The following is a 115,343-nucleotide window of genomic DNA, read 5'->3' on the forward strand; positions in this document are numbered from 1 at the left end:
ACGGACGTTTGGATTCCTGTGCAATAATTTGAGCCAGAGTTGTTTTTCCTGTTCCCGGTGGTCCCCAAAATATCAATGAAGGAATAAGTCCTTTCGAAATTTGTTGGGTCAATGAACCGTTTGGTCCAACCAAATGACTTTGACTAATATAATCTTCTAATTGCTGTGGGCGAATACGCTCGGCTAAAGGTGCTTCCATTTTGTAAAATTACTATTTTCAATTCTAAATCTATATTTTTAGGAGTTAATTCCTGTTGTTGGCGTTGTCTTTTGTTGCTATTGATAACAATCAGGGTAGCTAAAAAATATATTGAGTGTATGATGATTTGTAATAGGATTATAGAATATTTTCGATTAGCTGACAAATTATCAGTAAATTGTAATTGGATAGTTTTTTGATATCTTAAAAGAACTTACTTATATCATTATGAACGACAACCACTTTAAATTTTCGAATGCCGTTATCGGTCTTCCCGTTTTTTTTGTTCTTTCTTTGTGGATTGTTTATTGGGTACAAATCCGTTTCGATTTCGACTTTTATCAATACGGGATTTATCCTCGTGACTTTTCAGGTTTGCAAGGTGTTTTGCTTAGCCCTTTCATTCATGAAAATTTAAGTCACTTATATAATAACTCTATTCCGCTTTTAGTATTATTGGCAGCGATGCAATTTTTTTATCCAAAACAATCTTTTGCTGTGATTGCTTTTGGGATTTTGTTTTCGGGATTAATAACCTGGATTATTGGCCGCTCCAATTATCATATAGGTGCCAGCGGACTGATTTATGTTCTGGTAAGCTTTATTTTTTTTAAAGGAATCCAAACGGGTTACTATCGGTTAGTCGCACTTTCGTTGTCTGTAATTTTACTTTATGGAGGAATGATTTGGTATGTTTTTCCGGACGTCGACAAGACAATTTCGTGGGAAGGGCATTTGGCCGGTTTTATTACCGGATTCGCAATGTCTTTAATTTACAAAACACCTGAATATGCGAAACCTGTAATTTACGAATGGCAAAAACCCGATTTTGATCCCGAAGAAGATGCATTTATGAAACATTTTGATGAGAACGGAAACTTTGTAAATAGTGAAATACCTAAAGAAGAAACAGAATCTATTTCGACGTATTACAGCTCTGATTTTTTAGTTAATTACACTATAACTAAAACAGAACCAGAGGATAAAATCTAAGTTGCCAATATTTGGATTGATCTAAAAAGACTATTTTTGTTTGTATTCTATTTCAAATCGACATGTTATGAGAAAGATCAACTTTACAATTGTTTTATTATTAGTCGTAATAAGTTCAAAACTTCATGCCCAGGCTCAGTGTGAGATAAAAAACAGGGTACTTGCCGATGGAACTATGACCTATTATTTTGATCCTGCAGATTTCTATAAAACAAAGTCAAAATCTTTAAAGATTAATATAGTAACAGATAAGGAACATTTTTTTATAGCACTTCAGCCTTCGCCATTTCCGGCTAAAAAAGACGGAGTTAAAATTAAGGATGATTTAATAATTCACCTTGCGGATAAAAAAGTATATAAATTGGCGCACTATGACACTCAATACAGACATAACGATTCGGTTATGCAAGTGCTTTATTTAATAGATCAAAAAGATATTGAGGCTTTTTCTGCGTATGAAGCTGTATTGGCTGAAATCAATATGGAGGGGACAGAGTTTGTGCGAAATTACGATTTCAAATTGCATAAAGATGCTATCGTAAAACAGCTGGCTTGCTTCCTCAAAAAAGAGGATAAGTAAGCATTGTTAATTTTCGTTTGAAGTTTCATTTTTATGATGTAACTTTTTATTTAAATTTTAAAAAAAATTATTAAAAGTCACAGTGAGTGATGCTGCATTCATAATTTGATTCCCCTCGTCTCTGGGTAAGTATTCGTTAGCATAAGTGATTTCGACTTGTATGTCATCGGTAAACAAATAACCTGCACCAATGTTGAGTCTGTTTCTGTCAAAAAAACTAAGGCCGGTTACTTTTGTTCCGGATTTAAAAAACAGCTCGTCAGAAGCTACTCCATAAACAACACCTTCTCTTAGTACTTTACTGTTTATTGGCTGAATGTATTTTATTTGCTGGCGATATCTTAGAACATTATCATAATCTCCTTCTTCATTACGCATATGTCTGAGTTCCATTCTCATTCTGGTACTTAGTGTGTAGCCCGTTTTATGGAAATAGTAAATTCCCTGTAGAGCAAATCTAACTTCGGGAGATTTAAATTGGCCAATTTCGGGAACGTCTTTGTTGTAATTGTAGGCCAGAAAAGAGGAGAATTTCCAGCGTGGAGAAAAGTAGTAATGTCCCCAGACCCGTGCAGATCTTTGTATGTTTTGCTGGAAAATATTAGATGAAGATTCCGTGCTGCTATAGACAGCGCCTAGATTTAATTCAGCCGACCATTTTTCGCTGATGGTCCTGTTGAATTGAACTTCATTCCAAAATTGATTGTATGTAGTAGTCTGTCCGTAGTTAATACTTGTAATGAATAATATTACAAGTATTAAACCAGGTTTTTTAAGTACTATGTTATGAGTAGGTTTTAAAGACATCAATTGATATATTTATTTGTCATCCTAATTCCTCAATACTATTTAACTCCTTTGTCGAACAGTCTCGTATAAAAAAGCACCACAAGCTACAGAAACGTTTAGAGATCCTATCGATCCAAACATTGGCAGTTTTGCTTTTTCATCGACGATTTTAAGTACAGAAGGATTTATTCCTCTTTCTTCAGATCCCATGATAATAGCTACCGGCTCGTTTAATGTAACGTCATAGATGTTTTGATCTGTTTTTTCAGTTGCAGCAACAGTTTTAATTCCTGATCCCTGAAGATAAAAAATAGCATCTTTAATATGTTCAACTTTACAAATAGGCACATTAAATACAGCTCCTGCTGATGTTTTAACGGTGTCTCCGTTTACTGGGGCAGAACCTGATTTTTGTACAATGATTCCGTTTACACCAGTACATTCTGCAGTTCTGATAATAGCTCCAAAATTGCGGGCATCAGAAATCTGGTCTAATATTAAAAATAATGGTTTTGTTCCGGAAGCAATAGTTGATTCAACTAAATGTTCCAGTTCTATAAATCCAATAGGAGAGATGGTAGCAACTGCTCCCTGGTGATTGTTTGGAGTTAATCGATTTAGTTTTTCTACAGGTACATAAGAGAAATTAATGTTAGCGCGTTTCATCACTTTCATTAAATCTTTCATTAATTCTCCGGAAATCTCTTTTTGTATAAATACTTTATCAACTTCTTTTCCTGCTTGAATTGCTTCTATAATGGCTCTAATTCCAAATATTTGATGTTCTTTTTCCATGGGACAAATATAGGTATAATGTTTATATAAAAAAAAACCACTCTGAATGAACAGAGTGGTTTAATGTATTTACTTGAGAATAAAATTAGTCTTTATCCCACCAAATTTTTGAAGTTACGTTACTAACCACTGTAGCGTTAGGATTATATTGTCTTTCGTCAGAAGGCGTAGGTAATCTTACCGGAATAGTTTTTGTGTTTGAATCTTGATTAGGAACTAAAGCAGGGAATCCAGTTCTTCTGTAATCATTGTATGGTTCCATGGTTAAGAAAAGTGCAACATATTTCTGTTGAATAATGTTGGCAATGTCAAATGTATTAGTGGCACTTGCTAAAAATGCAGGTGTTGGTGCTGCACCAGTAACTTTTAATACAGAGGCGGTTACTGCTGCTTGCAAAGCAGCTTGAACACCACCTTGCGATAATCTAGCTTTAGCTTCAGCTTCAATAAATTTAGCTTCAGCGTAAGTGACTATTCCAACAGATGAGCTTACACTAGCATATCCTGGTCCTATATATGATGTAGTGGTCGATGTTTGATCATTTGCAGCATTTCCAACGTAAGTTGGTGGTGGAGTAGGATTTCCAGTAGGCTTATTTAATGCAATCATAAATGGTAACCTTGGGTCACTACTATTTATAAGGCCATCTACAAAATATTTACCAGTTTTTAAGTAGTTTCTCCTTTCAAGTTCAAATGCATACCATTGATTTTGACTAGTAGATTCTCCTGGGAAAATAGCATTAGCATCATCAGAATTAGATGTTAAGTTTGCTTTTGTGATAAAATCCAAGGCTTTTTGCGCAGCATTTGTATCAACTAATGTTAATCTCAAGGCGTATCTTGCTTTTAGTGCATAGGCAATTTTAATCCACTTTTGTGTGTTACCTTTGAAGATAATATCATCAGTTCCTGGAACAGAAGTGTTACTAGCTGCAGGTTTAGATAAATTTACTATCGCGTCGTCCAAAATAGTTTGTAAGCGTTGGTAGATTTCTTCCTGAGTATTGTATTTAGGTGCTGTGTTTCCTTCTTCTCCTCTAAAAGCTTCGTCGTAAGGGACGTCTCCCCACATATCAGTGGCGTAACCTAAGTTTATAGCTGTTAATACTTGTCCAATACCGTTATAGTATGGGTATTTAGCACTAAAGTCTCTATTTAGTAGATAACCGCTTACTAATGTTGTTGAATAAATATTATTCCACTCATTATTAACATCTTGTTCGGTAACTACATAACGTGCAATTTCTCCCATTTGACCTACATCGGTACCCGCTAAGTGCTGAGTAAAAATACCAGCATCTCTAATTACTCCACTGGTGTGTGTAGCGAAAGTTGAAACTTCCATAGTTGCCAGTAAAAGAGATGGTGTTGTTGTAATGGGGTTATTAGGGTTGTCGTTAAACTCATCTAATTCTGTCTGACAACCAGTTAGTAAAGAGATGCTAAAGGCTGCAAGAATTATATTTTTTATATATTTTTTCATTTTCATTAATTTTTAAATTAAAAACTTACCTTAACACTCATTATGAATGATTTACTACCTGGGTTGTTGAAGTAATCTAATCCATTTATTAATGAACCCGCACCAGTTAAACTTGTTTCAGGATCTACTCCTTTGTAGTTAGTATTTAACCATAAGTTTCTTCCTGTTAGAGATAATTGTGCGGCAGATAAGAATGGGAATTGTTTTACGTTAAAGTCGTAAGCAAGACTTACATCACGCAATCTAACCCAGTTTACAGTTTCAACTGCTTCTTCAGCAGCTCCACCACCATCTCCAAGGTATCTTTGGAAATAACTTTTTGCAGATATTTGAATGTCATTTTTAGTGCCGTCAGCTTTAACACCGTCAATAATGTAGTTACGATCTCTGTCTGCTGATCTTTCAGATACACCAAAGTTGTCTAATCTTGCTAATGTTCCATTATATACATCACCACCATGTCTGATATCGAATAATGCTGATAATGATACTCTTTTGTAAGAGAATGTGTTTCTGATTCCGCCAGTCCATTTTGGGGCTGAAGTTCCTAAGTTACCAGTTTCTTCTGCAATAAGAGGAAGTCCGTTCGTTCCGATAATTTTTTGACCGCTAGCATCACGTTGCCATTTTGTTCCATAAAAGCTACCTACTGGTTGTCCTTTTACAGCAAAATATCCAATTGAAGCGAACGCTGTTTCTATATTTACTTCATCTAAACCGCCTGAAATATCAGTAACTTCATTTTCGTTTTTAGCCCAGTTTAAGTTGATGTTCCATTGAAATGGATTGCTTTTTTTGAAAACATCATATCCAAATTCAACCTCAATACCTTTGTTAACTAATTCTGCTGCATTTCTGTAATCCTGAACAAAACCGCTTGATTTTGGTAAAGGAACATTTATTAATAAATCTTTTGAAGTTTTGTAATATAAGTTAACATCTAAAGTCAAACGGTTGTCTAAAAACTTAGTGCTTAAACCTAAATCATGACCTAATACTCTTTCGGGTTTTAAATTTGCGTTTCCTAAATTTCCTTGTACTGTCATTCCGTTTATTCCGCCATATGGAAATGCAAGTCCATCTGTGAAACCGTCAGTCATTGAAGGGTTAGTGTAGGTACTTACTGTTCTGTAAGCTGCTGGAGCAATACCAACTTCACCGTAACCATAGTTTACTTTTACATAATTAGCCCAGTCAAAAGTGTTAGATACAATCCATGATGCTGTTCCTGATGGGAAAACTGCACTATTTATGTTGTCTCCATAAGTTGATGACCATTCTTTTCTAATAGTACCTGCCAAGAAAACTTGATCTTTAATTTCAAATTCAACTTGACCAAATATAGCTCGTGACATTTGGTTTTCTTCGTAATTTGAAGCGTATTTTTCAGTAGTGTTTCCCAAGTTATATACTCCACGTACTGCAAGTTCTTTACCTCTTGAAAATACACTTAAATATTGAGTAGAACGTAAATTAAGACCTGCAGTATAGTTAATTTTTAACCATTCTGTTTTTAAAGGAATTAAACCAGTTGCGATTAAATCTCCATAGTAATCTTTGTTTGTAATACTATTGAAAGCGACTTCACCTCTTCCACCTAGTCCGTCACCATTTGATGATATTGCATAGATTTGCTTTCTAGCATCTGAATATGCGTCAATTCCTCCTTTTGCAGATAAAGACAGCCAATCTGCGTGTCTGTAGCTTAAAAATATATTACCTAAAGCGCGATTTACATCACTAGTTGCCGGATTTTCGTTTACAGTAAAGTAAGGGTTGTCATATGAAGCAAAATAGTTAGCGTTGTTTCCTTCAGCGTCTTGGTAGTTTCTTAAGTCATAGTTACTAACAGAACGTAATAAACTTAACATAACTCCTGCAGTGTTACTACCGTTTTGAGCTAAAGTGTTAGTAGTGTGTGTGTACTGCATACTACCTCCTGCTTTCCATTTTTCGCTTAATTTAATGTCGCCAACAAGTCTGATAGTGTTTCTTTTTAGACCTGTTTCCGGAATCATACCTGTTTGAGTAACATTACCGTATGATGCTCTAAAGGTTGCCTTTTCGTCTCCGCCAAAAAAAGAAATGTTGTTGTTGTAAGTAAGACCTTCTTGAAAAAAGTTCCCAACGTTGTCATAGGTAGGAACGCCAATTGCTGAAGCTAGTGGCCCCCAGCTTTGCGGGCTTGATGGGTCTACAGCTGTAGCTGTAGCTGAAGTTCCTTGTACGTATTTAGATTGTCTAGCAGGTAATTGGCTTACTTTGTCTATTGCTAACGAAGTGCTGTATTCAATGCCAATGCCTTTGTTGTTTTTACCTCTTTTAGTGGTGTAAATAATAACCCCATTTCCTGCTCTTGCTCCGTATAGTGCAGCGGCAGCAGGTCCTTTAAGTACAGTAACGCTTTCGATGTCATTAGGATTGATATCTAAGGCTCTGTTTGAATTGTTGATTCCAGATAAGTTGGCGTTAAATGGATTGTCTCCAGCAGCTGTTTGATCTGTGCTATTGTCGATTGGAACACCGTCTACAACGATTAATGGATCTGAAGATCTAGTAATTGAGTTTATACCTCTAATGATAATTTTACTAGACGCACCCGGAGTACCACCTGATCCAATTACTTGTACACCTGCAGCTTTTCCTGCTAATGCCTGAAGAACGTTTTGCTCACCAGATTTAGTGATTTCATCAGAAGTTACTTTAGATACAGCGTATCCAAGTTTTTTCTCGTCTTTTTTGATACCTAATGCGGTTACAACCACACCTTCAAGTTCTACTGAGTCGTCTTTTAATTTAACGCTTAGTGATGTTGAACTTGCGGCTACCTCTTGAGTTTTCATCCCGATGTAGCTAAATACCAAAATTTGGCTTGAAGATGCTTTGATAGAGAATTTACCATCAAAGTCTGTTTGTGTTCCTGTTTTTGTTCCTTTAACTAATACACTAACACCTGGTAAAGGCATTCCTGTATTGTCAGAAACTGTTCCAGAAACAGCTCTTTCTTGCGCGAAAGTAAGTTGCGCAACTAGTACTAATAATAGCACTAAGAATCCATTGAACTTTAGTTTCATTTTTAAATATTTTGAATTAGTTCGACAAAAATCTTAATAATTTGTTAATCTACCTAATATAAAACGCTTTTTTTTTAGTTAAATTGTGATTTTACTATAAGATATTGTTTTTTTATAGTTAAAAAACGTGTGTAAATCTTAAATCCGCATTTTTTTTGTTCAAATATGATAATAATGGAAAATATTGATATTACTTAAAATGTTAAATTTAAGAAAAAAGTGGTTATTTTTCTTTTTTTTATAACTTATGCACAAAAAAACCACTCTTTTTACGGAGTGGTTTTCTGTTAAATTATGTTAGGATTAACGTTTTATTTATCCCAGAATATTTTTGTGCTTAATTTATCTCCTCCAATTGAAGTAGAAGCAGCATTATAATTTGTAGCATTCAGTGTTTGTTCTCTAATAGGATATGCCATTCTTGATGGTACCTGACCTTCGGCTGCAGGATCTGCATTTGTAGGAGCTACCAGTACAGGGAAGTTTAGTCTTCTTGTAGATGTCCATCCTTCAAAACCTCTGTTAAACAAAGCATACCATGCCTGTTCTCCAACTTTTTGCTGCCATGTTCCCGTTGCAGTAGCATAAGCTACTTTAGGCTGTAGTAAGTAAGCATCAATTTTTGCTGCGGCTATGTCCCAGTCTTCCATAGATGCTCTGATTCCTGCTTCGTAATGTGAGGCAATAGATCCTCCTACAGCAACGCCTCTTCCCACGGCTTCTGCCAGTAAAAATTCAACTTCTGTATAATCTAATATTGTTCCGCTAAAATCCGGGGCTTTAATTTTGTCACTCATGTGCGTGAATCTTGCATAGATATTTTTTGCTCCAACGGGCGCGCCGAGATATCCTGTAACTACTGTGGTAGCTCCGGTTACTGGGTCAACAGCTCTATATGTTGGGAAAAAGTAAGCTTCTTTTCGTGGATCGTTTAAGGTTACTAAAGCATCAACAATTGGCTTTGTGGCAACGAAATCATTTCTGCCTGAGAATACCATGTCTACATAAAGAGGATTGGTGTTTGGCAGGTTTAGCATATAAGGCAGTTTGGCATTGTCGCTGTTAGAAGTAAAGCCTCCTGCTGCGCCTGATATAATTGCAGCGTCAGCAATTGCACCTTCTAAGCCGGATGCTTTTAGGTTTACCCCTAATTTAAGTTTGATGCTATTCGCAAATTTAATCCAGGCATTTAGATCATCCTGATATATAACTTCTGCTGTTCCAAATCCCGGATGTGAAGTGTCTAATCCTGCAATATCTGCATTTAGACGAACAATAAGATCTTTGTAGATGTCAACCGCTTTGTCGTATTTTGGAAGATAATTTGCTGATCCTTTTAAAGCGTCTGTATAAGGTACATCACCATATGTATCAACTAATATCTGGTAAGTATAAACGGTTAAGATGTCGATTAGTATTAATTGATTTTTCTTAGTGGCAGTCTTTTGAGTAAATTCTACATCAGTAGGGGATATTACTTCTTTGTCAATAAATTTTTTCGCATCCGTTAAATTGGCTAATGGTCCTGCGTAAAGTCTGTCCCAGTGATTGTCTGAGATTTTACGGGATACCCATTGGTAGAAAGATTCATCTGGGTAAGTTGTTTCTGTCCATTGCTGGTTCACCAGTCTGAATATGTTTTTGTTTACGTCTGTATTGATAAGCTGTTCTGTAAGGTCTTTTTCGGCATTAGTAAATAGTGTGCTTGCCGGAACGACAGAAGGGTTTTTTTCGTCGACGTTTAAATCTGTTAGGCTATTATCGTCACAAGAAACTGTGAGGATGAAGATTCCTAAAACGTATATTAAATTTTTCATTTTCTTTGGTATTAAAATTTGAAAGTTAAGTTAAATCCGATATCTCTTGTAGTTGGAAGAGAACCTACAGAATAACCTCTTGAGCTGTTTCCTGAAGATAATCCACTTTCAGGATCTGCATAAGGAAGATTTTTGCTGATTATCCATAGATTAGAACCTAAGATACTTAGTGAGGCAGCATTGATAAATGTATTTTCGAACATGCTTTTAGGGAAGTTGTAGGTAATAGAAACTTCTCTTAATTTTACAAATGAGGCATCGTAAACAAAAGCTTTGTTAGGTGCGGCTTTATATCCAAAACTGTTTTCAGTATTTCCTCCTCCTGTTTTTACAGTATTTGGAGTTCCGTCCGGAGCAACTCCAGGGTTTAAAACTCCGTTTTCTCTAATGTCACCCACCGCAGTCTCTTTGTATAGTCCTGTAGAAAGTCCGTAGTACATATCTAATGAGAAGATGTCTCCTCCTTTTTGTGTGTCAATTAAAAAGCCTAAAGAGATGTTTTTATAATTGAATTTATTTCTTAGACCACCAATCCAATCCGGAGTAACGTTTCCTATTGTATTGGTTGCAGAAGTAGTGATCATGTATTTTCCTGTAGCCTGGTCAATTGTTGGTTGTCCGTTTGTATAAACATAGTCTGTTCCTTTAAGTGCTCCGTATGCCTCACCAGGTGCTGCATTAACAGTTACTCCTCCTTGGAATGAGCCTAATTGAAGGTTGTCTAGCCCATTTGGTAAAGAGATAACTTTGCTTTTATTGTTAGACCAGTTTACGATAATTTCCCAGCTAAAGTCTTTTGTTTTTATCGGGGTTCCGTATAATTGAATCTCTAAACCTCTGTTTTCTATATCTCCACCGTTTACAACTCCATTAGTGTATCCGGATGCAGAAGAAACTGCAGCAGAAACGATTTGGTCAACTGAGTTTGTTTTGTAGTAAGTAATGTCAAATCCTAAGCGTCTGTCTAATAAACTTGTCTCCAGACCAACTTCGAATGATTTAGTTCTTTCTGGTTTTAGGTCTGGATTTTTGTTTATACTGCGAAATGGATTAAGTAATGCATTTGTGTATAAAGGCTGACCTTGAAAATTTGAAGCTCTGGTGTACGTATTGTTAAGTTGTAATGCGTCTGCATCATTTCCTACTTCAGCGTAGTTGATTCTGAATTTTCCCAGGTTTAACCAATTTGCTTTAACTAAGTTTGAGAATAAGAATGATCCTGAAACAGCCGGATAAACATAAGAATTGTTGTTTGATGGTAATGTAGAGGAAACGTCTCTTCTGACAGATGCGTCTAAGAAATAAGTGTCTAAGTAGCCAATTGATCCCTGAGCGTACAAACCGTTAACACCCGATGATATTTTAGCTTCTTTAGGAAAAGGTAAATCTAAACGGGAATTTGATAATGCGTATATACCCGGAACTACTAAGCCGCCTACTGTAGAGGATAGGACATTGTCTCTGTCGTTTCTTCTGATGTTCATACCAACTACTCCGTTTAAACTGATGTCGTCTCCGAATTTTTTGTTGAAATTCAACATTACATCATAATTGATTTCCTGAAAGTTGATATCGTTTCTTTGGTAGCCTGATGCTTCGTTAACTGGTGACAGGCCAAATCCGGTTGGGACAGATCCTATGGCTCTTCTTTCTTCCTGGAGTTGTTTGTAGGTATCTAATGACACCCTTCCCAAGGCGCTTAACCACGGAGTGATTTCGTAATTTAAAGAGGCGTAGCTAAATAAGCGTGTTCTGTCATCTGAAGAGTAATTTTGATAACGGGTAAAGTATGGATTGTCCCAATATGCCGGTACAAGGCCTTCGGGAGTTGTAGGGTCAGCCCAGTTCCAGGTTACGTTTTGACCACCTGAAGCGAAATACACATCTTTTTGCGCCTGAACGTCAGTGTTGGTTTGCCACCATTGTCTGAAGTTACCAAGGACGTTGTCATTGTAACCGGTAGAGTTTCGTCCAATTGTACTTTGTAAAGTAACCGAAGCGTATGCGTTTGCGGTTAATTTATCGTTTACTTTTTGACTAAACCTTGCGCTTATTTGATTTTTCTTCAATTGGCTATTTGGTAAAATACCAGTCTGATCTGTGTTAACATAAGTCATGGATAAGCTTGATCTGTCTGTAGATTTTTCAAGAGAGATACTATTAACAAATGTATTGGCGTGGTTAAAGAACGTGATTGGGCCATTCTTGGCAGCGGTCCAAGGCGTTGCTTTGTTGAAGTTGGGAGAGTAAGGAGTAAAAGCATCCCATTGATAAACTAATTGATTGTCAAATATATCTCCGTTTGATGCGTCATTAGATGTGTCTACTGTATCTGGAGTTCCGGTTCCTAAAAATGAAGATCCAAAACCGTATCCTGATCCGTATCTGTTTTGGTATTCAGGAAAAGTTGATTTGTCTACAGTTCCGTTAGTGTAGCCACTTGAGAAAGAGAATCCTATCTTATTGTCTGATTTGCCTTTTTTTGTGGTTACCATTACAACGCCATTTGCGGCTCTTGATCCGTATAGTGCAGTTGCGGCTGCTCCTTTTAGGATGTTAATGCTTTCAATGTCTTCTTGATTGATATCAGATGCATTGTTACCGTAATCGTAACCGCCGCGTCCTACTTGTTGAGAAGAAGTGTTTGAGTTTGAGTTGTCGATTGGTACCCCGTCAATTACCCATAACGCCTGATTGTTTCCGGTAAGAGATTTGCTTCCTCTGATTACAACATTTGTAGAGCCTCCAAAGTTGGTGTTTCTTGAAACTTCAACTCCTGCCGCTTTACCGGATAATAGATTCGCAACGTTTGTGTTTCCGGCACCACCGTTTAAATCTTTACCTGCGATTTGTTGTGAAGCATATCCAAGAGATTTTTTCTCTCTTTTAATACCCATTGCAGTTGTTACTACAACGCCTTCTAGTTGTTGTGCGTCCCCTGATAATTTTGTATTCACTTGAGAGGAGCTCGCTGTGATTTCTTGCGACTTCATTCCGATGTAGCTAAATACTAAAATTTGGCTGGGTGCTGCTTTGATCGAATATTTACCGTCAAAATCGGTTTGCGTCCCGGTTTTTGTTCCCTTAATTAATACACTTACGCCTGGTAATGGCATTCCTGCATCATCGGTAACAGTGCCCGAAACGACTCTTTCCTGCGCAAAGGTTAGTTGCGCGAATAGTACTATTAACAGTACTAAAAATCCATTGAACTTTGGTTTCATTTTCTCAATTATTTTGAATTAGTATTACAATATTCATAATAATTAGTTAATAATCCTAACGTTGTGTTAATGAATTTTAATAAAAGGTTAAAATTTAACATTTTAACATAATTCAGTAATACTGTTATAAAATTTCATTTTCTCTTTGTTTATGCGCCCGACGGCGATAATTATTCTTAGAGAAAAATGTTTATTAGTGTAATTTAAATCTTATAATTTTAAAGTTTGACTCCCGTGATTTTTTGTTTTTGTTTGAAATGAATTTGATTTGTTAAAATTTATCATGAATCACGTTTTTAGGCATTAATTTTTGTTGATCAACCATGATTTCAGGTTGAAATTAGATTTATATTTATTGTTTGATAGGGCATTCTTTTGGATTTTGATATGGTGTCAAAAAGTAGTTGCCTTTTTATTCTTAAGTATTGTTTTGCTAAAAATAAAGCCCTTGTTGATGTCAGCTAGTTTTCTTGATTCGAAATGTTTTGTCCTTTTATAATAAAGCTATGATTATGCTTTTTTTATTCCTGGTTGGACTTTGAAAAATAGTTGTTTGTATGAACCTATATAATTGGTAGCTCTTTTTTTCTTCTTTATAGGTCTATGTATTGGTATGTAAGTGTAGTTGTTTTGTTTCTTGGCTTATTATGGAGAAAGTCTATTTTGTGGTTTTTTGAAACGCTTTTTAATTTATTATGTAATAATTTGAAGGTTTAGTATCAGATTTTCGAAATCAATTATGGTGGTTTCTGATTTTATTTAGTCGTTTGGTTTTAAATAGAAATTAAGGTTATCGTTATTGGTGTTCATTAAAAAAAAAGAATAAGTGAGTGAAGTGTTTTAAAGCTAACCGTTTGGTTTGTAAAAGCATTACAAATATTAATTGTTTGTATGTAAAAAGTTAAGCTTAAATAATGTTATTGAAAATTAATGAATTAACGTTTGTATAGTGAAAATTATTTTATACATTTGCAACCCCGTAAAAAGCGGGAATTTAATATACATAATAAATTTTTAGTATTAATTATGCCAACAATTCAACAATTAGTAAGAACAGGAAGAACTCAGATAACTAAGAAGAGTAAATCGGTTGCTTTAGATTCTTGTCCTCAAAGAAGAGGGGTTTGTACGCGTGTTTACACTACTACACCAAAAAAACCAAACTCTGCAATGCGTAAAGTAGCGCGTGTACGTTTGACAAATGGTAATGAGGTGAATGCTTACATCCCTGGAGAAGGACACAATTTACAAGAGCACTCGATAGTATTAGTTAGAGGTGGAAGGGTAAAAGATTTACCAGGTGTTAGATATCATATCGTTCGTGGAGCGCTTGACACGTCAGGAGTTGCAGGAAGAACGCAAAGAAGATCTAAGTACGGTGCTAAACGCCCAAAAGAAGCAAAAAAGTAATTTAAAACGTTAAGAGTTGGAGGTTAGGAGTTAAGGGTTGGAGATTTGAGGTGAAAGCTGAGAAAGATAACGCATAACATTTAACGGATAACCTATAACTTTTTATTAAAAAAAAGACATGAGAAAAAGAGCGGCAAAGAAAAGACCACTTTTACCAGATCCAAGGTTTAATGACCAATTGGTAACACGTTTTGTGAACAACTTAATGTGGGATGGTAAGAAATCTACAGCTTTCAAAGTATTTTATGATGCAATTGACATCATTGAGTCTAAAAAGCAAGATTCAGAGAAATCTTCATTAGAAATTTGGAAAGATGCTTTAACAAACGTTATGCCTCACGTAGAAGTACGTAGTCGTAGGGTTGGTGGAGCTACATTTCAAATTCCAATGCAAATTAGACCAGACAGAAAAATTTCTATGGCAATGAAGTGGTTAATACTTTATTCCAGAAGAAGAAATGAAAAATCTATGGCACAACGTTTAGCGTCAGAATGTTTAGCTGCGGCTAAAGAAGAAGGTGCTGCGGTTAAGAAAAGAATGGATACTCACAAGATGGCAGAAGCTAACAAAGCTTTCTCTCACTTTAGATTTTAATTCGTAAGAAATGGCTAGAGATTTAAAATATACAAGAAATATCGGAATTGCTGCTCACATTGATGCTGGTAAAACAACAACAACTGAGCGTATTCTTTTTTATACTGGTAAAACTCACAAAATTGGTGAAGTACATAATGGTGCTTCTACAATGGACTGGATGGAACAAGAAGCAGAGAGAGGTATTACAATTACTTCTGCGGCTACTACTTGTGAGTGGAATTTTCCAACTCAACAAGGAAAAGTTTTGCCAGAAACATTGCCTTACCACTTTAATATTATTGATACTCCGGGACACGTTGATTTTACTGTAGAGGTAAATCGTTCTTTACGTGTACTTGATGGTTTGGTTTTCTTGTTTAGTGCAGTTGATGGTGTTGAGCCTCAGTCTGAAACTAACTGGAGACTTGCAGATCAATATAGAGTTCCTCGTATGGGATTTGTTAATAAAATGGACAGACAAGGTTCTAACTTTTTGAATGTATGTCAACAAGTTAGAGATATGTTGAAGTCTAATGCAGTTGCGATCACTTTGCCAATTGGTGAAGAGAATGATTTCAAAGGTGTGGTTGATTTAGTGAAAAATCAGGCTATTATATGGCATGATGAAACTTTAGGAGCTACTTTTGATATTGTGCCTATTCCTGAGGATATGCTTGCAGAAGTAAAGGAATACAGATCTATTCTTATTGAAGCAGTTGCTGATTATGATGAGAATCTTTTGGAGAAATTCATGGAAGATGAAAATTCTATTACAGAAGAGGAAATCAATAAAGCTTTAAGAGCTGCTACTATAGATATGGCAATTATCCCAATGCTTGCTGGTTCTTCTTTCAAAAACAAAGGAGTTCAGTTTATGTTGGATGCTGTATGTAAGTATTTGCCATCTCCAATGGATAAAGAAGGTATTGAAGGGATTCACCCTGATGATGCTGAATTATTAGAGGAAGATCAAACTAAAATCTTGCGTAAGCCAGATGTAAAAGAGCCGTTCGCTGCTTTGGCATTTAAAATTGCTACTGACCCATTCGTAGGTCGTTTAGCTTTCTTCCGTGCTTACTCTGGTCGTTTAGATGCTGGTTCTTATGTTTTGAACACTCGTTCAGGAAATAAAGAAAGAATTTCTCGTATCTACCAAATGCACGCAAACAAACAAAATCCAATCGAATTTATTGAGGCTGGAGATATTGGGGCTGCTGTTGGATTTAAAGATATTAAAACTGGAGATACATTGTGTGATGAAAAACACCCAATTATTCTTGAGTCTATGAAATTCCCTGCGCCGGTAATTGGTATTGCAATTGAACCTAAAACTAAGGCTGACGTTGATAAAATGGGTATGGCTTTGGCTAAATTAGCTGAAGAGGATCCAACGTTTACTGTTAGAACAGATGAGGCTTCAGGGCAAACAATTATCTCTGGTATGGGTGAGCTTCACTTAGATATCTTGGTAGATCGTATGAAACGTGAATTTAAAGTTGAAGTGAACCAAGGTGAGCCTCAAGTTGAATATAAAGAAGCGTTTACTAGAAGTGCAACGCATAGAGAGACTTATAAGAAACAATCAGGAGGTCGTGGTAAATTCGGTGATATCGTATTTACACTTGAACCAGCTGACGAAGTTGATGGTAAAGTACCTGTAGGATTGCAATTTATTAATGCTGTAAAAGGTGGTAACGTTCCTAAGGAATATATTCCATCTGTAGAAAAAGGTTTCCGTGAAGCTATGAAAACTGGTCCTTTAGCAGGATATCAGGTGGATAGTTTGAAAGTGACTTTAACTGACGGATCTTTCCACCCTGTCGATTCTGATGCTCTTTCTTTTGAATTGGCTGCAAGAATGGGGTATAGAGAAGTTGCTAAAGCTGCTGGAGCGGTAATTCTTGAGCCTATCATGAAAATGGAAGTTATTACTCCTGAAGAAAACATGGGAGATATCGTAGGTGATATCAACCGTCGTAGAGGTCAGGTTAATGACATGGGTGACAGAAATGGTGCTAAAACTATTAAAGCTGATGTGCCATTATCAGAAATGTTTGGATATGTAACAACATTAAGAACATTGTCTTCTGGTAGAGCTACTTCAACAATGGAGTTCTCTCACTATGCAGAAACACCTTCTAATATTTCAGAAGCTGTAATTAAAAAAGCAAAAGGTAACGCTTAATTCTTAAGAAAATGAGTCAAAAAATCAGAATAAAACTAAAATCTTACGATCACATGTTGGTAGACAAGTCTGCTGAAAAGATCGTAAAAACAGTAAAAACTACTGGAGCAGTTGTAACAGGTCCAATTCCGTTGCCAACTCACAAAAAACTTTTCACTGTGTTGCGTTCTCCGCACGTTAACAAAAAAGCGAGAGAGCAATTTGAAGTAATGTCATACAAGAGATTGATTGATATTTATTCATCTTCATCTAAAACTATTGATGCATTAATGAAACTTGAATTGCCAAGTGGAGTTGAAGTAGAAATAAAAGTATAATTTTTTTATTATATTTTACGTATAAAAGCGAGGCATTTTTTGTCTCGCTTTTTTTGTTGTTAAAAGTTTTGTTTGTTATTTTTTTGAAGAAATATGTTTTTGCGGTTTATTATTTTTTATTTGATCAAAGAGCCTCTTGTTAAGGGTGTTGCGTATTTTTTTCTTGAGGGGAATTAAGTAATTGTTAAGTCTTTTATTGATGAGCGTTAAAAAATAGATGGTTGGTTTATTGAGGAAATAAGATGCTGTTGTTGGTGATCTTGGTGCTTTGATTTTGATTATGAGACATTTAATTTTTGTAACTGTTTGGTATATTCAATTTTAATGTATACTTTTGCACTCCCTGTTTGGAAATTTCTGTTATTTTCAAATTGAAGGGAATTTTAGTAATTAATAATTAATATTTATGTCTGGGTTAATTGGTAAAAAAATCGGCATGACTAGTATTTTCGACGAAAACGGGAAAAACATTCCTTGTACAGTAATCGAGGCTGGGCCGTGTGTTGTTACCCAAGTCAGAACCAAAGGTGTTGACGGGTACGAAGCGTTGCAACTTGGTTTCGATGACAAAAACGAGAAACATTCCACTAAAGCGGCTTTAGGTCACTTTAAAAAAGCTGGAACTGTTGCTAAGAAAAAAGTCGTTGAATTTCAAGATTTTGCAACTGAACAAAAATTAGGAGATCTTATTGATGTTTCTATTTTTGCTGAAGGAGAATTTGTAGATGTACAAGGTGTATCTAAAGGTAAAGGTTTTCAAGGGGTTGTTAAGCGTCACGGATTTGGTGGTGTTGGACAAGCAACTCACGGTCAACACAACCGTTTAAGAGCGCCAGGTTCTGTGGGAGCTTCTTCTTATCCATCTAGAGTATTCAAAGGAATGCGTATGGCTGGAAGAATGGGAGGAGACAATGTAAAAGTTCAAAACCTTAGAGTTTTAAAAGTAGTTGCTGAAAAGAACCTGCTTGTTATTAAAGGATGCGTTCCTGGACATAAAAACTCTTATGTAATCATTCAGAAGTAATGGAAGTAAAAGTATTAGATTTCAACGGAAAAGATACTGGAAGAAAAGTTCAACTTTCTGATTCAGTATTCGCAATTGAACCAAACAATCACGCTGTATACCTTGATGTTAAGCAATATCTTGCTAATCAAAGACAAGGAACTCACAAGGCTAAAGAAAGAGCTGAAGTGACAGGAAGTACACGTAAGATTAAAAAACAAAAAGGAACAGGTACAGCTCGTGCGGGAAGTATCAAAAATCCATTGTTTAAAGGTGGTGGAACAATTTTTGGACCAAGACCAAGAAGTTATTCATTTAAATTGAATAAAGGCTTGAAGAGATTGGCAAGAAAATCAGCTTTCTCAATCAAAGCAAAAGAGGCGAATATCATCGTTCTTGAAGACTTTAATTTTGAAGCGCCAAACACTAAAAATTTCATTAACGTTTTGAAAGCTTTAGGGTTAGAAAATAAAAAATCTCTATTTGTGTTGGGAGAGTCGAATAAAAATGTATATTTGTCCTCACGCAATTTAAAGGCTTCTAATGTCGTAACTAGCTCAGAATTAAGCACTTACGCTATTTTAAACACTAATAATTTAGTGCTTTTAGAAGGTTCTTTGGAGTTAATCGAAGAAAATTTAAGCAAATAATAGGAATATGAGTATCATAATTAGACCTATAGTAACAGAAAAAGTAACCAAAGAAAGTGAAGTTTTAAACCGCTTCGGATTCGTTGTTGACAAAAAAGCAAACAAAGTTCAGATTAAGAAAGCTATTGAAGCTGCTTATGGAGTAACTATCGTTTCAGTTAACACGATGAACGTAAGACCGGATAGAACTACAAAATACACTAAAAGTGGTTTGATCAGTGGAAAGACAAATGCAATTAAAAAAGCGATTGTTCAAGTACAAGAAGGAGAAACAATTGATTTTTACAACAATATCTAAGATAGAAAAATGTCAGTAAGAAAATTAAAACCTATTACCCCAGGTCAGCGATTTAGAGTTGTGAATGGTTATGACGCCATTACAACTGATAAGCCGGAACGCTCTTTGATAGCGCCGATAAAAAACTCTGGAGGTAGAAATAGTCAAGGAAAGATGACCATGCGTTATACGGGTGGTGGTCACAAGCAGAGATATCGTATTATTGATTTCAAAAGAACTAAAGACGGAATTCCGGCTACAGTGAAATCAATCGAATATGATCCAAATCGTACTGCATTTATCGCTTTATTAGCTTACGCTGATGGAGAGAAAACTTATGTTATTGCTCAAAACGGATTGAAAGTTGGTCAGAAATTAGTTTCTGGTCCGGAATCTCAACCTGAAATTGGTAATACATTGCCTTTAAGCAGAATTCCTTTAGGAACTGTAATCTCTTGTATTGAGTTACGTCCAGGTCAGGGAGCGGTAATCGCTCGTTCAGCTGGTACATTTGCTCAATTAATGGCAAGAGATGGAAAATATGCTACAATCAAAATGCCATCTGGTGAAACAAGATTGATCTTGTTAACTTGTTCGGCTACAATTGGAGCTGTTTCTAATTCAGACCACCAATTAGTTGTATCAGGAAAAGCTGGTAGAACAAGATGGTTAGGAAGAAGACCTAGAACAAGACCTGTTGCAATGAACCCTGTTGATCACCCAATGGGTGGTGGAGAAGGACGTTCTTCTGGTGGACATCCACGTTCAAGAAATGGAATACCAGCAAAAGGTTATAGAACTCGTTCTAAGAAAAACCCGAGTAACAAGTATATCGTAGAACGTAGAAAGAAATAATAAGATATGGCACGTTCATTAAAAAAAGGACCTTTCGTTCATTATAAGTTAGACAAGAAAGTTCAGGAAAACGTAGAGAGTGGTAAAAATAGTGTAGTGAAGACTTGGTCTAGAGCTTCTATGATTACTCCGGATTTCGTTGGACAAACTATCGCAGTTCATAACGGTCGTCAATTTGTACCAGTTTACGTAACAGAAAACATGGTAGGTCACAAATTAGGAGAATTTTCACCAACTAGATCTTTTAGAGGTCATGCTGGAGCAAAAAATAAAGGTAAAAAATAAGAAGCAATGGGAGTTCGTAAAAGAGAAACAGCAGATGCGAGAAAAGAGGCTAATAAGTCTATTGCTTTCGCAAAATTGAATAACTGCCCTACTTCACCTAGAAAAATGCGCTTAGTAGCGGACTTGGTAAGAGGTCAGAAGGTAGAAAGAGCACTTAACATCTTAAGATTTAGTTCTAAAGAAGCTTCAAGAAAATTAGAGAAACTATTATTATCTGCAATCAATAACTGGGAGCAAAAAAATAGTGAAGGTAATTTAGAAGAAGCTGGATTATTTGTTAAGGAGATCAGAGTAGATGGTGGAATGATGTTGAAAAGACTTCGTCCAGCTCCACAAGGTCGTGCACACAGAATAAGAAAACGTTCTAATCACGTAACAATCGTGCTTGGAGCTATCAATAACACACAAAGCAATTCTTAAGCAGCATGGGACAAAAGACAAATCCAATTGGAAATAGACTTGGTATCATCAGAGGGTGGGACTCAAACTGGTATGGTGGAAATGATTACGGTGATAAACTTGCCGAAGATCACAAAATCAGAAAGTATATCCACGCTCGTTTATCAAAAGCTAGTGTATCTAAAGTAATCATCGAGAGAACTTTGAAACTTGTAACCGTTACTATCACTACTGCCAGACCTGGTATCATTATCGGAAAAGGTGGACAAGAGGTAGACAAGTTGAAAGAAGAACTTAAGAAAGTTACTGACAAAGAGGTTCAAATCAACATCTTTGAAATCAAAAGACCTGAATTAGATGCTTATCTTGTGGCGACAAGCATCGCTCGTCAAATCGAAAGCCGTATTTCTTACAGACGTGCAATCAAAATGGCTATTGCTGCTTCTATGCGTATGAACGCTGAAGGTATCAAAGTTTTGATTTCTGGTCGTTTGAATGGTGCAGAGATGGCACGTTCAGAAGGTTTCAAAGAAGGTAGAATTCCTCTATCAACTTTCAGAGCTGATATTGATTATGCTTTGGCTGAAGCTCACACTACTTATGGTAGAATGGGGATCAAAGTATGGATCATGAAAGGTGAAGTTTATGGAAAGAGAGATCTTTCTCCACTTGCAGGAATGGATAAAAAACAATCTGGAACTGGTGGTGGTAAAGGTGGAGATTCTCCGAGAGGAGACAGAAAACCTTTTAATAAAGGTGGAAAACCAGACGCTCGTAAAAGAAAGTAAATTTTTAAACTAAAGAAAAATGTTACAGCCTAAAAGAACAAAATACCGTAAGGTACAAAAGGGTAAAATGAAAGGTAACTCTCAAAGAGGGCATGAACTTTCTAATGGAATGTTTGGTATTAAATCTGTACATGAAGATGGAATGTTCTTAACTTCTCGTCAAATCGAAGCTGCGCGTATTGCTGCAACTCGTTTCATGAAGAGAGAAGGACAATTATGGATCAAAATATTTCCAGACAAACCAATTACTAAGAAGCCTCTTGAGGTACGTATGGGTAAAGGTAAAGGTGCCGTTGAATATTGGGCTGCCGTTGTTAAACCCGGAAGAATTATGTTTGAAGTTGGAGGAGTTCCTTTATCAGTTGCAAAAGAGGCGTTACGTCTTGCAGCTCAAAAGCTTCCAGTAAAAACTAAATTCGTCGTTGCTAGAGATTTCGAAGCATAATTAAATTTATATTATGAAACAATCAGAAATAAAAGATCTTTCTGCAGCGGAGTTGCAAGAAAAACTTAGTCAAACTAAGAAAATATATGCTGACCTAAAAATGGCTCACGCTATTTCTCCAATTGAGAACCCACTTCAAATTAGAAGTGTAAGAAGAACAGTTGCAAGATTGGCTACAGAGTTAACTAAAAGAGAGTTACAATAATTGTATTCTGCTGAAAGATGGAAGAAAAAAGAAATTTAAGAAAAGAAAGAATAGGTGTTGTTACTTCAAATAAAATGGATAAGTCTATTGTTATTGCTGAAGTAAGAAAAGTAAAACACCCATTATACGGTAAGTTCGTGTTGAAAACAAAGAAATACGTTGCACACGACGAAACAAACGACTGTAACATTGGAGATACTGTAAGAATTAGCGAAACGCGTCCTTTAAGTAAAACAAAATGTTGGAGATTAGTTGAAATCTTAGAAAGAGCTAAATAATTATGGTACAACAGGAATCAAGACTAAAAGTAGCAGATAACACGGGAGCAAAAGAAGTTTTAACTATCCGTGTTTTAGGAGGTACCAAAAGAAGGTATGCCTCTGTTGGTGACAAGATTGTAGTATCTATTAAAGATGCAACTCCTAACGGTAACGTTAAAAAAGGAGCTGTTTCAACTGCAGTTGTTGTACGTACCAAAAAAGAAGTGAGAAGAGCTGATGGTTCTTATATCCGTTTCGATGATAATGCATGTGTTCTTTTGAACGCTGCAGGGGAAATGAGAGGAACACGTGTTTTTGGTCCGGTAGCAAGAGAACTTCGTGAAAAACAATTCATGAAAATTGTATCATTAGCACCAGAAGTGCTTTAATTCGTTTTAAGATGATAAAGCTAAAAATAAAATCAGGAGACATCGTAAGAGTTATTGCTGGAGACCATAAAGGTGCTGAAGGTAAAGTATTACGTGTTTACCGTGAGAAAAATAAAGCGATAGTTGAAGGTGTAAACATGGTTTCGAAACATACAAAACCAAGTGCTAAAAACCCTCAAGGTGGTATCGTTAAGAAAGAAGCTTCTATACAAATATCTAACATTTCACTAATTGATCCTAAAACTAAGGAAACAACTAGAGTTGGTATTAGAGTAGAAGGAGATAAGAAAGTAAGATTTTCAAAAAAATCTAATCAAGTACTATAGTAATGGCATATACACCTAGACTAAAAGAAGAATATAAGAGTAGAGTAATCTCTGCTCTTAAAGAGGAATTCGGATATACAAACGTGATGCAAGTTCCAAAACTTGAGAAAATCGTTTTGAGCCGTGGAGTTGGTGCAGCTGTATCTGATAAAAAACTTATTGACTATGCAGTTGATGAGTTAACAAAGATCACTGGACAAAAAGCAGTATCTACAATTTCAAAGAAAGACGTTGCGTCATTCAAATTGAGAAAAGGGATGCCTATTGGAGCAAAAGTTACTTTACGTGGTGAAAGAATGTATGAGTTTTTAGATAGACTTATTACTTCTGCTTTACCACGCGTTAGAGATTTTAGTGGTATCAAAGCTACTGGTTTCGACGGAAGAGGTAATTACAACCTTGGAGTTTTAGAGCAAATCATTTTCCCTGAAATTGATATTGACAAAGTAAACAAAATTTCAGGAATGGATATTACATTTGTTACTACTGCTCAAACAGACAAGGAAGCAAAGTCATTATTGGCTGAATTAGGATTACCTTTTAAAAAGAATTAAGACATGGCTAAAGAATCAATGAAAGCCCGTGAGGTGAAAAGAGAGAAAACGGTAGCTAAGTATGCTGAGAAAAGAAAAGCTTTGAAAGAAGCTGGAGATTTTGAAGGTCTACAAAAATTACCTAAAAATGCTTCACCAGTTCGTTTACACAATCGTTGTAAATTAACAGGCAGACCAAGAGGTTATATCCGTCAATTTGGTATTTCACGTGTAACTTTCCGTGAGATGGCTAATAATGGATTAATTCCTGGAGTTAAAAAGGCATCTTGGTAATCTCGCAATAAGTTACTACTTTTGCAAACCAAAAAATAATTTTAATTGATTAAAGGTTCGGGAGGCGAGTGCCTCCCGAAAACCATAGTCGCAATCAAATACATATGTATACAGATCCTATTGCAGATTATTTGACTAGAGTTCGTAACGCTGTGGCTGCAAACCACAAAGTTGTTGAAATTCCGGCATCTAATCTAAAAAAAGAAATAACTAAGATCTTATTTGATCAAGGTTATATCTTGAGTTACAAATTTGAAGACAACTCTGTACAGGGTTCAATCAAAATTGCTTTGAAGTATGATAAAGATACTAAAGAGCCTGTAATTAAAGATATCCAAAGAATTAGTAAACCTGGTTTACGTAAATATGCAGGTGCTGCCAAATTACCAAGAATCCTTAACGGATTAGGAATTGCTATTGTTTCAACTTCAAAAGGTCTTATGACTGGAAAACAAGCGAAACAATTAAATGTAGGTGGTGAAGTAATTTGTTACGTATACTAATTTTAAAGACTAAATAAGATGTCAAGAATAGGTAAAAGCCCAATTGTAATCGCTGCTGGAGTAACTGTAGAAGTTAAAGACGGTATCGTTACGGTAAAAGGAAAAAAAGGTCAACTAACTCAGGAGTTTTCGGACATTACTGTAAAAGTTGAAGGCGATCAGGTTCTATTAGAAAGATCGTCTGATCATAAAGACCAAAGAGCAAAACACGGATTATACAGATCATTAATCAATAATATGATAATTGGTGTGTCTGAAGGTTTTACAAAAGAACTTGAATTAGTTGGAGTAGGTTATAGAGCTTCAAACCAAGGTCAGAAATTAGATTTAGCTCTTGGATATTCTCACAATATTGTTTTAGAAATTGCTCCAGAAGTAGCGCTAGAAACAATATCTGAAAAAGGTAAAAACCCTATCGTAAAATTAACATCATTTGACAAACAACTTTTAGGACAGGTTGCTGCGAAAATCAGAGGTTTCCGTAAGCCTGAGCCATACAAAGGAAAAGGTGTTAAATTTGTGGGTGAAGTATTAAGAAGAAAAGCAGGTAAATCAGCTTAAAAAATAAGATTATGTCATTAACAAAATCTGATAGAAGACAGAGAATTAGATTCAGAATTAGAAAATCGATTAGTGGTACTGCTACTAACCCAAGACTATCTGTATTTAGAAGTAACAAAGAAATTTATGCTCAACTTATTGATGACGTGAATGGAGTTACTTTATTGGCTGCATCTTCAAGAGAAAAAGAAATAGGAAAAGGTACTAACGTTGAAGTCGCTGCTGCTGTTGGAAAATTAGTTGCAGAGAAAGCGTTAAAAGCTGGGATTGATACCATCACTTTTGACAGAGGTGGATATTTGTATCACGGTCGTATTAAATCATTAGCAGAAGGCGCAAGAGCGGCTGGACTTAAATTCTAATATATTATGTCTAAATACAAAAATGTAGAATTGGTAAAACCAAGTGGTCTTGAACTTAAAGATCGTCTGGTAAGTGTTAATCGTGTTACTAAAGTTACAAAAGGTGGTAGAGCTTTCGGTTTTTCTGCTATTGTAGTTGTAGGTGATGAAAATGGAGTAGTTGGTCATGGATTAGGAAAATCTAAAGACGTTTCTGAAGCAATTGCGAAAGCAGTAGAAGATGCTAAGAAAAATTTAGTAAAAATTCCTTTGAACGGACAATCAGTTCCTCACGAACAAAAAGGTAAATTTGGTGGTGCACGTGTATTCTTAATTCCTGCCTCTCATGGTACAGGAGTTATTGCTGGTGGAGCTGTTCGTTCAGTTCTTGAATCAGTAGGTATTCACGATGTATTATCTAAATCTCAAGGATCATCAAATCCTCATAACGTAGTGAAAGCAACTTTTGATGCTTTATTACAAATGAGAAGCGCTTACACTGTTGCAAAACAAAGAGGTGTTTCTTTAGAAAAAGTTTTTAAAGGTTAATTCAAGGAAATTATGGCTAAATTATTAGTAAAACAAGTAAGAAGCAAAATCAACTGTCCTCTTTCTCAAAAGAGAGGTTTGGAAGCTTTAGGTCTACGTAAAATGGGACAAGTTGTAGAGCATGATTCAAATCCTGCTATCCTTGGGATGATAAACAAAGTTAAACACTTAGTTTCTGTCGAAGAAGCTAAATAACAAATACTGTTATGAATTTAAGTAACTTACAACCAGCTGAAGGGTCAACACACAATCAAAATAAAAGATTAGGTAGAGGAGAAGGTTCTGGAAAAGGTGGTACTTCTGCAAGAGGTCACAAAGGAGCAAAATCTCGTTCTGGTTATTCTAAAAAGATTGGTTTTGAGGGAGGGCAAATGCCACTTCAAAGACGTGTGCCTAAGTTTGGTTTCACAAACATCAATCGTAAAGAATACGAAGGTGTTAATTTAGATACGCTTCAATTATTAGTAGACAATGGTGTGATTACTGATTCTGTTTCAATGACAGATTTCGTAGCAAATCGTCTTGCTACCAAAAATGAAATCGTTAAGATTTTAGGTAGAGGAGAGTTGAAAGCAAAATTAAAAGTAACTGCCCACAAATTTACTGCTACTGCAAAAGCTGCTATTGAAGCTGCTGGTGGAGAAGCTGTAACTATATAACTTATCTACTAAGATGAAGAAATTTATTGAATCAATAAGTAATGTTTGGAAAATCGAAGAACTGAAAAACAGAATCTTAATTACATTAGGATTGCTTTTAGTATATCGTTTTGGTGCACATGTAACGCTACCTGGAATTGACGCAACTCAATTAACAGGTTTAGCGGGACAAACTAAACAAGGTTTAGGATCAATCCTGGACATGTTTACAGGAGGTGCTTTCTCTAAAGCTTCAGTTTTTGCTTTAGGTATTATGCCTTATATTTCTGCATCTATTGTTGTTCAGTTAATGGGAATTGCTATTCCTTATTTGCAAAAACTTCAAAACGATGGAGAGAGTGGTAGAAAAAAGATTAATCAAATCACTCGTTGGTTGACTATAGCTATTACACTGGTTCAAGGTCCAACTTATATCTACAATTTATACAGAACGTTACCTGGAAGTGCATTCTTACTAGGATTTAATTCACCTGAATTTTTGTTTTCGTCTGTTATTATCTTAGTTACAGGTACAATTTTTGCTATGTGGCTTGGGGAAAAAATTACGGATAAAGGTATTGGAAATGGAATTTCATTATTGATTATGGTTGGTATTTTGGCGCGTTTACCGCAAGCTTTTATTCAAGAGTTTACAACCAGAGTTACCAATAACAATGGTGGTCCAATGTTGTTAGTTATTGAAATTATTGTTTGGTTATTAGTAATCATTTCTTGTGTATTGCTTACAATGGCAGTACGTAGAATTCCTGTTCAATACGCTCGTCGTACAACAAGCGGGGATTACGAACAAGATTTGGCAGGTGGTAATAGACAATGGATTCCTCTTAAGCTTAATGCTTCTGGGGTTATGCCAATCATTTTTGCTCAGGCAATTATGTTTATACCTGCAGCTGTAGCTGGATTGTCTAAATCAGACACATCACAATCTATTGTTGGCGCGTTTAGTAATATGTTCGGATTTTGGTATAACTTTGTATTTGCAACTTTAATTATTGTATTTACATTTTTCTATACTGCGATCACTGTACCTACAAACAAAATGGCCGATGATTTGAAAAGAAGTGGTGGTTTTATTCCTGGCGTTCGTCCGGGAGCTGAAACTTCAGAATTTCTTGATAAAGTGATGTCTTTAATAACTTTCCCAGGATCTTTATTCCTTGCTTTAATTGCTGTGTTCCCGGCTATTGTTGTAAGTATTATGGATGTACAACAATCTTGGGCAATGTTTTTTGGAGGTACCTCGTTAATAATTATGGTTGGAGTTGCAATAGATACTATTCAACAGATCAATTCATACTTGTTAAACAAACATTATGATGGTTTAATGAAGACTGGTAAAAATAGAAAAGCAGTAGCTTAATTTTTATATGGCAAAACAATCAGCAATAGAACAAGACGGATCAATCATCGAAGCATTATCAAATGCGATGTTCCGTGTGGAGTTAGAAAATGGACATATCGTAATTGCTCATATTTCTGGAAAAATGCGTATGCATTACATCAAGTTATTACCTGGTGATAAAGTGAAACTAGAAATGAGTCCTTATGATTTGTCAAAAGCAAGAATTACTTATCGATATTAAAGGATATTCACTATGAAAGTTAGAGCATCAGTAAAAAAGAGAAGTCCCGAGTGCATCATTGTGCGTAGAAAAGGGAGATTGTACGTAATAAACAAAAAGAATCCTAGATTTAAACAAAGACAAGGATAATTATGGCAAGAATAGCAGGGGTAGATATCCCAAAAAATAAAAGAGGTGTTATAGCACTTACCTATATCTTTGGATTAGGAAGAAGTAGAGCTATTGAGATTTTAGAAAAAGCTCAAGTTAGCCAAGACAAAAAAGTTCAAGAGTGGAATGATGATGAGATCGGAGCAATTCGTGATGCAGTTTCATTTTACAAAATTGAAGGAGAATTACGTTCTGAAGTTTCTTTAAACATCAAACGTTTGATGGATATTGGTTGTTACAGAGGTATCCGTCATAGATCTGGTCTTCCGTTAAGAGGACAAAGAACTAAAAACAACTCTAGAACAAGAAAAGGTAAAAGAAAAACTGTTGCTAACAAGAAAAAAGCAACTAAATAATAAGTAATATGGCTAAAGCAACTGCAAAAAAACGTAAAGTTATCGTTGAATCAACGGGAGAAGCTCATATTTCTGCTACCTTCAATAACATCATCATTTCTTTGACTAACAAAAAAGGTGAAGTTATTTCTTGGTCTTCAGCTGGTAAAATGGGTTTTAGAGGTTCTAAAAAGAACACTCCATACGCAGCCCAAATGGCAGCAGAAGATTGTAGTAAAGTAGCTCTTGAGGCTGGACTTAAAAAAGTGAAAGTTTATGTAAAAGGACCAGGAAACGGACGTGAGTCTGCTATCCGTTCTATTCATAACGGTGGAATTGAAGTTACTGAGATTATCGACGTTACTCCAATGCCTCACAACGGATGTCGTCCTCCAAAAAGACGTAGAGTTTAATTTATTTATTATAGTATAACAAGGTAGAATATAGATTATCGAAGGATTTGACCTGAATTCATAATCTCTACCTTAAATTTAAATTTTTTTAGAAATGGCAAGATATACTGGTCCAAAAACTAGAATTGCTCGTAAATTTGGCGAAGCAATCTTCGGAGATGACAAATCTTTCGAAAAAAGAAATTACCCACCTGGACAACACGGGATGGCTAAAAAAAGAGGTAAAAAATCTGAGTACGCTGTTCAGTTAATGGAAAAGCAAAAAGCTAAATATTCTTACGGAATTTTAGAAAAACAATTCAGAAATTTATTCAAAAAAGCATCAGCTACTAAAGGTGTTACTGGTGAAGTTCTTTTACAATTATGTGAAGCAAGATTAGATAACGTTGTTTTTAGAATGGGTATCGCTCCTTCTAGAAGAGGTGCTAGACAATTAGTTTCTCACAGACACGTTACTGTAAATGGTGAAGTTGTAAATATCGCTTCTTACCACCTTAAGCCTGGTGATAAAGTTGCAGTTCGTGAAAAATCTAAATCTTTAGAAGCTATCGAACGTTCTTTATCAAATTCAAGTCATGTTTATGAATGGATTACCTGGAACAATGATCTTAAAGAAGGAACTTTCGTTTCTGTACCTGCAAGACTTCAAATTCCAGAAAACATTAAAGAACAATTAATCGTAGAGTTGTACAACAAATAATAATTGACTTAGTCGAAATTTATGGCAATATTTAATTTTCAAAAGCCCGATAAAGTTATCATGATCGATTCAACCGATTTTGAAGGTAAATTCGAATTTAGACCTTTAGAACCTGGTTATGGATTGACAGTTGGTAATGCACTTAGAAGAGTTTTGCTTTCAGCATTAGAAGGTTATGCAATTACATCTGTTCGTATCGAAGGTGTAGATCATGAGTTTTCTACTATTTCAGGTGTTGTTGAAGATGTTACCGAAATTATCCTTAATCTAAAACAAGTACGTTTCAAACGTCAAATTGAAGATATAGATAATGAAGCAGTTACAATTTCTGTTTCTGGTAAAGATCAACTAACAGCAGGTGATTTTCAAAAATTTATTTCAGGTTTTCAAGTGCTGAACCCAGACCTTGTTATCTGTAATTTAGATTCTAAAATCAAATTGAACTTCGATTTAACAATCGAAAAAGGTAGAGGATATGTTCCTGCTGAGGAGAACAAAAAACAGAACGCTGCAATTGGTACCATTTTTACAGACTCTATTTTTACTCCGGTAAAAAATGTAAAATATGCAATTGAAAACTTCCGTGTAGAGCAAAAAACAGATTACGAGAAATTAGTTTTTGAAATCAAAACTGATGGATCTATTAATCCAAAAGACGCTCTTACTGAAGCTGCTAAAGTTTTAATTCACCACTTCATGTTATTTTCTGACGAAAGAATTACACTCGAGGCTGACGAAATTGCACAAACAGAATCGTATGATGAAGAGTCATTGCATATGAGACAATTGCTTAAAACTAAGCTTGTTGATATGGATTTATCTGTGAGAGCATTAAATTGCTTGAAAGCGGCTGAAGTTGATACACTTGGTGATTTAGTATCGTTCAATAAAAATGACCTAATGAAATTCCGTAATTTTGGTAAAAAATCTTTAACTGAGCTAGATGAACTTGTAGCTGTTAAGAATTTAACTTTCGGAATGGACTTAGCTAAATACAAATTAGATAAAGAATAATTCAATCCGCCACGGCGGATTAAATTTAAAATAGCAATGAGACACGGAAAAAAATTCAATCACTTAAGCAGACAGACTGGACATAGAAAAGCTATGTTAGCTAATATGGCTTGTTCTCTTATTGAGCACAAACGTATTAACACTACTGTTGCTAAGGCTAAAGCGCTTAAACAATTCGTTGAGCCTTTAATCACAAAATCAAAAGAAGATACGACTCACAACCGTCGTATTGTTTTTGCTTACTTACGTAGTAAATATGCGGTAACTGACTTGTTCAGAGACGTAGCTGCTAAAGTTGGAGACCGTCCAGGTGGATACACTCGTATCATTAAAGTTGGAAATCGTTTGGGAGATAATGCTGATATGGCAATGATCGAACTTGTAGATTTCAATGAACTTTACAATGGAGGTAAAAAAGAAGTTAAAAAAGCTAAAAGCCGTCGTGGTGGTAAAGCAAAAAAAGCTGAGGAGACTACTCCTGAAGCTCCTGCTGCTGAATCAGAAACGACTACTGAAGCTTCTGAATAATTATGAAAGTAATGATTCTATAGAAATCAAGGATAAACTAATTTTTAGTTTATCCTTTTTTTTTGCTTTTTTTAAAATAGTTTGAAATGTAACTTATTTTAAAACTAAGGTTTTAATTTTATCAACGAAATTTTTAAAAAATCTTGGAAGCACTGTTTTAAAGAAGTAAATTTGCAAAATATCTAATTACAAATAAAACAAGCTTTGCTGGTTTTACAGGACGATTAAAAACAATACAAATTAAATAATGAAATACACTACACGACAAAGCGCCATTTTATTACTAAGTGATGGAACTATTTTTCACGGGAAATCTATCGGAATTAGCGGTAAAACTTTTGGTGAAGTTTGTTTTAATACTGGAATGACCGGATATCAGGAGATTTTTACAGATCCTTCGTATTTCGGGCAAATTATGGTTGCAACTAATCCCCATATTGGTAATTATGGTGTTAACGATTTGGAAATTGAATCGGATGGTATCAAAATTGCTGGTTTGGTTTGTAAAAACTTCAGTTTTAATTATTCAAGAGAAGATTCTTCCGGAAGTCTGGAAGATTATTTTATAAAAGAAAATCTAATCTGTATTTCTGATGTTGATACGCGTGCACTGGTAAGTTATATTCGTGAGAATGGTGCGATGAATGCTGTTATTTGTACAGATGGAACTTCTGTTGAAGACTTGAAAAAAGAATTGGCTAATGTGCCCAACATGGAAGGTCTGGAGTTGGCTTCAAAAGTTTCAACAACTGAACCTTATTTTTTTGGTGATCAAAATGCTACTTATAAAATTTCTGCCTTAGATTTAGGGATTAAGAAAAATATTCTTAGAAACCTTGCTAAAAGGGATTGTTATATCAAGGTGTTTCCATATAACTCAACGTACAAGGATTTAGCTGAGTTTAATCCGGATGGATATTTCTTGTCAAACGGGCCTGGGGATCCGGATCCGCTTTTTGGTGCTATTGAAGTAGCAAAAGAAATTTTAGCAAATGACAATCCTTTATTCGGAATTTGTTTAGGACATCAGGTAATTGCTTTGGCAAATGGTGTTCAGACTTATAAAATGTTTAATGGTCACCGCGGTATAAATCACCCGGTTAAAAACCTTATGACAGGAAAAGGTGAGATTACATCTCAAAATCATGGTTTCGCAGTGAATAAGGAAGCATTAGATAATCATGCTGATTTAGAGATTACACACCTTCATCTAAATGATGGTACTGTGGCCGGAATGCGTATGAAAAATAAAAATTGTTTTTCAGTGCAATATCACCCCGAAGCAAGTCCCGGACCTCATGATTCATCTTATTTGTTTGATCAGTTTGTTGAGAATATAAAACTAGCTGCTGCTAAAACGATATAGTTAATAAATAAACCTGTTTAATGGTTAAAATGCATTTTTACTATTAAATATTTTTATAATTTCGAAAAAAAATATAATTTATTAATAAAAAACAAAAATAATGAGTATTATAATTAAAGTTCACGCAAGACAAATTTTTGATTCCAGAGGTAATCCTACTATTGAAGTTGATGTAATTACTGAGAACGGAGTTTTAGGTAGAGCTGCTGTTCCTTCCGGGGCATCAACTGGAGAACATGAGGCTGTTGAATTACGTGACGGAGGAAAAGCTTTCTTAGGAAAAGGAGTTTTGAATGCAGTGAACAATGTAAATACTGTTATTGCTGAAGAATTAGTTGGAACTTCTGTTTTCGAACAAAACACGATTGATCAATTGATGATTGATTTAGATGGTACTCCAAATAAATCTAAATTAGGTGCTAATGCTATTTTAGGAGTTTCTTTGGCTGCTGCAAAAGCTGCTGCTAACGAACTAGGCTTGCCTTTATACAGATATGTTGGTGGTGTTTCTGCCAATACATTACCTGTGCCAATGATGAATATCATCAATGGTGGTTCTCACTCTGATGCTCCTATCGCATTTCAGGAATTCATGATTTTTCCTGTAAAGGCGACTTCTTTTTCTCACGCTATGCAAATGGGAACTGAAATTTTTCATAGCCTGAAAAAAGTTTTACATGACAGAGGATTAAGCACTGCTGTAGGTGACGAAGGTGGTTTTGCTCCAAATTTGGCAGGTGGTACTGAAGATGCTTTAGATACTATAAAAAAAGCGGTTGAAAATGCCGGTTATACTTTTGGTGACGAAATTATGATTGCTCTTGATTGTGCTTCTGCTGAATTTTATGTAAACGGTAAATACGATTACTCTAAATTTGAAGGAGAAACTGGTAAAGTAAGATCTTCTGCTGAACAAGTTGAATATTTAGCTGAATTAGTGGCTAAATACCCAATTATTTCAATTGAAGACGGAATGGATGAGAATGACTGGGACGGATGGAAATTGCTTACTGAAAAAATTGGACACAAAGTTCAATTAGTAGGTGATGATTTATTTGTTACTAATGTAGAGCGTCTATCAACTGGAATTGAAAAAGGAATTGCAAACTCAATCTTGGTAAAAGTAAACCAAATTGGAACTTTAACAGAGACTATTGCAGCTGTAAACATGGCTAAAAATGCAGGATATACTTCAGTTATGTCTCACCGTTCAGGAGAAACAGAAGATAATACTATTGCTGATTTAGCTGTGGCTTTAAACTGTGGTCAAATTAAAACAGGTTCTGCTTCCCGTTCTGATCGTATGGCAAAATACAATCAATTATTAAGAATCGAGGAAGAGTTAGGAAGTACTGCTTATTTTCCTGGATTAAACGCTTTCAAGATCAAATAATTGTAAGAGTTATATGTTATAATTAAACCATTCGTTTTTGCGAATGGTTTTTTTTTGGACTTTTAACAAATTCATAGCAGTATTCTTTTTTTAATTAGTCTTAAATTCCTTAGATTTGATAAATTATTATTTTAAAGATTTATTTCCGATATATTATGTCAAAAATAGCTACATTAGAAGTAGACGGTCAAAAAATTGAACTTCCGGTAATCACGGGGAGTGAAAATGAGTCCGCTATCGATATTAACAAATTACGTGATTTAACTGGTATTATCACTCTTGATCCCGGATACAAAAATTCTGGTTCTTGCAAAAGTGAAATCACATTCTTAGATGGAGAATTAGGAATTTTGCGCTACAGAGGATATTCAATTGAGGATTTAGCCGAAAAAGCTAACTTTTTAGAAGTGTCATATCTTTTGATTTTTGGAGAATTACCAACAGCTCAGCAATTGGAGCAATTCGAGAATGGTATTAAAAAACATACTTTGGTAAACGAAGAGATGAAAAATATCATTGACGGTTTTCCTAAAACAGCACATCCAATGGGTGTTTTATCCGCTTTGACAAGTGCTTTAACAGCATTTAATCCAAAAGCGGTAAACGTTGAAAACGAAAAAGAAATGTACGAAGCCATTTGTAAAACAATGGGTAAATTTCTTGTAATTGCAACCTGGACTTATAGAAAAACTATGGGTTACCCGTTGAACTATTACGACAATACACAAGGTTATGTAGAGAACTTTATGCAATTAATGTTTAAATTGCCTACAGGACCTTATGCAGCTAATCCGGTTATTGTAGATGCATTAGATAAATTATTTATTCTTCATGCAGATCACGAGCAAAACTGTTCTACATCTACAGTAAGAATGGTAGGTTCATCTCATGCTGGTTTATTTGCTTCTATTTCTGCAGGAGTTTCTGCTCTTTGGGGACCACTTCATGGAGGGGCAAACCAGGCAGTACTTGAGATGTTAGAGGAAATTAATAAAGATGGTGGTGATACTGAGAAGTTTTTAGCCAAAGCAAAAGACAAAAATGATCCTTTCCGTTTAATGGGATTTGGTCACAGAGTTTATAAAAACTTTGATCCAAGAGCAAGAATAATCAAAAAAGCAGCTAAAGAAGTATTAGAGACATTAGGCGTTGAAGATCCTATTTTAGAAATTGCTAAAAAATTAGAAACAGCAGCTCTTGAGGATGAGTACTTCAAATCAAGAAATTTATATCCAAACGTAGATTTCTATTCTGGAATTATTTACAGAGCATTAGGAATTCCTACAGATATGTTTACAGTAATGTTTGCTATTGGTAGATTACCGGGCTGGATTGCGCAATGGAAAGAAATGCGTGAGAATAAAGAACCAATTGGCCGACCAAGACAAATCTACACTGGACATCCGCTGAGAGACTTTAAGTCGAACAAATAAAAATATTTTAAAGCTTCACTTAACTGTGAAGCTTTTTTTATCTTTGGTCAAAATATAATAAAGTTATGTTGCAATTAAATGTAAAGAACGAAACCTCAAGATTACGTGCTGTAGTTTTGGGTTCTGCTGTTCATAATGGGCCAACTCCATCTTTAGATGAAGCCTATGATCCTAAATCATTGGAACATATTAAAGCAGGAACATATCCTATCGAAAAGGATATGGTTGCTGAAATGGATGCTTTTAATGCTGTTTTTCAAAAATATGATGTAAAAGTATATCGTCCTGAAATGATTGAAAATTACAATCAGATTTTTGCCAGAGATATTGGTTTTGTAATAGATGATACTTTTGTAAAATCAAATATACTTCCTGACAGAGAACGTGAGTTAGATGCTATTGGGTATATAATCGATCAGATAGATCCCTCGAAAGTAGTTCGTCCACCTGTGGAAGTTCATATCGAAGGTGGTGATGTGATGCTTTGGAACGATCATATTTTTATCGGAACTTATAAAGGAAGTGACTATAAAGATTACATCACGGCAAGAACAAATATGCATGGTGTTAATTTTATTAAAGAATTGTTCCCCAATAAAATTGTCAAAGAATTCGATTTGGTTAAGTCCAAAATTGAGGCTCGTGATAATGCATTGCACTTAGATTGCTGTTTTCAGCCCGTTGGAAAAGATAAAGGGATTATCTATAAAAGAGGTTTTCGTGAAGAAGCTGACTATATGTATTTAGTGAATCTTTTTGGGAAAGAAAACTTATTTCATATCGAAAGAAACGAAATGTATAATATGTTTTCTAACGTATTTTCTATCGATGAGAATGTAGTGGTTTCAGAAAAAAACTTCACAAGATTAAACAATTGGCTTCGTGCAAATGGTTTTACAGTAGAAGAAATTCCGTATGCCGAAATTGCAAAGCAGGAAGGGTTGTTGAGATGTTCGACGCTTCCATTAATTAGAGATTAAATATTTGTTTCAAGTTTCAGGTTTCACGTTGCAACAAACTTGAAACTTGAAACCTGAAACAGAAAAAAATATAAAAATGAAACAAACTACAAATGCAATTTTGATGATTCGGCCAGTTGCCTTCAGAATGAATGAGCAAACTGCGGTGAATAATTACTACCAAAAAGTATTAGACGGACTTTTGCCAAGTACCGTGAATGCAAAAGCGCAACAAGAGTTTGATGCTTTTGTTGAAAAGTTAAGAGCCGTTGGTGTTGATGTTACAGTTGTTGATGATTCTTTAGATACAGATACTCCGGACAGTATTTTTCCGAACAATTGGGTTTCTTTTCATGAAAATGGAGATGTAGCGCTATATCCAATGTTTGCTGAGAATCGTCGTTCAGAACGTCGTGAAGATATTTTAGATATTCTTGAAGACAAAGGTTTTGAGATCGCCAATATAATGGATTATACATCTGCAGAAGAAGATGGTTTTTTTCTTGAAGGAACCGGAAGTTTGCTTTTAGACAGAGCGAATGCTAAGGCGTATTGCGCTTTATCGCCTCGTGCTGATGAAGAATTGTTTATTGAATTCTGTGAAGATTTTGATTATGCGCCGGTTATTTTCGAAGCTTTTCAAACCGTTGACGCAGAACGTAAATTGATTTATCACACCAATGTTATGATGTGCCTTGGGGAAACTTTTGCGGTTATCTGTGCAGATTGTATCGATGATAAAAAAGAACGCAAAATGGTTCTTGATAATTTAAAAGCTGATAAAAAAGAAATTATTCTGATTACAGAAGCTCAGGTGAATAATTTTGCCGGTAATATGCTCGAAGTTCGAGGCACAGATAATAAGAAATGTATCGTTATGAGTGCGTCTGCACATCAGAGTTTGACCCCAAAACAGATTGCTCAGTTAGAAAACCATGCTGAAATTTTGAGTTCAAGTCTTGATACGATTGAAGCTTGCGGCGGGGGAAGCGCCAGATGTATGATGGCCGAAGTTTTCCTGCCGAGAAATTAAGTTTAAGAAACTTCAAAAAAAATCCAAATTCCATACTGAAATATTCAGCTTTTGGAATTTGGATTTTTTTTATTTAAAATAGGGAATAAGTTACATCAAATTTACTTTTACGATATTAATTATTGAGCTTACAATATATTGGATTCCGATAGAGATAACAATAAAACCAACAATTCTCGAAATAGCGACAATTCCTGAAGCGCCTAAAATTCGAGCCAAGTAATGTGCGCTTTTAAGAATAGCGAAAATTGCTACTGCAATGGCAAAAATGGCTAAAGAGGAAAAAGCCATTTCTTTCATTCCGCTATGTTCCTGATGAAAAGCAATCAATAAAGAAATGGAGCCTGGGCCAGCCAGCATTGGTATGGCTAATGGTGTAAGGGCGATATCGTTTCGTTGTTGTATTTCGTTTTCTATTTTTTTATTGATTCCGCGTTTTTTATTGAATTTTCCGGAAAGTAATGAGAATCCTGAATTTACAATTATAATTCCTCCGGCGATCCTAAGGGCATCAATACTGATTCCAAAAAAAGATAAAACATATTGGCCAATAAAAAAGGAAACGATCAAAATGATAAAGACATTTATGGCCGTCCAAAGCGAAATGCGTGAACGCTCTTTTTGAGAGTCATGTTGGGTTAGTCCAACAAAAATTGGCACAGTGCCAATTGGGTTTAATACCGAAAAAAGAGCGGCAAATAAATAAATGAATATATCCATACTGTTTTAGTTAGTGAAGTAAAAATAGTCAATTTTTAATATTTCACGGTAAATTCATATTAGGATATTGTTTTTTGATGCTATTAATTCTATATCAATAACCTAAAGTAAGCTCATTCTTTTTGATTACTTTTGTAGCATATTTTAAAATGATGAAAAACAAAAAAACTTTAGTTCTGGGTGCTACCACAAAACCAGATCGTTACGCTTTTAGAGCTATAAATATGTTAGTAGAAAAAGGACATACTGTTTTAGCAATTGGTCAGAATACAGGCGAAGTTGCAGGTGTAAAAATTTATACCAAAGCAATTCCTGTAAAAAACATTGATACAGTGACGCTATATTTAAATCCTGCCCGCCAGCGTGATTATTATAATTACATCATAGAAGCGCAGCCTAAAAGAGTGGTTTTTAATCCTGGGACAGAAAATCCGGAATTCTATCAGTTGCTGGAATTAAACAATATTAAGGCTGAAGTAGCTTGTACTTTGGTTTTATTAGCTACAAATCAATATTAAACTTTTTTAGGAGCTCATCCCGCACCCGAGCCTGAAAGTGCGAATTGGCGAAGCAATTCGTTGCAATCTTTTTGTTTTTTAAAGAAAAAAACAAAAAGGATTTCCACTTCTATCGGGGCTAAAAAGAAACATTAAAATAGTATTTTTGTAGTCATGGAATTTTCATCAAAACTAATAGAAAAGGCAGTCAACGAAATGTCTCAATTACCAGGAATTGGTAAGCGTACTGCATTGCGATTGGTTTTGCATTTATTAAAGCAGCCCAAAGAACAAACAGGATTTTTATCTCAGGCGTTACTCAATATGCGTGCAGATATAAAATTTTGCGAAAGCTGTCATAATATTTCAGATACAAAAGTTTGCGAAATCTGTGCAAATCCGGTCCGAAATCATCAGACGATTTGTGTAGTGGAAGATATTCGGGATGTTATGGCGATCGAAAATACAGGGCAGTACAAAGGAATTTATCACGTTTTGGGAGGGAAAATTTCCCCAATAGAAGGCGTGGGGCCAAGTCAGCTAAATATTTCAACCTTAGTAGAAAAGGTAAAATCCGGCGCAGTAGTGGAAATTATTTTTGCACTCAGTTCAACCATGGAAGGCGATACCACAAATTTTTATATCTATAAACAAATTGCCGAATCAGAAATTATAATTTCTACAATTGCAAGAGGAATTTCTGTAGGCGACGAATTAGAATATGCAGACGAAATTACACTGGGAAGAAGTATTTTGCATCGTGTTCCGTTTGAAAAAACTTTTAAAAATAATTAGATAGATTATATAAATGAAAACATCAACTCAGAATACAATTTTAATTACAGGCGGAGCTGGTTTTATTGGCTCCAATTTGTCCGAGTATTTTTTAGGATTAGGGCATAAAGTAATCTGTCTCGATAATTTTGCGACAGGGCACCGTCATAATTTAAAAGATTTTATAGAGAATCCTAATTATAAATTAATTGAAGGAGATATTCGAAATATAGCCGATTGTGTTTTAGCGGTCCAAGGTGTTGATTATGTTTTGCACCAGGCAGCTTTAGGATCTGTTCCAAGATCTATTAACGATCCAATTACAACAAATGATGTAAATGTTTCAGGCTTTTTGAATATGCTGGTAGCTTCTCGCGATGCAAAAGTGAAAAGATTTATATATGCAGCAAGCTCTTCTACATATGGAGATTCGCAAGGACTGCCAAAAGTCGAAGATGTTATTGGTAAACCATTATCGCCTTATGCTATTACAAAATATGTAAACGAATTATATGCTGAAATTTTCAGTAGAACGTACGGAATAGAAACTATAGGATTGCGTTATTTTAATGTTTTTGGCAGAAAACAAGATCCTAATGGCGCTTATGCGGCTGTAATTCCAAAGTTTGTAATGCAATTGATGAAACATGAAAGTCCCGTGATCAACGGTGATGGAAATTATTCGCGTGATTTTACTTATATCGATAATGTGATACAGATGAATGAATTGGCAATGACAAGTCAGAATCCGGAAGCGGTAAATACAGTTTATAATACTGCATATGGAGATCGAAATACATTAAACGATTTGGTGGGGTATTTAAAAGAATATTTAGCTGAATTTGATTCAAAAATTGCAAATGTCGAAATTGTTTATGGTGCCAACAGAGCGGGTGATATTCCGCATTCATTGGCAAGTATCGATAAAGCAAAAAAAGTACTGGGTTACGATCCGAAATTCTCTTTGCAGGACGGATTAAAAGAAGCGGTGAGCTGGTATTGGAATAATTTAAAATAAGGATCAAGATAATAGTAAAAGATGAAAATTACAAAAATTTGTTGCATTGGTGCAGGTTATGTTGGAGGTCCGACAATGGCAGTAATTGCTCAAAAATGCCCACATATTCAAGTGACAGTTGTCGATTTGAACGAACAAAGAATTAAAGACTGGAATAATCCAAATACAGATAATATTCCGATCTATGAGCCGGGACTTTCAGAAATAGTCGCTGAGGCAAGAGGACGAAATCTTTTCTTTTCGACAGAAGTAGAAAAAGCTATTGACGAAGCACAGGTGATTTTTATATCAGTAAACACGCCAACCAAAACTTACGGAAAAGGAAAAGGTATGGCTGCTGATTTAAAATATATTGAACTTTGCGCCAGACAAATTGCCAAAGTAGCCAAACAAAATAAAATTGTAGTAGAAAAATCAACTCTGCCAGTTCGTACAGCCGAGGCTATAAAAAGCATTCTGGATAACACCGGAAATGGAGTTCAGTTTCAGATTTTATCAAATCCGGAGTTCTTAGCTGAAGGAACGGCGGTTACCGATTTATTACATCCGGATCGAATTTTAATTGGTGGTGATACGACTCCGGAAGGTGAAGAAGCAATTAATGCTTTAGTTGATGTTTATGCAAATTGGGTTAGTAAAGATAAAATATTGACAACTAATGTCTGGTCTTCAGAATTATCTAAGTTAACCGCAAATGCATTCCTGGCACAGCGTATTTCATCTATAAATGCCATGTCTGAGTTATGTGAAAAAACAGGTGCTGATGTAAATGAAGTAGCCAGAGCAATTGGAATGGATAGCAGGATTGGCCCGAAATTTCTAAAAGCATCAGTTGGCTTTGGAGGTTCTTGTTTTCAAAAAGACATTCTGAATTTAGTGTACATAGCAAAATCGTATGGATTGAATGAAGTGGCGGATTATTGGGAACAGGTCATTATTATGAACGATCATCAAAAAAGAAGATTTTCGAATAAAATTGTTCAGACTCTATATAACACAGTTGCTGATAAGAAAATCACATTTTTAGGATGGGCTTTCAAAAAAGACACAAATGATACCCGTGAATCTGCTGCAATCTACGTAGCGGATGATTTGATTAATGAACAGGCAAAAATTGCTGTTTATGATCCCAAAGTTTCGAGAAATAAAATGTTAAGTGATTTAGATTATTTAGAAACCAGAACAGGTGAAGAAAATAGTAATGCATTAACGATCTTAGATGATCCTTACGAAGCCTGCAAGGGAGCGCATGCCATTGCTATTCTTACAGAATGGGATGAGTTCACAACTTACGACTGGCAAAAAATTTACGATTCGATGCACAAGCCTGCTTTTCTTTTTGATGGAAGAAATATTTTGAACACAAAAGAACTCGAATCAATAGGTTTTATTTACAGAGGGATAGGCGCTTAATCAGCAAATATTGAGTTAAGATCTAATATGGAATGTAAAAGAAAATAGGTTTGCAATTTTGTTTCAATAAAAAGAAAAAATGAAGAATTGGTATGTAGTGTATACAAAACCCAAATGGGAAAAAAAAGTTGCAGAAAAACTTACGGAGGCCGGTATAGAATGTTATTGCCCATTAATTACTCAAATTAAGCAATGGTCAGACAGAAAAAAGGCTATTGAGGTACCGCTTTTTAATTCCTATGTATTTGTTCAGTTAGAAGACGGGAATCGAAATGCTGTTTTTCAGGTTTCCGGTGTGGTCCGATATCTGTTTTGGTTAGGGAAACCTGCAATTGTTAAAGACGGGGAAATCGAAATTATAAAAACAAGTCTTTCTGCTCCAAATCTCAGTGATATTTCGGTGACTTCCATTCAGGTTGGAGACCGTATTAAATTAGAGACAGGAGCATTTAGTAATCAGGATGCAATAGTTCAGGAAATATCAAATACCTATTATACGCTAGTTTTGGAATCTTTAGGATGTGTGCTTAAAATAAAATATAAATAATTTAGTTATATTGTGTAACTATTGGCATTCAACAGAAGGTAAAATTTCTCCAAATAGAAATTTTATCGTCTGTTTTTTTTATTATAGGGTGTTTTTTATGTGTTGATTGGTAAGGGGTTGGCATTTCTTATTTTTTATTATTTGTTAGTTTTTTCTGTATTACGGGAAACCGTATTGAATAAATTGACTTAATATGTTATATTTGCCGAAAATGAATTTAGAGTAGCTGTGTCAAACCTTTGTGACTCAGAAGGGCGAAGCCGTGAATTGTTATGACTGAAATAGATAAAAAAGAGTACAAATTGATCGAAAATATAAAAATAGCTATTGTTGGCTTAGGTTATGTTGGTCTGCCTTTGGCCAGATTATTTGCTACGAAATATTCAGTAATTGGTTTTGATATCAATGAATCCAGAGTAGCGTCTTTAAAATCAGGTACAGATACAACATTAGAAGTAGATGATGTTACTTTGCAAAAAGTACTGGTTGAGAATCCAAACACTGAAAAAGGATTGTATTGTACCACTTCCTTAAACGATTTGGCAGATTGTAATTATTTTATAATCACGGTTCCTACTCCGGTAGATAAAAATAATCGACCTGATTTAACTCCTTTGTATAAATCGAGTGAGTCCGTTGGTAAAATACTAAAAAAAGGAGATATCGTAATTTACGAATCAACGGTTTATCCGGGTGTTACCGAAGAACAATGCGTTCCGGTTTTAGAAAAAGTTTCAGGTTTGAAATTTAATGAAGATTTCTATGCTGGATATTCACCTGAGAGAATAAATCCGGGAGACAAAGAGCATACGGTTGAAAAGATTTTGAAGGTAACTTCAGGATCAACGCCAGAAATTGGTTTAAAAGTCGATGCTTTGTATAAGTCAGTAATTACTGCCGGAACACATTTGGCACCAAGTATAAAAGTGGCAGAAGCGGCAAAAGTTATTGAGAACTCACAAAGAGACATTAACATCGCTTTTGTAAATGAACTGGCTAAAATATTCAACTTAATGAATATTGATACCCAGGAAGTATTAGAAGCGGCTTCTACAAAATGGAATTTTTTGCCCTTTAAGCCAGGATTAGTAGGAGGGCATTGTATTGGTGTCGATCCTTATTATTTAGCACAAAGAGCCCAGGAATTCGGATATCATCCTGAAATCATTTTAGCAGGCCGACGTTTAAATGACAGCATGGGCGAATATGTGGCTTCGCAAATAGTAAAGCTGATGATTAAAAAAGGAATTTCGGTTAACGGAGCCAATCTGTTAATGCTGGGAATTACTTTTAAAGAAAATTGCCCTGATGTTCGTAATACCAAAATTGTAGATGTTGTAAAAGCATTAAAAGAATACGGTATTGTAGTAACCATATTTGATCCGCTTGCTAATGCGAATGATGTAAAAAAAGAATATAATCTAGTAACAATAAATGCTGTTCCTGATAATAAATTTGATGCAATTGTTCTGGGAGTTTCTCACAAGGAATTTTTAGAATTAAATTTCTCAGAGTTGCAAAAAGAAAATAGTTTATTATACGATGTAAAAGGAGTTTTGGGTAGTATAGCTGATAATAGGCTGTAGTATTTAAAAGTTCTTTTTTATTTTAAAAAAAAATGGAAGCAAAGAATTCAATCATACATGTAATTTTGACAGGAGGAGTGGGAAGCAGATTGTGGCCACTTTCCCGAAAAAGCCGACCTAAACAATATTTGGAGATATTTGAAGGTAAATCTTTATTCGAGATGACTGTTGATCGTAATAGTTATTTAGCGAATAAGGTGATGGTGGTGGGGAATGTCGATAATCATCATCTGAGTGGTGAAGTAATGGATAAAACCAAAACTTCTTATGTGAATATTGTGGAAGCCACACCTCGTAATACTGCAGCGGCGATTGCTTTTGCAGCATTCGCTTCAAATCCGGATGATATTTTAATTGTAACACCTTCAGATCACATTATTGATAAAATGGAGGAATATAATAAAGCGATCAAAGAGGCTATTTCAAAAGCACAAGAAGGTTTTATTGTTACTTTCGGTATTATTCCAACTAAGCCGGAAACCGGATATGGATATATTGAGTCAAAAGGAGATAAAGTCGTTTCATTTCGCGAAAAGCCCAATCAAACTACAGCAAAAGAATTTATTGCAAAAGGAAATTTTCTTTGGAATAGCGGGATGTTTTGTTTTAAAGCCAGCGTCCTTTTAGAGGAACTAAAACAATTCCAGCCTGATGTTTATGAGAAATCAAAAGCAGTTTGGGAAGCAAGCGAAAATGGATTTTTAGATTTAAATTTATCATTAGAAATTCCATCAATCAGTATCGATTACGCCGTAATGGAGCGCAGTAAAAAAATAAAAGTAGTGCCTGCTGCTTTTTCATGGTCAGATTTAGGATCATTTGAATCTGTTTACGACTATTTGGTTTCAAAAAATCATCCTGTTGATAAAAACGGCAATATGGTCATTGGTTCAGGTAAACATACTACTTTTCTGGGATTAAAAAACACTATTTTTGTGTATACTGAGACAGCAAATTTGATTTTGCAAAAAGAAAATTCGCAAGATGTAAAAGATATTTATAGTGAGTTAGAAAAAATAAATTCAGACTTATTAAATTAATTGAAATTTAAAATGAAAAAAATTCTTATAACCGGCGGAGCTGGTTTTATTGGTTCACACGTAGTAAGACGATTTGTGAATAAATATCCTGAATACCAAATCTTCAATTTAGATGCTTTGACGTATGCTGGTAATTTAGAGAATATTAAAGACATTGAAAATCAACCCAATTATACATTTGTAAAAGGAGATATTGTGGATGAAGTTTTTATAAATGAACTTTTTTCATTGCATAATTTTGATGGCGTTTTACATTTGGCTGCAGAATCCCATGTTGATCGTTCTATTGAAGATCCCTTAGCGTTTGTTAGGACAAATGTTATTGGAACGATGAATTTATTGAATGCTGCGAAAAATCAATGGAAAGATAATTTTGAAGGGAAACGTTTCTATCATATCAGTACTGATGAAGTATATGGTTCTCTTGGAGCAGAAGGTCTTTTTACAGAAACAACTTCATACGATCCTAATTCTCCTTATTCAGCTTCTAAAGCAAGTTCAGATCATTTTGTGAGAGCTTATGGAGAAACGTATGGCTTACCGTATGTTTTAACAAATTGTTCCAATAATTACGGATCTTATCATTTTCCTGAAAAATTAATTCCACTTTTTATAAACAATATTATTAATAATAAACCTTTACCAGTTTATGGAGATGGAAATTATACACGTGATTGGTTGTTTGTAGAAGATCATGCCATTGCGATAGATTTAGTTTTTAATAAAGGAAAAAATCATGAGACCTATAATATTGGAGGGTTCAATGAATGGAAAAATATTGATTTGGTGAAATTATTATGCCAAATAATGGATGAAAAATTAGGAAGATCAGAAGGTTCTTCTCAGGACTTGATTACATATGTTAAAGACAGGCCAGGGCATGATTTGCGTTATGCAATAGATGCTTCAAAAATTAATAAAGAATTGGGGTGGAAACCGTCTGTTACTTTTGAAGAAGGTCTGGAAAAAACAATCAACTGGTATCTCAATAATGAAGAGTGGCTGCAAAATGTAACCTCAGGATCCTATAAAGATTATTATCAAAAACAATATTCATAAACAATAAACAATTTTATTTAAACCATTCTCTAGGTTAAATTATAGTTTCATATGAAAAAGATAACTTACGTTCTTACGCTGCTTTTTATTTTATTATTATCAGTTAATGTAAATGCTCAGGATATATTTAAATCAAAGGATTTAAGCACTGTTAAAGTCGATTATTTGTCTGTTGATGATTTAGCCAAAATTAGTGCTCAGTTAAAAAGCAATAACGCAACAATTGATAGTGTAGAGTCAATGGCTTTATCAAAAGGGATGAGTCAAAGTGAATTCAATAAATTGAGAGTTAAATTAAATGAATTTAATAAGAAAAATATTAAAGATAATAAGGCAAACATAGTTGATAAGGATTCTGGATTTGGAAGAAAACAGGAAGTAGTTAAAAATGATAAAATAAAAGATTCAACAAATGCTTTAATTTTTGGTTCTGAATTATTTGATAACCCTACTTTAAATTTTGAACCGGATTTGAAATTAGCTACACCTATGAATTATATTCTGGGACCTGGTGATGAATTGCAGGTTAGTGTTTATGGGGTTCAGGAGTACAATGCCAGTATTCCGGTTAGTGTAGAAGGAAAGGTAACTATTGACTATGTAGGACAAATATCTGTTTCTGGTATGTCTATAGAGGCTGCTACTCAAAAAATAAAGTCATCTATTGCCAGAGTATATAGCACAGTGAGTTCCGGCCAATCTCAGGTCAGTGTAAGTTTAAGTAGAATTCGTACTATTAAAATCACTATAGTAGGAGGTAAACAACCGGGTAATTATTCTATATCATCTTTGGCAACAGTTTATAATGCTTTGCATTTGGCTGGAGGACCGGGAAAAAACGGAAGTTATAGAAATATAGAACTGATTAGAAATAATAAAATTTACAAAAATGTAGACATTTATAAGTTTTTAGTTAAGGGTGATCAATCTGATAATGTAAGCTTGAAAGATAATGATGTAATTCGAATACCAGCTTACAGTCAAAGAGTAACTGTTGAAGGAGAAGTTAAGCGTCCTGGAATTTTCGAGATGAAAATAGGAGAGAAGTTTTCTGATTTATTAAATTTTGCTTCTGGTTTTAATGAATTTGCCTACACGGCTTCTGTTAATGTAATACAAAAAACAGGAAAAGAATTCAAAGTGCATGATATAAACGAAAGCGAATACAATTCTTATTTGCCGCAATCCGGAGATGTATTTAGAATTACCAAAATTTTGAACCGATTCGAAAATCGTATTAAAATAGAAGGAGCTGTTTTTAGACCGGATTATTATTCTTATAGTGAAGGAATGCGAATTTCAGATCTTATTACAAGAGCTGAAGGACTTAAAGAAGATGCTTATACAAAAAGAGCAAGGATTATTCGTCTAAAAACAGATTTAACGACAGAAATTGTAAATGTTGATTTAGGTGCCGCTTTATCTGGGGATTTAAATGCTGATTTAGAATTAAAAAGAGAAGATATTTTAACTGTTTATTCTATTCTGGATTTTAGAGAAGAATATAAAGTCACTATTGATGGTGAAGTAAAAAATCCTGGTGTGTATGAGTATTTCGAAAACTTGACATTAAATGATCTGGTGGTTCAGGTGGGAGGATTAACAGGTTCTGCATCTAAAAGAGTGGAAATTGCAAGAATGGTAAAATCGGATGTAATAGATGATGCTGATCCTAAGCGCGTTGAGTTGCTTGAATTTGAAATTACGGCGGACAACAACGAACAAATTAAAAACTTTGTTTTAAAACCCTTTGATGTAATTAATATCCGTAAAGTAGCAGTATATGAAAAACCTCAAATGGTTACTGTTGGTGGAGCAGTGGCTTACCCAGGGAAATATGTTTTAGCCAATAAGAGAGAAACTGTTTATAACGTTGTTATGCGAGCAGGAGGGCTAATATCTATTGCCAATTTGGATGGTATGAAAATAAAAAGACCATTCAAACAAGAACAAATTGATCAATTAGAAAGTATAGATTTAAATTTATCGAAGAATGATTCAGTAAAGGGTAAGTTAGCTAAAAAACTTAAAGAAGATTTAAAATTTGCTATCATACCAGTTAACTGGGAAAAAATTGTAAAAGATAAAAATCATTATTCTAATGTCACTTTGTTTCCAGGAGATGAGATTGAAGTGGCCGTCTTTAATGAAGGTGTTAAGGTAACTGGGAACGTTCTATTGACTTCTGAAATTCCATATAGAAGTGGTAAAGGGTTTAGATACTATATTGATGCTGTTGGAGGTGTTGATAATAAAGGATGGAAGAGAAAAGCTTATATAATTTATCCTAATGGTAAAGCTTCTGTGACAAGTTCCTTTTTGTTTTTTAGGTCTTATCCAAATGTGACTCCTGATTCTCAGATTGTTGTGCCGCAAAAGCCTGAGGCGAAGAAAATGAGTGCTGGAGAATGGGCTGGACTTGGAACTGCATTTGCTAGTTTAGCTTTGTTAATTGTTACTGCTTTTAAATAAAATATTTTGATGGATAATAAACCTATTGTAGACGATGAAATATCGTTAAAGGAATTAATAAATAAAGCACAAGAATGGTACGCTTATTTACTTTCTCAATGGAAATTTGTAGTGTTTGCGGGAATTATTGGTGCAGCTTTAGGTGTAACTTATTCTTATACGCAAAAACCTATTTATAAAGCTACTTTATCATTTGCATTAGAAGATGAAAAAGGCGGGGGTGGACTTGGAGGAGCATTAGGATTAGCAAGCTCCTTTGGTCTAGATGTAGGAGGAAGTGGTGGTGGTATTTTTACAGGTTCTAATCTAACGGAATTATTTAAATCTAGATCAATGGTGGAGAAAACGTTACTATCGCCAGTTAATGTAAATGGAAAAATAATTTCTTTAGCTGAAATGTATATTCAAAATAATAAATGGAGAAAAAATTGGGAGAACAATCCAAAAATAGCATCGATTCAATTTTCACCGGAGGTCAGTCGTAAAAATTTCACTCGTACTCAAGATAGTATTTTAGGCGTCATTTATAATAATTTGTCTAAAAATGGATTGGTAGTAGGAGTAAAAGATAAAAAAGTTTCTATTATAAGTATAGATGTTTCATCAACAAATGAATTATTTGCTAAAAATTTTTGTGAAGCTTTAGCAAAAGAGGTAGGAGAGTTTTATATCGAGACAAAGAGCAAAAAAGCTAGAATTAATATGACGATTTTAGAACGACAAGTTGATTCTGTTCGAGGTGAGTTAAATGGATCTATCACAGGTGTGGCAGTTGCTAATGATAATACATTTAACCTAAACCCGGCCATGAATGTACGTAGAGCACCTTCTTCCAGAAGACAAGTGGATGTACAAGCAAATACGGCTATATTAACCGAATTAGTTAAACAATCTGAAATGGCTAAAGTTACTTTGCGCAAAGACACACCATTGATTCAAGTTATTGATAAGCCCATTTTACCATTACCCAAAGAAAAATTTGGGAGATTGAAAGGATTAATTTATGGAGGTTTTATTAGTGGTTTTCTGGTAGTTATATTCTTAGTTATTAGAAAATTTCTTAAGTTATTGCTAAATAAAGATGATTTGTAAATAAATACTATTATAAAAAAAATATGAACATATTAAAATTGATAGGTAGACAAGCAGAAATATTTGAAAATGATATTTTAAAACACGAAAAAGAACTATCAAGTATTGTAAATAATTCTTCTTTTTTAATTATTGGTGGTGCGGGATCTATTGGACAGGCAGTTACTAAAGAAATTTTTAAAAGAAATCCATCAAAAATACATGTTGTTGATATAAGCGAAAACAATATGGTAGAACTTGTGCGTGATTTGAGAAGTTCTTACGGATACATAGATGGTGATTTCCAAACCTTTGCTTTGGATATCGGATCAATTGAATACGATGCATTTATTCAATCTGATGGTAAATATGATTATGTCTTAAATCTCTCGGCATTGAAACACGTCCGTAGTGAAAAAGATCCTTTTACCTTAATGCGAATGATAGATGTAAATATATTTAATACAGAAAAAACCTTACAACAATCAATTGAAAATGGAACAAAAAAATATTTTTGTGTTTCAACTGATAAAGCAGCTAATCCTGTAAACATGATGGGAGCTTCTAAGAGAATAATGGAGATGTATCTTATGCGTAAGAGCAAAGAAATAAAAATTTCTACAGCACGTTTTGCAAATGTTGCTTTTTCAGATGGTTCATTACTGCACGGCTTCAATCAGAGAATTATTAAAAGGCAGCCTATTGTAGCACCAAATGACATTAAACGTTATTTTGTTACTCCAAAGGAATCAGGAGAACTTTGCTTAATGTCTTGTATTTTTGGAGAAAATCGTGATATTTTTTTTCCGAAATTAAGTGAAGGCTTACATTTAATTTCTTTTTCGGATATTGCTGTTAAATATTTGCAAGAAATTGGTTTTGAAGCCTACTTATGTGAATCTGAAGAAGAAGCTCGGAATAAAGTTGAAAGCTTAGCAAAAGAAAAAAAATGGCCCTGCTTATTTACAGGTAGTGATACTACAGGTGAAAAAGATTTTGAAGAATTTTTTACAGATAGTGAAGTTTTAAATATGGATCGATTTGATAACTTGGGAATAATTAAAAATGAAGCTATTTTTTCTTTTGAGAAGTTAGAAGAATTTACAGCAAACATAGAACTTATGAAGTCGAATAAAAAATGGGATAAAGAAGAAATAGTAAATTTATTTCATAAAATGATACCAAATTTCGGACATAAGGAAACAGGTAAGTACCTAGATTCAAAAATGTAATTATGAATAGTATTAATTCAGTTATATCATTTATTAAAGAGCAGTATAAGACGGATAATTTTATACCTCTTCATATTCCACACTTTGGTGGTAATGAAAAGAAATATTTAATTGACACAATAGACTCTACTTTTGTTTCTTCAGTAGGAGCTTATGTTGATCAATTTGAAGTGATGATGCAAGACATTACTCATACTAAAAGAGCTGTCGCTGTAGTAAATGGTACCGCTGCCATTCAAGTCGCTTTGCGTTTATTAGGAGTGAAAGCAGGGGATGAAGTTTTGACGCAAGCTTTGACATTCGTAGCTACGGCCAATGCAATAGCATATCAAAATGCGACACCTGTTTTTATAGATGTTGATTTAGATACAATGGGATTATCTGCAAAAGCACTTGCTGTTTTTTTAGAAGAATTTGGTGATTTGCGTTATGATGGCTGTTATAATAAAAAGACAGGGAAAAAAATTAGCGCTTGTTTGCCAATGCATACTTTTGGATTTCCTGTTCATTTAGAGGAATTAATTAAAATTTGTGATAATTGGAAAATTCCCGTGCTAGAAGATGCTGCAGAATCTTTAGGAAGCGAATATAAAGGGAAATCAACAGGAAGCTTTGGAAAGGTAGGTGCTTTTTCATTTAATGGCAATAAAATTGTTACCTGTGGTGGTGGTGGTGCAATTGTTACCAATGATGTTACTATGGGTGAAAAAGGAAAATATTTAACTACTACAGCAAAGATTCCGCATCCATATGAATATGTTCATGATGAGATGGGATATAATTTTAGGATGCCTAATTTAAATGCCGCTCTGGCATGTGCACAATTAGAACAATTAACCGGTTTCCTTGAAAATAAAAGAAAATTGGCGAAAGAATATGAATCTTTTTTTGCTTCTAATGGTATAAATTTTAGAACAGAAACCCCAGATACAAAAGCAAATTATTGGTTAATGTGTGTAGAATTAGAAAATAAATCTGAAAGAGATTTATTTTTAAAATCTACGAACAAAAACGGTGTTATGACAAGACCAATATGGCAGCTCATGTATCGTCTGCCAATGTATGCAAACTGTCAAAGGGATAAGCAGGTTAATGCAGAATTTTTGGAAGAAAGAATTGTAAACATACCAAGCAGTGTCAGATAAAGACGTGATCCTAATTGCATATTCTGGACATGCTTATGTAGTTGCGGAAACCATTTTGGATAATGGTTTAAATATTATAGGATATTCAGATACAGAAGAAGCAAAAACTAATCCTTATAATTTAACTTATCTTGGATTTGAGAAAGAAAATGATTTTGTTGGATGGTCGAAAGAAATTTCTTTTGTTCTTGGTATTGGAGATAATAATTTGAGACAAAAAGTGGCAAATTTAATTTATACCAAAGGAAAATTAATACAGACAATCATACATAAAACGGCTCATGTTTCTAAAACTGCTATAATCGAATCAGGTACTTTTATTAGTAAAAACGTAATGGTTAATGCGTTAGTGAAAGTAGGAAGAAATACAATCTTAAATACTGGGTGTATAATCGAACATGAATGTGTTTTGCAAGATGCAGTTCATATTGCACCAGGAGCTGTATTAGCTGGAAATGTCTGTGTTGGTGAGAGAAGTTTTATTGGAGCAAATGCGGTAATAAAGCAAGGAGTTATTATAGGCAGGGATGTTGTAATAGGAGCAGGATCTGTTATTATAGCAAATATTCCTGACGGGAAAAAAGTTGTGGGAAATCCGGGTAGAATAATATAAATATGAATAAAGTAGTTATTATAGCTGAAGCAGGAGTAAACCATAATGGAGATATTCGTACAGCAAAACTATTAATTGACGCAGCAGTTAATGCTGGAGTTGATTATGTGAAATTTCAAACTTTTAAAGCTGATAGCTTAGTAAGTAAGTCGGCTAAAAAAGCAAAGTATCAAAGCATAAATATTAATGACGGTGATGATTCTCAATACGAAATGTTGAAGAAACTAGAGTTGAGTCACGAAGATCATTTAGAGTTAATATCTTATTGTAATGAGAAAAAGATTAGTTTTTTTTCAACTGCGTTTGATGTGGAAGGTGTAAATTATTTAAATGACTTAGGGCTTACATTTTTTAAAATTCCTAGTGGAGAAATAACTAATTATCCTTACTTAAGAGCTGTAGCTTTATGTGGTAAACCAGTTATAATGTCTACAGGAATGTGTTCTGAGAAAGACATTGAAAATGCTTTAGATGTATTGCTTAAATATGGATTAACAAAAGAATTAATTTCAATTCTGCATTGTAATACAGAATATCCAACTCCCATGCAAGATGTAAATCTTAAGGCAATGTTATCAATAAAAGAAAAATTTCAAACTCAGATAGGATATTCTGATCATACTCTTGGAATTGAAGTTCCAATTGCAGCAGTTGCATTAGGAGCGAAAATTATAGAGAAACATTTTACTTTAGATAGAAATCTGCTGGGTCCTGATCATATTGCTTCGCTCGAACCAGATGAATTAAAAGAAATGGTGGCAACAATTCGAAATATTGAATTAGCGATCGGAGGCGATGGACAAAAAGAAGCAAGTGAGAGTGAGAAAAAGAATATAGCGGTTGCCAGAAAAAGTATTCATATTAATAAAAATTTGCAAAAAGGACAAATCCTAACTGAAAATGATCTAATTTCTTTACGACCAGGAGATGGAATTTCTCCCATGCAATGGGAAAATATTATAGGAAAAAAACTAATTAGAGATAAAATTGAATTTGATAAACTTTCATTTTTAGATATTCAATGAAATTAGGTGTTTTAACAAGTTCACGTGCTGACTACGGAATCTATCTTCCTCTACTTAATAAAATTAAGAATGATGAGTTTTTTGATTTAGAAATTATTGCTTTTGGTACACATTTATCCAGAAGTCATGGGTATACTTTAAAAGATATCAAAAGAGATAACTATAATTGCATTCATGAAATATCATGTTTGATTTCAAATGATAGTGAAGAATCTACTGCCTCATCGTACGGCCTAACTGTTTTAAAATTTGCAGATTTTTGGCAGATACATAAATATGATTTAGTTTTTTGCTTAGGAGATCGTTTTGAAATGAGTGCTGCTATTCAGGCAGGAATTCCTTTCGGAGTTAAATTTGCACACTTACATGGAGGTGAAACAACATTAGGAGCGATTGATAACATATATCGTCATCAAATTACTTTGGCTTCAACCCTTCATTTTACAGCGACTGATATTTTTGCTGAAAAAGTTTCTAATCTTATCGATTCTTCGAAAAACGTTTTCACAACAGGATCTTTGAGTTTAAACGATATTAAAAGTTTTACTCCATTAAAAAAACAAACTTTTTTTGAGAAATTTGGAATACCGGAGGAGAATTTCATTCTGGTAACTTTCCATCCGGAAACCATGTCTGCGCAGGATAATTTTCAGTACGCAGAGGAAATGAAAAAAGCTCTAAAAAAAATAGCTGAAAATAGATATATTGTAATTACAATGCCAAATGCTGATACACAAGGATCAATTTACCGAGAGGCTATTGAGAAATTAAAAGTGCAAGTGCCTGATAGAGTTTTACTTATTGAAAATTTCGGGAAAAGTAATTATTTTTCGGCAATGTATTATGCTTCAATATTACTTGGAAATACTTCCAGCGGAATTTTAGAGGCTGCTTCATTTGGGAAATATTTTGTTAATGTTGGAGATAGGCAAAAAGGAAGAGCACAGAGTAGAAATGTTATAAATTGTGAATTTGAAGAAAAAGTAATTGTTTCTTCTGTTGTCAAAGCAATTGAATCAAACTTTTATACGGGTGAAAATATTTATTTTAGATTAAATGCAGCAGATAATATAATTAAAATCATTAAACAATTCTCATGAGAATTTATAAAGACCACTTAATTCTTTCAGGAAGTAAAATAAAACAAGCTTTACTTCAGTTCAATGAACTGTCACAAGATGCGATACTTTTTGTTGTTGATAATGAAGATAAATTAATAGGAGCATTAACAGATGGGGATGTTAGAAGAGGTTTGCTTAAAGGATTTACAATAGAATGTAATGTTGATGAGATTATTCAGGATAATCCACGATATATTGTCAAAGGAGAAAATAATCTTAAAAAAGTGATAGAGTATCGCGAAGGTGATTTTAGAATTGTACCCGTTGTTGATGAAAATAATAAAGTTGTAAATGTTATCAATTTTAGGAAAATCAGATCATATTTACCAATTGATGCTGTTATTATGGCTGGAGGAAGAGGGCAAAGACTGCAACCATTAACGGATACGGTTCCAAAACCACTTTTAAAAGTTGGAGATAAACCAATAATGGAACATAATCTTGATCGATTAGCTTTATTTGGAATTGATGATTTTTGGGTTTCTGTAAAATATCTTGGTGAACAAATAGAACAACATTTCGGGAAAGGTGAAAACAAAAATGTAAAAATTGAATATGTTTGGGAAAATGAACCTTTAGGGACTATTGGAGCTGTTTCACAAATTAGGAATTTTGAACATGATTATATTCTCGTTACAAATTCTGATTTATTAACCAATATAGATTATGAGCAATTTTTTCTTGAATTTATAAGACAAGATGCCGATTTAGCTGTTTTGACTATTCCATATCAAGTCAATATTCCATACGCAGTTTTAGAGACAAATAAAGGTGAAGTAAAAAGTTTTAAAGAAAAACCAACTTATACTTATTACTCAAATGGCGGGATATATCTGATTAAAAAGAAAATGTTAAACTTCATTCCAAAAGAAACATTCTTTAATGCAACTGATTTGATGGAAGAACTAATTAATAAAAATCTTAAAGTTATTTCATTCCCTTTTTCTGGTTATTGGTTAGATGTTGGAAAACATGAGGATTTTGAAAAAGCTCACATTGATATTCATAACATAAAATTTTAAAATGAAAATATTAATAACTATTTGCGCCAGAGGTGGGTCTAAAGGGATTCCAGGTAAAAATATAAAAGATATTAATGGTAAGTCATTAATCGGGTATTCAATTGACTTAACAAAGAAAATAAAACAGAAATTTGATGTGAAAGTTGCTTTATCTACAGACGACGAAGCTATAAAAGAAAAAGCGGAGTCATTTGGTTTAAAGACCGATTATTCACGTCCTGATTATTTAGCTACTGATGCTGCAGGAAAAATAGATACAATAAGAGATTTGTTGCTTTACGAAGAATCTATTACAGATACTAAATATGATTTTATTTTAGATCTTGATGTAACTTCTCCTCTGCGAACTTTAGAGGATATTGAAAAAGCATTAAATATCATACGTGAAAATCCTGACGCACTAAATTTATTTTCTGTTAATCCAGCAGCAAGAAGCCCATATTTTAATATGGTTGAAAAAAATGATGAGGGTTTTTATTCATTAGTTAAAACTAATTCTGACGGTAGCGTTATGACCCGTCAATCTGCTCCAAAAGTATACGAGTTAAACGCATCATTTTATTGGTATAGAAGGGCTTTTTTTGACAAAGGAATAAAAAGTGCAATTACTGATAGATCATTAATATATGAAATGAATCATATATGTTTTGATTTAGATCATCCAGTTGATTTTTTATTTATGGAATATCTACTTCAAAATAACAAACTTGATTTTGAATTATGAAGATATTAATAATAGGTTTAGGTTCGATTGCTAGAAAACATATTAGTGCTTTACAAAATTTGAAATTAAAGGATGTTAATATTTATGCATTACGATCAAATTTAAATTCAGAGATTGAAGAAGGAATTGAAAATATATATCATCTTGATAATTTAAAAATTTCTTTTGATTTTGCTATTATCTCAAATCCAACTCATTTGCATTTTGAATTTATTGAAAAATTAACAGAGCTAAATATTCCTTTATTCATTGAGAAACCTGCAGTACATACTTTAAAAGGAGTTGATAAATTAATTGAGATAATTGAAAGTAAACAACTTGTTACATATGTAGCTTGTAATTTAAGATTTCATCCATGTATTGAGTTTTTAAAAAATAAATTGAGTAAGGAAAATTTAAAAATTAATGAAGTAAATATATATTGTGGCTCATATTTACCAGATTGGAGACCTAATGTAGATTTTAGAAAAATATACAGCGCAAATGCATCTATGGGCGGAGGTGTACATTTAGATTTATTTCATGAACTTGATTATACTGCTTGGTTATTTGGAATACCTAATAAAAGTAAATCAACATTCACAAACATTTCAAGTTTAAATATTGATGCAGTAGATTATGCTAATTATATTCTTGGATATGATACATTTACAGCAAATATCATATTAAATTACTACAGGAAAAAAGCAAAAAGAGTAATTGAAATCGTTTTTGAAAATGAAATTTTAGTTGTAGACTTAATAAATAATCAAATTTTAAATGACGAGAATAAAATATTTTTTGAGGCTCCTAATTTTGAAGTTAAAAACACTTACAGTTTGCAGTTAGATTATTTTATCGGTTGTTTAAAAAATAATATATTTCCAATGAATTCTCTTAGAGAATCTGTAGAAATTTTAAAAATTGTCCTGAAAGATGAATAATAGATTAAAAAACAAAATAATTATAATTACCGGAGGCAATGGTCTTTTGGGGAAAGCAATTATAAATCGTCTGATTTCTGAGGGAGCATTTTGTATTAATTTTGAGATTAATCATGAAACAAACGAAGATTTGTCTAACGTTTATTGCGATATAACTGATTCTTCCTCGATTGATAAAGCATTAAAAGTTGTTTTAGAAAAGTATGATAAAATTGACGGACTTGTAAATAATGCTTATCCCAGAACGAAAGATTGGGGAAATAAATTTGAAGATATTGTTTTTGAATCTTGGAAACAAAATGTTGATTGGCAATTAAATAGTTATTTCTATTTAACGCAAAAAGTTGCTTCGCAAATGGCCACTCAAAAAAGTGGAAGTATTATAAATATGGCGTCTATTTATGGTGTTGTTGGTGCAGACTTTAACGTTTATGAAGGGACAACGATGACTATGCCAGCGGCGTATTCTGCAATAAAAGGTGCATTAGTAAATTTTACAAGATATGTGGCTTCGTATTTTGGTCCCCAGCAAGTGAGAGTGAATACCGTTTCCCCTGGTGGGATTTTTGATAATCAAAACGAAATTTTCGTCAATAATTATTGTAAAAAAGTGCCAATGAGAAGATTGGGAAACCCTGAAGATATTTCTCCTACGGTTGCTTTTTTACTATCTGATGATTCACAATATATCACAGGGCAGAACTTAATAGTCGATGGAGGCTGGACAGCCATTTAATATAAATTAAAGTATTTAAAAAATAAATAGTGTAATGAGCGAAAAGAAAATAACTTGGTGTAAGAATTGTTTAAATATGTCTACGAGACCTAGAATTTCATTTGATGATAGGGGATGGTGTAATGCTTGTCAGTGGATGGAAGAAAAAAAACAAATAGATTGGTCAAAAAGACAAAAGCAACTGGATGAATTAATTATTAAATATAAGTCTACAAACGGAAATTTTGATTGTATTGTGCCTGTAAGTGGTGGTAAAGACGGTTCATATGTTGCATATATGTTAAAGCATAAATATGGTATGAATCCTTTGGCAGTTACAGTGCGTCCTGCTTTATCGTTACCAATCGGTGATCAGAATCTCTTTAATTTTATACAATCAGGATATGATCATATACATATATCACCTAATCCAGTAGTTCTTGATAGACTTAATAAATACGGTTTTATTGAAAAGGGTTTTCCATATTACGGATGGTTAATTGCTATTATGACCGCATGTATTAAAACTGCAGCAAACTTTAAAATACCATTGATGTTTTATGGGGAAGATGGAGAGGTTGAATACGGCGGGTCTACTGAAAGTAAAAATAATCCTTTGTATGATATTGAGTATATGAAAAAAATATACTTAGAAGGAGGCCATCAAATAGTTTTTGATAGAATTAGAGCAGATGGTGATATTTCTGAAGCTGATTTAGCATTTTTTAAATTTCCTACTGATGAAGAAGTTTCAAATATTGGACTTTCTTTTACACATTGGTCTTATTTTGAAGCTTGGGATTCTTATAGGAATTATGTTGTAGCAAAAGAACATTGTGGATTAATTGAAAAAGAAGAAGGAAGTGTAGATACTTTTACTAATTTTTCACAAAATGATCAGGCATTATATACTTTACATGCTTATTTGATGTATTTAAAATTTGGATTTGGGCGTGCAACTCAAGATGCTGGTATAGAGATAAGAAGAGGATCAATGACAAGAGACCAGGCATTGAATTTAGTAAAAATGTATGATAATGCTTATCCTCATGATTTAATAGATGTATTTTTAGATTATTATAAAATGACTAAAGAAGAGTTTGATGCTGTTTTAGATAAATATGCAAACAAAGATTTATTTGAGAAAATAGATGGAATTTGGTCACCTAAATTTACACCAGGAGAAGATTTTACGATATGAAAATTGTGATAGCCGATTATGGCATGGGAAATATAAAATCCATTATCAGTGCCTTGAACTATCTAGGTACTGATAATGTTATAGTCTCTGCAGATTATGAAACTCTTAAAAGTGCTGATAAAATAATTCTTCCAGGTGTGGGATCATTTAGAAAAGCAATGATTCAGATTAGGGAGAAAAATATTGATAAATATCTTGAAGAGCTTGTTGTAAAAAACAATAAACCTCTAATTGGAATTTGCTTAGGGATGCAGCTTTTAGGTACCTCAAGTACGGAAGATGGTTTTACAGAGGGACTAGGATTTGTGAATGGACATTGCATAAAATTTGACAATACCAATTTAAAGGTGCCACATGTTGGATTTAATCAATTAAAAACTGCTGCTGATTCAAAGTTATATGCTGGTCTGCCAAATGAGTCGGATTTTTATTTTACGCATAGCTACAAAATGGTTAGCGAACATGATATAAATCAATCATATTGTCATTATGATTCTGATTTTATTGCAAGTTTTGAGTATAACAATATTGTAGGAGTGCAATTTCATCCTGAACTTAGTCAAAAAAATGGTTTAAAGTTGTTGAAAAATTTTATTGAAAAATTCTAATGTTAAGAAAAAGAATAATATTCGCATTAATTTATAGCGATGGCTTTTTTATGCAGAGCCGTAATTTTAGATTGCAAAAAGTGGGTAATCTAAATTGGCTTGAGAAAAATTACAAATTTCAAAATATTGCATTTTCTCTTGATGAATTGGTTGTATTAAATGCAACTCGCAATCATAAATCAATTGGCGATTTTGCAAAAACTATTGAAAACCTAGTAAACGATGTTTTTATTCCTATAGCTGCAGGCGGAGGAATTAGATCAATGGGAGACGCAGAATTATTATTTAATAGTGGCGCTGATAAAATAGTTTTAAATTCTGTTTTAAATACAAACCCAGAATTAGTAAGGGAATTAATAAAGACATATGGCTCACAAAGTATTGTGGCATCTATTGATTATAAGAAAAATGATGAAAAATTCGAAGTTTATATCAACGATGGAACTACTAAAATAAATCTTGATTTAGAAGATTATTTACACTACCTAGAAAAACTTGAAGTGGGAGAAATTTATTTAAATTCTATTGAAAAAGATGGTACTGGATTTGGATACGATTTTGACACAATTGAAAAGTTCGAATCAAAGATTAAGATACCTCTTATAATTGCTGGAGGAGCTGGAAATGAATCTCATTTTATCGATGGATTAAAATATAAAAATGTTAGTGCGGTTGCTACTGCAAATTTATTTAATTTCATTGGAGATGGACTTCCGAAAGCACGTGTGAAATTAATTGAACAAGGTGAAAATTTAGCAAATTGGAATGTTAATAATTGAGATAATAAAAAAAATAAAGTATAATCTTGGTGCCGATCGAATAGGTCCTGATCATCCTTTTACTCATTGGAGATTATACTATAAAAGAGAAATGCTTTCTCTTTGTAAAAAGAAATTCAAGTATTTTTCCGATACTGCTGATTTTAGGCCAGGTGCTTATGCTGTAGGTTGTTCTAATATTGAGATTGGAAATCGTGTCGTAATTCGTCCAGGAGTTATGCTGTTTGGAGAATCTGAAAGTCTACAAACATCAATTATTATCGAGGATAATGTAATGATGGGATGTGGAGTTCATATTTATATAAATAACCACAAGTTTGACCAAATGAATATTCCTCTCATTGATCAAGGTTATTATCCGGATGAAGCAGTGATTTTAAAAAATGGATGTTGGATTGGAGCCAATTCTATCTTGTTACCAGGTGTTACAGTAGGCAAAAACTCTGTTGTAGGTGCTGGTTCTATCGTAACGAAGTCTATTCCCGATGGCGTAGTTGCAGTTGGTAATCCTGCAAAAATAATTAGAAGTATTTGAAATGAAGTTTAAGAAGATCGTATACGTAGGATATTTCCCCTTATCAAATCTTGTATATCAAGATTATTATTTTGAAACTCTTTTAAAAAAGATGGTACTTGTAGATTACTTGGATGTTACAACTCTATTTTTCGAAGCGGAAAACCTGAATGAATACCCATACAAGGATGCTGTTAAGATCACTTCTTATAAAGAATTAGATGATTATTTCCTGAAGCAAGATAATTCTTGTACTTTATATGTTTCATTAATTGGTTATGAATGGAGAGTAGTTAAGTTGTTTAGAGTTTTTACTAAGCATAAATTATATACAGGTGTCTTTGGTCGAGGTGTCTTTCCTAATATTTATGAATCTACAAGATCTAAATATATATTTAACCTTCAAAATTTTGGTTTTAATCGGTTAAGTATAATGATCAAGAATCGATTAGCAAGATTGTTTAAAATCAGTGGTTACATAAAAACATATGATTATATTTTTAGAGCAGGTGCATATGGACACTTAGCATTTGGTTATGGTAATGACATAGATTTATTAAAAGCTAACATTATTGATGTTAATACTGTTGATTATGATAAGTTTCTGATTGAAAAACAAAAAGAAGAGAAATCTAAAGATGATTACGTTGTTTTCTTAGATCAATATTTTCCATATCATCCTGATACTGTATTTTTTAATATAAAAACAGTTGAGGCTAATAGATATTATAGAGAACTAAATGATTTTTTTGATAGATTTGAGAAAAGTACTAGTTTAAAAGTAGTAATCGCAGCTCATCCTAAAGCAGTTTTATATACTAATGAAAATCCATTCAATGGTAGAGAGGTTGTATTTTATAAAGCAAATGAAATGGTAAAAGATGCTTCTATAGTTTTAACTCATAATAGTACTGCCATTTGTTTTCCTATTTGTTATAAAAAGAGGCTTGTTCTTTTGACTAACAAATATTTAGAAGAAACTTTTCTTGACTATGAATTATCATTAAATGCCATAAAAAATGCATCAGGATGTTCAATTATCTGTATGGATTCTGATCAAATTGACGTTCCAATTGAAATAGATGAAAAATTATATCGAGAATATAGATATAAATACTTAACATCAGAAATAAGTGAATTTAAATTATCGAAAGATATTTTTTTAGACTTTATATCTAAATAAAAACAGAAAGAGATATGAATTTATGGATTTGGATAGTTAGAATTTTTCCTTCTGTTTTCGGAGGTTTATATTTAAGAAAGCTTTATTACTCAAAATTTTTTGGACATTCTGATTTTATTATTCCTGATAATGTTACCATGGATAATATTAGAAACATTAAAATTGGTAACTGTTTTAGAGTGTGTCCAGACGTGAAAATTTTTACAGAAAATGAAGGAGAAATAGAGATTGGAAATAATTTTTTTGCTAACTATAATTGTTTTTTTAGCGCAAATAAAGAAAAAATTGTAATCGGAAACGATTGTCTTCTAGGGCCAGATGTTTTAATAATAAATAGCAACCATGATACAAAAAGAAATATTTTAATAAGAGAACAGCCGAATGTTGCAAAAAAAATAGTGATAGGTAATAATGTTTGGATTGGAGCAAAAAGTATTATTTTGCCGGGAGTGACTATCGGAGATAATGCAGTCATCGCTGCAGGTTCAATAGTTAATAAAAATGTTGAACCGTATACTTTGGTTGGAGGAGTTCCCGCAAAATTTATAAAAATATTAATTTAGAATAAAATACTTTAGAGTATCTTTTTAATTCAATGCAAAAATCATATACTAAAAATTATCTTAAAATTTATCTTTGGCAAGGGGTTTCCTTAGTATTAAATTTTCTCTCAATGTTTGTGGTTATTCCGTACCTAACTTCTGATCCTACTACTTATGGGATTTATACAGTCTGTATTTCTTTCTCCATATTCCTTGCTTATGCTGATTTGGGATTTATGAGTGCTGGTCAAAAATTCGCAGCAGAATCTTTTGCTAAAGGTGATAGGGATGAAGAGATTAAGATAATCGGTTTTACTAATTTTATTTTGTTGTTATTTTTGATTTTATTTTCTATAATCTTTGTTTATTTAAGTACTCAGCCAGAACTTTTGGTTAAAGATTTAAAAACTATAGAACAAAAACATGTGGCGTCTTCTTTACTTTTACTGCTAGCTATTTTTACCCCAACAACTTTATTGCAGCGCTTACTACAAATGATCTTTGGAGTTAGAATGGAAGATTTTATCATTCAACGTACTAATACAATTGGAAGTATAATCAGGATATTATCTGTTTTATGGTTTTTCAGAGATGGTAACTATAATATTATTGGTTACTTCTCATTTGCACAAGTAGTTAATTTAATTGCTGCGCTAATCACTTTGCAGGTTGCACGGGTGAAGTATGATTATGATTTCAAAAAATTGTTTTTATCTATTTCTTTTAATAAAATTATTTTTAGAAAGATAAAGGGATTGGCATTTGCTAGTTTGTTTGTTACTATTTCATGGATTTTGTATTATGAACTAGATACAGTAGCTATAGGCAAACTTCTTGGAGCCAGTGATGTTGCTATTTATGCCATTGGACTAACGATTCTTGCTTTTTTTAGAAGTATTCTAGGAATACTTTTTTCTCCCTTTAATGTGCGGTTCAATCATTTTGTAGGGAATGGCGAGGAAGAAAATTTAAAGTCTTTTTATTTACAGATTGTCTCAATTTTTGCTCCCATTGTGATGTTTCCTATGATTGCGATTGCTATTTTTGCAAAGCCACTTGTAATTACCTGGGTTGGAGAAGATTATTGTGACTCAGTTCCGATTGTTCAATATTTAGTATTTTGTAATTTTTTTGCATTTATTACTTATCCTACTAATTTTATATTGCTAGCAAAAGAACGTCAAAAAGAATTGTATTTTATTAGCACTATTTTGCCAGTTGTTTTTTGGACAGGCATAGTTATTACAATAGGAATATGGGGGGTGAAATCATTTGCTATCTTTAAATTCATTGCATTTTTATTTTCGGCTCTTGTCTTATTTAAGCTTATGATTGGATATTTAAAAATAAATTTATTGGAATCATTAAAGATAATTTTTAGTCCTTTATTTTTGCCTATTTTATTTTTAACTTTAACTTCATTTGTTGTTCGGCAATATATGCCAGTTGAAAAATCCAAAGTTTATTTACTAGTTGTTGTTGGAGTAATCGGAGTGTTAATTTTAGCATCTTTTATTATTTTATATTTAACATCTTTGAAATGGAGAATCCAATTGAATAAAATTATAAAAGGCTTTGGAATAAAAAAATTCCAGAAATCTAATTAAAAGATGAAGAATAAGGTTAAGAATAGGGTGCTGATTTTTACTGACTGTTATATATATGGAGGAAGTGAAAAATTAATGGCTTTTTTATTAAAAAATGAAATTCTAAATGATCATTTTGAATTTCTATATAGTTATAGAAAACATAAAGAATACGAAGTCGGATTAAAAAATGAAGGTTTGCTTGATAGAGAAAGTAACTTTCCTTTAAGCTTAATGTCTAATAATACTTTATTCTACCGAATAAATCTTCTGACCATATCCAAATATTTGAAGGGAGTTATGAAAGTACCTTCTTTTCTACTTGAAAAGTTTAAAATATACTTTTCCTGGAATTTATTTAAGTTTATAATTTTATTGATTAGAACTAAACCGGATATAATTCACATAAATAATGGTGGGTATCCTGGCGCAAGTAGTTGCAGTGTAGTTGTTTTAGCTAATTATTTGACAATTAAAGCTAAAATCATTTATCAGGTTAATAATCAGGCTTTAGATCGTAAAAGTTATTTTGAGAAAATTTACGATCAATTCATAAACAAAAATGTTAACGGTTTTATTAATGCCTCTTTTAGGGCTAAACAGCGTTTAGTTGAAGCAAGAGATTTTGATTCTGATAAAATATTTTTAGTCAATAATTGTGCCCCTTTACCAGTGATTAAAAATAATCGTGCAGAAATTTTAAAAGAATTAAAAATTCCTTCGGATAGTTTTCTTATAGTACAAGTGGCCTTTTTATCGGAACGGAAAGGGCAAAAATATTTAATAGATGCTTTATCTGAATTGTTTAAGAAAGAATTGCTTCCAGCAAAAAATATATATTGTGCCTTTATAGGAAATGGAGAGCAAGAAGATTATTTGAAAGAATATATTAATGAACTGGGACTGGCTTCTAATATTTTTATTTTAGGATATAAAAGTAATAGTGAAGATTACATCGCGGCTTGTGATTTATTTTTATTACCTTCTATTAAAGATGAAGATATGCCATTAGTTTTATTGTCTGCGTTGGGATACGGAAAGCCAATTATAGCTAGTGATTTTGCGGGTATTTCTCAAGTGTTAGATACAAATGTTAATGGTGTTTTAGTTTCTAATGAGCTGTCAACTTTAGTTAATAATTTATCTACTCAAATTTATCTACTTTATAAAGACGAGAATTTTAGAACCTTATTAGGTGTTAATGCAAAAAAAACCTATATAAATTATAGCCCTGAAAATTACGGATTAAAACTAAAACAAATTTATGACAAAATTTATGGTAGTTAAAGAGACTATTTTATTGCTTGGGGGGTCGGGATTTATTGGTAGAAATATAATAAATTTTGTTATAGTTAATAATGAGTTATTAAATTATAAAATAGTTGTTTTATCAAGAGATGTTCAAAATGATAAAATAGATAGTATAGAATATGTTTCTGGAGATTATGGTGATAGAAACATATTGATTCGTTTGTTTTCCAAATGGAATTTTAGCAAAGTATTTCATTGTGCTACTTCAACTACACCACTATCATCAAACAATAACATATTGTCTGATATCAATGGTAATTTGATTGCTACCGTTGGATTGTTAGATGTCATGAAAGATTTTGGTTGCACTTCTATATTATATTTCTCTTCTGGAGGAGCAGTTTACGGAGAAAAAAAAATAGAAATGATTTCTGAAAAAGAGACCTGTAATCCTGTTAGTTCTTATGGTGTAATAAAGCTTACAATTGAAAATTTTTTGAGACTGTATGAAAAGCAATTTGGAATTAATTATTTGATTTTAAGAGTTTCTAATCCATTTGGGAAATTCCATGTTTCTGAAAAACAAGGTGTTATTAATATTGCGGTAAGAAGAGCTTTAAATAATGAAAGAATTGAGGTGTGGGGAGATGGAAATCAATCAAAAGATTATATTTTTGTTGAAGATTTGGTAAGAATTTTTTTTCAACTTTTAAAACAAGGTATTATTAATAAAACTATAAACATTGGGTCTGGTCAAACTTATCCATTGAATAAAGTATTAGACATGATAAAAATAAATTTTCCTAAATTACAAATTGATTATGTTGAGTCTAAATCAACTGATGTTAAGGATTTTTGTCTAGATATTTCATTGATGAAATCATTAGTAGATTTTAAATTTACTGATTTTGAGGAGGCTATTAAACAAACAATTATGTGGGAGAGATCCAGATATACTAATTAACATATTATAAAAAAAATAAACAGATAAAAGTATGAAAACAGTAATATTATGTGGCGGATATGGTACCCGTATTCGTGATGTCGCAGATGATATTCCTAAGCCGATGATTCCAATAGGAGGAAAACCAATAATATGGCACATTATGAAAACCTATGCAAGTTATGGATATAATAATTTTATATTGTGTATGGGATATAAAAGTGAAGTTATAAAAGATTTTTTCATCAATTATGAATTGAGAAGCTCCGATGTTACAATTAAATTAGGTAAAAAATCGGAGCAAATTATTTCTGAAGTAAGTCATGATGAAGATGGTTGGGAAGTAACTCTTGCTGAAACCGGCTTGAAGTCTATGACAGGAGCAAGAGTCAAGAGGATAAAAAAATATATAGGCGATGATCCTTATTTTATGCTTACATATGGTGATGGTGTTGGGGATATAGATATACAAAAATTGGTTACCTTTCACAAATCTCACGGTAAAATGGTGACCTTGACAGGTGTTAGACCTCCAGGACGTTTTGGTGAATTAGGTGTTGATGAAGATGGTTCTACAATTACAGGATTTAATGAAAAACCACAGGCAAGTGGAGGAAGAATCAACGGCGGTTACTTTGTTTGTAATAATGAATTTCTTGACTTACTTACAAATGAAGAAGATTTGGTTTTAGAACAGGAGCCAATGAAAAAACTTGTTGAAATGAGAGAACTGAAAGTATTTGAGCATGATGGATTTTGGCAGCCAATGGATACGTCAAGAGAATATTCATTGCTGAACGATTTGTATAATAATGATAATGCACCTTGGGTAAAATGGTAAATAAAAAATTATTTGGAGACGTATATAAAGGGAAAAAAGTTTTAGTTACTGGAAATACTGGTTTTAAAGGAAGTTGGCTTTGTACGTGGCTTATATCATTAGGAGCAAATGTGTACGGTATATCAAAAGAGATTCCTACTAAACCATCAATGTTTGAGGAACTTGATCTTGCTAATAAAATGACACATTATATGGCTGATATTCGTGATTTTTCAAAAATGAATGAAATAATTAATCAGGTATCTCCGGATTTTGTATTTCATCTTGCAGCACAACCTATAGTATCCTTTTCTTATGCTGAGCCTTTAGACACTATATCGAGTAATGTAATGGGAACTGCTAACATTTTAGAAGTCTTACGTAACTATAATAAACCTTGTATAGCGGTAATTATTACAAGTGATAAGTGCTATGATAACGTTGAATGGATTTATGGCTATAAAGAAACCGATGCGGTTGGAGGAAGAGATATTTACAGTGGAAGTAAAGGTGCTGCTGAAGTTATTTTTAAATCATATTACTACTCATTTTTCAAAAGTGAAGCAGTACCTGTTAAAGTGGTTACCGCTCGTGCAGGAAACGTTATTGGAGGTGGAGATTGGGCTCTTGATCGTATTATTCCAGATTGTATGCGTTCATGGAGTGAGAATAAATATGTTGAGATTAGAAGTCCAAAAGCTACCAGACCATGGCAACATGTGTTAGAGCCTCTTAGTGGTTACTTGCAATTGGGGGAGCAATTGTACAAAAATCATTCTTTAAATGGTGAAAGTTTTAATTTTGGTCCACAAGCAGAATATAGTCATACGGTACAGGAAATTTTAGAAGATATGAGCGTTCGTTGGCATTTTGAAGACTCGAAAGATGCTTATCGTATTACTGGTGATATTAAGTTTCACGAAGCGGGTTTACTTAAGTTGAATTGCGATAAAGCTCTTTTTCATTTTAGATGGAAACCAACGCTTAATTATCAAACTTTGTTGGAATATACAAGTGACTGGTACTATGATTTTTATAAAAATAAGCCAGATATGTTTGCTTACACAAAAGCTCAAATTGAAGGATATATAGATATTGCTACAAATCAAAATCTTGCATGGACAAAATAGCAATTGAAGGAGTGCTACTTACTCCACTTAAACAAATACATCATCCGAAGGGAGATGTGTTTCACGCAATGAAAAAAAGTGATCTCGGATTTTCTGGTTTTGGAGAAGCTTACTTTTCGACAATACATTACAAGGATGTAAAACTTTGGAAAAAGCATTTTGAAATGACGCTTAATTTTGTTGTCCCTGTTGGCAATATACGTTTTGTTATATATGATGACAGGGAGGATAGTATTACTGTTGGAGCCTTTTTCGATGTTATTCTTGGAGTAGATAATTATCAGAGAATTACAATTCCACCAAATGTTTGGGTTGCTTTTTCAGGTATAGGTAAAGATTATAACTTGTTGCTTAACCTTGCAAATATTGAACATGATCCCAAAGAAGTTGATAGAAAAGAAAGTATTAATGATATAATATATGAATGGTAAAACAGAAAGTTCTTGTAACTGGCGCGAGCGGTTATATCGGTTCCAGAATGTGTCAGTATCTTTCAGAGCAAGGTTATTGCGTCACTGCTTTATCTCGTAATCAACCTTCTGATAATGTATGGCTTTCAAAACTTGAAAAAGTAATTGTGGGAGATGTAAAAGATGAAATTCTTATTAAAGAACTAGCAGATGATAATTATTCTATAGTTATTCATCTTGTTTCACTCGACCATCATCACTCAAATAAAGGAGCACCATCTCAAGTAAGTCGTGTAAATATAATACCGGTGTGGAGTTTACTTGATACTTTTACAAAACAAAATTTAAAAAAGTTTATTTATTTTTCTACAATGCAGGTTTATGGAGATATTAGTGGCGATGTGATAGATGAAAATTCAAAATTAAATACACAAAGCTTTTATGGACTTACACATCAAATAGGAGAAGATATCTGTGATTATTACAATCGAAACACTAAGACAGAATGTATTAGTGTGAGATTATCTAATAGTTATGGAGCTCCTATATTTGCGGAAAACAATTGCTGGTGGCTAGTTATAAATGATCTTTGTAGAATGGCTTTTTTGGAAAAAAAGATTGTTTTACAGTCAGATGGTTCTCCATTACGTGATTTTATTCATGGATGGGACGTTTGTTCGGCTGTCGATTCAATAATTAAAACACCTGAAAAAAATTCAGTTTATAATGTAAGTTCGGGTGTAACACTATCTATTATGGAAATTGCATTAAAAATCAAAGAAATTTACAGTATAAGATATGCCTACAAATTAACAATAATCGCACAACCTTTAAGTGAAGGTAAAAAGCAGCAGTATTTTAAAATAAATAATGATCTTGTCCGCAGTATAGGTTTTGAGCCCACATGGAGTATTGAAAAAGGTATTAATGAATTGTTTGATTTTTTTGAGAAAAATTATTAACAATTATTACTTTGTAAAACAGTTATTATAATGAATCAATTTATAAATAGAAAAAAAAATCTTTTTTCTATAGTTATACCTACTTATAATAGACGGTCAGATCTTGATCGTTGTTTAAGATCGTTGTCAATTCAGATTTTTAAGAATTTTGAAGTAATTGTTTGTGATAATGCTTCAACAGACAATACTAAAGAAATAGTGGAGCAATATGAACATTTGTTAGATCTACAATATATTTATTTACCAGTAAATTCAGGTGGACCTGCACGTCCAAGAAATGTTGGTGCAACAAAAGCAAAAGGTGAATGGATATGTTTTTTAGATTCTGACGATTGGTATAAAGACAATAAATTAGATTATATCTCAAAATTAAATTTAGACCAAACAGATTTTATTTATCACGATTTAGATATTATACAAAATGGGGTGTTTGTTAAAAAGATGAGATCTAGAGATTTAAATGAGAAAGATCCATACCATGATTTGTTATTTACCAGTTATGGAATTCCGACCTCATCTGTTTGCATACGCAAGCAAGTTTTTCAAGAATCAATTGGTTTTTCAGAAAAGAATGAATTAATTGGTTTAGAAGACTATTACTTATGGATTGAATTAGCTAAAAAAGGAACTAGATTTAAATATATTTCATCCTCGCTTGGGTATTATTTTTTAGGTAGCTCTAATCTTTCTTTGAATGATAATAGTAGAATCAACAGATACAAATATTTATTCCAAACTTATATTGATTTGGAAAAGAATGAAAAAAATAAAAACAAGATAAATGCAACATTGAATTACCACATTGGATGGATTTATTTTAATAGATCTCAAAATAAGGAGGGGTTTGGTCCAATATTATACGCTTTTTGGCATGGTTCTTTTCCTATAAAATTTGGTGTATTGAGAATTGTATTAAAGAGTTTATATAAATTTTTTTAAATAAAGACTTTATTATGTCATGCTCATATGATAGAAATCTATAGATGAAAAAAGCGATTATTGCAATTATTTGGTATGTTTTAATTTTACATGTTTTTATTCCGTGTATTTATTATTTATGTATTGGGTTTACTCCAGTTTATTCTGATATAATCGATTACAATTCTCTGTATAAGGCTGCTTTCTTAATAATATTTTCTTTATTATTGAGCATTGTTGTATTGAAAATTTGCATAAAAAAAGATTTTGTAGTTAAGCCTATTGTTGATGGTAAGCCTATTAATTTTTTATATTATTTCTCTGTATTATTCAAATTAGGAGCATTTTATGCAAATGGTGGATTTCAATCAGTTATAGAGGGAGGTTCTTCGGGCTCGTTAACGAATTATATATCACTTTTTTTAAATCCTTTTACACTTTTATTACTATTATTATTTATACAGAAAAAAAAATCTAGTGTAATTAAGGCTATTCTTTTTTATGTAATGTATATTACTTTATCAGGTAGTAGAAGTGGTATAATTTCTATATTCTTTGTCTTTTTTATAGGAATGGCTTTTGAGGGATTTAAACACTATAAAAGTAAATTGCAAAATTTTTTAAAATATGGCTTATTATTAGCTCCAGTTTTATTTGTTTATGCAACTATATCTCGTGGCTTTGATGAAGTAGTTGGATTCGATTTTATTATCAATCAAATTGTTGGAAGAATGTCAACACTTGAAACTTCCATGTTACCTTTATATTATGAAAGTCATAATTTAGATTTAAGCTTGTTTTATTTAAAATATGATATTTGGCATCAGTTAAAATTGTGTATTGATGCACTATTACCTGGTCAGATTTTTGAATTTGATGTAATGCCAAATAATTATTATAGAACAATGTTCATGGGCTATTCCGAATCTTTCGTGATAGAAAATTACATGTCTATTAATTTTACATTACCAATTTACCTATATTTAAAATATAGCTATTTAGGTGTAGTGCTTACAGTGTTCTACATTATAGGTTTTTATAGGCTTTTGGTTTTTTTTAAAAATAGACCTTTCGCAATAATTATATTGTTATCAGTTTTTTATGATTTGATTTATTTTTTTGATTGGGTAATGGTTTTTATGCAGCTTTATAGTGCTTTATTAACTATTCTTTTTGTAAAGGGATTTATTGTTTTCTATAAAATAATGGTAAAAATTTTACAAAAATTAAGATTTTCTAATCCTAATGTTGAAATAGATAATGTTCGTTAAATAAAATAAAAAATAAAAAATGTTAGTTTCCATAATAATTCCAATGTATAATTCTGAATTAACTATAGAAGAATGTATACATTCAGTAATAAAACAGACATACAACGGTGAAATAGAAATTATTGTAGTGAATGATGGCTCAAAAGATAAATCACAAGAAATTGTTGAATCTATAATAAAATATAATAAATCAAAAATTTTAATAAAACTTATAGATAAGGAAAATGGTGGTGTTTCTTCTGCAAGAAATGTTGGTATGAAAAACGCAAGTGGAAATTTTATTGCTTTACTAGACTCCGATGATTTTTGGGCAATAAATAAATTAGAAAGACAAATTGAAATATTTTCTAAATATCCTGAAATAGATTTTTTAGGAACAAATAGAAATAATGAACACTTTAATAGATTTCTACTGAAAAAATTTGATGACGTAACTTTTATAAGTGCTAAATTTTTACTTTTGAAATGGTTTTTCGTAACTCCAACAGTTATGTTTAAAAGAAAAGTATTTGATTCTGTTGGTGGGTTTGACGAAAGTCAAAAATATGCTGAGGAAGGTAACTATTGGCTTAGAGTATGTAATGAAAATTGTTGCGCACTTCTTAATGAAAGTCTTGTAACGACAGGAAATGGTAAACCTCATTTTGGATATTCAGGTTTGTCTGGAAATTTAAAGGGTATGCAAAAAGGAGAATATAAGAATTTGAAAGATGGATTGAATTTAGGAATAATAAATAAAATTGAGTATGGTTTGTTATTTATATACTCAAGTGCAAAATATTTAAGACGTTTATTAATTGTTAAAATGAGGAATTAAAATGTTTAAAAGATATGGTTTTTTTGGATCTTTGAAGTTATTGTTGTCACTAATTTATACTAAATGTTTTTTTTATCAAGCTAGATTAATAAGATTGCCATTCGATATAAGAAATAAAAGATTTATAAAGTTAGGGAAAAATTTCACAACAGGTTTTGGTTGTAGAATTGAAGCATATCCTCAAATAAATAATAAGGATAGTCAAATTATACTTTTTGGAGAAAATGTTGAAATTAATGATTATGTTCATATTGCTGCTGGAGAAAAAATAACAATTGGGAATAATGTTTTAATAGCAAGTAAAGTGTTTATTTCAGATCTTAATCATGGTAGCTACAAAGGAAATCAGCAAGATTCTCCATTGACATTACCTAACGATAGAAAGCTTTCAACGGAACCTATAATAATTAAGGATAATGTTTGGATAGGTGAAGGGGTTTGTATTATGGCCGGTGTGACAATAGGTGTTGGTTGTGTAATAGGGGCATCGTCGGTAGTGACTAAAAGTATTCCAGATTATTGTATAGCGCTTGGCTCTCCAGCGAAAGTTATTAAACAATTTGATTTCGATAAAAAAGTATGGTTGTTTGTAAATTAAGTATAATATAATTTTTAAATTCTTGAAATTAATAAATACAATTAGTATCGTTCTGTATAATTCAAATCCAACCGAGATTGAAAAAGCTATAAGAAGTATATTTCAGACGAGTTCAGAAATAAAACTCTATTTAATAGATAATTCACCCTCAAATGATTTAAGAACTTTGGAAGAAATAGATGAGAGAATAATTTATATTCATAATCCATCTAATCCTGGATTTGGCGCAGCCCATAATATTGCTATAAACAAAGCAATTGATTTAAATGCACAATATCATTTTATTGTTAATCCCGATATTTATTTTGAAGGTGATGTGATTTCGGTAATGTTATCTTATATTAAAACTGATTTAAATATTGGTATGATGATGCCACAAATTTTAAATTTGGATGGAAGCGTACAAAATTTGCCTAAATTATTGCCTACTCCTTTAAGTATTTTATGGAGAAAAATAAGAAAACCAGCTAAAGCTTTTGAAAAATTTATTAATCTTTATGAATTAAGGACCGTTCCCGAAGAAACAATTTATAATGCTCCAATACTTTCAGGATGTTTTACGGTATTAAATTTGGAAGCAATAAAGAATGTAGGTGGATATGATGATAAGTTTTTTATGTATTTTGAAGACTGGGATTTATCTCGCAGAATGCATCAACACTACAAAACAATTTATTTCCCGGCAGTTTCTGTTTATCATGGATATGAGTCTGGTGCAAATAAGAGTAAAAGATTATTTAAAATATTTGTAAATTCAGCAGTAACTTATTTTAATAAATGGGGATGGTTTTTTGACTCTGAAAGAGAGAAAATAAACAAAGAAGCATTAAGACAATTTAAATAAATGAAAAAGTTACAAATTACAGGAACATCAGGATTTGTCGGGCAAAATCTTTCAAAATATTTTTTAAGTCATTCCTTTGAGATTGAATCAATTTCGTTGCGCAATTCAAATTGGAAATATCAATTTAACGGAGATGTTATTATCCATTTAGCTGGAAAAGCACATGACACAAAAAAAGGTTCTGAATCGTCAGAGTATTTTAAAGTAAATACTGAATTGACAAAAGAATTATTTGATGTCTTTTTAAAAAGTACTGTTAATGATTTTATTTATTTTAGTAGTGTAAAGGCTGTTGCAGATGAGGTAGCAGATATTCTTTTTGAAAATATTAATGCTAGACCAAAAACGCCCTATGGCCAATCAAAATTAAAAGCGGAAGAATATATTTTATCAAAAGGAATACCAGAAGGAAAAAGAGTTTTTATTGTTAGACCTTGTATGATTCATGGACCTGGTAATAAAGGAAACCTAAATCTTTTGTATAATGTTGTAAAAAAAAGAATTCCATATCCCTTGGCCGCTTTTTATAATGAAAGATCTTTTTTAGGAATAGATAATCTTAATTTCATAATTAAAGAAATAATTCAAAAAAGGGAGATTCCTTCAGGAGTCTATAATTTTTCGGATGATGAGGTTCTATCTACAAATGAGCTAATTCAGATCATTTCGTCGACTTTAAATAAAAAAACTCTTTCAATAGCAATTCCTAAAATTATAATTATTGGAATAGGTAAAATTGGAGATATTATTAAACTACCTGTAAATTCTGAAAGAATTCAAAAACTAACCGAAAATTATAGAGTTTCAAATCAAAAAATAAAACGTGCTATTGGGATTGATAAACTTCCTAATACTGCTCAAGAAGGATTAGAAAGAACAATAAAAAGCTTTATCAAAAAATAATGCAATACACAATACTAGGAATACTTTTGATGATTTTAATGTTAGTCTACTTTAAATTAGCCGATTGTTATAATATCATAGATAAACCCAATCAAAGAAGTTCTCATACAGAAATTACATTAAGGGGTGGTGGAATTATCTTTTGGTTCTCTGCTTTAATTTATTTTTTACAAAATATTGAGACGAATTACTTTTTCTTTATTGGAATTACGCTGGTGAGTTTAGTTAGTTTTTGGGATGATATTCAAAGTTTATCGAATAAAATCAGAATGTCAGTTCAGTTTTTAGCAATCACGCTGATCTTCTTTGAAATTGGAGTTTTCAATTTAGTTCCGCTTTTAGGAATTATAGTAGCTTATATCGTAGCAGTAGGTTTAATAAATGCCTACAATTTCATGGATGGCATCAACGGAATAACGGGACTCTACACTTTAGTAGTTATGGGGTCCTTGTTGTACGTCAATCAAGAGATTCAAGTTTTTACAGATAGTAGCTTTATAAAATACGCGATGATTGCGAGTCTCGTTTTTCTTTTTTTTAATTATAGAAAAAGGGCAAAATGTTTTGCTGGTGATGTTGGAAGTATTACCATTGCATTTTGGGTAATCTATTTGGTTTTGAAGCTTATTTTAAGGACAGATTCTTTAATCTGGCTGTTGTTTTTAGCGATTTATGGAGTTGATGCTATTTGCACAATCATACATAGATTGTATTTAAGACAGAATATATTTGAAGCACATCGTTTACATTTGTACCAGGTTTTGAGTAACGAATACAAAATTCAGCACAGACTGGTTGCTTTATATTATGCAGTGGCTCAAATTATAGTTTCAGCTTTAGTAATTTGTTTATATCAAAAAGTTCACGATTTAGTTTTGTTTGTAATAATACTATTACCCTTAATTGCTACATATACAGTAAAATTTTACATCTTGAGAAAAAAAATAAAAGCAAATATATGATCCCAAAAATAATTCAGGGAGGGAATTTCTCCGATCATCGTGGAACTATTTCGTATGTTAATGATTTTAAGTTTACGGATATAGAAAGGTTTTATATTATTAGCAATTCTGAAGAAAATCCTATTCGTGCATGGCATGGGCATAAATTAGATGCAAAGAATTTTTATTGCTTAAGCGGCTCTTTCAAAATTCATTTTATAAAAATTGATAATTGGGAAAATCCAGCAAAAGATTTAAGAGTAGAAACTATTTTTATTTCTGATATTGATAGTAAAATACTGCATATTCCAGCAGGTTATGCTAATGCTATAGAATCGCTTGAAAAAGATTCAAAGCTAATTTCTTTTTCAACATTACCTATTGTAAATGTAGGTGATGACGATATTCGTTATCCTTTGGATTATTGGAAAACTAATGGCGAGTAGTGAATTGATCTATCTTTATATGAATAATGTAATTTTGAAAACGAGTATTTTTCAAAAGCTTACAGATAAATTCAGTCACTTAAAAAGCTAAATGTTGATGAATGTGATAGTATTTTGGAAATTTCTTGTAGATGGATTATTATTTAAACATTAAAAAAAAGAAATTAAAATAAAGGAGTGAGGAAGCTTCTTTTACAAAAAATAAGAATTATATTTTAATATGAAAATTGAAGAAACGTTTATAAAAGATTTAGTCATTGTAGAACCAACAGTTTTTGGAGACGAGAGAGGTTATTTTTTTGAATCCTATAGTAAAACTAAATTTGAAGATTTAGAAATTAATATAGATTTCGTTCAGGACAATCAGTCTTTTTCTAAAAAAGGAACATTACGTGGCTTGCATTACCAAAACCCACCATTTGCACAAACCAAATTAGTACGTGTTTTAGAAGGAGAAATTATAGACGTTGCAGTTGATGTAAGAAAAGATTCACCTACGTACGGAAAAGCATTTAGTGTTTTGTTATCAGCAGAAAATAAAAAGCAATTATTAGTTCCTCAAGGGTTTGCACATGGTTTTTCTGTTATCAGTGAAACAGCATCAGTGTTATATAAATGTGATCAGTTTTATAATAAAGCCTCTGAAGGTGGAATTAAATATGATGATCCATCACTTAATATCGATTGGGGAATGGACGTAAAAGATGCAATTGTTTCTGAAAAAGATCAAATACTTCCTTTTATTGAAAATTGTAATAGTTTATTTTAATGAAGAAAATTCTTGTAACGGGGGCAAATGGACAATTAGGTTCTGAATTAGCTGTTTTGTCATCAAAGTATACTCAATATAAATGGGTTTTTGCTGATAGAACTCAAGTAACTTTAGATGATTTAGGTATACTTAAGATTCAGTTAAATCAAATTCAACCGGACGTGATTTTTAATTGTGGAGCCTATACAGCAGTTGATAAAGCTGAAACTGAAAAAGAAAAGGCTTTTGCAATCAATAATTTAGCAGTAGAATTAATTGCGAAATATACTCGAGAGAATAATACAAAATTAATCCATATTTCTACAGACTATGTTTTTGATGGGACTTCTGCAATCGCTTTAGATGAAGACGAAGAGACGAATCCAATCAATATTTATGGAGCGAGTAAAAGAGCCGGAGAAATTGCGTGTTTAAAAGAAAATCCAGACTCAATTATTATTAGAACCTCTTGGGTATATAGTAAATTTGGAAATAATTTTGTGAAAACCATGCAGCGCTTGATGCAGGAAAGAGAGGTCATTAACGTGGTGAACGATCAAATTGGTTCTCCTACCTATGCTGCTGACTTAGCTCAGGCAATGATGGCTATCTTGGAATCTCCTGAATGGATTTCCGGGATCTATAATTATTCAAATGAAGGTGAAATAAGCTGGTATGAATTTGCGTTGCGTATAAAAGAATTGGGAGGATACATTTGTAATATTGGAGGAATACCATCGGGATCCTATCCAACACCTGCAAAACGTCCTAAATTTTCACTATTAGATAAGAAAAAAATTAAGGACATTTATAATTTAAATATTCCAAATTATAAAGAGAGTTTAAAAAAAATGTTTTTATAATTAAAGATGATTCAATGTTTTATTTTTAGTATTTCGATAATTAAGAAATCTAAATCTAAAATCTAAAATCTAAAATCAAAATATATGAAAGGAATTATTCTAGCCGGAGGTTCTGGCACACGTTTGCATCCATTGACACTTGCTATGAGCAAACAAATGATGCCAGTGTATGATAAACCAATGATTTATTACCCGCTATCTACTTTGATGATGTCGGGAATAAATGAAATATTGATTATTTCTACTCCGCATGACTTACCAAATTTCAAAAAGTTATTAGGCGACGGTTCTGATTTAGGTTGTAAATTTAGCTATGCAGAACAGGCAATCCCTAACGGTTTAGCTCAGGCTTTTGTCATTGGGGAGAAGTTTATTGGCAATGATGATGTAGCGTTGATATTAGGCGATAATATCTTTTTTGGATCTAATATGCAGGAACTTTTAAAGTCAAACACAAAACCAAATGGAGGGGTTGTTTTTGCTTATCATGTTTCAGATCCTGAACGCTATGGAGTGGTTGAATTTGATGAGAACTTTAAAGCAATTTCTATCGAAGAAAAGCCTGAAGAACCAAAATCCAATTACGCAGTTCCGGGATTGTATTTTTATGATAATTCGGTTGTTGAGATTGCTAAAAATATTAAACCAAGTGCCCGAGGTGAATACGAAATTACAGATGTTAATAAAGTATATTTAGAAAAAGAAGCTTTAAAAGTGGGGATTTTAAGCAGAGGAACAGCCTGGTTGGATACCGGAACTTTTAACAGTTTAATGCAGGCAGGACAATTTGTTCAGGTCCTTGAAGAAAGACAAGGATTAAAAGTAGGCTGTATTGAAGAAATTGCCTGGAGACAAGGATTTATAAATGATACCCAGTTTGAAGAATTGGCTTTGCCTTTGGTAAAATCAGGATACGGTGCTTATTTGCTGGAATTTTTGAAACAAAAGAAAAAAGGTGTTAAATTCTAATTTAGATCAGGAAATAATTTTTTAAAACCTTTAATTTGTACTTTTGTAAGACAGACAAAGTTTACAAAATTAAACTATACCAAATTGGATACAGATAAACAAACCAAAATAGCCTCTTTGTTGCATAATTTTCTCTCACCAAGAAATCTAAGAACAAGCATTAATAATCTTAGCTATTTGCCGAGGTGGATCATCATTGCAATAGATGTAATGGTGTTGATTTTTTCGTTTACGTTTACTTATATGCTGTTTGAAGGGACTGCATTGGGGTATATTATTACGTCTAATCAGTTTTATTTTGTTTCTAGTTTAATTGTTATCAATGTGTTTTTCTTTTGGCTATTTAGGACCTATTCTGGTATTATTAGACACTCTTCCTATATTGATGCGATAAAATTGTTATTTTCTCAAATGTCAGTTTTGGTGTTTTTTTTGTTTTTCAATTTAGTTTTTGAATTGTATACAGGACATAAAGCTTTTTTAAATACCGCACTTTTTATCAATTTAGTATTATCTTTTTGTGGTTTGTTCTTGTATCGTGTGATAGTAAAGCAAACTTTTGAGTTGTACTTTTCTGAGAAAACCAATTCTAAGTTAATCAGAACAGTAATTTACGGAACAGATGCAAATGCGATTTCTGTTGCCAATGCATTAAAATTCGAAACGCCTTCCCGTTTTAAAATTGTTGGTTTTGTAGATAAAAATAATCAGAATGCGGCGAAGAGAATGTTAGATTTGCCTATTCTGATCTTACGAAAAAAATTGCCTGCTTTAATGCGTTCAGTAGCTGCGGAAGGTGTTATTATAGCAGACAAAAGTTTATCTAAAGAAGAACAGTTAATTATTGTTGATCAATGTTTAGAATTCAATTATAGGGTATATACAGTACCACTTATTTCGGATTGGGAGAATCAAAAGGAAATCTCTCAGAAAGTAAAAAATATTCAGATTGAAGATTTATTAGAAAGAAAACCTATAGTTCTGGACAGTAAATCAATTTCGAAACAATTAAAAGATAAAACGGTTCTTATTACTGGAGCTGCCGGATCAATAGGCAGTGAAATCGTAAGGCAGGTTTTAGGGTTTAATCCTAAAATGGTGATTATATTAGACCATGCAGAGACACCGCTTCATAATTTATGCTTAGAAACATTAACAATTGGTTCTGAATCAAAAATAGTAGCTGTGATTGCTGATGTCAGAAGTAAAAAAGCTTTGGAAAAAGTTTTCAAAAACTATAGTCCGCATGTCGTTTTTCACGCTGCAGCATACAAACATGTTCCTTTGATGGAAGAGAATCCATCTCAGGCTATCCAGACAAATATTAAGGGGACTAAAAATTTAGCTGATTTATCCTGTAAATACCATGTAAAGAAATTTGTAATGGTCTCTACTGATAAAGCGGTTAATCCTAGTAATGTTATGGGAGCCAGTAAGAGAATAGCAGAAAAATATGTTCAATCTTTATTTTTGAAAAATCAAAGAGCGAATGTAGAAGGCTCTACTAAATTTATCACAACTCGTTTTGGAAATGTTTTAGGTTCAAACGGATCCGTAGTGCCTTTATTTACAAAGCAAATCGCTGAAGGCGGACCTGTTACTATAACCCATCAGGATATTATTCGTTATTTTATGACGATTCCGGAAGCATGTCAATTGGTTTTAGAAGCTGGTGCCATGGGTAACGGAGGTGAGATTTATATTTTTGATATGGGTAAACCAGTAAAAATTATCGATCTGGCCAAGAAAATGATTAAACTCGCAGGATTTATTCCAGATAAGGAGATCAAGATTAAAATTGTTGGATTAAGGCCTGGAGAGAAACTATACGAAGAGTTATTGAACGATACGTCAAAAACATTACCAACCTATCATAATAAAATTATGATTGCTCAGGAAATACAAGACGAATATGAAAACTTGCATATTGAAATTGATGAGCTTATTGGTATCGCTGATTTCTATGATAATGACGATATTGTAACCAAAATGAAAAAAATTGTCCCTGAATTTAAAAGTATGAATTCCGCTTTTGAAGTTCTGGATAAGTAGTTTCTTATTGTAAATTGAATTTTAGATTCAAATAATATTAAAAGGTGTTTTTTTTAGAAAAACGCCTTTTTTGGTTTTTAGATTAAATCTTAAAGCAGGCTGTTAGTATAGTTTTTAAATTAGTATCTCTCTATATGAGACAAATAAATAAAGCTGCTCACATAGCGATAAAAGAATTATTTGTAAAGAATTATTCTTTTCTTTGCAGCTTCAAATTCCATTTTTTAAAGTAAAATATGTTTTTTAATTCTTTAGCATTTGCTGTTTTTTTGCCAATCGTATTCTTTTTGTATTGGTTTGTTTTTAATAAAACAAAAAGCATCCAAAATGCTTTGTTAATCGTTGCCAGCTACTACTTCTATTCTTGTTGGGATTGGCGATTTTTGTTCTTACTGGTCTTTTCTACTTTTCTTGATTATTATACCGGAATTCAGATAGAAAAAGGAAAATCAGATAAAAGCAGGAAATTTTGGTTTTGGCTGAGTGTATTAACCAATTTAGGTTTTCTTGGGATTTTTAAATATTACAATTTTTTTGCTGCCTCTTTTTCAGAATTATTAAACTCGGTTGGGATACAAGCCAGTCCTATATTGTTAAATGTCATTCTTCCGGTCGGAATTTCGTTTTATACGTTCCATGGATTGTCGTATGTCATCGATATTTATTTAAAGCGTATAAAAGCCGAATATAACTTTGTAGATTATTCCTTATTTGTGAGCTATTTTCCTCTTTTGGTTGCCGGACCAATAGAAAGAGCAACGCATTTGTTGCCACAGGTAAAAGTAAAAAGAGTATTTAATTTTCAAACGGCTAAAGAAGGAGTTTATCAGATCATCTGGGGATTGGTCAAAAAAGTGGTTATTGCAGATACGTGTGCGACTTATGCTAATGCTATTTTTGATAATTATACCACTGTGAACTCGTTTTCATTAATTCTTGGGGCAGTCTATTTTGCTTTTCAAATTTATGGCGATTTTTCAGGCTATTCAGATATCGCGTTGGGGGTGTCAAAATTGTTTGGTTTAGACTTACTGCGTAATTTCAATTACCCTTATTTTTCGAGAGATATTGCTGAGTTTTGGCGACGCTGGCACATTTCGCTTTCGTCCTGGTTTCGCGATTATTTGTATATTCCTTTAGGCGGAAGTAAAGGAGGGATCTGGATGAAAATTAGAAATACGTTTATCATTTTTATGGTAAGCGGGTTTTGGCATGGCGCCAATTGGACGTATTTGGCCTGGGGATTCATAAATGCAATTTATTTTTTACCGTTACTGTTATCAAATAGTAATCGGAATAATATTGATGTAATTGAGGTTTCCTGGAATTTTGATTCGGTAAAAGTGATTTTTAATATTTTGATAACCTTTTCGATAACCTGTATTGCCTGGGTGTTTTTTAGGGCCAGGACAATTACAGATGCTGTTTTGTATTTAAAACGCATGATTGTGAACCAGGATTTTAGTTTTCAATATCTGGATAATGAACGTTACAGTTATGAATTACTGCTTGTAATTGGTTTGTTTGTTTTAGTGGAGTGGAATAACAGAACCAAAGTAGAACCTCTTTCAGGTAAAAGAAGCATGCTAAAAGTAGCTTTGGCAATTGCTGCTATTATAGCTCTTGGAACCTTTTCGGATTATAAAGAATTTATATATTTTCAGTTTTAATGAAACAGTTTTTATTTTATGCGCTTCGAATTTTAATCATCACACTTTTGATTGCTGTTGCATTGGATGGTATGTATACGTATGTTTTTTTGCAGTCTAAAAACAGAGGAAAAATTGAGACGGTCTTTAATTCTAAAGCAAAAAAGTTTGATGTAGTTATCCTGGGATCATCGCGTGCAAATAATCATTTTGTATCGAAAATGTTCGAAGACAAAGGTTTGAAAACATTTAATTACGGAATGAGTGGAGGACATTTGTTTGAAGCATCATTAATGCTCAAGCTAATGATTGAAAAAAAATATGAAATTAAGAATGTTATTCTGGAAGCCGATTTGAATCTTTCTAACGATAAGGAATCTGATGGGGTGGCGTCAAAATTTTTACCGTACATTCATAGTTCAAAAGTGATAGAAAAACATTTCTCAGCTCAGGATAATTTTAATGAATTGTATTATCTGCCTTTCTACAGGTATATAAAATACGATTCTAAAATAGGTTTTAGAGAGGTTTATAAGATCATAAAAGGCGAGTCGACAAATGCTTTAGACAATTTGGGATATTATCCTCTGGTGAAGCAAAAGAAAGGCAATATGAAAAATAATATTGTTAATCTCAATCCGTTGCCGAAGAATAAGTATTACGAAGAAATCAAAAATATCTGCAAAGCGAATAATATTAATTTTATCGCGGTAATGACACCGATGTGCGAGAATGTAAAAGGAATGAATTATTTTGATAAAGTAAAAAAAGCATATCCGGAAATTCATAATTTTGAAAACGTAGTGCAGGAAGACAAATACTTTTCTTCTTGTGGGCATATGAATGATGCCGGAGCCAAAATTTTTACGGCAAAAATATTGTCTGACTTTTTTGGAAAGAAATAAACTTTTTAATTTAAGAAAATCAGTACTAATCCGTGTTTATTCGTTGTATTCAGCTGATAGGTTCCTTAATACGATACTAATAAATATTTAATTAAACACTTAGAAACATAGGTAATGTGTTCAAAAGAGAATGCGAAAAAAAGAAACATATTTCTTTTGCATACTGTGCTTTGTGTATTTTAAACAAGTGAAACGCCTTATTTTTAGTTACAAAAAAAGCTATGTTTCTATGTGTTAAAACAATTACACCCAATTGGTGATTTTTTAAAAGTTTATTCTACAAAAGCCATAAGAGGTTTAGATAATTATAGGGATCCGTTTTTTATTTCGAATCGCCACTCTTACCAGAACAAATCCACTGGTAATGATCATTGGTAAAACAATCAGAAAATGTGCTTTGTTGATCAGGAAAATGGTGTAAAAGATTAAGAATAACAGATGTAAAACCGCGAAGCGATACGTCCATATTTTGTTTTTTATAAGAGAGAAGAAAATCAAAATCAACAATAATGGACTAAATAAAAGTACATTATAATTCATTGCCAGTTCCTGGTGAAGGGAATAAAATCCAACTGCAACAAAAAAGATTCCGATAAAAGATAAAATCAAAAGATAGATTTTGTCCACTATTTTGTTGTGCGCCAGAACTACAAAACCTAATATGATGAGGTAAGTATAAACGTTGTTCCACCATGAGCCCGCAGTTTCTTTTTCGAAAGTCAATAAAGTTTTAGTCTTAGCAGCCAAAGGGTGTTTTTGATAAGTAGTTTTCTCTAAGCTATTTTTTAATTCAAACGGCAGGAAAATCTTAGTGCCGGGCTGATCTACTTTTGTTCCAAAAATAATACTTGTCCCCAATTGATCGTAAAAATGGCCATTGAAATAAGGAAATAAAATCGAACGGTATGTTTGGTCTGTATAGCCTTTTTTGGTGATGACTTCCCCGTCTAGTGATTTATTGATAATATCTGCCACCATTGAAGTACAGTTTTTATCAATAAATTTATAAGTATAATAGCGGTTTTCAGGAGATAAAGTAGCATTTAAATTGTCAAAAAGTTTTTGTTTTAGATCTTGGGAAATAAGAAGTTCCTGTTCGAAAACGCTTCTTTTTTCAGTGGTATAATCATTTATAAAATCAGAGAACGAACGCACACTTACAAAATATTGTAAATCTCCTTTTGCAAATTTGGCAACAAAATTGGGTGTCCTAAAATCAAAATTCCCATAATTGTAAACGATATCAATATTGTTTCCGGGATCTGCAACGCGTACAGCAGTATGGCCAAAATACGAATAGGTTTCATTCCCTAATCCACATGTAATTACGCTTATTTTTGCCTCTTTCGATAAAGGCAAGCTTTGGCTAAAACCAATAAAACCTAGTAATAATAGTAAACTAAAAACTGTTTTTTTGAAAATGACATTTTTCATGATTTAAAATTTTAAGAAGTTTATGGTTTTGTAATTTTTATCTAAAGATAACTAAATATATTTTCGGAACTTTTTGTCCGTATTGTGATATACAATTTGAAAAATAATAAAAATGCAAAAACGTACTTCGGTGGTTATTTTTTAGCAAACCCGAGTGTGTTTTAATTTTTACCAAAAATATAATATTTTGGTCAGCAAACTTCTTCCTTTTAATAAATATTCCGAAAGTCGAAATTTAAAACCAAAAACTCCTTACTGTAAAATGGTTTTGTCAAAATCACGCAATCTTTCTGATGAATTCATTTTGATTTTACTTTGATTATTTTAGAGAATAGTATGAATTGTTCATATAATTATGCGAAATTTGTCGTTGCAAAAAAATAAAACTATAGACCATGAATATTAAAAAGCACATTCCTAATTTAATCACATTAATCAATTTGTTTTGTGGTTGTATCGCTGTTGTTTTTGTTTCACAAGCTGATTATTTAATGGCTTTTTACATGGTTTGCTTAGGAATCTTTTTTGATTTTTTTGATGGTTTCTTTGCCAGATTGTTTAAAGTTTCCAGTCCGCTTGGTTTGCAATTGGATTCTTTGGCAGATATGGTAACCAGTGGTGTTGTACCGGGTTATATTATGTATACTATGTTTTTGAAAAGTGCCAATCCTAATGATCTGATGGCGTCCTCTATTATTCCTTTTTTAGGGTTTATTGTAACCTTGGGTTCTTGCTATCGACTGGCTAATTTTAATATTGACACGCGTCAGACAGATTCTTTTATTGGACTGCCAACGCCGGCAAATGCTTTGTTTATTCTGAGTCTTCCTTTGGTTTTACAATTTTCTGATTCTTTAATAATTTTTGAGATTTTGAGCAATCATTGGGTTTTATTGGGTATAACGGTATGTAGCGCTTATATCTTAAATGCCGAAATTCCTTTATTTGCTTTAAAAATCAAGAAATTTACGGTAAAAGACAATGTTCTTCAAATCATATTTTTACTGGTTTCATTATTATTGTTAATTACGCTTCAATATATTGCAATTCCGTTAATTATCATTTTTTACGTGTTGTTATCAGTTGTGAATAATATATTTTTGAAAAAGCAGTCTTAATTTAATGGCAAGAAAAACGACAAGACGAACTCCATATTCCCGAAAAGCGAAACCTCAGAAATCGATTTTAGCAAGAGTAATTCGTTTCATTATTTATTCTTTTTTTGTATTACTGTTCTTTGCTGCGGTGTATCATTATCGTGATGGACTGGCGTATTATTTGGGTTTTAAATCGAACAAAGTTTTAGATGAAGATGCGGTTGATAAACATCTTTCAGACGTTCGTAATATCCGGGTTCTCGAAAATCATAAAGGAAAAGTAATAGGCATTGACGTATCTGAATTTCAGGGAAAAGTGCAATGGGATGAAGTGGAAGTCCTGGATGAAAAATATCCTGTAAAATTTGTATTTATCCGTGCGACTGCAGGAAATGACAGAGTGGACAGACAATTTAAAAAAAATTGGGAAGGAGCAAAAGAACACAAAATCATTCGTGGAGCCTACCATTATTACCGGCCAAACGAAAATTCTATAGAGCAGGCCAATCTTTTTATTAAAACAGTAAAATTGCATAAAGGCGATTTACCTCCGGTTTTAGATATTGAAAGATTGCCTAAGAACCAACCTTTGGATAGTTTGAAAAAAGGCCTGAAACGCTGGCTAAATAAAGTTGAAGCGCATTATCAGGTGCGTCCTATAATTTATTCCGGAGAGCGCTATTATAGTGATTTTTTGAAAGAAGAGTTTGGGGAATACTTGTTTTGGATTGCCAATTACAATTTCTATAGGGAAAAGATCGAAGATGATTGGCTTTTTTGGCAATTTACAGAAAAAGCATCATTGCCGGGAATCAAACATCGTGTAGATGTGAATATTTACAACGGTGATCTGCAGCAGTTGAAGTTTATAACAGTGGATTAATTTACTATTCAGTCTCAGTTTACAGTTTTTGCTGAGACCGTAACTGAGACTGAAAACTTTTTTATTTAAGCTGAGTAAGCGTATATAGGAAAAAAAGAAATGCAATTGTAATGAGGATCGCTTTCTGATTTGCAAAATTAATAGTGAAACCGGCCCATTTTAATTTCTTAGGAACAAACATTCTTTTGTCTTGTTTGTTGTGATAAAACATTCCCAAATGCCAGTTGTTTGGGTCATTATGCCAATTATTGTAATCTTGTTGAGTTGGTTTTTGTGGGATCATTTTTGGTGATTTTCAGTCGCTATTTTCAATTTTAGAAAACTGTAAACTAAAAACTGCGACTGTATACTGATTTAGAATTCAAGTTTCTTTTTACGAAGTTCAAAGTTTTGACCAAGATAAACACGGCGCACCATTTCATCTTCAACTAATTCTTCCGGAATTCCGGCTTTCAAAATTCCTCCTTCAAACATTAAGTAGGTTTTGTCCGTAATCGCTAAGGTTTCCTGAACGTTGTGATCCGTAATTAAGATTCCGATATTTTTATTTTTCAATTGTGCCACAATTCTCTGAATGTCCTCAACTGCAACAGGGTCAACTCCTGCAAAAGGTTCATCTAATAAAATAAATTTAGGATCTGTTGCCAAAGCACGTGCAATTTCAGTACGTCGACGCTCTCCACCTGAAAGTAAATCACCCCTGTTAGTGCGAATATGTTCTAAGCTGAACTCTTCAATTAAACTTTCCATTTTTGCAATTTGCTCTTCTTTAGAAAGTTTTGTCAATTGCAAAACACTAAGGATATTATCTTCGATACTTAGTTTTCTAAAGACTGAGGCTTCCTGAGCTAAATAGCCAATTCCCTGTTGGGCACGTTTGTACATCGGATAATCGGTGATATCCAGATCGTCCAGATAGATATTTCCTGAATTTGGTTTTACCAATCCTACGATCATGTAGAAAGAAGTTGTTTTTCCGGCACCATTGGGTCCCAAAAGTCCAACAATTTCTCCTTGATTAACCTCTACAGAAATTCCTTTTACGACGCTGCGGCCTTTGTAGGTTTTGATTAAATTATCGGCTCTTAATTTCATTTTTTTAGTTTAATCGTTTAAACGTTTGAATCGTTTATTCGCCACAAATTAACGAATAAACGATTCAACAAATAAACCTATTAACAATTATTTAGTTTCAGCTTCCTCAAGAGCTTCCCAGAATTCGTAAGCTCTGCGTAAATGAGGTACTACAATAGTTCCTCCAACCAGAGTTGCGATTCCCATTGCTTCCATCATTTCTTCTTTCGTAACACCTTCTTTATGGCTGGTTTCCAGATGATATTTTACACAATCATCACAGCGTAAAACTGCAGATGCAACTAATCCTAAAAGCTCTTTTGTTTTTACGTCAAGAGCTCCGGGAGCGTAAGCATTCGTGTCAAGATTAAAAATTCGCTTTACAATTTTGTTGTTGTCAGCCAGTAATTTTTCGTTCATTTTAGAACGATAATCGTTAAATTCTTGTATGATATCAGACATTTTCTTTCAGTTTATTTTTATAGACAATCCTTGAAATCAGGATACTCACTTCGTAGATAATCAACATTGGTATTGCTACGATAGTTTGACTAACTACATCCGGAGGAGTTACAATAGCGGCAACAATTAATATAATTACTACAGCATATTTCCAGTATTTTCTTAAGAAATCAGGAGTAACTAATCCTAATTTGGTTAAGAAATAAATAATAATTGGTAATTCAAAAAACAATCCACTCGCGAGAATACTTGTTTTTACCATTCCCATATAAGAATCAAGTGTAAATTGATTTTTTACCACATCACTTACAGAGAAAGTGGCAACGAAATTAACAGACATCGGAATCACGACATAATATCCAAATAACACTCCTAAAAAGAAAAGCAGGGAAGAAGTGAATATAAATAATTTGGCATTTTTTCTTTCTTTCTCGTATAAAGCGGGGCTGATAAATTTCCAAAGTTCCCATAAAATGTAAGGGAAACTAAGGATGAAACCGGCTAAAAGACACATCCATACAAAAATGTTTACCTGTCCTTCCATTTCTGTATTCTGAATGATAAAATTCAGTTCAGTAATACAAATGCTATCAGCGAAACCCAGTGCATGAGATAAATCACAAAACCATACATAAGTAAAAAATGTTGGTCGGATTGGGCCTAAAATAATCTGATCGAATAAATAATCACTGATAAAATAAGTAAAAAATGCCATGATGCATATTGCAATGGTGCTTCTCACTAATAACCATCTTAATTCTTCAAGATGGTCTAAAAACGACATCTCGCCAAGGTTCTTTTTTGCCATTATACGATTCCTTCTTTTAAAATGTCATGTAAATGTAATACTCCTTTGTACTCACCATTATCTGCAACAATCAGTTGCGTAATCGAAAAATCTTCTAAAATATTTAAGGCGTCAACCGCCATAGTTTCTGAGGATACTGATTTAGGATTTCTTGACATAATATCTTTTGCAGTTAAGTCAGCAATAGTATCTACGTCATTTAGCATTCTTCGGATGTCTCCGTCAGTAATAATTCCGATAATTTTATCATTTTCGATAACAGCTGTTACACCTAATCGTTTTTCAGAGATCTCAAAAATAACTTTTTTAACTGAGGTATCCGGCGTTACCATTGGTTTTAACGAATGTTCAATCATATCTTTTACACGAAGCAATAATTTTTTGCCTAAAGCTCCGCCCGGATGGTAAACAGCAAAATCTTCCGGTTTAAAATCACGCATTTCCATCAAACAAACTGCCAGCGCATCACCCATTACAAGTTGTGCCGTGGTGCTGTTTGTTGGTGCTAAATTTATTGGGCAGGCTTCCATTTCAACGGTTGTATTCAACACGTAGTCAGAGCCTTTTGCCAGAAATGAAGTTGTGTTTCCTGTTATTGCGATTAAGGTATTTCCGAAGCGTTTTAATAACGGAACCAAAACTTTTATTTCGGGACTGTTGCCGCTTTTTGAAATGCAGATAATGATATCTTCGTTTTGTATCATTCCTAAATCACCATGAATGGCTTCTGAAGCATGCAGGAACATAGATGGTGTTCCGGTGGAGTTAAAAGTGGCAACCATTTTTTGAGCAATTATCGCGCTTTTTCCGATTCCGGTAACGATCAGACGACCTTTAGTTTCGTAAATACGCTGGACAGCTTCGTAAAAATTTTCGTCCAAAAAATCAATTAACTTTGTAATTGCTTCACTTTCAGAGAGTATGGTTTTCTTGGCAATTGCCAATATATTTTCTTTTGTGATCAAAACAGGATATTTTAAATTTGTATGTATAAAAGAAAGTTGTATCTTTATGTGTTGCAAATTTATACAAAATACCCTTAATATAAAGAATGAATTCAAACGAAATTGAAATACACAAGGAATTAAAGAAGTATTTCGGCTTTAGCCAATTTAAGGGCTTGCAGGAGCAAGTCATTACAAGTATTTTAAGTCAAAAGAATACTTTTGTAATTATGCCTACTGGTGGAGGAAAGTCTCTTTGTTATCAATTACCCGCTTTAATTCAGGACGGAACAGCTATCGTTGTCTCGCCTTTGATTGCTTTGATGAAAAATCAGGTTGATGCTATTAGAAGTCTTTCTTCAGAAAACGGAATTGCGCATGTGCTAAATTCCTCCCTTACTAAAACAGAAATTGCGCAGGTAAAAAAAGACATTACTTCTGGTTTGACCAAGCTTTTGTATGTGGCGCCGGAATCTCTGACTAAGGAAGAGTATGTGGCTTTTTTGCAAAGTGTGCCTATTTCGTTTGTGGCTATCGATGAAGCACATTGTATTTCAGAATGGGGTCATGATTTCAGGCCGGAATACAGAAACCTGAAAAATATTATCAAACAATTAGGGCAGGTGCCTATTATTGGGCTTACTGCAACTGCAACCCCAAAAGTTCAGGAAGATATTCTTAAAAACCTGGATATGTCTGATGCCAATACTTTCAAAGCATCATTCAACAGACCCAACTTATACTACGAAGTTCGTACAAAAACTAAAAATATAGAATCGGATATTATTCGGTTTATCAAACAACATAAAGGCAAATCCGGAATTATTTACTGCTTAAGCCGTAAAAAAGTAGAATCGATTGCCGAAGTTTTACAAGTAAACGGTATCAGTGCTGTTCCTTATCATGCAGGTTTAGATGCTAAAACCCGTGCAAAACATCAGGATATGTTTCTGATGGAAGATGTAGATGTGGTGGTGGCAACAATCGCTTTTGGTATGGGAATAGACAAGCCGGATGTTCGTTTTGTAATTCATCATGACATTCCAAAATCACTAGAAAGTTATTATCAGGAAACCGGTCGCGCGGGACGTGACGGAGGCGAAGGACATTGTCTGGCATATTACTCTTATAAAGATGTAGAAAAGCTCGAAAAATTCATGTCCGGGAAACCTGTGGCAGAACAAGAAATTGGTTTTGCATTATTGCAGGAAGTTGTGGCTTACGCCGAAACCTCTATGTCACGCAGGAAATTCTTATTGCACTATTTTGGTGAAGAATTTGACAGCGAAACCGGTGAAGGTGCTGATATGGATGACAATGTTCGTAATCCTAAAACCAAAGTCGAAGCGAAAGATCAGGCTGTTAAATTGCTGGAAATTGTTCGCGATACCAAGCATATTTATAAGTCAAAAGAAATTGTGTTTACTTTAATAGGTCGTGTAAACGCTGTGATTAAAGCCCATAAAACAGACACGCAATCCTTTTTTGGTTCAGGTTCAGATCATGACGAGAAATACTGGATGGCATTATTGCGACAAGTTCTCGTAGCAGGTTATTTGTCTAAAGATATTGAGACTTATGGTGTGGTGAAAATCACTAAAGAAGGTTTGGATTTTATCAAGAAACCGGTTTCGTTTATGATGTCTGAAGATCATGAGTATAATGAATCTGAAGATGAAGCAATCGTAACGGCATCAAAATCTTCAGGAACTGCAGACGAAGTTTTAATGGGAATGTTGCGCGAGCTGCGTAAAAAAGTAGCCAAAAAACTTGGGGTTCCTCCGTTTGTTGTTTTTCAGGATCCTTCTCTTGAAGATATGGCTTTAAAATATCCTATTACCTTACCTGAATTGTATAATATTCATGGCGTTGGAGAAGGAAAAGCCAAGAAGTATGGTAATGAGTTTATTACTTTGATTAACCGTTATGTAGACGATAATGATATTATTCGTCCTGATGATTTAGTCGTGAAATCTACCGGAGTTAATTCCGTAAATAAATTATACATCATCCAGAATATAGACAGAAAATTGCCATTGAGTGATATTGCATCTGCAAAAGGACTTTCGATGGATGCTTTGATCAAAGAGATGGAGCAGATTGTGTATGCCGGAACGAAACTGAACATCAAATATTGGGTAGATGATATGCTTGATGAAGATCAGCAGGAAGAAATACACGATTATTTCATGGAATCAGAATCGGATAAAATCGAAGACGCTCTTAAAGAATTCGATGGCGATTATGATATTGATGAGTTACGACTAATGCGGATTAAGTTTATTAGTGAAGTAGCGAATTAGTTATAAGTTAAATGTGAGATGTAAAAAGTATCGATACGATCATCTCACATTTTACATTTTACTCAGTATAAACTTCCCCACGATGTGGCTTCAAGGCATCACGTACCTGAATCATATTTTCGTCAGTTACAACCATAAAAGCGGTGGCATGCATATCGTTTATGATTTTAAAACCCGTAATATTCAGCGGAAGTTTTTCGATCACAATATATTCTTTCAAATGAATTTCATGATGCTCAGCTGTTTTTGCGGCAGCCGGACCGCGAAAATCCCAAATTAGTTTTATTTTTCTAGACATTTTTTTTAAAGGTGCAAAGGTTCAGAGTAGCAAAGATACAAAGTCTTTCCTGGTAAGATTAATAACTTACTGTAGAATTGAGGGTAAATTTTGTTTAATATACAGACAAATTTTTTATTTTCTTTGCAACTCTGCGACTTTGCACGATAAAAAAATAAAGCTTTGCTAACTTTGCTTATATCTTTGTAAATCTGCGTGCAAATTTTACAGTTGAGGTATATTTCATTTCAAAATGTTATTTTTGCATGTTCTTTTCATAAATAGAAAAGCTAATTGAATAAATAAAACAAAATGCCAAGAGAACTTTTACTTCAGGTAACTCCGGAAATAGCGGCAAACGAATTGCTGCTAAAAGACTATTTGTCTAAACAAATAAAGGTTTCTCCAAAGGAAATTCAACATATTTCTATTTTAAAACGATCTATTGATGCGCGTCAAAAAGCGATAAAAATCAATGTGAAAGTAATCATCTATTTACAAGGAGAGCCCTTTCAGCAAACTAAAATAGAGCTACCTATATATAAGGACGTTTCTTCGGCTCAGGAAGTGATTGTGGTTGGAGCTGGTCCGGCGGGACTTTTTGCCGCTTTGCAATTAATCGAATTAGGTTTAAAGCCAATTGTAATCGAACGCGGAAAAGATGTTCGGGGTCGCCGACGTGATTTAAAAGCAATAAATGTTGATCATTTGGTCAACGAAGATTCTAATTATTGTTTTGGAGAAGGCGGTGCAGGAACTTACTCTGACGGAAAATTATATACACGTTCTAAAAAACGTGGCGATGTAACGAGAATATTAGAGCTTTTAGTGGCTTTTGGTGCTTCTGAGGATATATTGGTAGAAGCGCATCCGCATATCGGAACCAATAAATTGCCGAAAATTATCGAAGATATACGAAATAAAATCATCGAGTTTGGCGGACAGGTTTTGTTTGATACACGAGTAACGGATATTCTGGTAAAGAATAATGAAGTCGAAGGAATCGTTACTCAAAATGGAGACAAGATTCTTTCGAACAAACTAATATTAGCGACAGGGCATTCAGCGCGTGATATCTTTGAATTATTAGATAAAAAGAAAATTTTTATCGAAGCGAAACCTTTTGCATTGGGAGTTCGTGCAGAACATTCGCAGGAATTAATTGATAGCATTCAATACAGCTGTGATTATCGTGGCGAGCATTTGCCTCCCGCACCGTATTCGATTGTAAAACAGGTTAACGGCCGCGGAATGTACTCGTTTTGTATGTGTCCGGGAGGTGTAATTGCGCCTTGCGCAACAAGTCCGGGCGAAGTAGTTACAAACGGCTGGTCGCCATCTAAGCGTGATCAGGTTACGGCAAATTCAGGAATTGTTATAGAATTGAAACTGGAAGATTTTAAACCTTTTGCAAAATTTGGTGCTTTGGCCGGAATGGAATTTCAAAAAAGTATCGAACAAAAAGCATGGCATCTGGCTGGGGAAACTCAAAGAGTTCCGGCACAGCGAATGATCGATTTTACTCAAAATAAAGTTTCAGCAGATATTCCGAAAACATCTTATGTACCGGGAACAACTTCGGTAGAAATGGGGCAGGTTTTTCCGGGATTTTTATCACAGATTTTACGCGAAGGATTTAAAGAATTCGGAAAATCTATGCGTGGTTATCTGACCAATGAAGCTATTTTGCATGCGCCGGAAAGCAGAACTTCGTCTCCGGTTCGTATTCCAAGAGATCCAATTACGTATGAGCATTTGCAAATAAAAGGTTTGTATCCGTGTGGAGAAGGAGCCGGCTATGCGGGCGGAATTATATCGGCTGCAATCGACGGTGAAAAATGTGCCTTGATGATTGCTGAAACTTTAAAATAATATATTTTGATGAAAGACTTTTTTTTGAATTTGTTTGGTAGAAATAATGATCCAAAATCGATCGTTTCGTTTGATGTTATGGATGTTATTTATTCAGAGTTGTATAACGGGAATAATAATTTTGAATTTAAAATGAAAGGAGTTCATGATACGGTTTCTGTAAGTCTGTATTCGTTTCCAAGTTCTTTTGATCATGACGAAGGAAGAGCTGAGATTAAGAAAAACGGTTTCAAAAATGCTTACGAAGTTTTAAACGAAATCTATAAAAAGATTAATATAGGGCCTGTTTCTGAGGAACAAATGCTTCAGGAATTAGAGTATGACTATATTCATATTCAGTTTTATACAGAGCCAACTGCGGAAGCGAAAAAGTATCTGAAGCATATTCTGCATAATTTTGTCATCTTCTTTTGTTGTACGAATAGTTTGGAAACAAACGATTTCAAAATGCTTTATAACAATAGTTATTTTCTTGATTATACAAAAGGAATATTAGATGCGGAAGCTATTGATATAAAGGAGCCAAAAAATGATGCTCAAAAATTAGGTTTCAAAGAGTTTGAAAGGATTTTGCAGGGAATTTGCCAGCATCTGAATATCGAATTACCGGAAAGTATTGAGCTTCCTTCACAGGAAAATTTATTGCCCGAAGAGGTTGAGGTTACGCAGGAGACTTTTGAAGAATTTATAAAATTGGTTTCAAGGGGAGATGTAGACGAAAAATTAGTTCAGAGGCAATCAAAGAAACTTTTAAAGAATTTTAAAAAAGGGCATACGGAATATCACGAAATTGTTCAGGGGCAATGGGATTTCTTCGAAAGTATTGATGCCTGGAACAGCGACTGGAAATTTGACCCTGAAGATGCGGAATATTTCATTTCGGAAATGATAGGCGAAGATCTTAATTTCGATTATCCGGAAGAAACCTACAGTCATGATTTGTTTCCTTACATTCAGTCAGCATTAGAGCAACGAGGATTAGAATTGATGAGTTATGATACTCACGGTGATAACTATTTGTTTTTTGTGGCGAATAAAAATGATGTTCCCAGAATTTTACAATTGTCTGAATTGACAAAAATTGAGGTAGATAGTTTGTGATTAATTGCCATGACCCGAGCGATAGCAAATAGGCGAAGCAATTTACTAATTAATTTTCACGCAGATTTTGCAGATTATAAGATTGGTTGAAAATTTAGTTTTAAATCTGCGGATATCAGCTTGAATCTGCAAAATCTGCGTGAAAATGCATTGCAAATAATTCGTGAATTTGTGGCGAAAAAAAATATTTAGTTCTGTTAAGGAATCAAAATTATTTTTCCGGTACTTTTTCGGCTTTCCAGATAATCATGCGCCAGTTTTCCTTCTGATAATTTGAAAGAAGTAGGTTCAGAAAGTTTGATTTTTCCTTCGATAATCCAGTCAAATAATTGACTGGCTCTTTTGATTCTTTCTTCTTTAGAAACTAAGTAGCTCCACAAGTCGCCACCTGTTAAGGTTTTAGAAGTATCCATTAACATTCTGGGATCTACAGGTTCAGGATTTCCGCCGGCCATTCCAAAGAAAACGACTTGTCCGCATTCTTTGGTCACTTCAAAACTATCCATTAAAGTACTTCCGATGCTGTCGTAAACAACATCGACACCTTTTTTAATCACTTTAAAAATAGCTGATTTCCAATCTTCATTGTATAGGAAAACATGATCAGCTCCTTGTTCAATGGCAACTTTGGCCTTGTCAGAAGATGAGGTCAGGCCAATAACATTAGCGCCTAGTGACTTACTGATTTGAGTCAGCAATTGCCCGACTCCACCAGCAACGGCATGAATCAATATTGTTTCGCCTTTTGTGGTTTTGTGACTGTCTGTTGCTAAATAATGTGCTGTCAGGCCTTGCAATAAAATGGAAGCGGCAGTTTCGAAAGAAATGGCTTCCGGCAAAGGAAGAACATGGTTTGTATTTACGGCTACTAATTCTGCATTTGCAAAAGGAACATCGGCGAAAGCCACGCGATCTCCAATTTTATATTCCGGATGATTGTTTGCATTCACAATAATTCCGGCACCTTCATAGCCCGCAATAAAAGGCGGATTCCCTTTTAAATGATAATTTCCTTTGCGTCGGTAAACATCAGCAAAATTTAATCCGATGGCTTTCATTTCGACTAAAATCTCATCGCTTTTTAATTCAGGATTCGGAATTTCGATATATTCTAAAACATCTGAATTCCCGAAAGAAGAGAAGGTAAGTGCTTTCATTTATAGTGTGTTTAGAGATGCAAAGTACGGTAAAAATCATTCTTATTGCCACAGATTAAATGGATTAAAATGATTTTTAACACTTGGTTCAATTTGATTGTAATCTGTGAAAATCTTCTAATCTGTGGGAAAAAAACATAAAAAAACCGTTCATTTTCATGAACGGCAACTATTATTAACCAATATAAAAGTCTGTTATTTCTTTTTTAGTTTGTCTTTGAAGACTTTTTCGAATTTCTCGATTTTCGGCTGGATTACCATTTTGCAATACGGCTGGTTTTTATTGTTCGCATAATAATTCTGGTGATAATCTTCGGCTTTATAAAATGCTTTAAAAGGTTCTGTTTTTGTCACAATAGGGCTGTTGTATACTTTTGCTTTGTTTAGTTCGGCTATAATACTTTCGGCCGCTTTTTTTTGTTCGGCATTTTTATAGAAAATCACAGAGCGATATTGAGTTCCAACATCTGCGCCTTGTCGGTTTAGCGTTGTAGGATCGTGAACGGTAAAGAAAACCTTGAAGATTTCATTAATATCCGTCACGTTTTTATCAAAAGTAATCTGAACTACTTCGGCGTGTCCGGTTGTTCCTGTGCAAACTTCCTCATAAGTTGGGTTGGCGGCTTTACCTCCGGAGAAACCGGAAACGACAGATTTTACGCCGTCCAGATTTTCATAAACAGCTTCAACGCACCAGTAACAGCCTCCGCCAAGCGTGATGGTTTCCAGATTTGAGGCAGTTTTTGGTTTGTTACTTTGCGAGAATCCGTTTAGGGATAATGCGAAAATGGCAATTAGAAATATATTTTTCATCGTTGTTTTATTTAGAATCAGGTATAAAGTCTAGTGCAATCGAATTCATGCAATATCGTTTTCCGGTTGGCTCAGGTCCGTCATCAAATAAATGGCCTAAATGTCCTCCGCAGCGACCGCATAAAGCTTCGGTTCTTTCCATGCCAAGAGAGTTGTCATTTTTGTAAACCACACTTTTTTTATTGTCCTGCTCAAAAAAGCTGGGCCACCCGCAGCTGCTGGCGAATTTGGCACCGGAACGGAAAAGTAAGTTGCCGCAAGAAGCGCAATAGTAAGTTCCTTTTTCGTCTGTATTCCAGTATTTTCCCGTAAATGGTCTTTCGGTATCTGCATTTCGCATTACGTCATAAACATCTTCTGGTAATACTTTTTTCCACTCAGCATTCGTAACATTGAGTTTTGTCGTATCGGTATTCGAATAATAAGGATTTCCTGGTTTGTTGATTTTGTTTTCCATAACCACTGATTTTGTATTTTGTTTTTTCGCGCTTTGTCCACATGCCTGCAAAATAAAGAGCGGAATTAAAAAGCAAAGACTGAAGATTTGAGTTTTCGTTTTCATTTTTTTTGAGTGCTTTAATTCTGTTTTTCAAAGATACGACGAGATTTCGCCTTGAAATGTCGTCTGCTTTACAATTCAGATTTTTTTAAGTATGTTTTAACTTTTAATATGTACGTAAAATAGATAGTTTTAGTTTTAAGTCTTGTTATTAAAGGATTTTAGGGTTTAAAATAATTGTATTTTGTTGTAAGTCAGTTTTTTGCAAAGTATCAGGCTCGTTAAACTTTTCACAATCTCCGTCAGGATTTTCAAGCCATTTCTTTTTTCGTATTTTTGTTTGATCAATAAGCCCTATGATAGAAGAAAACGTAATATTAGTAAATCAAAACGATGAGCAAATTGGCTTAATGCCAAAATTAGAAGCACATGAAAAAGCTGTTTTGCATCGCGCTTTTTCAGTTTTTATTTTAAATGATAAAAACGAGATTATGCTGCAGCAACGCGCTCATCAAAAATACCATTCGCCTTTACTCTGGACCAATACATGCTGTAGTCATCAGCGTGAGGGAGAGACAAATGTCGAAGCCGGAAGCAGAAGATTGTTTGAAGAAATGGGTTTTAAAGCCGAATTAAAGGAGCTTTTTCATTTTATTTATAAAGCACCTTTTGATAATGGTTTAACAGAGCATGAACTCGATCATGTTATGATTGGATATTATAATGATGATCCGGCCATAAACCCTGAAGAAGTAGAAGATTGGAAATGGATGAAGATCGAAGATGTAAAAGCTGATATTGAGAAACATCCTGAAATTTATACCGTGTGGTTTAAAATAATATTTGATGAATTCGATCATTATTTAGAAGATCATAAGCTTTAACCAGACTAACCAGCTACCCAAATGAAAGTAACCATATCAAGAAAAGCGCATTTTAATGCTGCACATCGATTGCACAGAAAAGATTGGACATCTGAAAAAAACAATGCTGTTTTTGGAAAATGTAATAATCCCAATTTTCATGGTCATAATTATGGTTTAACAGTAAGTGTTACAGGAAAAATTGACCCGGAAACTGGTTTTGTTGTAGATGTGAAAGTATTGGCGGATATTATACACGAAGAAGTGGAAATTCCGTTTGATCACAAAAATTTGAATCTGGATGTTCCGGAATTTCAAGATTTGAATCCAACAGCTGAAAACATTGCTGTTGTGATATGGAATAAAATTAGAAAAAGAATTCAACCTGATTTTGACTTAGAAATCGTTTTGAATGAAACGGACCGTAATTTTGTAACTTATAAAGGAGAATAATAAATGTCACTAAAAATAGGAGATATAGTTCCGAATTTTACTGCAAAGGATAGTCATGGAGAAGTTTTTGAAAGCCAAAGTGTTTTGGGGCGAAAACCTCTTGTGATTTATTTTTACCCAAAAGATAATACGCCGGGATGTACTACTGAAGCTTGTAGTTTCAGAGACCAGTACGAAGATTTTGCAGCTTTAGGTGCAGAAGTTATTGGTATAAGCAGCGATAGTGTAAAATCACATCAAAAATTTGCCAACAAACATCAATTGCCTTTTATACTCTTGTCTGATGAAGACAAAAAATTACGACACATTTTTGGTGTCCGCGATACTTTATTTGGTCTTTTGCCTGGAAGAGTGACGTATGTAATTGACAAAAATGGTGTTGTTATTTTGATTTTTGATAGTATGAATGCCGGAAAACATATTCCGAAAGCACTTGAAACAGTCAAAGAATTAGTATTGTAGAAATAGAAAATAGTATCAAATTGATATTAAAATAATAAAGACATTATCCTTAAAAAGATGAACCCAAAATCATACCCGTTACAATTTGAACCCATTTTGAAAGACAGAATCTGGGGCGGAGAAAAACTAAAGACAATCCTGAATAAACCAATCACTTCTAAGATAACTGGCGAAAGCTGGGAATTGTCTACCGTAGAAGGTGATGTAAGTGTTGTTTCGAACGGAATCCTGAAAGGTAAATCGTTGATGGAACTGATCGATAAAATGCCAAATGAAATTTTGGGAACAAAAGTTTACAGTCGTTTTGGAAAACAGTTTCCATTGCTTTTTAAATATTTAGATGCACGCGAAGATCTTTCGATACAAGTGCACCCAAATGATAAATTGGCTAAAGAACGTCACAATTCTTTTGGTAAAACCGAAATGTGGTATGTAATGCAAGCCAATGCTGATGCCAGAATCATTGTGGGTTTTAAGGAAAATTCAAGTAAAGAAGAGTACCTGAAACATTTGAATGATAAAACCCTGGTTTCGATTTTAGATGATGTAAAAGCAAAAGCGGGTGATGTTTTCTTTTTAGAAACAGGGACTGTTCACGCTATCGGAGCAGGATTGGTGGTAGCTGAAATTCAACAAACATCAGATATCACATATCGTTTGTATGATTTTGACAGAAAAGATGCTAACGGAAATACAAGAGAACTTCATGTAGATTTAGCGCTCGATGCTATCAATTATAATAAGGTAGATACACAAAAGAAATACGATACAAAAACGAATACTTCTAACGTAGTGGTTGACTGCCCTTATTTTACTACCAATTTTATTCCTTTAGAAGATAAAGTTGAGGTAGCTAAATCAGGTGAAACTTTTACGGTATATATGTGTATCGAGGGAAGTTTTGAAATTGAATTTGATGGTTTCAAACAATCGTACATAAAAGGAGATACCGTTTTAGTTCCGGCTGAGATAAATGCATTTATTTTGAGCGGAAAAGCTTCTATTTTAGAAATTTACATTTCATAGCGCTTAATAGAAAGATTATATGTATTTTTGCAGTCGCAAATTAAAATAAAAATAAAAATGGCAAACGTTAAAAATTTAAAGAAAGACATCAACTTCGTATTAGGAGATATTATTGAAGCAATTTACTTATTCGAAATGTCTACGTCAGGAAATCCTACTCCGGAAACGAATGCTTTGATCGATCAGGCTATTGCTGCATTTGATACTTTGATCACAAAAGTGAATGCTAAGAATGTTGAAAACAAAAAAGCACACTTCAAACAAATCAATGTTGAATTGGAAGAAACTGCTAATCAATTGATTGCTGAAATCAACGAATTGTAAGCAAAAAAAGTATAAAAAAAGTGCAAATTTATTTTGGTAAAACGAAAAACCGCTTTATATTTGCACCCGTAATGAGTCGCCAGCGTAGCTCAGTTGGCTAGAGCAGCTGATTTGTAATCAGCAGGTCGTGGGTTCGAGTCCCTCCGCCGGCTCAACATAAAGCCATCACTTATAGTGGTGGTTTTTTATTAAAATAAGCAGTAAATTTATTTTGGAAAATACAAAAATCCACTTTATATTTGCACCCGTAATGAGTCGCCAGCGTAGCTCAGTTGGCTAGAGCAGCTGATTTGTAATCAGCAGGTCGTGGGTTCGAGTCCCTCCGCCGGCTCAACGGAAAACCATCACTTTTTAGTGGTGGTTTTTTTTTTTGGAATAAATTGAAATTGTTTTGGGATCAAACGCAAAGCTTGGGGATTAGGGATCAACACGAAAATCTGTGGAGCAGCAAAAATTAAGCATAAATATTGGTTAGTCTAAAGAGGAAGAATTCTACATTTCTAACACCTCTGAATTTGGATCTAAAAGCTTTTATTTTAGCATTGAAAGATTCTGCAGACGCATTAGTACTTCTGTTGTCAAAATAATTCAATATCGTTTGATAGTGATTTATAATTGTTCGGGATATTGTACCAAAAGATTTAAATCCAGATTGATTTACTTTTTCGTGCCATTTGGCTAGTTTGGCAAAGCCTATGATTTTATCTTTTGTATTCTCGAAGATTCCGCGAAGCTCTTGAGTTAGACTGTATCCTTTTTGAATATCAGGATACAATTCAAATAATAACCTAGCACGTTCTAATTGGTTTTTAGTCCATTTCGACTTGGTTTTATATAAGAAGTATCGACTTCTGGCTAATAACTGTTTAAGGGTGTCACCGTTAGAGAGTATTTTAGGTTCAAAATTCACATTTGACTTCCTGGCTCTTTCTGTTGTTTCATTTTCCAGATCTATGGCTTGCCATCGGTATTTTATTCTGATTTCCTGTAGTGCTTCTATCGCTAACTTTTGAACATGAAAGCGATCTGTGACGCGGATTGCATTAGGAAAGCATTTCTTTGCAATTAATCCCATATTGCCAGCCATATCCAAAGTAATTTCTTTAACTAGATTTCGTTCTTTAAGCGGGATTTTTTCAATAACCGCAATAACTGCTTCTGCTTTAGTTCCTGCAACCATTGCTACTATAGTTCCTTTTCTGCCTTTTCCAGATTTGTTGGTTAAAATAGTATAGAGCTCACCATTAGAAAGAGAAGTTTCGTCTATTGATAAGCGTTTTCCAATATTTTTGGGGAAAAGAAGCCATTTTTTTGCATGCGAGATTTGATCCCAAACTTTAAAATCACTTAAGAAATCTTTATATTGGCATTGCAAATTCCTACCAGAAACTCCGTAAAAAGAAGCAATGGTAGTACAATCACTTGGACTGGAATCTATTGATCTCTTTTAAAAAAGACGCAAACTCCTGAGTTACACGAGTTCCGTCTGCTACTAAATTCCAATTTCTAAAAACTATTTTTCCGGTATCTTCATTAAGCCATCTTCTTCTAGTGATATGCAGATATACCTGATGTCCACGGATAGGAAAATCCTGAACCGTTATCTCTTCAAAGAATCCTTTTGAACTTAATTTAGATTCTCTGTGTTCTTTTGGTATCGAATTAATTTCTTTTAGATAAAGATGAAGTGTTTCATCTTCCTTTTTATAAGTCGTAAGTTCAAAATAATCTACTACTATCTCAGGTAGTAATAGCTTTAGGATATCGATAAAAGAATCTTGCATTGGGAAATAATTTGGAAATGCAAATATCTAGGTTTTAATATTTCCCCACAACAATATGTCTTGATCCGGGATTAGCCAAAAATATTAGATAATCTGAATAAGAAGAAATTAAAGTTATGCGTATTGGGTTAGTATTAAAATTTTTAAAACGTGATTTCTTCACAGTTTATACCAATGTGCTAATTTAATAGAGGTAATATGTTTGTTATTATCGGTGTTATAAATTCCTCCGAAGTTGTTAATTTAAATTATGAGTTATTTTTATATAAGGATATAATCTAGGTATTATTTTTGTTCTTTTTTTTTTTTTTTTGACCTTTTTTTTGAGAGATTTATCTGGTAATGCAGATGGTGTCGCTCTTAATTAATTATCGTCAAGTATTTAACTTTTTCTTTGTCTTCTTTTTTGTTAGATTTTAAAAATTCATATTCTTCATCTGTTAATGGAGTCTTCGATATTTCTTTTAATCTTTTTACTACTTCTTTGTTGTTTTCTGTTTTATGCTTTCGAGACGGTATTTCTAGTAATTGTAATCTAATCCTTACCATGTCGTTAGGTAAAATACTGGTTGGTAATAATTCTTGATAAGAGCCTATATTTAGAGCTTTTGCTATTCTTGCAAGTAATCTGATGTTATATTTTGCATTGACTTTTAAATTTTCAATCCTGCCGATGTATCCTTCGGATAAGCCCAATCGCTGTGCTAATTCTACTTGGTCAATACTTGGGTTGGCTTTAAGTCTAACTTCTCGTATCTTTTCAATTATGTAAAAATCTAGTTCTGATATTATTATCTCTATAATCATATTGCTAATTAATTAAGTAGCAATGAAGCGAATACATTAATTAATATCACATACCTATGAGTATGTTATATTAATTTTCGTATATTTGTTTTAAATTCATTTATGAATTGTAATTTTGCGATACTTCATATAAAATATTTGAAGCGTTCGCTTTGAATCTCGCATCAGAAAACTAGTAATTTTAAACGCGCGGGATGATAAGTGTAATTGCTCACGCCTTAAGGGGTGTGGGCTCACTTATTCGCGCGTACGGTATACTAGTACCTCTGATGCAATAAGTTGAGTTCCGCGCCTCTTTTTTTTTGGCTCAAATTTAAAATCTTACTCCACTTTTATTCATAGCAAACTTCTGTAGTATTTGATAGTTTTAAAGTAATAGTTAATTTAATCACTTAACCTTTCGTATGCCTATGGAATAAAAAAAGGAATAATATCTTCTCAAGTCCTGTACCGTTTTATTTGTTATTTTGAATTAGTCTTATTTCAGTACAGGCTATTACAAACAGAAAGCCCTCTAATCCGTGATCAAACAAGTTTAGAGGGCTGAATTAATAAAAACTTTCGTTTCAAATTAACTAATCCCAAAATTATGAAAATTTTTTCATTGAGCAAAGGGTTGGTGCTACTTTGGTATCCGTTTATTTTCGGGTTTTATCTCTTTTGCACGCCAACCCTAGCAAGGAATACCTTGCAATTCTCTTCTGTACAACAGCAACAACAAATTCGGGTCACGGGTATAGTGACTGATGGTGTAGTCCCCCTTTCAGGGGTGATTATTTCTATAAAAAACCAAAGAAATACTGTCGTGACAGATTTTGACGGTAAATATAATATAACGGTATCATTTTCTGATATTCTAATTTTTACTTACATCGGTTACAAAACCATAGAGATTCCAGTTGCTCGACATTTAACAATTAATGTTCAGATGCAGGAAGATGCGACGGCACTTCAGGAAGTCAAAATCAATGCAGGCTATTATTCTGTAAAAGAAAGTCAGCGTACAGGAAGTATTTCAAAAATAAGTTCAAAGGATATTGAAAAACAACCTGTTACAAATGTACTTGCTGCTATGCAGGGAAGAATGGCAGGGGTGAGTATAACTCAAAATACAGGTGTATCTGGAGGTAATTTTGATATTCAGATAAGAGGGCAAAACAGTTTGCGTTCTAATGGAAACAGACCTCTTTATATTATTGATGGTGTTCCATATTCTTCGGATTCCGGAGGTTCTGATCTCACAGGGATTGTACTTCAAGGATCAACGAGTCCATTAAATAGTATTAATCCAGGTGATATTGAAGGCATAGAAGTTCTCAAAGATGCTGATGCGACGGCTATATATGGTTCTCGAGGAGCTAATGGTGTTGTACTTATAACAACCAAAAAGGGTAAAGCAGGAAAAACACAATTCACAGCAAATGTATCTGGAGGACTAGCAAAAGTAACCCGGCTCATGGATTTGATGAATACAGAGCATTACCTGCAAATGCGAAGACAAGCATTTGTAAATGATGGTATAGCATATGGTCCAACAGATTATGATGTAAACGGTACATGGGATCAAAATCGTTATACCAACTGGCAGAAAGTGCTTATAGGTGGCACTTCAGAGATTAACGATGTACAGGCATCGTTATCAGGAGGTTCTTCCGGTACACAATTTCTCTTAAATGGTAATTTCCATAAAGAAACAACTGTATTTCCCGGAGATTACAATTACAGAAAAGGTAATTTGCTTGCAAATATGAACCATGAATCCGAGAACAAAAAATTCCAAGTCAATTTTTCTATGGGATATACCGCGCAACAGAATAATCAACCGGGAATGGATATTACCCAACAAGGAATTCTTTTAGCACCTAATGCTCCGGCCTTATATGATCAGAAAGGTAATCTAAACTGGGAAAACAGTACATGGAATAATCCCATTAGTAGTTTGGAAGGGGAGTACATTTCGAGAACTAACGATCTTTTTGCTAATGGCTTGTTATCCTATAAAATCACTCCTGGTTTAATAACCAAAACAAGTTTTGGCTTTACTGATACTCGTTTTAATGACAGTCGTACACAGCCCTCTACAATATATGACCCTGCTTACGAAGTCGGAAGCGAATTTTCATCGATATATGTCAATAATACCACAAGAAAATCCTGGATTATAGAACCTCAATTATCATGGTCTAAAAAAATAGGAAAAGGAAAAGCGGAAATTCTAATAGGCTCGACTTTCCAACAGCAAAACGCTACTCAACTCGTACAAGAAGCTAATGGATTCAGTAGCAACAGCTTGATTTATAATCTTTCTTCCGCTTTTAATGTCTTTGATTTGGTGCATAGTGAATCGGTTTATAGATATCAAGCCTTTTTTGGAAGAGTCAATTTTTCATGGAATGAACGTTACATTTTAAATTTTACAGGACGCAGGGATGGTTCAAGCAGATTCGGTCCAGGTAGGCAATTTGCCACCTTTGGTGCCATAGGTACTGCATGGCTGTTTTCAAATGAAAAGTTTATAAAAGAAAATTTTGATTTTCTAAGCTTTGGAAAATTTAGAGCGAGTTATGGCACGACTGGAAATGACCAGATTGGGGACTATCAATTTTTAAACACTTATGAGGCTACAGGAAATAATTATGGAGGTGTTATCGGTCTGGAACCAATACGATTGTTTAATCCCAATTTTGGATGGGAAATCAATAAAAAATTGGAGTTGGCAATCGAAACGGGATTTTTTAAAGACCGTATTTTTATAACGGTGGGATGGTACAGTAATAGATCTTCAAATCAATTGGTTGGCATTCCGCTTCCGGCAACAACCGGATTTAATTCCATCCAGGCAAACTTAGAAGCTACCGTTGAGAATAGGGGAATTGAACTTACTCTTAGAACAGTCAATTTTCAAAGACAATCCTTCAATTGGACAAGTAATTTTAATTTGACTATTGCTCGCAATAAATTACTCTCTTTTCCAGATCTTGAAGGATCAACTTATCAAAATCAGTTTGTAATTGGGGAGCCACTAAATATTAAAAAAGTATATCATTATACTGGAATCAATGCACAAACAGGTGTTTACCAGTTTGAAGATTACAATGCTGACGGTTTAATTACAGCCGTTGAAGATAAACAGGTAATACGTGATCTGAATCCGAAATATTTCGGAGGTCTTCAAAATACAATTACCTACAAAAAATGGCAGTTGGATTTTCTATTTCAATTTGTCAAGCAGCTAAACTATAGCGGATCATATGGTACAGGCCTACCTGGCACTATGACCAATCAACCGGTAACGGTGACGGACCACTGGCAAAATCCTGGAGATATTGCTAGCCATCAAAAGTATTCAACTGGAGTTAATAGCCAGGCAGTTGATGCATTTTATAAATATTATGCCAGTGATGCTATGATAACAGATGCCTCTTATGTTCGACTTAAGAATTTGTCTTTATCGTATACCATCTCTGAGCAGGTGCTTAAAGGAGTAAAATGTAGACTGGTATTTCAGGGACAAAATCTCTTTACGTTTACTTCCTTTAAAGGTGCTGACCCAGAGTCCAGATTTACTACAGCCCTTCCTCCATTGAAAGTTTTTACAACAGGGCTTCAGTTTACTTTTTAATCCTTTAATTCAAATATTATGGAAAAGAAATCAATTTTTCTATTTATCCAAGAGCGTGTAATAGAGATCTCATTTAATAACTTTCTTGTTGTATTGCTTATATCAGGTATGATTCTTACACAGGGCTGTGACAACTTTGTTGAAGTGGATCTTCCGTCATCCCAGCTCACCCAGAGTGGAGTTTTTGAAGACAAGGCTACTGCCAATGCTGCTATGGTGAGTATTTATGCCAAAATGCGAGATAGTGGTATCTTAAGTGGAAATCTTTCAGGGCTGTCCAATCAGATGGGAAATTATAGCGATGAACTAGTTTATTACGGCGATATTTCCGGTACCACTCGAGATTTCTACAACAATGCAATCCTGCCTTCCAATACAGAGGTTTTTAACTCATGGAGTAGCAGTTACAATCAGATTTATGCGGCAAATGCTATTATTGAAGCAGTAAGTGCTTCGAGTGCTCTGGGACTTAAAGATAAAAACCAATTAACAGCAGAGGCATTATTTGTCAGGTCCCTACTGCATTTTTATCTTTTGAATCTGTACGGAGATATACCTTATATAACCACAACCGAATATCAGAAAAATAGAGCAGCAAAAAAGATGCCCTGTGCCGAGTTGTATTCCTATATTATAAAAGATCTCGAATTGGCAGTAACACTATTGCCTGAAGAGTATGTTTCCAGTGATCGTATACGTCCCAATAAATCCGTAGCGATGGCTTTGTTGGCTAGAGCATATCTGTACAACAGACAGTGGGCAGAAGCAGCCAATGCCGCATCTTACCTATTAAACAATACCCAGACATACACTTGGCAAACTAATTTGAGCGACATGTTTTTGAAAGAAAGCACCACTACAATCTGGCAATTTAAGCCTCGTGTTGATGGACAAAACACGCAGGAAGGTGAAACGTTTATATTTACAGCAGGACCGCCGTCACTTGTGGCTCTAAGTACAAACCTTATAAACGCGTTTGAACCGGGTGATCAGCGCAAAGAATATTGGATAGCAAAAGTTACTACGGGTACTGATACTTGGTATCATGCCAATAAATACAAACAAAGATCAAATACTTCTGGTTCATTAGAATATTCTATAGTATTTCGTTTGGCAGAACAATATCTGATTCGAAGTGAAGCCCGCGCTGAGCAAGGAGATCTAGCAGGGGCAAAAGAAGATTTGGATAAAATCAGACATACGGCAGGTCTTGCAGGAACCACGGCTCTGAGTCAGTCCCAGATGCTTAAGGCTATACTTCAAGAAAGAAGAGTGGAATTCTTTACAGAATATGGACATCGTTTTTTTGATTTAAAAAGAGCAAATCATTTAGATGAATCGCTATCGCCATTAAAGACAGGGTGGGATACAACAGATAAGTTATTGCCGCTACCCGAGTCAGAGTTAATCCTTAATCCAAATTTAAAACCTCAAAATCCTGGTTATTAAAATAAGACTCTATTTTATGAAATACAATATAGATAAATTATTCCGAAGAATACCACTGATTGTCAGATGTACAATATTGGTCACTCTTTTGACACCGTCTTTTGGGTTTGCACAAGGTAATGCTAAAAAACAGATTACAAAAGAGGACTATTCTTTATGGAGTAATCTTAGAGTGGGCAAACTTAGCCAAAGTGCAAAATGGGTAAGTTTTTCTCTTTTTTATGAAAGTGGCGAAGATACCCTATTTGTTAAAAATAGTACTGCAACCAAAACCTATAGTTTTCCTGGAGCAAGTAAAGGAGAGTTTATCGCTGATAATTGGTTTTCTGCGATGAGCTCTAAAGGGGAACTTGTAATTGTTGATTTGTTAACTTCAAAGCGAGAGATTAACGCAGAGGTAATCCGATATGATTTAAGAGTTGGAACAAAAGACATCATCCTTTTAAAAAAGAGGGCAGATGGCAAAAAAGATCTGGAACTAAAAAATGTAGTCACTAAGAAATCCCTGCTCTTAAAAGATATTGAAAACTATTGGTATAACTCAGGCAGAGATGCTGTGATCTATACGACAAAATCTGAAAACAATACAGCAATCGGGCTTTTTAATTTGCGTGATAATACCACTACTATAATAAACAATAATCCTAACGCTTTTCAATATTCAGATATAGTTTGGCAAAAAGGCGGAAAGTCTATAGCTTTTTTACTACACCCTTTGGAAGGTAGTAAAAAAACATACCGTACTTGCGTTGGGTACTATAGGTTAGCAGAGGATAAGTTTTATAGTTTTAATCCGTCTGCGCAGGATCATTTTCCTGAAGATATGGAAATAATCACATCTTCTTTTGCCTATCTCAGCATTTCGGAGGATGGCAAAAGAATATTTTTTGGACTAGAGAAAGCTGTAATTCCAGTGGATCTCTCACAGGTGCAGACTTGGAGTACAAAGGATAAATATCTTTATACTGCTAAAGTACAGATTGATGGTTGGGACAGAGCAGCAAAAGTAGCAGTGTGGTGGCCTGAGCGGAATAGTTTTAAGCGTATTACAGATAATGAATTTCCGAAATTGATGTTAAGCGCTGACCAAAAATATGCTTTTCTTTACAATCCTGAGCAATATGAACCGCAGGAAAACCGTGAAGCTCCTCTTGATATTTATATTTTGGATCTGGAAACAGGTACCCGCAAACTTTTGTTGCAGAATCAGTTGGGTAAGGAAGCGGCAATATCTATTTCTGTATATGAAAAATACATTGTTTATTTTAAAGACAGAGATTGGTGGGCTTATGATATAGTAAGTGGGCAGCACAAAAATCTTACTAAAGAGTTGGGGGTTTTCTTTTCAGATAACGAGTCCGATAGGCCGGAACAGGCTAGTCCTTTTGGTAATCCGGGATGGATACAAGGTGATAAAACTCTTTTTGTTTACGATAAATATGATATCTGGAGTATCGCAATAGATGGAAGATGTGCACTTCGATTAACTAGTGGTCGTGAAGATAAAACCACTTACAGAATTGTTGCTCAATCAACCCAGCAGTCTTTCAAAATGAACTATGACGGAAGTTATAAAGGGGTATTTGAATCTAAAGACAGATTGCTGATCAAGGCCGAAGCCTTGGAATATACAGGCTATTGTTTTTGGGATAAAAAAGCTGGATTGCAGTCCTTGATAGACAAGATGATGTATACGAGTGAATTTATTGCATCAGCCAAGAATGATAGTTATGTTTATAAGGAAGAGAACTACAATTTATCGCCGAGATTGCTTATTAAAGAGAAATCAAATTCAAAAGCAAAAATGCTTTTTCAAAGCAATTCGCAACAGGCAAAATACTATTGGGGATGTTCTAAACTAATTTCTTATACCAATTCCAAAGGAAGTATTTTAAACGGTGTCTTGTTCTATCCTGCAAATTATCTTGCTGGTGCAAAATATCCAATGGTAGTGCAAGTCTACGAAAAGCAATCCAAAGAATTGTATCGCTTTGTAAATCCATCACAGAAAAACCCGACAGGATTTAATATTGCTAATTTTAATTCAAAAGGATACTTCGTTTTTTTGCCTGATATTGTTTATCAAGTTGGGGACCCGGGATCTTCAGCGGTAGATTGTGTTGTTTCAGCAACTAAGCACGTTATTGGCAGTGAATCGTCTATTGATAGTACCCGTATAGGTCTTATAGGTCACTCTTATGGTGGATATGAAACAGATTATATCATCACGCAAACCAATATGTTTAAAGCCGCAGTGGCAGGTGCTGCTATTACCGATTATGTAAGTGGTTATCTTTGGGCAACATGGGGATTTGAAAAACCTAATTTTTGGCAGTATGAATTTGGGCAGTTAAGGATCGGGAGATCTCTGTATGAAGATTTCGCGTCGTATTTGAGAAACTCGCCAATTTACCATGCCCATAAAGTGAACACACCGTTGTTGTCATGGACAGGCGAACAGGATAGTCAGGTGCATTATTATCAGAGTATTGAATTTTATCTGGCCCTAAGACGCCTTGGAAAAATACATACGATGCTGCTGTATCCAGGAGAAGGTCATGTGCTTATGGATAAAAAAAATCAAAAAGATCTGACCCGGCGAATTGAAGATTGGTTTGACTATTACTTAAAAGGGAATATAAAGCCTGAGTGGTTGTAAAACAATAGGATTTGATAAAAAAAACAATGCAGCTCCATTTGGAGCTGCATTGTCATTATACAAGCAATAGCCTTATGGTCTAAAAACCGGTACAACACATTGATTGGCCGAATTTTTACCAAATAACTGGGCGCCACCTGCTGTGAGTCCTACGGTACAAACAAATCCGTTACTGTCTGTAGAACACATATCACGCTGCTCACAAGATGTTCCTTGTGGGTTCAGTTTGATGTACCCTTGAATTGGTGTAGCTGCTTTAGAACGCACATTCATGGCATGGGTGGTAAAAGCACTAGCTATTGCAAGAGCAAATACGGCAACAGGTAGAACCTGTTTTGAAAATTTTGTTTTCATGATTTATAATTTAATATGTTAGCGACCTACTCTTTTACAGGTTTTCGGTCTTTTCCCTGACACTGCAGTATATTTTCATGATGAGATTTTATTTTTGACTTTTATTTTTATAGGCAGTCGTTAGCCTTTTATTTAATTTGTAATGGACCATATACTTTCCAATAAAACCGTAGAAATTATCATTGAGAACAAAAAAGTTCTTCAGTCTTTGGTTTTTGATATGATAGATATAAAAACTACCTTTATAAAAATTGGTATTAAGGTCGTAGATATCAATAATACTGGCATCCTTCCACATTTCAGCAGGTTCATATTTACCTAATAATGCTGAATTGACAAACAACAAATTTTTAAATACGCTACTTGTTTTATTGACTAGTAAAGGAGGAGCTGCCAATTTTATTTCCTGCCTGCTGGCAACTGTCGTCACTTTGATATGGGCTTTATTGACCGTATCTATTGTCTTACCGCGATAGCTCAGATTAAGATACTTATCAGTTACAATAAATTCATTGCGATACAGGTAAATGTAGATCAGCCTTTGAAGATCTTTGTCGTAATTGAGTGTTCCGTCGACATCGAAAATTCCATCTATTTGTTTCTGTAATAATTTTGCATTAAAAATTACCTGTGGTTTGTCTCCAAATTGAAGTGATCCCAGTATGCTTTCGCCTTTTGTATTGGAATTGGAACGAAATGCCAAGTTAATTGAATCCATGAGTTGATAATGAGAAAAAGTATTGCTTCCATTCCATTTTACAGATGCCTTCCAGTCTTTTATCAGACCTTTATAAATAACAGGAACTGAACCGTCGATAAGATAAAAATTGGGATATAAAACACGAACCTGAACAGATTGGAATGGAAAATCAATTCGATTTAGATGAACCTTAAAATCATCTCTTTTTTGCAAGGTGCTGTCAAATGCGGTGATTAGTAAAGGAGCTGTGTAATTGCCCAAGTATATCTTTTCTTTCGTGGCTCCAGCAAAATAATAGGAACTAAACTGAAGGTCAATTTCTCCTAGTTTTACAGCATTGCCAGGAAAACGACGTACAAAATTATTTCGATGCTCAATGATGTCTTCTGATAGTATAAAAAGAAATGCAACAATACCAATACTAAAAAAAACAGTTATTGATAAAGTACTGGCAAGAACAGCAGGCTTTGTGAGATGCGTTTTTGGCATCATACCGGCCAGTATCAGAATACCTGCTGCTGCCAGAATTATAAAAACTGAATTAAAAATTAAATGTTCCCTCCATCCCATTTTTTCCAAAATGCCTCCGCAGGAACACGGAATAAAAGAACTGTAGTTTAGAATAATATAGATATATGCAGTAAACATAATCATAAGACTAAAAGATGCAAAGAGCCCCATTAATCTCCATTTTTTTGACATGACAAGTAATGCAATGAACAACTCTGCTAATGGGACTATCCAGACAATGAAACCTGCAAAAGCACTTAATAAAGGTGACTGTCCTAATTGTACTCGGAAGTTTTCAAAGTCAAGCAATTTACTTACTGCTGCATAAACAAATAAAGATGTATAGAATATACAAACGGTGTTGATGATTATATTTTTAATTACTATACTTAATCTCATGTTTTCTGATTGTTTAGTTGACTATAATTGTAAAATGTTTAGATCATTCTGATTTTTTCCCTATATAAATAGTGAAATTTAAAATTCTAGTAAACTCAAAAAAATAAAACCATTTTGATTACGATTCATTTCTTTGAAGCTGGAGCGAAAACAAAATTACAACAGGTTGTTCTACAGATTGTTACCAAAAACAGGCTAAAACTTTTAAAAAACAGGCTTTTTTCATTGCTAATAAGATGAAAAGAAGCGTTTTTCTTATTTTTCATTAGAGCTATTTTTTTAGTATTTAAAAATTAACTGTATTTATACCTTTTTTGATGGAAGAAAAATATAGTTTTATCACGTTTATTTGTAATTGTATTTCTGTTAGAAATGACTTTTTAATTATGAATAATTTATGGGATTATTCTTTGTTGAAAAGCGATACACTATTTAAAAAACATTATATCAAAAACAAGTAAAGTTATTTCTGAAGGGCTTTTTGTAGTTAAAACTTTAAAGTGATGGCTCTGAAATAAAATTGATATTTCTTATTTTCAATTTCATCAACTAGAAAAAAAGAAATATCAATTACTTACACAAGCTGGGAAAAACTTTACTTAATGTAATTTAAAAATGAAGATAATATTTGTCTTTTAGAAAATTTGCAAAATTAGGAGGTATAGCAGAAGTCTAAAAAGAAATAATTAGTAGACTGTTGGGCTACAGAAAATAACAAAACTAGTAGCCAATATAAACTTACGGAAATTGCAAAAGTGCTAGGTTTAACTTTGAAAGGAATTAAGAATTTTTTCAGAAGAAGTTATCTTCAGTATTAGTGGTCGTATAGTTAATGACAAGGATAATATTTCAGTAATTCAAATATTAAAATCAGCCAGCTCCCATTGAGCTTGCTAAACTGGTGTAGCTTTACGAATGTTTACTTCAGTTTAAAAAGAGAAGTGGAATATTTATGAAAG

The 115,343-nt window shown here is 33.5% G+C and carries 120 protein-coding genes, 2 tRNA genes and 1 pseudogene (1 of these 123 only partly in view); 100 read left to right on the top strand and 23 right to left on the bottom strand.

Annotated elements, in window-relative coordinates:
* Positions 1-199, bottom strand: partial view of a replication-associated recombination protein A gene (locus B0A67_RS11390; RefSeq protein ID WP_072960595.1) — the start only. 1,079 nt of this gene lie to the left of the window's left edge; only the first 199 of its 1,278 coding nucleotides appear in the window; it begins with the start codon at positions 197-199; its stop codon lies beyond the left edge, outside the window.
* A gap of 228 nt (positions 200-427) precedes the next feature.
* On the opposite strand from B0A67_RS11390, the gene B0A67_RS11395 reads away from it, so the two are divergent.
* Both B0A67_RS11395 and B0A67_RS11400 read left to right on the top strand, forming a co-directional pair.
* Entirely contained in the window at positions 428-1,192 is a 765-nt protein-coding gene (locus tag B0A67_RS11395) for a rhomboid family intramembrane serine protease (RefSeq protein ID WP_072960599.1), read from the top strand.
* Positions 1,193-1,259: 67 nt separating this feature from the next.
* Positions 1,260-1,772: a hypothetical protein gene (locus tag B0A67_RS11400; protein WP_072960602.1), complete on the top strand. Its 513-nt coding sequence runs from the start codon at positions 1,260-1,262 to the stop codon at positions 1,770-1,772.
* Positions 1,773-1,829: 57 nt separating this feature from the next.
* Here the strand turns inward: B0A67_RS11400 and B0A67_RS11405 are convergent, their stop codons facing one another.
* From B0A67_RS11405 to B0A67_RS11430, 6 genes are all read right to left on the bottom strand, one after another.
* Positions 1,830-2,579 carry a DUF2490 domain-containing protein gene (locus B0A67_RS11405; RefSeq protein WP_072960605.1) on the bottom strand — a complete coding sequence of 250 codons (750 nt, stop codon included), beginning with the start codon at positions 2,577-2,579 and terminating at the stop codon, positions 1,830-1,832.
* A 42-nt stretch (positions 2,580-2,621) separates the two neighbouring features.
* Positions 2,622-3,356, bottom strand: a complete 735-nt coding sequence (gene rlmB / locus B0A67_RS11410) for a 23S rRNA (guanosine(2251)-2'-O)-methyltransferase RlmB (protein ID WP_072960607.1) — start codon at positions 3,354-3,356, stop codon at positions 2,622-2,624.
* 85 nt (positions 3,357-3,441) lie between these two features.
* Entirely contained in the window at positions 3,442-4,842 is a 1,401-nt protein-coding gene (locus B0A67_RS11415) for a SusD/RagB family nutrient-binding outer membrane lipoprotein (protein WP_207557329.1), read from the bottom strand.
* Between the two features lie 17 nt (positions 4,843-4,859).
* Positions 4,860-7,916, bottom strand: a complete 3,057-nt coding sequence (locus B0A67_RS11420; protein ID WP_072960614.1) for a SusC/RagA family TonB-linked outer membrane protein — start codon at positions 7,914-7,916, stop codon at positions 4,860-4,862.
* Positions 7,917-8,227: 311 nt separating this feature from the next.
* Positions 8,228-9,733, bottom strand: coding sequence for a SusD/RagB family nutrient-binding outer membrane lipoprotein (locus tag B0A67_RS11425; protein WP_072960617.1), 1,506 nt, complete (start codon positions 9,731-9,733; stop codon positions 8,228-8,230).
* An 11-nt stretch (positions 9,734-9,744) separates the two neighbouring features.
* On the bottom strand, positions 9,745-12,957 hold the full coding sequence (locus B0A67_RS11430) for a SusC/RagA family TonB-linked outer membrane protein (protein ID WP_072960620.1): 3,213 nt from the start codon (positions 12,955-12,957) through the stop codon (positions 9,745-9,747).
* A 1,026-nt stretch (positions 12,958-13,983) separates the two neighbouring features.
* Between B0A67_RS11430 and rpsL the strand changes: the two genes are divergently transcribed.
* From rpsL to ctlX, 37 genes are all read left to right on the top strand, one after another.
* Entirely contained in the window at positions 13,984-14,367 is a 384-nt protein-coding gene (rpsL, locus tag B0A67_RS11435; RefSeq protein ID WP_007136570.1) for a 30S ribosomal protein S12, read from the top strand.
* 118 nt (positions 14,368-14,485) lie between these two features.
* Complete coding sequence (gene rpsG, locus B0A67_RS11440; RefSeq protein ID WP_007803600.1) at positions 14,486-14,962, top strand: 30S ribosomal protein S7; 477 nt, start codon at positions 14,486-14,488, stop codon at positions 14,960-14,962.
* Positions 14,963-14,972: 10 nt separating this feature from the next.
* Positions 14,973-17,129, top strand: a complete 2,157-nt coding sequence (gene fusA, locus B0A67_RS11445; RefSeq protein WP_072960623.1) for an elongation factor G — start codon at positions 14,973-14,975, stop codon at positions 17,127-17,129.
* 11 nt (positions 17,130-17,140) lie between these two features.
* A complete protein-coding gene (rpsJ, locus tag B0A67_RS11450; RefSeq protein ID WP_007803605.1) occupies positions 17,141-17,446 on the top strand; it encodes a 30S ribosomal protein S10 in 306 nt (101 codons plus the stop codon).
* Between the two features lie 406 nt (positions 17,447-17,852).
* Positions 17,853-18,470 carry a 50S ribosomal protein L3 gene (rplC, locus tag B0A67_RS11455; protein WP_007803612.1) on the top strand — a complete coding sequence of 206 codons (618 nt, stop codon included), beginning with the start codon at positions 17,853-17,855 and terminating at the stop codon, positions 18,468-18,470.
* On the top strand, positions 18,470-19,099 hold the full coding sequence (rplD, locus tag B0A67_RS11460; RefSeq protein ID WP_072960627.1) for a 50S ribosomal protein L4: 630 nt from the start codon (positions 18,470-18,472) through the stop codon (positions 19,097-19,099). The genes rplC and rplD overlap by 1 nt, the downstream gene beginning before the upstream one ends.
* Before the next feature lie 7 nt (positions 19,100-19,106).
* A complete protein-coding gene (gene rplW / locus B0A67_RS11465) occupies positions 19,107-19,397 on the top strand; it encodes a 50S ribosomal protein L23 (RefSeq protein ID WP_007803621.1) in 291 nt (96 codons plus the stop codon).
* Between the two features lie 9 nt (positions 19,398-19,406).
* Complete coding sequence (rplB, locus tag B0A67_RS11470) at positions 19,407-20,231, top strand: 50S ribosomal protein L2 (protein ID WP_007803623.1); 825 nt, start codon at positions 19,407-19,409, stop codon at positions 20,229-20,231.
* A 6-nt stretch (positions 20,232-20,237) separates the two neighbouring features.
* Positions 20,238-20,516, top strand: a complete 279-nt coding sequence (gene rpsS, locus B0A67_RS11475; protein WP_012022488.1) for a 30S ribosomal protein S19 — start codon at positions 20,238-20,240, stop codon at positions 20,514-20,516.
* Positions 20,517-20,522: 6 nt separating this feature from the next.
* On the top strand, positions 20,523-20,936 hold the full coding sequence (gene rplV / locus B0A67_RS11480) for a 50S ribosomal protein L22 (protein WP_007803631.1): 414 nt from the start codon (positions 20,523-20,525) through the stop codon (positions 20,934-20,936).
* 5 nt (positions 20,937-20,941) lie between these two features.
* A complete protein-coding gene (gene rpsC / locus B0A67_RS11485; RefSeq protein ID WP_007803635.1) occupies positions 20,942-21,703 on the top strand; it encodes a 30S ribosomal protein S3 in 762 nt (253 codons plus the stop codon).
* 19 nt (positions 21,704-21,722) lie between these two features.
* Complete coding sequence (rplP, locus tag B0A67_RS11490) at positions 21,723-22,148, top strand: 50S ribosomal protein L16 (protein ID WP_007803637.1); 426 nt, start codon at positions 21,723-21,725, stop codon at positions 22,146-22,148.
* A 13-nt stretch (positions 22,149-22,161) separates the two neighbouring features.
* Positions 22,162-22,353: a 50S ribosomal protein L29 gene (gene rpmC, locus B0A67_RS11495; protein WP_007803639.1), complete on the top strand. Its 192-nt coding sequence runs from the start codon at positions 22,162-22,164 to the stop codon at positions 22,351-22,353.
* Positions 22,354-22,370: 17 nt separating this feature from the next.
* The gene (gene rpsQ, locus B0A67_RS11500; protein ID WP_007803646.1) at positions 22,371-22,631 is read left to right on the top strand and encodes a 30S ribosomal protein S17; all 261 of its coding nucleotides are present in this window, start codon (positions 22,371-22,373) and stop codon (positions 22,629-22,631) included.
* A 2-nt stretch (positions 22,632-22,633) separates the two neighbouring features.
* A complete protein-coding gene (gene rplN, locus B0A67_RS11505) occupies positions 22,634-23,002 on the top strand; it encodes a 50S ribosomal protein L14 (protein ID WP_007803649.1) in 369 nt (122 codons plus the stop codon).
* 11 nt (positions 23,003-23,013) lie between these two features.
* Entirely contained in the window at positions 23,014-23,328 is a 315-nt protein-coding gene (gene rplX / locus B0A67_RS11510) for a 50S ribosomal protein L24 (RefSeq protein ID WP_007803650.1), read from the top strand.
* A 2-nt stretch (positions 23,329-23,330) separates the two neighbouring features.
* Complete coding sequence (gene rplE, locus B0A67_RS11515; RefSeq protein ID WP_035619635.1) at positions 23,331-23,882, top strand: 50S ribosomal protein L5; 552 nt, start codon at positions 23,331-23,333, stop codon at positions 23,880-23,882.
* A 3-nt stretch (positions 23,883-23,885) separates the two neighbouring features.
* A complete protein-coding gene (gene rpsN, locus B0A67_RS11520; protein ID WP_007803655.1) occupies positions 23,886-24,155 on the top strand; it encodes a 30S ribosomal protein S14 in 270 nt (89 codons plus the stop codon).
* A 104-nt stretch (positions 24,156-24,259) separates the two neighbouring features.
* A complete protein-coding gene (rpsH, locus tag B0A67_RS11525; protein ID WP_017495014.1) occupies positions 24,260-24,658 on the top strand; it encodes a 30S ribosomal protein S8 in 399 nt (132 codons plus the stop codon).
* Between the two features lie 18 nt (positions 24,659-24,676).
* Entirely contained in the window at positions 24,677-25,219 is a 543-nt protein-coding gene (gene rplF, locus B0A67_RS11530) for a 50S ribosomal protein L6 (protein WP_042565877.1), read from the top strand.
* Positions 25,220-25,230: 11 nt separating this feature from the next.
* Entirely contained in the window at positions 25,231-25,581 is a 351-nt protein-coding gene (rplR, locus tag B0A67_RS11535) for a 50S ribosomal protein L18 (protein WP_072960630.1), read from the top strand.
* A 3-nt stretch (positions 25,582-25,584) separates the two neighbouring features.
* A complete protein-coding gene (rpsE, locus tag B0A67_RS11540) occupies positions 25,585-26,109 on the top strand; it encodes a 30S ribosomal protein S5 (protein ID WP_085950271.1) in 525 nt (174 codons plus the stop codon).
* 12 nt (positions 26,110-26,121) lie between these two features.
* Positions 26,122-26,304, top strand: a complete 183-nt coding sequence (gene rpmD / locus B0A67_RS11545) for a 50S ribosomal protein L30 (RefSeq protein ID WP_017495010.1) — start codon at positions 26,122-26,124, stop codon at positions 26,302-26,304.
* A gap of 11 nt (positions 26,305-26,315) precedes the next feature.
* Positions 26,316-26,768: a 50S ribosomal protein L15 gene (rplO, locus tag B0A67_RS11550; protein ID WP_017495009.1), complete on the top strand. Its 453-nt coding sequence runs from the start codon at positions 26,316-26,318 to the stop codon at positions 26,766-26,768.
* Positions 26,769-26,781: 13 nt separating this feature from the next.
* Complete coding sequence (gene secY, locus B0A67_RS11555; protein WP_072960632.1) at positions 26,782-28,128, top strand: preprotein translocase subunit SecY; 1,347 nt, start codon at positions 26,782-26,784, stop codon at positions 28,126-28,128.
* A 7-nt stretch (positions 28,129-28,135) separates the two neighbouring features.
* Positions 28,136-28,351 carry a translation initiation factor IF-1 gene (gene infA, locus B0A67_RS11560; protein WP_007136545.1) on the top strand — a complete coding sequence of 72 codons (216 nt, stop codon included), beginning with the start codon at positions 28,136-28,138 and terminating at the stop codon, positions 28,349-28,351.
* A 12-nt stretch (positions 28,352-28,363) separates the two neighbouring features.
* The gene (ykgO, locus tag B0A67_RS11565) at positions 28,364-28,480 is read left to right on the top strand and encodes a type B 50S ribosomal protein L36 (protein WP_072945378.1); all 117 of its coding nucleotides are present in this window, start codon (positions 28,364-28,366) and stop codon (positions 28,478-28,480) included.
* Positions 28,481-28,482: 2 nt separating this feature from the next.
* Positions 28,483-28,857 (top strand): 30S ribosomal protein S13, encoded by a 375-nt coding sequence (rpsM, locus tag B0A67_RS11570; protein ID WP_072960635.1) that lies wholly within the window; start codon positions 28,483-28,485, stop codon positions 28,855-28,857.
* 8 nt (positions 28,858-28,865) lie between these two features.
* Positions 28,866-29,249, top strand: coding sequence for a 30S ribosomal protein S11 (gene rpsK, locus B0A67_RS11575; protein WP_007803677.1), 384 nt, complete (start codon positions 28,866-28,868; stop codon positions 29,247-29,249).
* 94 nt (positions 29,250-29,343) lie between these two features.
* Positions 29,344-29,949 carry a 30S ribosomal protein S4 gene (gene rpsD, locus B0A67_RS11580; protein ID WP_026982953.1) on the top strand — a complete coding sequence of 202 codons (606 nt, stop codon included), beginning with the start codon at positions 29,344-29,346 and terminating at the stop codon, positions 29,947-29,949.
* A 21-nt stretch (positions 29,950-29,970) separates the two neighbouring features.
* On the top strand, positions 29,971-30,963 hold the full coding sequence (locus B0A67_RS11585; RefSeq protein WP_026109818.1) for a DNA-directed RNA polymerase subunit alpha: 993 nt from the start codon (positions 29,971-29,973) through the stop codon (positions 30,961-30,963).
* Between the two features lie 36 nt (positions 30,964-30,999).
* A complete protein-coding gene (gene rplQ / locus B0A67_RS11590) occupies positions 31,000-31,491 on the top strand; it encodes a 50S ribosomal protein L17 (RefSeq protein WP_031456031.1) in 492 nt (163 codons plus the stop codon).
* Positions 31,492-31,738: 247 nt separating this feature from the next.
* Positions 31,739-32,857 (top strand): glutamine-hydrolyzing carbamoyl-phosphate synthase small subunit, encoded by a 1,119-nt coding sequence (gene carA / locus B0A67_RS11595; RefSeq protein WP_072960638.1) that lies wholly within the window; start codon positions 31,739-31,741, stop codon positions 32,855-32,857.
* Between the two features lie 100 nt (positions 32,858-32,957).
* The gene (eno, locus tag B0A67_RS11600) at positions 32,958-34,250 is read left to right on the top strand and encodes a phosphopyruvate hydratase (RefSeq protein WP_072960641.1); all 1,293 of its coding nucleotides are present in this window, start codon (positions 32,958-32,960) and stop codon (positions 34,248-34,250) included.
* A 155-nt stretch (positions 34,251-34,405) separates the two neighbouring features.
* On the top strand, positions 34,406-35,683 hold the full coding sequence (locus B0A67_RS11605) for a citrate synthase (protein WP_072960644.1): 1,278 nt from the start codon (positions 34,406-34,408) through the stop codon (positions 35,681-35,683).
* A 65-nt stretch (positions 35,684-35,748) separates the two neighbouring features.
* Positions 35,749-36,663 carry a dimethylarginine dimethylaminohydrolase family protein gene (locus B0A67_RS11610; RefSeq protein WP_072960647.1) on the top strand — a complete coding sequence of 305 codons (915 nt, stop codon included), beginning with the start codon at positions 35,749-35,751 and terminating at the stop codon, positions 36,661-36,663.
* A gap of 76 nt (positions 36,664-36,739) precedes the next feature.
* A complete protein-coding gene (gene ctlX / locus B0A67_RS11615; RefSeq protein WP_072960922.1) occupies positions 36,740-37,675 on the top strand; it encodes a citrulline utilization hydrolase CtlX in 936 nt (311 codons plus the stop codon).
* A 90-nt stretch (positions 37,676-37,765) separates the two neighbouring features.
* Here ctlX and B0A67_RS11620 read toward each other — a convergent pair whose 3' ends face one another.
* Entirely contained in the window at positions 37,766-38,395 is a 630-nt protein-coding gene (locus B0A67_RS11620) for a MarC family NAAT transporter (protein WP_072960650.1), read from the bottom strand.
* Between the two features lie 152 nt (positions 38,396-38,547).
* Between B0A67_RS11620 and B0A67_RS11625 the strand changes: the two genes are divergently transcribed.
* The 46 genes and pseudogenes from B0A67_RS11625 to B0A67_RS11850 all read left to right on the top strand — a co-directional run bounded on the left by B0A67_RS11625 (position 38,548) and on the right by B0A67_RS11850 (position 84,248).
* Complete coding sequence (locus B0A67_RS11625) at positions 38,548-38,913, top strand: CoA-binding protein (protein WP_072960654.1); 366 nt, start codon at positions 38,548-38,550, stop codon at positions 38,911-38,913.
* A 153-nt stretch (positions 38,914-39,066) separates the two neighbouring features.
* Positions 39,067-39,687, top strand: a complete 621-nt coding sequence (recR, locus tag B0A67_RS11630; RefSeq protein ID WP_072960657.1) for a recombination mediator RecR — start codon at positions 39,067-39,069, stop codon at positions 39,685-39,687.
* A gap of 13 nt (positions 39,688-39,700) precedes the next feature.
* Positions 39,701-40,684, top strand: coding sequence for an SDR family oxidoreductase (locus B0A67_RS11635; RefSeq protein ID WP_072960660.1), 984 nt, complete (start codon positions 39,701-39,703; stop codon positions 40,682-40,684).
* A gap of 21 nt (positions 40,685-40,705) precedes the next feature.
* The gene (locus B0A67_RS11640) at positions 40,706-42,097 is read left to right on the top strand and encodes a UDP-glucose 6-dehydrogenase (RefSeq protein ID WP_072960663.1); all 1,392 of its coding nucleotides are present in this window, start codon (positions 40,706-40,708) and stop codon (positions 42,095-42,097) included.
* Positions 42,098-42,176: 79 nt separating this feature from the next.
* On the top strand, positions 42,177-42,644 hold the full coding sequence (locus B0A67_RS11645; RefSeq protein WP_072960665.1) for a UpxY family transcription antiterminator: 468 nt from the start codon (positions 42,177-42,179) through the stop codon (positions 42,642-42,644).
* A 272-nt stretch (positions 42,645-42,916) separates the two neighbouring features.
* A complete protein-coding gene (locus tag B0A67_RS11650; RefSeq protein WP_072960668.1) occupies positions 42,917-44,230 on the top strand; it encodes a nucleotide sugar dehydrogenase in 1,314 nt (437 codons plus the stop codon).
* Between the two features lie 32 nt (positions 44,231-44,262).
* Positions 44,263-45,270, top strand: a complete 1,008-nt coding sequence (locus tag B0A67_RS11655) for a mannose-1-phosphate guanylyltransferase (RefSeq protein ID WP_072960671.1) — start codon at positions 44,263-44,265, stop codon at positions 45,268-45,270.
* A 12-nt stretch (positions 45,271-45,282) separates the two neighbouring features.
* Entirely contained in the window at positions 45,283-46,329 is a 1,047-nt protein-coding gene (gene rfbB / locus B0A67_RS11660; RefSeq protein ID WP_072960925.1) for a dTDP-glucose 4,6-dehydratase, read from the top strand.
* 51 nt (positions 46,330-46,380) lie between these two features.
* Positions 46,381-48,801 carry an SLBB domain-containing protein gene (locus B0A67_RS11665; RefSeq protein WP_072960674.1) on the top strand — a complete coding sequence of 807 codons (2,421 nt, stop codon included), beginning with the start codon at positions 46,381-46,383 and terminating at the stop codon, positions 48,799-48,801.
* Between the two features lie 9 nt (positions 48,802-48,810).
* Positions 48,811-49,893: a GumC domain-containing protein gene (locus tag B0A67_RS11670; protein WP_072960677.1), complete on the top strand. Its 1,083-nt coding sequence runs from the start codon at positions 48,811-48,813 to the stop codon at positions 49,891-49,893.
* Between the two features lie 23 nt (positions 49,894-49,916).
* Positions 49,917-51,104: a UDP-N-acetylglucosamine 4,6-dehydratase gene (locus B0A67_RS11675; protein WP_072960679.1), complete on the top strand. Its 1,188-nt coding sequence runs from the start codon at positions 49,917-49,919 to the stop codon at positions 51,102-51,104.
* A gap of 2 nt (positions 51,105-51,106) precedes the next feature.
* Complete coding sequence (locus tag B0A67_RS11680) at positions 51,107-52,249, top strand: LegC family aminotransferase (protein WP_072960682.1); 1,143 nt, start codon at positions 51,107-51,109, stop codon at positions 52,247-52,249.
* Positions 52,239-52,862 (top strand): acetyltransferase, encoded by a 624-nt coding sequence (locus B0A67_RS11685; protein WP_072960685.1) that lies wholly within the window; start codon positions 52,239-52,241, stop codon positions 52,860-52,862. The genes B0A67_RS11680 and B0A67_RS11685 overlap by 11 nt, the downstream gene beginning before the upstream one ends.
* A 2-nt stretch (positions 52,863-52,864) precedes the next feature.
* Positions 52,865-53,887 carry an N-acetylneuraminate synthase gene (gene neuB, locus B0A67_RS11690; RefSeq protein ID WP_072960689.1) on the top strand — a complete coding sequence of 341 codons (1,023 nt, stop codon included), beginning with the start codon at positions 52,865-52,867 and terminating at the stop codon, positions 53,885-53,887.
* Entirely contained in the window at positions 53,884-54,987 is a 1,104-nt protein-coding gene (neuC, locus tag B0A67_RS11695; RefSeq protein WP_072960692.1) for a UDP-N-acetylglucosamine 2-epimerase, read from the top strand. The genes neuB and neuC overlap by 4 nt, the downstream gene beginning before the upstream one ends.
* A complete protein-coding gene (locus B0A67_RS11700) occupies positions 54,984-56,030 on the top strand; it encodes a nucleotidyltransferase family protein (protein WP_072960695.1) in 1,047 nt (348 codons plus the stop codon). Before neuC ends, B0A67_RS11700 begins: the two co-directional genes overlap by 4 nt.
* A gap of 1 nt (position 56,031) precedes the next feature.
* Complete coding sequence (locus tag B0A67_RS11705; RefSeq protein ID WP_072960698.1) at positions 56,032-56,754, top strand: acylneuraminate cytidylyltransferase family protein; 723 nt, start codon at positions 56,032-56,034, stop codon at positions 56,752-56,754.
* Positions 56,751-57,677 carry a Gfo/Idh/MocA family protein gene (locus tag B0A67_RS11710; protein ID WP_072960701.1) on the top strand — a complete coding sequence of 309 codons (927 nt, stop codon included), beginning with the start codon at positions 56,751-56,753 and terminating at the stop codon, positions 57,675-57,677. Before B0A67_RS11705 ends, B0A67_RS11710 begins: the two co-directional genes overlap by 4 nt.
* A complete protein-coding gene (locus B0A67_RS11715; protein ID WP_072960704.1) occupies positions 57,670-58,413 on the top strand; it encodes an oxidoreductase in 744 nt (247 codons plus the stop codon). The genes B0A67_RS11710 and B0A67_RS11715 overlap by 8 nt, the downstream gene beginning before the upstream one ends.
* Before the next feature lie 34 nt (positions 58,414-58,447).
* The gene (locus tag B0A67_RS11720) at positions 58,448-59,593 is read left to right on the top strand and encodes an N-acetyl sugar amidotransferase (RefSeq protein ID WP_072960707.1); all 1,146 of its coding nucleotides are present in this window, start codon (positions 58,448-58,450) and stop codon (positions 59,591-59,593) included.
* Positions 59,590-60,201 carry an imidazole glycerol phosphate synthase subunit HisH gene (gene hisH, locus B0A67_RS11725; protein ID WP_072960712.1) on the top strand — a complete coding sequence of 204 codons (612 nt, stop codon included), beginning with the start codon at positions 59,590-59,592 and terminating at the stop codon, positions 60,199-60,201. The genes B0A67_RS11720 and hisH overlap by 4 nt, the downstream gene beginning before the upstream one ends.
* Positions 60,201-60,980 (top strand): HisA/HisF-related TIM barrel protein, encoded by a 780-nt coding sequence (locus tag B0A67_RS11730; protein WP_072960716.1) that lies wholly within the window; start codon positions 60,201-60,203, stop codon positions 60,978-60,980. The genes hisH and B0A67_RS11730 overlap by 1 nt, the downstream gene beginning before the upstream one ends.
* Positions 60,967-61,515, top strand: coding sequence for an acyltransferase (locus B0A67_RS25330; protein ID WP_072960718.1), 549 nt, complete (start codon positions 60,967-60,969; stop codon positions 61,513-61,515). Before B0A67_RS11730 ends, B0A67_RS25330 begins: the two co-directional genes overlap by 14 nt.
* 91 nt (positions 61,516-61,606) lie before the next feature.
* Entirely contained in the window at positions 61,607-62,677 is a 1,071-nt protein-coding gene (locus B0A67_RS11740; protein WP_123887383.1) for a hypothetical protein, read from the top strand.
* 398 nt (positions 62,678-63,075) lie between these two features.
* Positions 63,076-63,228: pseudogene (locus tag B0A67_RS25415) on the top strand (DapH/DapD/GlmU-related protein); the annotation flags it as partial.
* A 44-nt stretch (positions 63,229-63,272) separates the two neighbouring features.
* Positions 63,273-64,826 carry a lipopolysaccharide biosynthesis protein gene (locus B0A67_RS11750; RefSeq protein ID WP_072960728.1) on the top strand — a complete coding sequence of 518 codons (1,554 nt, stop codon included), beginning with the start codon at positions 63,273-63,275 and terminating at the stop codon, positions 64,824-64,826.
* A 3-nt stretch (positions 64,827-64,829) separates the two neighbouring features.
* Complete coding sequence (locus tag B0A67_RS11755; RefSeq protein ID WP_072960731.1) at positions 64,830-66,092, top strand: glycosyltransferase; 1,263 nt, start codon at positions 64,830-64,832, stop codon at positions 66,090-66,092.
* Positions 66,070-67,020 (top strand): NAD-dependent epimerase/dehydratase family protein, encoded by a 951-nt coding sequence (locus B0A67_RS11760; RefSeq protein WP_072960734.1) that lies wholly within the window; start codon positions 66,070-66,072, stop codon positions 67,018-67,020. Before B0A67_RS11755 ends, B0A67_RS11760 begins: the two co-directional genes overlap by 23 nt.
* Before the next feature lie 31 nt (positions 67,021-67,051).
* Positions 67,052-67,840, top strand: a complete 789-nt coding sequence (rfbF, locus tag B0A67_RS11765; protein WP_072960737.1) for a glucose-1-phosphate cytidylyltransferase — start codon at positions 67,052-67,054, stop codon at positions 67,838-67,840.
* The gene (gene rfbG, locus B0A67_RS11770; RefSeq protein WP_072960740.1) at positions 67,834-68,949 is read left to right on the top strand and encodes a CDP-glucose 4,6-dehydratase; all 1,116 of its coding nucleotides are present in this window, start codon (positions 67,834-67,836) and stop codon (positions 68,947-68,949) included. Before rfbF ends, rfbG begins: the two co-directional genes overlap by 7 nt.
* Positions 68,937-69,380, top strand: a complete 444-nt coding sequence (locus tag B0A67_RS11775) for a dTDP-4-dehydrorhamnose 3,5-epimerase (RefSeq protein WP_072960744.1) — start codon at positions 68,937-68,939, stop codon at positions 69,378-69,380. Before rfbG ends, B0A67_RS11775 begins: the two co-directional genes overlap by 13 nt.
* Positions 69,374-70,321, top strand: coding sequence for an NAD-dependent epimerase/dehydratase family protein (locus B0A67_RS11780; RefSeq protein ID WP_072960747.1), 948 nt, complete (start codon positions 69,374-69,376; stop codon positions 70,319-70,321). Before B0A67_RS11775 ends, B0A67_RS11780 begins: the two co-directional genes overlap by 7 nt.
* A gap of 30 nt (positions 70,322-70,351) precedes the next feature.
* Positions 70,352-71,260, top strand: coding sequence for a glycosyltransferase family 2 protein (locus B0A67_RS11785; RefSeq protein ID WP_072960751.1), 909 nt, complete (start codon positions 70,352-70,354; stop codon positions 71,258-71,260).
* A gap of 44 nt (positions 71,261-71,304) precedes the next feature.
* Positions 71,305-72,510: a hypothetical protein gene (locus B0A67_RS11790; protein ID WP_072960755.1), complete on the top strand. Its 1,206-nt coding sequence runs from the start codon at positions 71,305-71,307 to the stop codon at positions 72,508-72,510.
* Positions 72,511-72,529: 19 nt separating this feature from the next.
* Positions 72,530-73,327 carry a glycosyltransferase family 2 protein gene (locus B0A67_RS11795; protein WP_072960758.1) on the top strand — a complete coding sequence of 266 codons (798 nt, stop codon included), beginning with the start codon at positions 72,530-72,532 and terminating at the stop codon, positions 73,325-73,327.
* Between the two features lies 1 nt (position 73,328).
* A complete protein-coding gene (locus B0A67_RS11800; RefSeq protein WP_072960761.1) occupies positions 73,329-73,925 on the top strand; it encodes an LbetaH domain-containing protein in 597 nt (198 codons plus the stop codon).
* Positions 73,926-73,947: 22 nt separating this feature from the next.
* Positions 73,948-74,769 (top strand): glycosyltransferase, encoded by an 822-nt coding sequence (locus B0A67_RS11805; RefSeq protein WP_072960764.1) that lies wholly within the window; start codon positions 73,948-73,950, stop codon positions 74,767-74,769.
* Entirely contained in the window at positions 74,770-75,672 is a 903-nt protein-coding gene (locus tag B0A67_RS11810; RefSeq protein ID WP_072960767.1) for an NAD-dependent epimerase/dehydratase family protein, read from the top strand.
* Positions 75,672-76,634: an MraY family glycosyltransferase gene (locus B0A67_RS11815; RefSeq protein ID WP_072960769.1), complete on the top strand. Its 963-nt coding sequence runs from the start codon at positions 75,672-75,674 to the stop codon at positions 76,632-76,634. The genes B0A67_RS11810 and B0A67_RS11815 overlap by 1 nt, the downstream gene beginning before the upstream one ends.
* Entirely contained in the window at positions 76,631-77,059 is a 429-nt protein-coding gene (locus B0A67_RS11820; RefSeq protein WP_072960772.1) for a WxcM-like domain-containing protein, read from the top strand. The genes B0A67_RS11815 and B0A67_RS11820 overlap by 4 nt, the downstream gene beginning before the upstream one ends.
* Before the next feature lie 220 nt (positions 77,060-77,279).
* Positions 77,280-77,828, top strand: a complete 549-nt coding sequence (rfbC, locus tag B0A67_RS11825) for a dTDP-4-dehydrorhamnose 3,5-epimerase (RefSeq protein WP_072960775.1) — start codon at positions 77,280-77,282, stop codon at positions 77,826-77,828.
* Positions 77,828-78,673: a dTDP-4-dehydrorhamnose reductase gene (rfbD, locus tag B0A67_RS11830; protein ID WP_072960778.1), complete on the top strand. Its 846-nt coding sequence runs from the start codon at positions 77,828-77,830 to the stop codon at positions 78,671-78,673. Before rfbC ends, rfbD begins: the two co-directional genes overlap by 1 nt.
* Positions 78,674-78,757: 84 nt before the next feature.
* Positions 78,758-79,642 (top strand): glucose-1-phosphate thymidylyltransferase RfbA, encoded by an 885-nt coding sequence (gene rfbA / locus B0A67_RS11835; RefSeq protein WP_072960781.1) that lies wholly within the window; start codon positions 78,758-78,760, stop codon positions 79,640-79,642.
* An 84-nt stretch (positions 79,643-79,726) separates the two neighbouring features.
* Positions 79,727-81,694, top strand: coding sequence for a polysaccharide biosynthesis protein (locus B0A67_RS11840; RefSeq protein WP_072960783.1), 1,968 nt, complete (start codon positions 79,727-79,729; stop codon positions 81,692-81,694).
* 236 nt (positions 81,695-81,930) lie between these two features.
* Positions 81,931-83,364: an MBOAT family O-acyltransferase gene (locus B0A67_RS11845; RefSeq protein ID WP_072960786.1), complete on the top strand. Its 1,434-nt coding sequence runs from the start codon at positions 81,931-81,933 to the stop codon at positions 83,362-83,364.
* Positions 83,364-84,248: a hypothetical protein gene (locus B0A67_RS11850; protein ID WP_072960789.1), complete on the top strand. Its 885-nt coding sequence runs from the start codon at positions 83,364-83,366 to the stop codon at positions 84,246-84,248. The genes B0A67_RS11845 and B0A67_RS11850 overlap by 1 nt, the downstream gene beginning before the upstream one ends.
* Positions 84,249-84,545: 297 nt before the next feature.
* On the opposite strand, the gene B0A67_RS11855 is transcribed toward B0A67_RS11850, so the two are convergent.
* Positions 84,546-85,682 carry a lipoprotein N-acyltransferase Lnb domain-containing protein gene (locus B0A67_RS11855; protein ID WP_072960793.1) on the bottom strand — a complete coding sequence of 379 codons (1,137 nt, stop codon included), beginning with the start codon at positions 85,680-85,682 and terminating at the stop codon, positions 84,546-84,548.
* A 395-nt stretch (positions 85,683-86,077) separates the two neighbouring features.
* Here B0A67_RS11855 and B0A67_RS11860 point away from each other — a divergent pair, with 395 nt between their 5' ends.
* Positions 86,078-86,800 (top strand): CDP-alcohol phosphatidyltransferase family protein, encoded by a 723-nt coding sequence (locus B0A67_RS11860; RefSeq protein WP_072960796.1) that lies wholly within the window; start codon positions 86,078-86,080, stop codon positions 86,798-86,800.
* Between the two features lie 4 nt (positions 86,801-86,804).
* Positions 86,805-87,662 carry a glycoside hydrolase family 25 protein gene (locus B0A67_RS11865; RefSeq protein WP_072960798.1) on the top strand — a complete coding sequence of 286 codons (858 nt, stop codon included), beginning with the start codon at positions 86,805-86,807 and terminating at the stop codon, positions 87,660-87,662.
* Positions 87,663-87,723: 61 nt separating this feature from the next.
* Here the strand turns inward: B0A67_RS11865 and B0A67_RS11870 are convergent, their stop codons facing one another.
* The 5 genes from B0A67_RS11870 to B0A67_RS11890 form a co-directional block, all read right to left on the bottom strand.
* Entirely contained in the window at positions 87,724-87,945 is a 222-nt protein-coding gene (locus B0A67_RS11870) for a DUF5808 domain-containing protein (RefSeq protein ID WP_072960800.1), read from the bottom strand.
* Between the two features lie 71 nt (positions 87,946-88,016).
* Positions 88,017-88,757: an LPS export ABC transporter ATP-binding protein gene (lptB, locus tag B0A67_RS11875; protein ID WP_056255108.1), complete on the bottom strand. Its 741-nt coding sequence runs from the start codon at positions 88,755-88,757 to the stop codon at positions 88,017-88,019.
* Positions 88,758-88,844: 87 nt separating this feature from the next.
* Positions 88,845-89,198 (bottom strand): carboxymuconolactone decarboxylase family protein, encoded by a 354-nt coding sequence (locus B0A67_RS11880; protein ID WP_072960803.1) that lies wholly within the window; start codon positions 89,196-89,198, stop codon positions 88,845-88,847.
* Complete coding sequence (gene tatC / locus B0A67_RS11885; protein WP_072960806.1) at positions 89,191-90,006, bottom strand: twin-arginine translocase subunit TatC; 816 nt, start codon at positions 90,004-90,006, stop codon at positions 89,191-89,193. Before tatC ends, B0A67_RS11880 begins: the two co-directional genes overlap by 8 nt.
* Positions 90,006-90,971 (bottom strand): KpsF/GutQ family sugar-phosphate isomerase, encoded by a 966-nt coding sequence (locus B0A67_RS11890; RefSeq protein WP_072960929.1) that lies wholly within the window; start codon positions 90,969-90,971, stop codon positions 90,006-90,008. Before B0A67_RS11890 ends, tatC begins: the two co-directional genes overlap by 1 nt.
* Before the next feature lie 86 nt (positions 90,972-91,057).
* Here B0A67_RS11890 and recQ point away from each other — a divergent pair, with 86 nt between their 5' ends.
* Entirely contained in the window at positions 91,058-93,253 is a 2,196-nt protein-coding gene (gene recQ, locus B0A67_RS11895) for a DNA helicase RecQ (RefSeq protein ID WP_072960809.1), read from the top strand.
* 58 nt (positions 93,254-93,311) lie between these two features.
* On the opposite strand, the gene B0A67_RS11900 is transcribed toward recQ, so the two are convergent.
* Positions 93,312-93,551 carry a hypothetical protein gene (locus B0A67_RS11900; RefSeq protein ID WP_072960812.1) on the bottom strand — a complete coding sequence of 80 codons (240 nt, stop codon included), beginning with the start codon at positions 93,549-93,551 and terminating at the stop codon, positions 93,312-93,314.
* Between the two features lie 291 nt (positions 93,552-93,842).
* Between B0A67_RS11900 and B0A67_RS11905 the strand changes: the two genes are divergently transcribed.
* On the top strand, positions 93,843-95,402 hold the full coding sequence (locus B0A67_RS11905; protein ID WP_072960815.1) for an NAD(P)/FAD-dependent oxidoreductase: 1,560 nt from the start codon (positions 93,843-93,845) through the stop codon (positions 95,400-95,402).
* Between the two features lie 9 nt (positions 95,403-95,411).
* Entirely contained in the window at positions 95,412-96,503 is a 1,092-nt protein-coding gene (locus B0A67_RS11910; RefSeq protein WP_072960818.1) for a DUF6630 family protein, read from the top strand.
* 197 nt (positions 96,504-96,700) lie between these two features.
* Here the strand turns inward: B0A67_RS11910 and B0A67_RS11915 are convergent, their stop codons facing one another.
* From B0A67_RS11915 to msrB, 3 genes are all read right to left on the bottom strand, one after another.
* Entirely contained in the window at positions 96,701-97,660 is a 960-nt protein-coding gene (locus B0A67_RS11915) for a quinone oxidoreductase family protein (RefSeq protein ID WP_072960821.1), read from the bottom strand.
* A gap of 195 nt (positions 97,661-97,855) precedes the next feature.
* Positions 97,856-98,473 (bottom strand): peptide-methionine (S)-S-oxide reductase MsrA, encoded by a 618-nt coding sequence (gene msrA / locus B0A67_RS11920; RefSeq protein ID WP_072960824.1) that lies wholly within the window; start codon positions 98,471-98,473, stop codon positions 97,856-97,858.
* A 7-nt stretch (positions 98,474-98,480) separates the two neighbouring features.
* Complete coding sequence (gene msrB, locus B0A67_RS11925) at positions 98,481-99,035, bottom strand: peptide-methionine (R)-S-oxide reductase MsrB (protein WP_072960828.1); 555 nt, start codon at positions 99,033-99,035, stop codon at positions 98,481-98,483.
* A gap of 293 nt (positions 99,036-99,328) precedes the next feature.
* Here msrB and idi point away from each other — a divergent pair, with 293 nt between their 5' ends.
* The 7 genes from idi to B0A67_RS11960 all read left to right on the top strand — a co-directional run bounded on the left by idi (position 99,329) and on the right by B0A67_RS11960 (position 102,431).
* A complete protein-coding gene (gene idi / locus B0A67_RS11930) occupies positions 99,329-99,856 on the top strand; it encodes an isopentenyl-diphosphate Delta-isomerase (RefSeq protein WP_072960831.1) in 528 nt (175 codons plus the stop codon).
* Between the two features lie 21 nt (positions 99,857-99,877).
* Positions 99,878-100,288 carry a 6-pyruvoyl trahydropterin synthase family protein gene (locus B0A67_RS11935; RefSeq protein WP_072960834.1) on the top strand — a complete coding sequence of 137 codons (411 nt, stop codon included), beginning with the start codon at positions 99,878-99,880 and terminating at the stop codon, positions 100,286-100,288.
* A 3-nt stretch (positions 100,289-100,291) separates the two neighbouring features.
* On the top strand, positions 100,292-100,750 hold the full coding sequence (locus B0A67_RS11940; protein WP_072960837.1) for a peroxiredoxin: 459 nt from the start codon (positions 100,292-100,294) through the stop codon (positions 100,748-100,750).
* A gap of 57 nt (positions 100,751-100,807) precedes the next feature.
* Positions 100,808-101,776, top strand: coding sequence for a type I phosphomannose isomerase catalytic subunit (locus B0A67_RS11945; RefSeq protein ID WP_072960841.1), 969 nt, complete (start codon positions 100,808-100,810; stop codon positions 101,774-101,776).
* A gap of 57 nt (positions 101,777-101,833) precedes the next feature.
* On the top strand, positions 101,834-102,100 hold the full coding sequence (locus B0A67_RS11950) for a hypothetical protein (RefSeq protein ID WP_072960844.1): 267 nt from the start codon (positions 101,834-101,836) through the stop codon (positions 102,098-102,100).
* A gap of 78 nt (positions 102,101-102,178) precedes the next feature.
* Positions 102,179-102,252: transfer RNA gene (locus tag B0A67_RS11955), tRNA-Thr, on the top strand.
* Between the two features lie 105 nt (positions 102,253-102,357).
* A tRNA-Thr gene (locus tag B0A67_RS11960) sits at positions 102,358-102,431 on the top strand.
* A 123-nt stretch (positions 102,432-102,554) separates the two neighbouring features.
* Here B0A67_RS11960 and B0A67_RS11965 read toward each other — a convergent pair.
* From B0A67_RS11965 to B0A67_RS11975, 3 genes are all read right to left on the bottom strand, one after another.
* Complete coding sequence (locus B0A67_RS11965; protein WP_072960847.1) at positions 102,555-103,538, bottom strand: ISAon1 family transposase; 984 nt, start codon at positions 103,536-103,538, stop codon at positions 102,555-102,557.
* Entirely contained in the window at positions 103,519-103,884 is a 366-nt protein-coding gene (locus B0A67_RS11970; RefSeq protein ID WP_072960851.1) for an ISAon1 family transposase N-terminal region protein, read from the bottom strand. The genes B0A67_RS11965 and B0A67_RS11970 overlap by 20 nt, the downstream gene beginning before the upstream one ends.
* A gap of 360 nt (positions 103,885-104,244) precedes the next feature.
* Positions 104,245-104,691 (bottom strand): helix-turn-helix domain-containing protein, encoded by a 447-nt coding sequence (locus B0A67_RS11975; protein WP_072960855.1) that lies wholly within the window; start codon positions 104,689-104,691, stop codon positions 104,245-104,247.
* Between the two features lie 589 nt (positions 104,692-105,280).
* On the opposite strand from B0A67_RS11975, the gene B0A67_RS11980 reads away from it, so the two are divergent.
* From B0A67_RS11980 to B0A67_RS11990, 3 genes are read left to right on the top strand one after another with little or no spacing between them, the layout of a single operon-like run.
* Positions 105,281-108,313: a SusC/RagA family TonB-linked outer membrane protein gene (locus B0A67_RS11980; RefSeq protein ID WP_072960858.1), complete on the top strand. Its 3,033-nt coding sequence runs from the start codon at positions 105,281-105,283 to the stop codon at positions 108,311-108,313.
* A gap of 18 nt (positions 108,314-108,331) precedes the next feature.
* Positions 108,332-109,762 (top strand): RagB/SusD family nutrient uptake outer membrane protein, encoded by a 1,431-nt coding sequence (locus tag B0A67_RS11985; protein ID WP_242670955.1) that lies wholly within the window; start codon positions 108,332-108,334, stop codon positions 109,760-109,762.
* 16 nt (positions 109,763-109,778) lie between these two features.
* Positions 109,779-112,421 carry a S9 family peptidase gene (locus tag B0A67_RS11990; RefSeq protein WP_072960862.1) on the top strand — a complete coding sequence of 881 codons (2,643 nt, stop codon included), beginning with the start codon at positions 109,779-109,781 and terminating at the stop codon, positions 112,419-112,421.
* Between the two features lie 72 nt (positions 112,422-112,493).
* Here the strand turns inward: B0A67_RS11990 and B0A67_RS11995 are convergent, their stop codons facing one another.
* Positions 112,494-112,775 (bottom strand): DUF6520 family protein, encoded by a 282-nt coding sequence (locus tag B0A67_RS11995; RefSeq protein WP_072960865.1) that lies wholly within the window; start codon positions 112,773-112,775, stop codon positions 112,494-112,496.
* A gap of 88 nt (positions 112,776-112,863) precedes the next feature.
* Positions 112,864-114,384, bottom strand: a complete 1,521-nt coding sequence (locus B0A67_RS12000; protein WP_072960868.1) for a DoxX family protein — start codon at positions 114,382-114,384, stop codon at positions 112,864-112,866.
* Positions 114,385-115,343 lie beyond the last annotated feature (959 nt).

Origin of the sequence: Flavobacterium aquidurense (assembly GCF_002217195.1) — a bacterium.
Taxonomy (GTDB): Bacteria; Bacteroidota; Bacteroidia; order Flavobacteriales; family Flavobacteriaceae; genus Flavobacterium; species Flavobacterium frigidimaris.

Bases quoted from the DNA above. Each gene is read 5' to 3' on its own strand.
- B0A67_RS11395 (WP_072960599.1), top strand. From the start codon at position 428: ATGAACGACAACCACTTTAAATTTTCGAATGCCGTTATCGGTCTTCCC.
- B0A67_RS11400 (WP_072960602.1), top strand. From the start codon at position 1,260: ATGAGAAAGATCAACTTTACAATTGTTTTATTATTAGTCGTAATAAGT.
- B0A67_RS11405 (WP_072960605.1), bottom strand. From the start codon at position 2,579: ATGTCTTTAAAACCTACTCATAACATAGTACTTAAAAAACCTGGTTTA.
- rlmB (WP_072960607.1), bottom strand. From the start codon at position 3,356: ATGGAAAAAGAACATCAAATATTTGGAATTAGAGCCATTATAGAAGCA.
- B0A67_RS11415 (WP_207557329.1), bottom strand. From the start codon at position 4,842: ATGAAAAAATATATAAAAAATATAATTCTTGCAGCCTTTAGCATCTCT.
- B0A67_RS11420 (WP_072960614.1), bottom strand. From the start codon at position 7,916: ATGAAACTAAAGTTCAATGGATTCTTAGTGCTATTATTAGTACTAGTT.
- B0A67_RS11425 (WP_072960617.1), bottom strand. From the start codon at position 9,733: ATGAAAAATTTAATATACGTTTTAGGAATCTTCATCCTCACAGTTTCT.
- B0A67_RS11430 (WP_072960620.1), bottom strand. From the start codon at position 12,957: ATGAAACCAAAGTTCAATGGATTTTTAGTACTGTTAATAGTACTATTC.
- rpsL (WP_007136570.1), top strand. From the start codon at position 13,984: ATGCCAACAATTCAACAATTAGTAAGAACAGGAAGAACTCAGATAACT.
- rpsG (WP_007803600.1), top strand. From the start codon at position 14,486: ATGAGAAAAAGAGCGGCAAAGAAAAGACCACTTTTACCAGATCCAAGG.
- fusA (WP_072960623.1), top strand. From the start codon at position 14,973: ATGGCTAGAGATTTAAAATATACAAGAAATATCGGAATTGCTGCTCAC.
- rpsJ (WP_007803605.1), top strand. From the start codon at position 17,141: ATGAGTCAAAAAATCAGAATAAAACTAAAATCTTACGATCACATGTTG.
- rplC (WP_007803612.1), top strand. From the start codon at position 17,853: ATGTCTGGGTTAATTGGTAAAAAAATCGGCATGACTAGTATTTTCGAC.
- rplD (WP_072960627.1), top strand. From the start codon at position 18,470: ATGGAAGTAAAAGTATTAGATTTCAACGGAAAAGATACTGGAAGAAAA.
- rplW (WP_007803621.1), top strand. From the start codon at position 19,107: ATGAGTATCATAATTAGACCTATAGTAACAGAAAAAGTAACCAAAGAA.
- rplB (WP_007803623.1), top strand. From the start codon at position 19,407: ATGTCAGTAAGAAAATTAAAACCTATTACCCCAGGTCAGCGATTTAGA.
- rpsS (WP_012022488.1), top strand. From the start codon at position 20,238: ATGGCACGTTCATTAAAAAAAGGACCTTTCGTTCATTATAAGTTAGAC.
- rplV (WP_007803631.1), top strand. From the start codon at position 20,523: ATGGGAGTTCGTAAAAGAGAAACAGCAGATGCGAGAAAAGAGGCTAAT.
- rpsC (WP_007803635.1), top strand. From the start codon at position 20,942: ATGGGACAAAAGACAAATCCAATTGGAAATAGACTTGGTATCATCAGA.
- rplP (WP_007803637.1), top strand. From the start codon at position 21,723: ATGTTACAGCCTAAAAGAACAAAATACCGTAAGGTACAAAAGGGTAAA.
- rpmC (WP_007803639.1), top strand. From the start codon at position 22,162: ATGAAACAATCAGAAATAAAAGATCTTTCTGCAGCGGAGTTGCAAGAA.
- rpsQ (WP_007803646.1), top strand. From the start codon at position 22,371: ATGGAAGAAAAAAGAAATTTAAGAAAAGAAAGAATAGGTGTTGTTACT.
- rplN (WP_007803649.1), top strand. From the start codon at position 22,634: ATGGTACAACAGGAATCAAGACTAAAAGTAGCAGATAACACGGGAGCA.
- rplX (WP_007803650.1), top strand. From the start codon at position 23,014: ATGATAAAGCTAAAAATAAAATCAGGAGACATCGTAAGAGTTATTGCT.
- rplE (WP_035619635.1), top strand. From the start codon at position 23,331: ATGGCATATACACCTAGACTAAAAGAAGAATATAAGAGTAGAGTAATC.
- rpsN (WP_007803655.1), top strand. From the start codon at position 23,886: ATGGCTAAAGAATCAATGAAAGCCCGTGAGGTGAAAAGAGAGAAAACG.
- rpsH (WP_017495014.1), top strand. From the start codon at position 24,260: ATGTATACAGATCCTATTGCAGATTATTTGACTAGAGTTCGTAACGCT.
- rplF (WP_042565877.1), top strand. From the start codon at position 24,677: ATGTCAAGAATAGGTAAAAGCCCAATTGTAATCGCTGCTGGAGTAACT.
- rplR (WP_072960630.1), top strand. From the start codon at position 25,231: ATGTCATTAACAAAATCTGATAGAAGACAGAGAATTAGATTCAGAATT.
- rpmD (WP_017495010.1), top strand. From the start codon at position 26,122: ATGGCTAAATTATTAGTAAAACAAGTAAGAAGCAAAATCAACTGTCCT.
- rplO (WP_017495009.1), top strand. From the start codon at position 26,316: ATGAATTTAAGTAACTTACAACCAGCTGAAGGGTCAACACACAATCAA.
- secY (WP_072960632.1), top strand. From the start codon at position 26,782: ATGAAGAAATTTATTGAATCAATAAGTAATGTTTGGAAAATCGAAGAA.
- infA (WP_007136545.1), top strand. From the start codon at position 28,136: ATGGCAAAACAATCAGCAATAGAACAAGACGGATCAATCATCGAAGCA.
- ykgO (WP_072945378.1), top strand. From the start codon at position 28,364: ATGAAAGTTAGAGCATCAGTAAAAAAGAGAAGTCCCGAGTGCATCATT.
- rpsM (WP_072960635.1), top strand. From the start codon at position 28,483: ATGGCAAGAATAGCAGGGGTAGATATCCCAAAAAATAAAAGAGGTGTT.
- rpsK (WP_007803677.1), top strand. From the start codon at position 28,866: ATGGCTAAAGCAACTGCAAAAAAACGTAAAGTTATCGTTGAATCAACG.
- rpsD (WP_026982953.1), top strand. From the start codon at position 29,344: ATGGCAAGATATACTGGTCCAAAAACTAGAATTGCTCGTAAATTTGGC.
- B0A67_RS11585 (WP_026109818.1), top strand. From the start codon at position 29,971: ATGGCAATATTTAATTTTCAAAAGCCCGATAAAGTTATCATGATCGAT.
- rplQ (WP_031456031.1), top strand. From the start codon at position 31,000: ATGAGACACGGAAAAAAATTCAATCACTTAAGCAGACAGACTGGACAT.
- carA (WP_072960638.1), top strand. From the start codon at position 31,739: ATGAAATACACTACACGACAAAGCGCCATTTTATTACTAAGTGATGGA.
- eno (WP_072960641.1), top strand. From the start codon at position 32,958: ATGAGTATTATAATTAAAGTTCACGCAAGACAAATTTTTGATTCCAGA.
- B0A67_RS11605 (WP_072960644.1), top strand. From the start codon at position 34,406: ATGTCAAAAATAGCTACATTAGAAGTAGACGGTCAAAAAATTGAACTT.
- B0A67_RS11610 (WP_072960647.1), top strand. From the start codon at position 35,749: ATGTTGCAATTAAATGTAAAGAACGAAACCTCAAGATTACGTGCTGTA.
- ctlX (WP_072960922.1), top strand. From the start codon at position 36,740: ATGAAACAAACTACAAATGCAATTTTGATGATTCGGCCAGTTGCCTTC.
- B0A67_RS11620 (WP_072960650.1), bottom strand. From the start codon at position 38,395: ATGGATATATTCATTTATTTATTTGCCGCTCTTTTTTCGGTATTAAAC.
- B0A67_RS11625 (WP_072960654.1), top strand. From the start codon at position 38,548: ATGAAAAACAAAAAAACTTTAGTTCTGGGTGCTACCACAAAACCAGAT.
- recR (WP_072960657.1), top strand. From the start codon at position 39,067: ATGGAATTTTCATCAAAACTAATAGAAAAGGCAGTCAACGAAATGTCT.
- B0A67_RS11635 (WP_072960660.1), top strand. From the start codon at position 39,701: ATGAAAACATCAACTCAGAATACAATTTTAATTACAGGCGGAGCTGGT.
- B0A67_RS11640 (WP_072960663.1), top strand. From the start codon at position 40,706: ATGAAAATTACAAAAATTTGTTGCATTGGTGCAGGTTATGTTGGAGGT.
- B0A67_RS11645 (WP_072960665.1), top strand. From the start codon at position 42,177: ATGAAGAATTGGTATGTAGTGTATACAAAACCCAAATGGGAAAAAAAA.
- B0A67_RS11650 (WP_072960668.1), top strand. From the start codon at position 42,917: ATGACTGAAATAGATAAAAAAGAGTACAAATTGATCGAAAATATAAAA.
- B0A67_RS11655 (WP_072960671.1), top strand. From the start codon at position 44,263: ATGGAAGCAAAGAATTCAATCATACATGTAATTTTGACAGGAGGAGTG.
- rfbB (WP_072960925.1), top strand. From the start codon at position 45,283: ATGAAAAAAATTCTTATAACCGGCGGAGCTGGTTTTATTGGTTCACAC.
- B0A67_RS11665 (WP_072960674.1), top strand. From the start codon at position 46,381: ATGAAAAAGATAACTTACGTTCTTACGCTGCTTTTTATTTTATTATTA.
- B0A67_RS11670 (WP_072960677.1), top strand. From the start codon at position 48,811: ATGGATAATAAACCTATTGTAGACGATGAAATATCGTTAAAGGAATTA.
- B0A67_RS11675 (WP_072960679.1), top strand. From the start codon at position 49,917: ATGAACATATTAAAATTGATAGGTAGACAAGCAGAAATATTTGAAAAT.
- B0A67_RS11680 (WP_072960682.1), top strand. From the start codon at position 51,107: ATGAATAGTATTAATTCAGTTATATCATTTATTAAAGAGCAGTATAAG.
- neuB (WP_072960689.1), top strand. From the start codon at position 52,865: ATGAATAAAGTAGTTATTATAGCTGAAGCAGGAGTAAACCATAATGGA.
- neuC (WP_072960692.1), top strand. From the start codon at position 53,884: ATGAAATTAGGTGTTTTAACAAGTTCACGTGCTGACTACGGAATCTAT.
- B0A67_RS11700 (WP_072960695.1), top strand. From the start codon at position 54,984: ATGAGAATTTATAAAGACCACTTAATTCTTTCAGGAAGTAAAATAAAA.
- B0A67_RS11705 (WP_072960698.1), top strand. From the start codon at position 56,032: ATGAAAATATTAATAACTATTTGCGCCAGAGGTGGGTCTAAAGGGATT.
- B0A67_RS11710 (WP_072960701.1), top strand. From the start codon at position 56,751: ATGAAGATATTAATAATAGGTTTAGGTTCGATTGCTAGAAAACATATT.
- B0A67_RS11715 (WP_072960704.1), top strand. From the start codon at position 57,670: ATGAATAATAGATTAAAAAACAAAATAATTATAATTACCGGAGGCAAT.
- B0A67_RS11720 (WP_072960707.1), top strand. From the start codon at position 58,448: ATGAGCGAAAAGAAAATAACTTGGTGTAAGAATTGTTTAAATATGTCT.
- hisH (WP_072960712.1), top strand. From the start codon at position 59,590: ATGAAAATTGTGATAGCCGATTATGGCATGGGAAATATAAAATCCATT.
- B0A67_RS11730 (WP_072960716.1), top strand. From the start codon at position 60,201: ATGTTAAGAAAAAGAATAATATTCGCATTAATTTATAGCGATGGCTTT.
- B0A67_RS25330 (WP_072960718.1), top strand. From the start codon at position 60,967: ATGTTAATAATTGAGATAATAAAAAAAATAAAGTATAATCTTGGTGCC.
- B0A67_RS11740 (WP_123887383.1), top strand. From the start codon at position 61,607: ATGGTACTTGTAGATTACTTGGATGTTACAACTCTATTTTTCGAAGCG.
- B0A67_RS11750 (WP_072960728.1), top strand. From the start codon at position 63,273: ATGCAAAAATCATATACTAAAAATTATCTTAAAATTTATCTTTGGCAA.
- B0A67_RS11755 (WP_072960731.1), top strand. From the start codon at position 64,830: ATGAAGAATAAGGTTAAGAATAGGGTGCTGATTTTTACTGACTGTTAT.
- B0A67_RS11760 (WP_072960734.1), top strand. From the start codon at position 66,070: ATGACAAAATTTATGGTAGTTAAAGAGACTATTTTATTGCTTGGGGGG.
- rfbF (WP_072960737.1), top strand. From the start codon at position 67,052: ATGAAAACAGTAATATTATGTGGCGGATATGGTACCCGTATTCGTGAT.
- rfbG (WP_072960740.1), top strand. From the start codon at position 67,834: ATGGTAAATAAAAAATTATTTGGAGACGTATATAAAGGGAAAAAAGTT.
- B0A67_RS11775 (WP_072960744.1), top strand. From the start codon at position 68,937: ATGGACAAAATAGCAATTGAAGGAGTGCTACTTACTCCACTTAAACAA.
- B0A67_RS11780 (WP_072960747.1), top strand. From the start codon at position 69,374: ATGGTAAAACAGAAAGTTCTTGTAACTGGCGCGAGCGGTTATATCGGT.
- B0A67_RS11785 (WP_072960751.1), top strand. From the start codon at position 70,352: ATGAATCAATTTATAAATAGAAAAAAAAATCTTTTTTCTATAGTTATA.
- B0A67_RS11790 (WP_072960755.1), top strand. From the start codon at position 71,305: ATGAAAAAAGCGATTATTGCAATTATTTGGTATGTTTTAATTTTACAT.
- B0A67_RS11795 (WP_072960758.1), top strand. From the start codon at position 72,530: ATGTTAGTTTCCATAATAATTCCAATGTATAATTCTGAATTAACTATA.
- B0A67_RS11800 (WP_072960761.1), top strand. From the start codon at position 73,329: ATGTTTAAAAGATATGGTTTTTTTGGATCTTTGAAGTTATTGTTGTCA.
- B0A67_RS11810 (WP_072960767.1), top strand. From the start codon at position 74,770: ATGAAAAAGTTACAAATTACAGGAACATCAGGATTTGTCGGGCAAAAT.
- B0A67_RS11815 (WP_072960769.1), top strand. From the start codon at position 75,672: ATGCAATACACAATACTAGGAATACTTTTGATGATTTTAATGTTAGTC.
- B0A67_RS11820 (WP_072960772.1), top strand. From the start codon at position 76,631: ATGATCCCAAAAATAATTCAGGGAGGGAATTTCTCCGATCATCGTGGA.
- rfbC (WP_072960775.1), top strand. From the start codon at position 77,280: ATGAAAATTGAAGAAACGTTTATAAAAGATTTAGTCATTGTAGAACCA.
- rfbD (WP_072960778.1), top strand. From the start codon at position 77,828: ATGAAGAAAATTCTTGTAACGGGGGCAAATGGACAATTAGGTTCTGAA.
- rfbA (WP_072960781.1), top strand. From the start codon at position 78,758: ATGAAAGGAATTATTCTAGCCGGAGGTTCTGGCACACGTTTGCATCCA.
- B0A67_RS11845 (WP_072960786.1), top strand. From the start codon at position 81,931: ATGTTTTTTAATTCTTTAGCATTTGCTGTTTTTTTGCCAATCGTATTC.
- B0A67_RS11850 (WP_072960789.1), top strand. From the start codon at position 83,364: ATGAAACAGTTTTTATTTTATGCGCTTCGAATTTTAATCATCACACTT.
- B0A67_RS11855 (WP_072960793.1), bottom strand. From the start codon at position 85,682: ATGAAAAATGTCATTTTCAAAAAAACAGTTTTTAGTTTACTATTATTA.
- B0A67_RS11860 (WP_072960796.1), top strand. From the start codon at position 86,078: ATGAATATTAAAAAGCACATTCCTAATTTAATCACATTAATCAATTTG.
- B0A67_RS11865 (WP_072960798.1), top strand. From the start codon at position 86,805: ATGGCAAGAAAAACGACAAGACGAACTCCATATTCCCGAAAAGCGAAA.
- B0A67_RS11870 (WP_072960800.1), bottom strand. From the start codon at position 87,945: ATGATCCCACAAAAACCAACTCAACAAGATTACAATAATTGGCATAAT.
- lptB (WP_056255108.1), bottom strand. From the start codon at position 88,757: ATGAAATTAAGAGCCGATAATTTAATCAAAACCTACAAAGGCCGCAGC.
- B0A67_RS11880 (WP_072960803.1), bottom strand. From the start codon at position 89,198: ATGTCTGATATCATACAAGAATTTAACGATTATCGTTCTAAAATGAAC.
- tatC (WP_072960806.1), bottom strand. From the start codon at position 90,006: ATGGCAAAAAAGAACCTTGGCGAGATGTCGTTTTTAGACCATCTTGAA.
- recQ (WP_072960809.1), top strand. From the start codon at position 91,058: ATGAATTCAAACGAAATTGAAATACACAAGGAATTAAAGAAGTATTTC.
- B0A67_RS11900 (WP_072960812.1), bottom strand. From the start codon at position 93,551: ATGTCTAGAAAAATAAAACTAATTTGGGATTTTCGCGGTCCGGCTGCC.
- B0A67_RS11905 (WP_072960815.1), top strand. From the start codon at position 93,843: ATGCCAAGAGAACTTTTACTTCAGGTAACTCCGGAAATAGCGGCAAAC.
- B0A67_RS11910 (WP_072960818.1), top strand. From the start codon at position 95,412: ATGAAAGACTTTTTTTTGAATTTGTTTGGTAGAAATAATGATCCAAAA.
- B0A67_RS11915 (WP_072960821.1), bottom strand. From the start codon at position 97,660: ATGAAAGCACTTACCTTCTCTTCTTTCGGGAATTCAGATGTTTTAGAA.
- msrA (WP_072960824.1), bottom strand. From the start codon at position 98,473: ATGAAAAATATATTTCTAATTGCCATTTTCGCATTATCCCTAAACGGA.
- msrB (WP_072960828.1), bottom strand. From the start codon at position 99,035: ATGAAAACGAAAACTCAAATCTTCAGTCTTTGCTTTTTAATTCCGCTC.
- idi (WP_072960831.1), top strand. From the start codon at position 99,329: ATGATAGAAGAAAACGTAATATTAGTAAATCAAAACGATGAGCAAATT.
- B0A67_RS11935 (WP_072960834.1), top strand. From the start codon at position 99,878: ATGAAAGTAACCATATCAAGAAAAGCGCATTTTAATGCTGCACATCGA.
- B0A67_RS11940 (WP_072960837.1), top strand. From the start codon at position 100,292: ATGTCACTAAAAATAGGAGATATAGTTCCGAATTTTACTGCAAAGGAT.
- B0A67_RS11945 (WP_072960841.1), top strand. From the start codon at position 100,808: ATGAACCCAAAATCATACCCGTTACAATTTGAACCCATTTTGAAAGAC.
- B0A67_RS11950 (WP_072960844.1), top strand. From the start codon at position 101,834: ATGGCAAACGTTAAAAATTTAAAGAAAGACATCAACTTCGTATTAGGA.
- B0A67_RS11970 (WP_072960851.1), bottom strand. From the start codon at position 103,884: ATGCAAGATTCTTTTATCGATATCCTAAAGCTATTACTACCTGAGATA.
- B0A67_RS11975 (WP_072960855.1), bottom strand. From the start codon at position 104,691: ATGATTATAGAGATAATAATATCAGAACTAGATTTTTACATAATTGAA.
- B0A67_RS11980 (WP_072960858.1), top strand. From the start codon at position 105,281: ATGAAAATTTTTTCATTGAGCAAAGGGTTGGTGCTACTTTGGTATCCG.
- B0A67_RS11985 (WP_242670955.1), top strand. From the start codon at position 108,332: ATGGAAAAGAAATCAATTTTTCTATTTATCCAAGAGCGTGTAATAGAG.
- B0A67_RS11990 (WP_072960862.1), top strand. From the start codon at position 109,779: ATGAAATACAATATAGATAAATTATTCCGAAGAATACCACTGATTGTC.
- B0A67_RS11995 (WP_072960865.1), bottom strand. From the start codon at position 112,775: ATGAAAACAAAATTTTCAAAACAGGTTCTACCTGTTGCCGTATTTGCT.
- B0A67_RS12000 (WP_072960868.1), bottom strand. From the start codon at position 114,384: ATGAGATTAAGTATAGTAATTAAAAATATAATCATCAACACCGTTTGT.